92 protein-coding genes, 1 tRNA gene, 1 pseudogene and 2 riboswitches (1 of these 96 cut by a window edge) are annotated in these 115,343 nt (G+C 65.3%); of the genes and pseudogenes, 37 read left to right on the top strand and 57 right to left on the bottom strand.

Translation table 11 applies throughout. The features are described 5' to 3' along the window. Positions 1 to 169, bottom strand: partial view of an MOSC N-terminal beta barrel domain-containing protein gene (locus MHZ91_RS01225; protein ID WP_239211705.1) — the 5' portion only. Its footprint begins 218 nt before the window's first position; only the first 169 of its 387 coding nucleotides appear in the window; its start codon is at positions 167 to 169; its stop codon lies off the left edge, out of view. Then, complete coding sequence (locus MHZ91_RS01220) at positions 166 to 2,664, bottom strand: AsmA family protein (RefSeq protein WP_239211702.1); 2,499 nt, start codon at positions 2,662 to 2,664, stop codon at positions 166 to 168. The genes MHZ91_RS01225 and MHZ91_RS01220 overlap by 4 nt, the downstream gene beginning before the upstream one ends. Positions 2,665 to 3,076: 412 nt before the next feature. On the opposite strand from MHZ91_RS01220, the gene MHZ91_RS01215 reads away from it, so the two are divergent. Next, complete coding sequence (locus tag MHZ91_RS01215; RefSeq protein ID WP_239211699.1) at positions 3,077 to 4,675, top strand: MDR family MFS transporter; 1,599 nt, start codon at positions 3,077 to 3,079, stop codon at positions 4,673 to 4,675. A 3-nt stretch (positions 4,676 to 4,678) separates the two neighbouring features. Further along, positions 4,679 to 5,122 (top strand): MarR family winged helix-turn-helix transcriptional regulator, encoded by a 444-nt coding sequence (locus MHZ91_RS01210; RefSeq protein WP_239211696.1) that lies wholly within the window; start codon positions 4,679 to 4,681, stop codon positions 5,120 to 5,122. 53 nt (positions 5,123 to 5,175) lie between these two features. Here the strand turns inward: MHZ91_RS01210 and MHZ91_RS01205 are convergent, their stop codons facing one another. Further along, positions 5,176 to 6,189: a hypothetical protein gene (locus MHZ91_RS01205; RefSeq protein WP_239211693.1), complete on the bottom strand. Its 1,014-nt coding sequence runs from the start codon at positions 6,187 to 6,189 to the stop codon at positions 5,176 to 5,178. Positions 6,190 to 6,498: 309 nt separating this feature from the next. Between MHZ91_RS01205 and MHZ91_RS01200 the strand changes: the two genes are divergently transcribed. After that, positions 6,499 to 6,792, top strand: a complete 294-nt coding sequence (locus tag MHZ91_RS01200) for a hypothetical protein (RefSeq protein ID WP_239211682.1) — start codon at positions 6,499 to 6,501, stop codon at positions 6,790 to 6,792. 27 nt (positions 6,793 to 6,819) lie between these two features. Here the strand turns inward: MHZ91_RS01200 and MHZ91_RS01195 are convergent, their stop codons facing one another. Both MHZ91_RS01195 and MHZ91_RS01190 read right to left on the bottom strand, forming a co-directional pair. After that, positions 6,820 to 7,611 (bottom strand): hypothetical protein, encoded by a 792-nt coding sequence (locus tag MHZ91_RS01195; RefSeq protein WP_239211667.1) that lies wholly within the window; start codon positions 7,609 to 7,611, stop codon positions 6,820 to 6,822. 2 nt (positions 7,612 to 7,613) lie between these two features. Further along, a complete protein-coding gene (locus MHZ91_RS01190; RefSeq protein ID WP_239211664.1) occupies positions 7,614 to 7,967 on the bottom strand; it encodes a contractile injection system protein, VgrG/Pvc8 family in 354 nt (117 codons plus the stop codon). Between MHZ91_RS01190 and MHZ91_RS01185 the strand changes: the two genes are divergently transcribed. Further along, positions 7,885 to 8,115 carry a hypothetical protein gene (locus tag MHZ91_RS01185; protein WP_239211993.1) on the top strand — a complete coding sequence of 77 codons (231 nt, stop codon included), beginning with the start codon at positions 7,885 to 7,887 and terminating at the stop codon, positions 8,113 to 8,115. The two genes, MHZ91_RS01190 and MHZ91_RS01185, sit on opposite strands and share 83 nt — an antisense overlap. A gap of 563 nt (positions 8,116 to 8,678) precedes the next feature. On the opposite strand, the gene MHZ91_RS01180 is transcribed toward MHZ91_RS01185, so the two are convergent. The 14 genes from MHZ91_RS01180 to MHZ91_RS01115 all read right to left on the bottom strand — a co-directional run bounded on the left by MHZ91_RS01180 (position 8,679) and on the right by MHZ91_RS01115 (position 26,322). Then, a complete protein-coding gene (locus tag MHZ91_RS01180; protein ID WP_239211661.1) occupies positions 8,679 to 11,057 on the bottom strand; it encodes a restriction endonuclease subunit S in 2,379 nt (792 codons plus the stop codon). Beyond that, positions 11,050 to 12,090, bottom strand: coding sequence for a YhcG family protein (locus MHZ91_RS01175; RefSeq protein WP_239211649.1), 1,041 nt, complete (start codon positions 12,088 to 12,090; stop codon positions 11,050 to 11,052). The genes MHZ91_RS01180 and MHZ91_RS01175 overlap by 8 nt, the downstream gene beginning before the upstream one ends. Next, complete coding sequence (locus tag MHZ91_RS01170; RefSeq protein ID WP_239211647.1) at positions 12,087 to 13,565, bottom strand: class I SAM-dependent DNA methyltransferase; 1,479 nt, start codon at positions 13,563 to 13,565, stop codon at positions 12,087 to 12,089. Before MHZ91_RS01170 ends, MHZ91_RS01175 begins: the two co-directional genes overlap by 4 nt. Before the next feature lie 25 nt (positions 13,566 to 13,590). Beyond that, entirely contained in the window at positions 13,591 to 15,981 is a 2,391-nt protein-coding gene (hsdR, locus tag MHZ91_RS01165) for an EcoAI/FtnUII family type I restriction enzme subunit R (protein ID WP_239211637.1), read from the bottom strand. 278 nt (positions 15,982 to 16,259) lie between these two features. After that, entirely contained in the window at positions 16,260 to 17,351 is a 1,092-nt protein-coding gene (gene ychF / locus MHZ91_RS01160; protein WP_175122546.1) for a redox-regulated ATPase YchF, read from the bottom strand. Positions 17,352 to 17,576: 225 nt separating this feature from the next. Next, on the bottom strand, positions 17,577 to 18,347 hold the full coding sequence (locus MHZ91_RS01155) for a type II CAAX prenyl endopeptidase Rce1 family protein (protein WP_239211635.1): 771 nt from the start codon (positions 18,345 to 18,347) through the stop codon (positions 17,577 to 17,579). Next, positions 18,347 to 18,943, bottom strand: a complete 597-nt coding sequence (gene pth, locus MHZ91_RS01150) for an aminoacyl-tRNA hydrolase (RefSeq protein WP_175122544.1) — start codon at positions 18,941 to 18,943, stop codon at positions 18,347 to 18,349. Before pth ends, MHZ91_RS01155 begins: the two co-directional genes overlap by 1 nt. A 99-nt stretch (positions 18,944 to 19,042) precedes the next feature. Further along, on the bottom strand, positions 19,043 to 19,654 hold the full coding sequence (locus MHZ91_RS01145) for a 50S ribosomal protein L25/general stress protein Ctc (protein WP_175122543.1): 612 nt from the start codon (positions 19,652 to 19,654) through the stop codon (positions 19,043 to 19,045). Between the two features lie 149 nt (positions 19,655 to 19,803). Next, complete coding sequence (locus tag MHZ91_RS01140) at positions 19,804 to 20,754, bottom strand: ribose-phosphate pyrophosphokinase (RefSeq protein WP_006227587.1); 951 nt, start codon at positions 20,752 to 20,754, stop codon at positions 19,804 to 19,806. Positions 20,755 to 20,934: 180 nt separating this feature from the next. Further along, a tRNA-Gln gene (locus MHZ91_RS01135) sits at positions 20,935 to 21,011 on the bottom strand. Position 21,012: 1 nt separating this feature from the next. Then, the gene (ispE, locus tag MHZ91_RS01130) at positions 21,013 to 21,954 is read right to left on the bottom strand and encodes a 4-(cytidine 5'-diphospho)-2-C-methyl-D-erythritol kinase (RefSeq protein WP_239211633.1); all 942 of its coding nucleotides are present in this window, start codon (positions 21,952 to 21,954) and stop codon (positions 21,013 to 21,015) included. Positions 21,955 to 22,018: 64 nt separating this feature from the next. Then, on the bottom strand, positions 22,019 to 23,617 hold the full coding sequence (locus tag MHZ91_RS01125) for a methyl-accepting chemotaxis protein (RefSeq protein WP_239211631.1): 1,599 nt from the start codon (positions 23,615 to 23,617) through the stop codon (positions 22,019 to 22,021). A 219-nt stretch (positions 23,618 to 23,836) separates the two neighbouring features. Beyond that, a complete protein-coding gene (lolB, locus tag MHZ91_RS01120; RefSeq protein ID WP_217467838.1) occupies positions 23,837 to 24,388 on the bottom strand; it encodes a lipoprotein insertase outer membrane protein LolB in 552 nt (183 codons plus the stop codon). Positions 24,389 to 24,435: 47 nt separating this feature from the next. Next, positions 24,436 to 26,322, bottom strand: a complete 1,887-nt coding sequence (locus tag MHZ91_RS01115) for a lipopolysaccharide assembly protein LapB (protein WP_239211629.1) — start codon at positions 26,320 to 26,322, stop codon at positions 24,436 to 24,438. Here MHZ91_RS01115 and mutM point away from each other — a divergent pair. From mutM to MHZ91_RS01095, 4 genes are all read left to right on the top strand, one after another. After that, a complete protein-coding gene (mutM, locus tag MHZ91_RS01110; protein WP_239211626.1) occupies positions 26,321 to 27,148 on the top strand; it encodes a bifunctional DNA-formamidopyrimidine glycosylase/DNA-(apurinic or apyrimidinic site) lyase in 828 nt (275 codons plus the stop codon). The genes MHZ91_RS01115 and mutM overlap by 2 nt on opposite strands. A 140-nt stretch (positions 27,149 to 27,288) precedes the next feature. After that, positions 27,289 to 28,242 carry an MBL fold metallo-hydrolase gene (locus MHZ91_RS01105; protein WP_239211623.1) on the top strand — a complete coding sequence of 318 codons (954 nt, stop codon included), beginning with the start codon at positions 27,289 to 27,291 and terminating at the stop codon, positions 28,240 to 28,242. Positions 28,243 to 28,340: 98 nt separating this feature from the next. Then, complete coding sequence (locus tag MHZ91_RS01100; RefSeq protein ID WP_239211620.1) at positions 28,341 to 30,020, top strand: FAD-dependent oxidoreductase; 1,680 nt, start codon at positions 28,341 to 28,343, stop codon at positions 30,018 to 30,020. Between the two features lie 17 nt (positions 30,021 to 30,037). Further along, positions 30,038 to 30,238 (top strand): DUF2783 domain-containing protein, encoded by a 201-nt coding sequence (locus tag MHZ91_RS01095; RefSeq protein ID WP_175122535.1) that lies wholly within the window; start codon positions 30,038 to 30,040, stop codon positions 30,236 to 30,238. 74 nt (positions 30,239 to 30,312) lie between these two features. Here the strand turns inward: MHZ91_RS01095 and MHZ91_RS01090 are convergent, their stop codons facing one another. Then, entirely contained in the window at positions 30,313 to 31,221 is a 909-nt protein-coding gene (locus tag MHZ91_RS01090) for a LysR family transcriptional regulator (RefSeq protein WP_175122534.1), read from the bottom strand. 164 nt (positions 31,222 to 31,385) lie between these two features. Here MHZ91_RS01090 and hmgA point away from each other — a divergent pair, with 164 nt between their 5' ends. Together hmgA and fahA are read left to right on the top strand one after the other, a co-directional pair. After that, on the top strand, positions 31,386 to 32,684 hold the full coding sequence (gene hmgA, locus MHZ91_RS01085; protein ID WP_239211614.1) for a homogentisate 1,2-dioxygenase: 1,299 nt from the start codon (positions 31,386 to 31,388) through the stop codon (positions 32,682 to 32,684). Between the two features lie 136 nt (positions 32,685 to 32,820). Then, entirely contained in the window at positions 32,821 to 34,140 is a 1,320-nt protein-coding gene (fahA, locus tag MHZ91_RS01080) for a fumarylacetoacetase (RefSeq protein WP_239211612.1), read from the top strand. 59 nt (positions 34,141 to 34,199) lie between these two features. On the opposite strand, the gene MHZ91_RS01075 is transcribed toward fahA, so the two are convergent. From MHZ91_RS01075 to MHZ91_RS01065, 3 genes are all read right to left on the bottom strand, one after another. After that, positions 34,200 to 35,219, bottom strand: a complete 1,020-nt coding sequence (locus MHZ91_RS01075) for an acyltransferase (RefSeq protein ID WP_239211968.1) — start codon at positions 35,217 to 35,219, stop codon at positions 34,200 to 34,202. A gap of 193 nt (positions 35,220 to 35,412) precedes the next feature. After that, the gene (locus tag MHZ91_RS01070; RefSeq protein WP_239211609.1) at positions 35,413 to 37,308 is read right to left on the bottom strand and encodes an LTA synthase family protein; all 1,896 of its coding nucleotides are present in this window, start codon (positions 37,306 to 37,308) and stop codon (positions 35,413 to 35,415) included. A 204-nt stretch (positions 37,309 to 37,512) separates the two neighbouring features. Further along, entirely contained in the window at positions 37,513 to 38,241 is a 729-nt protein-coding gene (locus MHZ91_RS01065; RefSeq protein WP_175122529.1) for a FadR/GntR family transcriptional regulator, read from the bottom strand. Between the two features lie 150 nt (positions 38,242 to 38,391). Between MHZ91_RS01065 and MHZ91_RS01060 the strand changes: the two genes are divergently transcribed. The 5 genes from MHZ91_RS01060 to MHZ91_RS01040 all read left to right on the top strand — a co-directional run bounded on the left by MHZ91_RS01060 (position 38,392) and on the right by MHZ91_RS01040 (position 43,031). Further along, on the top strand, positions 38,392 to 39,210 hold the full coding sequence (locus tag MHZ91_RS01060) for an NAD(P)-dependent oxidoreductase (protein ID WP_239211606.1): 819 nt from the start codon (positions 38,392 to 38,394) through the stop codon (positions 39,208 to 39,210). Positions 39,211 to 39,218: 8 nt separating this feature from the next. Further along, entirely contained in the window at positions 39,219 to 40,097 is an 879-nt protein-coding gene (locus MHZ91_RS01055) for an SMP-30/gluconolactonase/LRE family protein (RefSeq protein WP_239211594.1), read from the top strand. Positions 40,098 to 40,208: 111 nt separating this feature from the next. Next, positions 40,209 to 41,186 carry a TRAP transporter substrate-binding protein gene (locus MHZ91_RS01050; protein ID WP_175122526.1) on the top strand — a complete coding sequence of 326 codons (978 nt, stop codon included), beginning with the start codon at positions 40,209 to 40,211 and terminating at the stop codon, positions 41,184 to 41,186. A 7-nt stretch (positions 41,187 to 41,193) separates the two neighbouring features. After that, complete coding sequence (locus MHZ91_RS01045; RefSeq protein ID WP_175122525.1) at positions 41,194 to 41,757, top strand: TRAP transporter small permease; 564 nt, start codon at positions 41,194 to 41,196, stop codon at positions 41,755 to 41,757. Further along, on the top strand, positions 41,748 to 43,031 hold the full coding sequence (locus MHZ91_RS01040) for a TRAP transporter large permease (protein WP_175122524.1): 1,284 nt from the start codon (positions 41,748 to 41,750) through the stop codon (positions 43,029 to 43,031). The genes MHZ91_RS01045 and MHZ91_RS01040 overlap by 10 nt, the downstream gene beginning before the upstream one ends. Here the strand turns inward: MHZ91_RS01040 and MHZ91_RS01035 are convergent. From MHZ91_RS01035 to MHZ91_RS01015, 5 genes are all read right to left on the bottom strand, one after another. Further along, positions 43,024 to 43,785 (bottom strand): phosphatase PAP2 family protein, encoded by a 762-nt coding sequence (locus MHZ91_RS01035; protein WP_239211592.1) that lies wholly within the window; start codon positions 43,783 to 43,785, stop codon positions 43,024 to 43,026. The two genes, MHZ91_RS01040 and MHZ91_RS01035, sit on opposite strands and share 8 nt — an antisense overlap. A 62-nt stretch (positions 43,786 to 43,847) precedes the next feature. Next, the gene (locus MHZ91_RS01030) at positions 43,848 to 45,191 is read right to left on the bottom strand and encodes a HAMP domain-containing sensor histidine kinase (RefSeq protein ID WP_239211579.1); all 1,344 of its coding nucleotides are present in this window, start codon (positions 45,189 to 45,191) and stop codon (positions 43,848 to 43,850) included. Next, the gene (locus tag MHZ91_RS01025) at positions 45,188 to 45,901 is read right to left on the bottom strand and encodes a response regulator transcription factor (protein WP_175122522.1); all 714 of its coding nucleotides are present in this window, start codon (positions 45,899 to 45,901) and stop codon (positions 45,188 to 45,190) included. Before MHZ91_RS01025 ends, MHZ91_RS01030 begins: the two co-directional genes overlap by 4 nt. A gap of 20 nt (positions 45,902 to 45,921) precedes the next feature. Continuing rightward, the gene (locus tag MHZ91_RS01020; protein ID WP_239211565.1) at positions 45,922 to 47,337 is read right to left on the bottom strand and encodes an FAD-binding oxidoreductase; all 1,416 of its coding nucleotides are present in this window, start codon (positions 47,335 to 47,337) and stop codon (positions 45,922 to 45,924) included. Positions 47,338 to 47,458: 121 nt separating this feature from the next. Continuing rightward, positions 47,459 to 48,091: a BPTD_3102 family carboxylase-like protein gene (locus tag MHZ91_RS01015; RefSeq protein WP_239211562.1), complete on the bottom strand. Its 633-nt coding sequence runs from the start codon at positions 48,089 to 48,091 to the stop codon at positions 47,459 to 47,461. 316 nt (positions 48,092 to 48,407) lie between these two features. On the opposite strand from MHZ91_RS01015, the gene MHZ91_RS01010 reads away from it, so the two are divergent. Both MHZ91_RS01010 and pgi read left to right on the top strand, forming a co-directional pair. Continuing rightward, positions 48,408 to 49,799 (top strand): phosphomannomutase/phosphoglucomutase, encoded by a 1,392-nt coding sequence (locus tag MHZ91_RS01010; protein WP_175137792.1) that lies wholly within the window; start codon positions 48,408 to 48,410, stop codon positions 49,797 to 49,799. A 7-nt stretch (positions 49,800 to 49,806) separates the two neighbouring features. Next, positions 49,807 to 51,354, top strand: coding sequence for a glucose-6-phosphate isomerase (gene pgi, locus MHZ91_RS01005; protein WP_239211559.1), 1,548 nt, complete (start codon positions 49,807 to 49,809; stop codon positions 51,352 to 51,354). Here the strand turns inward: pgi and MHZ91_RS01000 are convergent. The 10 genes from MHZ91_RS01000 to coq7 form a co-directional block, all read right to left on the bottom strand. Next, on the bottom strand, positions 51,344 to 52,477 hold the full coding sequence (locus MHZ91_RS01000; protein ID WP_239211533.1) for a glycosyltransferase family 4 protein: 1,134 nt from the start codon (positions 52,475 to 52,477) through the stop codon (positions 51,344 to 51,346). The genes pgi and MHZ91_RS01000 overlap by 11 nt on opposite strands. Continuing rightward, complete coding sequence (locus MHZ91_RS00995; protein WP_175137795.1) at positions 52,474 to 53,631, bottom strand: glycosyltransferase; 1,158 nt, start codon at positions 53,629 to 53,631, stop codon at positions 52,474 to 52,476. The genes MHZ91_RS01000 and MHZ91_RS00995 overlap by 4 nt, the downstream gene beginning before the upstream one ends. After that, on the bottom strand, positions 53,628 to 54,743 hold the full coding sequence (locus MHZ91_RS00990; RefSeq protein WP_175137796.1) for a glycosyltransferase family 4 protein: 1,116 nt from the start codon (positions 54,741 to 54,743) through the stop codon (positions 53,628 to 53,630). Before MHZ91_RS00990 ends, MHZ91_RS00995 begins: the two co-directional genes overlap by 4 nt. Before the next feature lie 3 nt (positions 54,744 to 54,746). Beyond that, positions 54,747 to 56,678: an asparagine synthase (glutamine-hydrolyzing) gene (asnB, locus tag MHZ91_RS00985; protein WP_239211531.1), complete on the bottom strand. Its 1,932-nt coding sequence runs from the start codon at positions 56,676 to 56,678 to the stop codon at positions 54,747 to 54,749. 44 nt (positions 56,679 to 56,722) lie between these two features. Beyond that, positions 56,723 to 57,865 (bottom strand): glycosyltransferase family 4 protein, encoded by a 1,143-nt coding sequence (locus MHZ91_RS00980; RefSeq protein ID WP_175122513.1) that lies wholly within the window; start codon positions 57,863 to 57,865, stop codon positions 56,723 to 56,725. Continuing rightward, the gene (gene murJ / locus MHZ91_RS00975; RefSeq protein ID WP_175122512.1) at positions 57,866 to 59,215 is read right to left on the bottom strand and encodes a murein biosynthesis integral membrane protein MurJ; all 1,350 of its coding nucleotides are present in this window, start codon (positions 59,213 to 59,215) and stop codon (positions 57,866 to 57,868) included. Further along, positions 59,212 to 60,237 (bottom strand): SDR family oxidoreductase, encoded by a 1,026-nt coding sequence (locus MHZ91_RS00970; protein WP_175122511.1) that lies wholly within the window; start codon positions 60,235 to 60,237, stop codon positions 59,212 to 59,214. Before MHZ91_RS00970 ends, murJ begins: the two co-directional genes overlap by 4 nt. 12 nt (positions 60,238 to 60,249) lie before the next feature. Then, a complete protein-coding gene (gene tviB, locus MHZ91_RS00965; protein ID WP_239211504.1) occupies positions 60,250 to 61,527 on the bottom strand; it encodes a Vi polysaccharide biosynthesis UDP-N-acetylglucosamine C-6 dehydrogenase TviB in 1,278 nt (425 codons plus the stop codon). A 93-nt stretch (positions 61,528 to 61,620) separates the two neighbouring features. Continuing rightward, positions 61,621 to 62,727, bottom strand: a complete 1,107-nt coding sequence (locus tag MHZ91_RS00960; protein WP_175122509.1) for a glycosyltransferase — start codon at positions 62,725 to 62,727, stop codon at positions 61,621 to 61,623. A 779-nt stretch (positions 62,728 to 63,506) separates the two neighbouring features. After that, a complete protein-coding gene (gene coq7 / locus MHZ91_RS00955) occupies positions 63,507 to 64,184 on the bottom strand; it encodes a 2-polyprenyl-3-methyl-6-methoxy-1,4-benzoquinone monooxygenase (RefSeq protein WP_175122508.1) in 678 nt (225 codons plus the stop codon). A 123-nt stretch (positions 64,185 to 64,307) separates the two neighbouring features. On the opposite strand from coq7, the gene MHZ91_RS00950 reads away from it, so the two are divergent. From MHZ91_RS00950 to MHZ91_RS00935, 4 genes are all read left to right on the top strand, one after another. After that, complete coding sequence (locus tag MHZ91_RS00950; protein WP_239211502.1) at positions 64,308 to 64,751, top strand: OsmC family protein; 444 nt, start codon at positions 64,308 to 64,310, stop codon at positions 64,749 to 64,751. A 114-nt stretch (positions 64,752 to 64,865) separates the two neighbouring features. Beyond that, positions 64,866 to 65,837, top strand: coding sequence for a thymidylate synthase (locus tag MHZ91_RS00945; protein WP_175122506.1), 972 nt, complete (start codon positions 64,866 to 64,868; stop codon positions 65,835 to 65,837). A 407-nt stretch (positions 65,838 to 66,244) separates the two neighbouring features. Further along, the gene (locus MHZ91_RS00940; RefSeq protein WP_175122505.1) at positions 66,245 to 68,308 is read left to right on the top strand and encodes a bifunctional diguanylate cyclase/phosphodiesterase; all 2,064 of its coding nucleotides are present in this window, start codon (positions 66,245 to 66,247) and stop codon (positions 68,306 to 68,308) included. A gap of 73 nt (positions 68,309 to 68,381) precedes the next feature. Next, the gene (locus tag MHZ91_RS00935) at positions 68,382 to 68,867 is read left to right on the top strand and encodes a dihydrofolate reductase (protein WP_239211499.1); all 486 of its coding nucleotides are present in this window, start codon (positions 68,382 to 68,384) and stop codon (positions 68,865 to 68,867) included. A gap of 6 nt (positions 68,868 to 68,873) precedes the next feature. On the opposite strand, the gene MHZ91_RS00930 is transcribed toward MHZ91_RS00935, so the two are convergent. Next, positions 68,874 to 70,292 carry a PLP-dependent aminotransferase family protein gene (locus MHZ91_RS00930; protein WP_175122503.1) on the bottom strand — a complete coding sequence of 473 codons (1,419 nt, stop codon included), beginning with the start codon at positions 70,290 to 70,292 and terminating at the stop codon, positions 68,874 to 68,876. Between the two features lie 158 nt (positions 70,293 to 70,450). Here MHZ91_RS00930 and MHZ91_RS00925 point away from each other — a divergent pair, with 158 nt between their 5' ends. The 10 genes from MHZ91_RS00925 to MHZ91_RS00880 all read left to right on the top strand — a co-directional run bounded on the left by MHZ91_RS00925 (position 70,451) and on the right by MHZ91_RS00880 (position 85,497). Further along, positions 70,451 to 71,776 carry an aspartate aminotransferase family protein gene (locus tag MHZ91_RS00925; RefSeq protein WP_056325267.1) on the top strand — a complete coding sequence of 442 codons (1,326 nt, stop codon included), beginning with the start codon at positions 70,451 to 70,453 and terminating at the stop codon, positions 71,774 to 71,776. Between the two features lie 105 nt (positions 71,777 to 71,881). Continuing rightward, complete coding sequence (locus tag MHZ91_RS00920) at positions 71,882 to 73,375, top strand: CoA-acylating methylmalonate-semialdehyde dehydrogenase (RefSeq protein ID WP_239211496.1); 1,494 nt, start codon at positions 71,882 to 71,884, stop codon at positions 73,373 to 73,375. 211 nt (positions 73,376 to 73,586) lie between these two features. Continuing rightward, a complete protein-coding gene (locus MHZ91_RS00915) occupies positions 73,587 to 75,098 on the top strand; it encodes a M81 family metallopeptidase (RefSeq protein ID WP_239211493.1) in 1,512 nt (503 codons plus the stop codon). 79 nt (positions 75,099 to 75,177) lie between these two features. Beyond that, on the top strand, positions 75,178 to 76,743 hold the full coding sequence (locus MHZ91_RS00910; RefSeq protein ID WP_239211454.1) for an ABC transporter substrate-binding protein: 1,566 nt from the start codon (positions 75,178 to 75,180) through the stop codon (positions 76,741 to 76,743). Between the two features lie 66 nt (positions 76,744 to 76,809). Then, positions 76,810 to 77,751 (top strand): ABC transporter permease, encoded by a 942-nt coding sequence (locus MHZ91_RS00905; RefSeq protein WP_175122498.1) that lies wholly within the window; start codon positions 76,810 to 76,812, stop codon positions 77,749 to 77,751. A gap of 10 nt (positions 77,752 to 77,761) precedes the next feature. Then, positions 77,762 to 78,667: an ABC transporter permease gene (locus MHZ91_RS00900; protein WP_175137806.1), complete on the top strand. Its 906-nt coding sequence runs from the start codon at positions 77,762 to 77,764 to the stop codon at positions 78,665 to 78,667. Between the two features lie 5 nt (positions 78,668 to 78,672). After that, positions 78,673 to 80,370, top strand: a complete 1,698-nt coding sequence (locus tag MHZ91_RS00895) for an ABC transporter ATP-binding protein (protein ID WP_175122496.1) — start codon at positions 78,673 to 78,675, stop codon at positions 80,368 to 80,370. 27 nt (positions 80,371 to 80,397) lie between these two features. Then, the gene (locus tag MHZ91_RS00890) at positions 80,398 to 81,807 is read left to right on the top strand and encodes an amidase (protein WP_175184663.1); all 1,410 of its coding nucleotides are present in this window, start codon (positions 80,398 to 80,400) and stop codon (positions 81,805 to 81,807) included. Between the two features lie 29 nt (positions 81,808 to 81,836). Further along, positions 81,837 to 83,312 (top strand): M81 family metallopeptidase, encoded by a 1,476-nt coding sequence (locus tag MHZ91_RS00885; RefSeq protein ID WP_239211452.1) that lies wholly within the window; start codon positions 81,837 to 81,839, stop codon positions 83,310 to 83,312. A gap of 229 nt (positions 83,313 to 83,541) precedes the next feature. Continuing rightward, the gene (locus tag MHZ91_RS00880) at positions 83,542 to 85,497 is read left to right on the top strand and encodes a DUF945 family protein (RefSeq protein WP_175122493.1); all 1,956 of its coding nucleotides are present in this window, start codon (positions 83,542 to 83,544) and stop codon (positions 85,495 to 85,497) included. A gap of 136 nt (positions 85,498 to 85,633) precedes the next feature. On the opposite strand, the gene gcvP is transcribed toward MHZ91_RS00880, so the two are convergent. From gcvP to MHZ91_RS00840, 8 genes are all read right to left on the bottom strand, one after another. Beyond that, positions 85,634 to 88,507 (bottom strand): aminomethyl-transferring glycine dehydrogenase, encoded by a 2,874-nt coding sequence (gcvP, locus tag MHZ91_RS00875; RefSeq protein WP_239211439.1) that lies wholly within the window; start codon positions 88,505 to 88,507, stop codon positions 85,634 to 85,636. 94 nt (positions 88,508 to 88,601) lie between these two features. Then, positions 88,602 to 88,979, bottom strand: a complete 378-nt coding sequence (gcvH, locus tag MHZ91_RS00870) for a glycine cleavage system protein GcvH (protein WP_056559057.1) — start codon at positions 88,977 to 88,979, stop codon at positions 88,602 to 88,604. A gap of 98 nt (positions 88,980 to 89,077) precedes the next feature. Continuing rightward, the gene (gcvT, locus tag MHZ91_RS00865; RefSeq protein WP_239211437.1) at positions 89,078 to 90,178 is read right to left on the bottom strand and encodes a glycine cleavage system aminomethyltransferase GcvT; all 1,101 of its coding nucleotides are present in this window, start codon (positions 90,176 to 90,178) and stop codon (positions 89,078 to 89,080) included. Positions 90,179 to 90,264: 86 nt separating this feature from the next. Then, positions 90,265 to 90,387: riboswitch (glycine riboswitch) on the bottom strand. 45 nt (positions 90,388 to 90,432) lie between these two features. After that, positions 90,433 to 90,534, bottom strand: a riboswitch (glycine riboswitch). Between the two features lie 65 nt (positions 90,535 to 90,599). Next, positions 90,600 to 91,493: a ZIP family metal transporter gene (locus MHZ91_RS00860; protein ID WP_056559064.1), complete on the bottom strand. Its 894-nt coding sequence runs from the start codon at positions 91,491 to 91,493 to the stop codon at positions 90,600 to 90,602. 30 nt (positions 91,494 to 91,523) lie between these two features. Then, on the bottom strand, positions 91,524 to 92,138 hold the full coding sequence (locus MHZ91_RS00855; protein WP_239211423.1) for a superoxide dismutase: 615 nt from the start codon (positions 92,136 to 92,138) through the stop codon (positions 91,524 to 91,526). Positions 92,139 to 92,330: 192 nt separating this feature from the next. Continuing rightward, positions 92,331 to 93,533 carry an NAD(P)/FAD-dependent oxidoreductase gene (locus MHZ91_RS00850; protein ID WP_239211416.1) on the bottom strand — a complete coding sequence of 401 codons (1,203 nt, stop codon included), beginning with the start codon at positions 93,531 to 93,533 and terminating at the stop codon, positions 92,331 to 92,333. A gap of 23 nt (positions 93,534 to 93,556) precedes the next feature. Continuing rightward, on the bottom strand, positions 93,557 to 95,818 hold the full coding sequence (locus tag MHZ91_RS00845) for an arginine/lysine/ornithine decarboxylase (protein WP_062839975.1): 2,262 nt from the start codon (positions 95,816 to 95,818) through the stop codon (positions 93,557 to 93,559). Between the two features lie 176 nt (positions 95,819 to 95,994). After that, positions 95,995 to 96,447: a hypothetical protein gene (locus tag MHZ91_RS00840; protein ID WP_175122488.1), complete on the bottom strand. Its 453-nt coding sequence runs from the start codon at positions 96,445 to 96,447 to the stop codon at positions 95,995 to 95,997. A 107-nt stretch (positions 96,448 to 96,554) separates the two neighbouring features. On the opposite strand from MHZ91_RS00840, the gene MHZ91_RS00835 reads away from it, so the two are divergent. Further along, a complete protein-coding gene (locus MHZ91_RS00835) occupies positions 96,555 to 97,073 on the top strand; it encodes a GNAT family N-acetyltransferase (RefSeq protein WP_175122487.1) in 519 nt (172 codons plus the stop codon). A gap of 9 nt (positions 97,074 to 97,082) precedes the next feature. Here the strand turns inward: MHZ91_RS00835 and MHZ91_RS00830 are convergent, their stop codons facing one another. Then, on the bottom strand, positions 97,083 to 98,324 hold the full coding sequence (locus tag MHZ91_RS00830; RefSeq protein WP_239211414.1) for a GGDEF domain-containing protein: 1,242 nt from the start codon (positions 98,322 to 98,324) through the stop codon (positions 97,083 to 97,085). A 157-nt stretch (positions 98,325 to 98,481) separates the two neighbouring features. On the opposite strand from MHZ91_RS00830, the gene MHZ91_RS00825 reads away from it, so the two are divergent. Next, positions 98,482 to 99,381: a GNAT family N-acetyltransferase gene (locus tag MHZ91_RS00825; protein ID WP_239211412.1), complete on the top strand. Its 900-nt coding sequence runs from the start codon at positions 98,482 to 98,484 to the stop codon at positions 99,379 to 99,381. A gap of 4 nt (positions 99,382 to 99,385) precedes the next feature. On the opposite strand, the gene dcd is transcribed toward MHZ91_RS00825, so the two are convergent. From dcd to apbC, 4 genes are all read right to left on the bottom strand, one after another. Next, positions 99,386 to 99,949 (bottom strand): dCTP deaminase, encoded by a 564-nt coding sequence (gene dcd / locus MHZ91_RS00820; RefSeq protein ID WP_008166733.1) that lies wholly within the window; start codon positions 99,947 to 99,949, stop codon positions 99,386 to 99,388. A 110-nt stretch (positions 99,950 to 100,059) separates the two neighbouring features. Further along, positions 100,060 to 103,863, bottom strand: a complete 3,804-nt coding sequence (locus tag MHZ91_RS00815; protein ID WP_239211966.1) for a translocation/assembly module TamB domain-containing protein — start codon at positions 103,861 to 103,863, stop codon at positions 100,060 to 100,062. A 56-nt stretch (positions 103,864 to 103,919) separates the two neighbouring features. Next, a complete protein-coding gene (locus MHZ91_RS00810) occupies positions 103,920 to 105,815 on the bottom strand; it encodes an autotransporter assembly complex family protein (protein WP_370647767.1) in 1,896 nt (631 codons plus the stop codon). Positions 105,816 to 105,818: 3 nt separating this feature from the next. Beyond that, positions 105,819 to 106,907 carry an iron-sulfur cluster carrier protein ApbC gene (gene apbC / locus MHZ91_RS00805; protein ID WP_239211409.1) on the bottom strand — a complete coding sequence of 363 codons (1,089 nt, stop codon included), beginning with the start codon at positions 106,905 to 106,907 and terminating at the stop codon, positions 105,819 to 105,821. A gap of 102 nt (positions 106,908 to 107,009) precedes the next feature. Between apbC and MHZ91_RS00800 the strand changes: the two genes are divergently transcribed. After that, positions 107,010 to 107,285 carry a hypothetical protein gene (locus tag MHZ91_RS00800; protein ID WP_056325207.1) on the top strand — a complete coding sequence of 92 codons (276 nt, stop codon included), beginning with the start codon at positions 107,010 to 107,012 and terminating at the stop codon, positions 107,283 to 107,285. Positions 107,286 to 107,513: 228 nt separating this feature from the next. Then, positions 107,514 to 109,613, top strand: a pseudogene (gene metG / locus MHZ91_RS00795) (methionine--tRNA ligase); the annotation flags it as partial. A gap of 67 nt (positions 109,614 to 109,680) precedes the next feature. Here metG and MHZ91_RS00790 read toward each other — a convergent pair. The 3 genes from MHZ91_RS00790 to MHZ91_RS00780 form a co-directional block, all read right to left on the bottom strand. Then, entirely contained in the window at positions 109,681 to 110,418 is a 738-nt protein-coding gene (locus tag MHZ91_RS00790; protein ID WP_175184674.1) for a sulfurtransferase, read from the bottom strand. A 126-nt stretch (positions 110,419 to 110,544) separates the two neighbouring features. Beyond that, positions 110,545 to 111,342 carry a DUF4377 domain-containing protein gene (locus MHZ91_RS00785; protein ID WP_370647766.1) on the bottom strand — a complete coding sequence of 266 codons (798 nt, stop codon included), beginning with the start codon at positions 111,340 to 111,342 and terminating at the stop codon, positions 110,545 to 110,547. A 33-nt stretch (positions 111,343 to 111,375) separates the two neighbouring features. Further along, on the bottom strand, positions 111,376 to 111,906 hold the full coding sequence (locus MHZ91_RS00780; RefSeq protein WP_239211405.1) for an META domain-containing protein: 531 nt from the start codon (positions 111,904 to 111,906) through the stop codon (positions 111,376 to 111,378). Positions 111,907 to 112,212: 306 nt separating this feature from the next. Between MHZ91_RS00780 and MHZ91_RS00775 the strand changes: the two genes are divergently transcribed. Next, positions 112,213 to 113,364: an acyltransferase gene (locus tag MHZ91_RS00775; protein ID WP_239211400.1), complete on the top strand. Its 1,152-nt coding sequence runs from the start codon at positions 112,213 to 112,215 to the stop codon at positions 113,362 to 113,364. Here the strand turns inward: MHZ91_RS00775 and MHZ91_RS00770 are convergent. Next, positions 113,345 to 113,743: a helix-turn-helix domain-containing protein gene (locus MHZ91_RS00770; protein WP_175137991.1), complete on the bottom strand. Its 399-nt coding sequence runs from the start codon at positions 113,741 to 113,743 to the stop codon at positions 113,345 to 113,347. The genes MHZ91_RS00775 and MHZ91_RS00770 overlap by 20 nt on opposite strands. 175 nt (positions 113,744 to 113,918) lie before the next feature. After that, positions 113,919 to 114,320 (bottom strand): hypothetical protein, encoded by a 402-nt coding sequence (locus tag MHZ91_RS00765; protein WP_239211396.1) that lies wholly within the window; start codon positions 114,318 to 114,320, stop codon positions 113,919 to 113,921. Between MHZ91_RS00765 and MHZ91_RS00760 the strand changes: the two genes are divergently transcribed. Then, positions 114,310 to 115,125, top strand: a complete 816-nt coding sequence (locus MHZ91_RS00760; protein ID WP_175122474.1) for a response regulator transcription factor — start codon at positions 114,310 to 114,312, stop codon at positions 115,123 to 115,125. The genes MHZ91_RS00765 and MHZ91_RS00760 overlap by 11 nt on opposite strands. Positions 115,126 to 115,343 lie beyond the last annotated feature (218 nt).

The raw sequence follows: 115,343 nt of genomic DNA, 5'->3' as shown, positions 1-115,343 counted from the left end.
GGTAGCCCAAACGCAAATCCACCGACACCTCGGCCAGGCGGGGGCACAGCTCGCGGTTCAACCACTGCCCCGAATCATTGGCCACCAGCCACTGGCGGTGATAGCCGGCCGCCTGGACCTGCGTCGTCACGCCGCATTCGGCGATCGGCTGGAACTGTTCTGCGCTCATTTGCCCAGCAATCCTTTCAAGGCCTTGTCCACCGCGGCGCCGCTCTTGCCCTTGCCGGAGACCGCTTCCTTGAGCTTGTTCTCCAGGCTGCGCTTCAGAATGCCGCCGATGGCGTCCTTCCAGAGCAGCGTGTACGAAGGGTTGTCGAACGGGCCCTTGAAATGGACGGGAATGGTCACGTCCTTCAGGTCGATCAGTTCCTTGCCATCGGGATTCGCCGCCGGGTTGATGACCCGAGCGCGCGCCACCAGATCCAGCTCGCTCTTGACGAAGTCGATGCTGGCCGGCTCGCCCTGCGTGACCCGCAGCAGCGGCGACACGAAGTTCAGGCGCTTGACGGTGGCAATGCCCTTGGCGATGGCGAAGTCCGCGTCCAGTTCCGAGAACTGCGTCTGCTTGCCCGTGTCCGCAGCCACCGTTTCGTTCTGCGCATCCGGCGAGAAGCGGGCTTTCAGGTCGCGCAACGTCTGCGTCAGATCGATGCCCTTCACGGCGCCATCCCGCAGCTTCAATTGCAGCGTGCCGCCCAGGCCGCTCTTCATCGCGTAGATGTTGGCGCCGCCGGTCTTCAGGTCCAGCGACAGGTTACCCGTGCCGCTCAGCACGTTGCGCTTGGCCAGATCCACCAGCAGCGGTTCGATTGCGATGCCGGCCAGCGTCATCTTGGTGGCGATCTGATTGCCCTGCGCCGCGTCCACGGACAGCGCCCCCGCCAGCTTGCCGCCGTAGAGGCCTGCCGCGAGGTCGGAGATGTCGAGCTTGCCCTTGTCCAGCTTGACCGAGGCCGAGACTTCGTCGGCCTTCAAGCCGCGGACCACCAGCTTGCCCACCTTCAGCGTGCCGTTGACGCTGGGGCCGACCAGCGCCGACAGGTTGATCGTGTCATCGACCGGTGCGGCTGGGGCCGGGGCCGGCGCGGGCTTGCTGTCGTCCTTTTTGCCGTCCGCGGGCGGCTTGGGCGGCGCGGCCACCACGGGCGGCACCAGCTTGTCCAGATCCAGCGTGTCCACGACAAGCGCGAACTTCATCTGCGGCGTGTCGGTCAGTTTCGTGATGTCGGCGCTGAGGTCGAACTTGCCGCCTTCCAGCACCGCGTTGATCTTGCTGGTGGCCTGATCCTTGAGCAGGTCCACCGTCAGGCTGCCGATCACCGGAATCTGCAGGCTGCCCTTGGGCAGGCCGGGATCGGTGATGTTCACGTCGCCACGCAGCGCCGACATGGCGCCGCTACGCATCAGCAGGTTCAGGCTGAGCGGTGACGCGAAATTCAGCTTCACCACACGGTCGCCCTTCTTGGACGTGCTGTCCAGCTTGGCTTCCTTGATATCCAGTTCGCCGGCATTTCCGCTGATGCCGTTCAGGCCGAAGCTGGCATCCAGGCCGCTGATCCGCACCCGGCCCGTCAGGGCCTCGCCGGTAGCCGACGCGGGGGAAATATTGAGCGCCGGCGCATCGACGGCCAGTTCGAAGGGGCCATCAACCACGCCGCCCTTGGCGCGCACGGCAAGCTTTTCGATCTGGAGTTGGCTCTTGTGCGGATCGATCGCCAGCTTGGGGATCGCCACGCTGGCTTCCACATTGGTCGCCTTGACCGAGGGTTCGGTCACGTCGCCCTGGAACAGCAGTTCCAGGCCACCGACGTCCAACGCGGACTTCTGGCCGTTGAACGCCAGGTTGCCGCGCATCACCAGGCTCTTGGCCTCGGCGCCCGGCAGCTTGCCGTCCATGCGCAGGTCCAACCGCTGTGCGGCATAGCGCTTGGCGGAAGGGTCCAGCGTCAGCAGCGCCTGGCCGGTCAGGTTGGCATCCACGCGCGGATAGCCGCCTTCGACGCGCGCCGTCATGCGCACGTCGAACGGCTGATTGAACGTGACGCGGCCGGTGTTGGCGTTGATGCGCGTCACCGCGACCGCCATGCCCGTTATCGCGTCCTGCATCTGCACTTCGCCGTCCTTCAGGTCCAGGCCGGCGATGTCGATCTGCATATTGTTGCGCGACGGCGGCATGTTGCCGCTGGTGATCGCCTGCGCGGCGGTCTGGGCCGCGCCCACCAAGGCTTCGGCCGGATTGCTGGGGGCATCGGTGACCGGCTGCGTGCCGCCGACCAGATTGCTGAAATTGAATTGGCCCTGCTTGTCCCGCACGACGCGCGCCTTCAGCCCGCTGATGGCGACGTGGTCCACGACAAAGCTGTTGGACAGCAGCGGCCACACGGCCACGGCAAGGCGCGTGCTCTCGATGGAGGCAAACGTGTCCGTGCTATTGGGTTCGGACAGGGAGACGCCCTGCACATACAGGCCGATCCGCGGGAAGAGCGATAGCTCGATCTCGCCGTCGATCGTCAACGTGCGTTGATAGCGTTCCTGGACAAGCTCTTCCAGCTTGTACTTGTACGCGTTGGGGTCGAATGTCAGCAAGAAGATGGCCAGGCCGACGACGGCCACGACAACCAACACTACCAGGCCTATCAAAATGCGCTTGAACCACGTTTTCATTGCTGCCCCGTCGGTACCTCGACTGGAAATCCTTGATACCGCCCACCGCGCCACGCGCGGGGAAGGTGCGTTGCCGGCGGAAGACCGCTGGCCTATTGAACTGTCTGCAATCCTGGGCTTGCCTGTCAGGTTTGCCTTGCCGGGCTTGCCCGGACCGACTTGCCTTGACGGACTTGCCATTCAGAGGCTTGCCTTTCAGGGCGTGTCCTCGCTCCTGCCGAGCCTGCGGCATGGGCGCCAAAGGAAGGTGCTACCGAGGAAGGCCTGCTGAAGACGCCGGTAACCCAGCGTGCAGATAACCGCTATCGTAACAAATCAGGCCGATCAGCGGGATCGGCCAAGCTGACGGCTTCCTGACCGGTGGATTGTAGGACTAGAATAATTGATCGATCAATTATTGATGCGTCCAACAATGACCGCCCCCGCCCCCACCTCTCCACACTCGCCCGGCCAGATCCTGCCCTTCCGGCAAACCCTGCTGGCCATGCTGGGCATGTGCTTCGTGATGATGCTGGTCGCCATCGACCAGACCGTGGTGGGCACCGCGCTGCCCACCATTGTGGCGGAACTTCGCGGCTTCGAACTGTATGCATGGGTAGCGACGTCTTACCTGCTGACGTCCGTCATCACCGTGCCGATCTTCGGGCGGCTGGGCGATTACTACGGCCGCAAACCCTTCGTCGTGGCCGCCATCGTGCTGTTCACCCTGGCCTCGGTCCTGTGCGGCGCGGCCGACACGATGCTCGAACTGGTGCTGGCGCGGGCGCTGCAAGGCATCGGCGGGGGCATGCTCGTCGGCACCGCTTTCGCCTGTATTCCCGATCTATTCCCGGATCCCCATGTACGTCTACGCTGGCAGGTCATGCTCAGCGCCGCCTTCGGCATCGCCAATGCGGTCGGTCCCACGCTCGGCGGCGCCCTGACGGAACACTACGGCTGGCGCTCCGTCTTCTACGTCAACCTGCCCATCGGCATCCTGGGCCTGTGGTTCGTCGCCCGCTACCTGCCGCACCTGCGCAACCAGAGTCCGGGCAAGGTCCGGCTGGACTGGCAGGGTGCGATCTTGATCGCCGTGGCGCTGGGGACCATGCAGTTGCTCGTGGAACTCCTGCCCAAGGACGGCTTCACGCCTTCCCTTGTAATGCTGGGCGCCGGCAGCATCGCCGCCTTCGCTGCCCTGATCTGGTGGGAACGCCGCTGCCCGCATCCGCTCCTGCCCCTGGATATGTTCCGCAACCGCGGCCTGGCCATGCTCTTCACTCTGGCCCTGCTGGTCGGCGTGACGATGTATTCCCTGCTCTTTTACGCGCCCCTGCTCCTGCAAGGCGGCTTCGGGCTGTCGCCCCAGCAGGCGGGCCTGCTCATCACGCCCATGGTCGTCTTCATCACCGTCGGCAGCATCGTCAACGGCCGCATCATCACGCGCATCCGCAACCCCAACCGCATGCTGTACGCCGGTTTCATTCTCATGGCGTTCTCGTGCCTGGGCATCGTCACGACCCACAGCTACACGTCGCACCTGCTGATCGGCGCCTACATGACGATGGCCGGCCTGGGCATGGGCTTCATCATGCCCAACCTCACCGTCTTCGCCCAGCAGACCGCCGGCCGCAGCCACCTGGGCATCGCCACCGCGCTGCTGCAATCCCTGCGCATGATCGGCGGCATGCTGGGCACCGCCGTCGTCGGCACCATGGTCAGCCACAGCTACTTCAGCGGCGTCGAATCCACGCTGCGCGGCGCCTCCGCCCAGTGGCTGCCCAAGCTCAACGACCCGCAGATGCTGGTCAACCCGGCGGCCCAGACCGAGTTCCTGGCACAATTGGCCCATCAAGGCCAGGACGGAACGTCGCTCATCGAAATCGCGCGCATCGCGCTGGTGGGCGCCATCCACGAAGGGCAGCTCATCGCCCTCGCCGTCGCCGTCTTCGCACTCTGGTGCGTGCGGCGCGTGCCCCTGGTGCAACTGGTCCGGCCATCCAAACCGGAGCCCGCCGGCGTCGGAGAGTAGCTTTTGCCCAAACAACAACAAGGCCTGCAAGTCATCCAGCACATGGGCCAGACGTATCGCGTGATGCAGAGCGCCTTCAGCAGCAAGGTGGGTCACGCGCTGCCGCGGTGGCGGATTTTGCTGGCGTTGCATGAGAACGGGCAGTGCTCGCAGAAGCACCTGGCCGAGCGCTGCCGGCTGGATCCGGCTTCATTGACGCGGCAATTGCAGGCGATGCAGAAGCTGGGGTGGATTTCCCGGGCGGTGGATGCGGACGACAACCGGCTGACGAATGCGACGCTGACGGCTGCCGGGCAGGCGGTGGTGAATGAGGCCTTGCCGAAGCGGGCTCAGTTTTTTGAGGAGTCGCTTAAAGGGCTGTCAGTCGCGGATGTGGATACGTTGAATCGGGTGTTGAGTGTGTTGGAGGAGAATTTTGTGCGGGCGGCGGGGGAAAGGAACACCTGACGGACTGCTACTTCGCGGGCAGCACACTCGCCGGAAACGCCTTCCATTGGTTCTCAGGTCTTGACGATAGCTTGGTGTGTATCACTGGCTCGCGGGCACTTCAGAGCAAAGCTCGCGCCGCACCATATTGAGATCAAAGCCAAAGGAAGCTGAATCACGTACACGATTGCGACCGTAGCCAGGGGGTGATTCTCCTGAAAGTCGGCGAGTGCCGGGAAATATCCCGCGTCAAAAACCGCCACGATGAATGGCTCCCAGCCGATCTCCATCGCAGCAATACGCAGCAGTTGAATTGCCGCAACTGTGGCGACTCCAAAAGCGAGTATTCGTCCGGGCCGAGAGTTCGGCACGTCGCGCGGGGCGACACAGTGCGCGATGATGAAGGTGGGCAACGCGGTCCAGAACAAGACGGACACGCTTCCGTAAACAGGCTGCCACGAAAAGTCGTAGGCTCGAATGAAGTTCGATGGGGTAAAGCCGGGAGCACTGGCTTCCACCAGAAGCGATACCACGACGACCACTCCCGTGAACATACCGATTGCGCGAAACCGTCGTGCTGCATCGCCCGTACCGCGCACTTCCTCTCTTTTAAAAACAACTACACAGAAAAAAAATGCAGCCCCGATCATCAACACTAGGACTATTGGGGACAACGCGCGAACAATGGCAGAAACCGCCTGTGCCCGGTCCCATGCGTCTTCATAATCGCCACTCCCCCAGGCATACATCACATAGAAGATGAAATCTCTTAAGTACCCATAAAGTGCCGACCCCGCAAACGCGCATAAAAACGCGAAAGCCCCCATGAACCACAGCACGAAGGCGCGTTCGCCCTCGTACCCCAAAATGCTTCGGCGCTCGAGGCGTGATTGTGCGCACATGAAGGCGGCGATTCCCGCCAACAGAAGGTAGGCGAAGAGCTGCGGGCCATCGCTAGTGAACCCGTCCCACGAATGCGAGACGACACCTCTCGGAATGGGATAACCCAGCCGGATGGCGGCCGCAAGGACGGCGACTGATGACAGGGCGATGTACCAAGGAAATCTTTGACTGGAACGGGGCGGCATGCAAATCCTGTGCGGCGCTTGAAAAGGGACTCAACGGCGCTGCCATTTGCTCGCATCTTGCATGCCTGTCTGTGCGCAGTACATACGAAGAATCTGATTTTTACCCGGACCTGATTCGTACTTTTGAGAATGTTTTGATTTCGATACCCCTGGCACCCCTGGGCATCATGCTGCGCGGGGTGCAAAGGACGGATACTGCGCTTCAGGTGCGAGCCTCGAAAGCCGCGGAGACGCACCCATTTTTATGAAGCCCCGGATTGCTCTTCAAACAAGACGGAGGTGGATTGATGTGGACGCTACTGGCGCTTCGTGTTGGTCACCTCAAACATCAATGTCCTGGGCGCCCTACAGCCCGCCAATTGGATGGGACAGCCCGGCGTCACCGCGCAACGCAATCCCGACGTTGATGGAATGCTCAAGTATGTGGGCCGTATGTCGGGCGAGCAGCTATTGCTTGAACGCCCGCCCAATCTGGCAATCAGGCTGCTGCTCCGCACCGCAGACATAAATGGCATACGGGAAATCACCATTGATGCCGGGACCATAGCCGAAGTGCAGGCCTTGAAGCGTGACATGTCTATCGCAGGCCACGGATCGTCGTAGACGTGGCTTGCGGCTCAAGCGCCTGCGCTATCGCACATGTCGCCATGTCACGTCCTGACCATTGATCTGCGGGAATGGATGGTTGTAGGCAAAGGTCTGTTGACCGACGGGCAATTCCAAGCATTCCCAAATGCCGGGCCACGGGCAGGGCTCGCCTGAGCGCTTCTTCCAACCTGGCGCATCGAGCCAGGCTTGGTAGTCGGATTTGGCTTGAAGCTCCTCGAAGCGTCGTTCTGCTTCGCTCTTGGAAAGACGGGAATTGATATCCCGACTGGTATAGATGGTTTTGCCGTCCGCTCCATCCCGCTTGATGGAAACAAAGAAGCGCTGCCCGTCCAGCAGCGTATAAAAATGATAGTAGTCTTCGGGAGCGCCGGGTGAGCCTACGCCTCGCCGGAATCCGCTACTTATATATACAGTCTGAGGCCGTGGATCGAAGTCAGAGCCCAGCCCCCTGCTAGCGAAAGACGCTGGCACTTTCGGTTGAAAATCTGCGCCGATAGAGTCAGTAAGCGCCATGTATATCCTTATCCGCAGTGAGGCAATTTCCTCATCAGTGAACGGCTGCGGAGATGTTCGCATCATGATGATTTGAGAGTATTTCAAGCCTGGGAACAAGGCCTGATCCTCATTGCGGAACCGCTGATACGTTCCGCGATGGAACCACGGACTTGCGTCAAACAACGGCTCATCAAAAGATGCCCGCATCATGATTTTCCCGTCCATATCTTTGCCTCGATTCCACGACCAACCAGCAACAGCGGTAGCTCCGACCGCAAACAGAAAGAGCCAGATATAGCGGCGCGGTAGTTTTTTCATTTTCATTCGTGCATGGTGTTGCGCCGCGCGTAGTCGTGGGCAATGCCGTGAGCCTTGAGCACCGCTTCGGCGATTTGCGGCACGGTGAGCGACTGGAAGATGCGCCAATCGGAACACAGCTTCAAGCGCGCCAGCATTGGTTCGACGACAGCGGAGTATCGCGTGCGGCGAAAACCGGTTTCGCGCTGGACGAAATAGGAAATGGCGCCGTGGACGTAGCGGACGGGAGTGTCTCCCGGACCAGAGAGTGAGGCGGGCGGAGCGGTCGAGCACTTGGCCGAAGTCGACTGCGGAATTGGCGCAGGCCAATTCGACCGCCAGAGGGAAGGTTTCGGAAAGGGCTTCGCGAAACTCAAACTCGACGACCTCGAAGACGTCCTGTACCTCGCTGCCGACGAGGTCGAACGTGAAGCGCAGATCGGATTGAGTGGGCATGGCGAGCTTCCTGTTCTGACAGCCTTTACTGGACTGTCCTCATCGCAAAGTGGCGATCACCACTTTTAGAAGCCCGTGTATTGAAGGTAAATAGTAAAAATCTTGTTTTGGCCCGCAAACCGTCCAATCCTTCTCTGCAAGAGACATCCGAGCAGGCTGGCTAGGAGACGATTCGGCTTGACACGCCTGCTAGGCTTGCTTCAAGTCACTTCCGCTCCTACGGCGCGAGAGGCAATGCATTGATCTCTGCTCGAGCCTCTCGCCACGCGGGATAGTGTTTATCCAGCAGAGCGATGAAGCGCTGGACGCGATGTTGCACTGACCGTCTGAATTCACAATCGCTAAAAATGGGTGGGATTACCATCATCGCAAGTGCCCATTTCCAACTTGGGACGCAGTCGCACGGGCGATGCCCGAGCGACTGCCATGCGCTTAGCAGCGCATCGAAACGTTCGAAGGAAGGTCAGACGTTGAACACGCGCTTATACGTTGATCGGTCACCAAAGGGCTGTGACTGCTAGGTTTCGCGAGGAAATCAGGCCACGGCCTTTGCGGGAATCGCTGGAAGCCCCCCAAGTTGTACACCTCCCTGTCTTGCGAACATGCCTCTCGGTGCCATACAAAATTTACCGTTAATCCAGGCCTAATCTTGATTGCTGCACGGTTCTCGGCGGCCGTCCTTTAGGAATGATGCTCTCTCTGCGTAGCCAATCAAGCCAACGGCCAAGCTCGGCTGGGGTGAAGCGTGCTTTGCGTTCGTGCCAGTTTTCGCGAACATCGGAGATGATCTGTGTATCCGTCGGTTGAACACCATCGATAAGAAAATCGTTCCAGACCGCGAAAAGCGTGGCGATGATCTCGACCTCTTCGGTTTTCTTGTCTGCCAGCGTGTAGATCAAACGATCAAATTCAGCCTTCTGACCGGGTGTCATCAGGGCTTCGGCTTTGGCTGCAGGCTCCGACAACGCCGTCAAGCAGCGGTACTCCGTTTTTTTCTTGCCGTTGACCAAGGTTTTCTCATTGACTTCGAACCAGCGCTTGTCTTGACCTTGCCGCTCAAAATCATAAATCCAGGTATCAAGTGGCCCGGCAGCTTCACGTTCGGGTTTCAGATCTAGATCCAAGCCAATATACGCATGCGCCAGATACATTACCTTGGCGGCAGCGGTTCGACCGAAGTATTGGGCAGTGGCGAGCTTGTTGATTGCATAGCAACCGATGCTGGCACGATAGTCAGCCAGATCGATGATCCGAGCACTTGAAGGCGATGCTGGTTGAAACACTTTGTCTATATCGGCCTGTGGCTGGGCATTGAACAGAGTATTGAGTAGCTCGGCCTGCTTCCTGGCTGCGGCACCGATCTGCTGTTCCAAGGAGTCACACAGGGCCATTATTTCATCAATTTTTTCAACGATTCGATGCTGCTCTAAGATTGGCGGAAGAGGAACAATCATTTCCCCAACGTCACCAAGTCTGAAACTGTTTTTTATGCCTCTTTGAGGCGCATCAAACTGGGCTTTTGCAAAGGGAGAGCGCATTAACTCGGGGAAAAACCTTCCCCGACAGCATGACATAAACCTCAAGAGGCATGTGTGCTGATTTATATATGCTTCACCAAAGTCATCCGGAATCAACCCCAAGTTACCAACATCCCCAGTAATGGAGATGAGTAGGTCGTTTTCCTCCAGTCGGGTTCTAGCCCCTTCGCCATCTCTCGGAGGATTTACATATCGAATTTCTTCCAGTCGCAGTTGGTAGTTTCCCCTCGAGAGATTTCCCATGGTTACAAAGGTCGCCCCCGATTCCGAATAGTACTTTGCCCAATCACGTGAACCCGAAGTTATAAGTTGGGACACAGCCCATACTCGCACCCACTCCCAACCTTGGGGCAACGCATACGGCTTTTCTTCCTCTGCCACTGGTGGCCAAGGCTTGGGTTTCTTTATCTTGCCTTCCTTCACCAGACGCTGTTTCTCAACCTCGATCTCTTTCAACAACTCGCTGGCGGGCTGGTCGTCCGGGTTTTGCGGGACTAGTTTGCCCATCACCGCCAGTTGCAGGATGGCCTTGCGGAGTTCGGCGACGTTTTCCTTGACGGTGTAGAGTTCGCCGAAGTGTTCGGCGAGGAAGGCCTGGGCGCGCTGATGCTGGTCAGGTTTGGCAATGTTCAGCAGTTGCTTGATGGCTGAGGCATGAACGGTCAGACGCGCTCTTTGCTGTGCAGTACGCAGTTTCTCCAGTTCATCGCAACGCGCCATCAATTCGTCGATTTTGGCGACGATGCGATGTTGCTCCGCAGATGGAGGGAGGGGGATCAAGAGATCTCCAATAGACTCTGAGTTCAAGGTGCTTCCCTTAATGGCCTTCTTTGATTTTCCAGAATTTGCCACGGGGTACAGCACCCAGAAAAGCCAGAATTTAAGCCCTTGCCCTAGGCCAATAAAAGAAATGATTGCCTCATTGTGATATGCGTCAATTTTTGTAATTGCCGTCTTCCCGATGGAAAGCTTGAAGCTCATTAGCAATGAACCTGCAGGTATAGGCTCACACTTAAAAACACTAGAAACCGCTTCAGCTGAAACCGCTTTAGCAGTTTTAGCAACATATCCACGAATAGGTAAATCTGAAATAGAAATCCATGGAAAGCCGCCATCCTCGCTCATCCAATAAATTGGGTTTTTTGATGGTGGGGTTTTCCCATATTTGTAGCTTGCCAGAGTCCCTAGCTTCACCCACTCCCATCCCTGCGGTAATGCATAGGACTTTTCTTCCTCCGTCACTGGCGGCAACGGTTTTGGCTTCTTGATCCTGCCTTCCTTTAACAGCCGCTGTTTCTCGGCTTCGATCTCTTTAAGCAGTTCGCAAGCAGGCTGCTCGTTCGGATCTTGCGGAACCAGCTTGCCCTGCATGGCCAGCGTCAGGATCAGCTCGCGGAGTTTCTTGATGCCATCGGGTGCGGCAAAGGCTACGTCGAAGTGTTTCTCCAACAGTTCGGCAGTGTGCTTATTCATGCTCGCCTCCCAGTTCTCGCTCGATCTGTTCGATGCTGGGTAGGCTGGTTTGCAGTTCTTCAGGCAGGGATTCGATCAATTGGTATTCCGCCACGCCGATGGGCTGGGTCTTGTCGCGCAATGCGTATTCGGCCACCACGGTGTTCTTGCTCTTGCACAGCAACAGGCCGATGGTGGGGTTGTCCTGTTCGGCCTTGACCTGCATATCGACGGCAGTAAGGTAGAAGCCCAACTGGCCGAGGTGTTCTGGTTTGAACTTCTCGGCTTTCAGCTCGATGACCACGTAGCAGCGCAGCTTAAGGTGGTAGAACAACAGGTCGATGTAGAAGTCGTCACCGCCCACTTCCAGATGAACCTGGCGGCCGACGAAGGCAAAGCCCGCACCCAATTCCAACAGGAACTGGGTGATGTGTTTGACCAGCGCTGACTCGATTTCCCGCTCGTTGGCTTCCTGGCCAACATCCAGGAAGTCGAACAGGTAGGGATCCTTGAGGGCTTGCCGGGCCAGATCGGTTCCCGGCGCGGGGAGACGGTCGGCGAAGTTGGTGATCGCCTGGCCTTCCCGCTCCAGCAAGCGGGATTCGATATGGATTTCCAGTATGGCGCGAGACCAGCCGTGTTTCACGGCGCGCTGGGCATAGGCCAGGCGTTGTTCTGGCTGCTTCAGCCTGGCCAGCAACACCAGGTTGTGGCCCCAGGGCAATTGTCCAACAGCCTGTTGGACAATTGCCGCGTCCGGCCAAGCGTCGGCGAAGGAGCGCATGTACATCAGGTTGGCGCGGGAAAAGCCCTTCATCTCGGGAAAGGCTGTCCTGAGGTCGTGCGCCAGCCGCTCGATGACCTTGGCCCCCCAGCCCTGCTCGGCCTGCCGTTGCAGGATGTCACGGCCGATCTGCCAATAGAGCAGCACCAGTTCGCGGTTGACGGCCAGCGCGGCCCGCTGCTGGGCACTGTGGATGCGGCTCTTCAGCTCGCCCAACCAGTTGGCGTAGCCTTCCGGGGCCGTAACGAGAGACACGGGCTTGTCGCTCATCCCGCCTCCCCGCTGGTGGCCTTGAGCGCGGCCAGCAGTTCGGTTTTCAGCGCTTGCTGAGCGGCCTGCAACTGGCGGGTGATGTCCTGGTATTCGGCCATCAGTTCGTCCGGATCACCCAGTTCGACGGTCACCTCGTGCGGGTTCTTGCAGTCCAGGTTGTAGTTGCGAGCAGCCAGATCCTTGGCAGAGACCTTCCAGGCATGCTCGGTGGTCTTGCGCCCCTTACGCTGCGGGCCGCCCCACCAGGTTTTCTCAAGATCGAATTCCTCAATGGTCAGCGGCTTGGAGCGGGAATAGCTCTTGTAGCCTGCCGGGTAGGGGTGCTCGAAGAACCATACGTCCTTGGTGGGGCCGCCCTTCTCGAAGAACAGGATGTTGGTGGCGATGCCGGTGTAAGGGGCGAACACGCCTTTGGGCAAGCGCACGACTGTGTGCAGGTTGAACTCTTCCAGCAGTTCGCGCTTGAGCGTGGTTTTCACCCCCTCGCCGAACAGGAAGCCATCCGGCAACACCACTGCAGCGCGGCCGGTGTCGTGCCTGAGCAGGTGCATGATCAGCGCCATGAACAGGTCGGCAGTTTCGCGGGTCTGGTGCTTGGCGAGGAAGTTCTTTTCGATGCCATCCTCTTCCATCCCACCGAACGGTGGGTTGGTGACAATGATGTCCACCCGGTCGCGTGGGCCATAGTCCTTAAAGGGGCGAGAAAGCGTGTTGTTGTGGCGGATATACGTGGGCACGTCGATACCGTGCAGCATCATGTTGGTTATGGCCAGCATGTGCGGCAGAGGCTTCTTTTCGACGCCGTGAATACTCTCTTGTAAGAGCCGGCTGTCGTCTGAAGTCTTGACCTGCTTCTGGAGGTGTTCGATGGCGCAGGTCAGGAAGCCGCCCGTGCCGCATGCCGGGTCCAAAATGCTTTCGCCTAATATCGGATCGAGTATATCGACCATGAACTGCGTGACCGCACGCGGGGTGTAGTACTCACCCGCGTTGCCAGCGGACTGGAGGTCGGCAAGGATCTTCTCGTAGATGTCGTTGAATAGGTGGCGGTCGCTGGACTTGTTGAAATCAACATCTGCTTCGATGGTGTTGATCACCTGACGCAACAGCGTGCCCGACTTCATGTAGTTGTACGCGTCCTCGAACACCGAGCCGATCACCCGGCCTTGCGCGGACACGCCCGCCTTCGTGGCAAGCTGTTTCAAGGAAGGAAAGAGGTCGTTGTTGACGAAGTCGATCAGCTCTTCGCCGGTCATACCTTCCGAATCTTTAGCCCAGTTGCTCCAGCGAAAGCGGTTGTGCAGCGGCGAACGGTAGCTGGACTGGGTCAGTTCCCATTCCTGTTCTTTATCGTCAAAGATCTTCAGGAACAACAGCCAGCAAATCTGGCTGATGCGCTGGGCGTCGCCATCGACACCGACATCCTTGCGCATAATGTCCTGAATGGCTTTGATGAGAGTTGCAAGTGACATGAATACTTCCTGAGTCTAGTGCGATTCAGGCCCGGTAGAGCTCTCGCTCGAGCTCGCCTACGGCCTGTTGATATTGAGTCTTTCCGCCAAAGGCACGCACCAGTTCGATCGGTGTGCCCAGGCGGTTAAAAGGGGCGATGGCGAGGATCTGTGTTTCCTCGATGGCGGCCACTCCCTCGTCGGCATACTTGTCGAGAAGGGCTTCGAGCACCTTTTGCGCCTGCTCGCCGTACTTGGCGAAATAATGGCGCTTCTTGACCTGCTCGGCTCGCTCCTTGCGAGTGAGCGGAGGTTGATCCCATGCCACGTGGCATAGCAGATCGAATGGGTCGAAATCCTTGCCCGCATGCTTGTCTACCTCGTCGGCCAAAGCTTCAAAAAAAATGCCTTGGTGGGCCAGCTCGTCGATGATGGCTTGCTTCTTGTCGGCCCTGCTCCAATGGCGCAGGAAATCATCAAGCGACGCGAACTCCTTGGCAAGGGTATTGCGGGTGTAGCTCTTCAGGGACTCGGTGATCAGTTTGCCGTTGACGTCGAAATACTGCACTCGTTCAGCCACCACCTTGACCTCGACATTGGCGACAACATAGCGGCGTATGTTGTCCCCTCCCTCGCCAGGCAGCGGATCGGCGGCGCCGCCCGGCGAAGTCGGCTCATCATCGGGCGAGGAATCGGTGAGGTCATCGTCCGGGGAATCCTCCCCGCCCTCCTCGTCTGGAGGAAGCGGCGGATCTTCGGGGCCTGGCTCATAGATTTGAACAGGGTCTCCATCAAAAGTCGGATCAGCAAAAAGCTCGGTCGCCTTCTTAAAATCGAGAATGGTGAACCAGTACTTGTCGAAGTCTTCATTGATGCGCGTTCCACGACCAATAATCTGCTTGAACTCGGTCATCGATTGAATACGCTGATCCAGCACGATAAGTTTGCAGGTCTGAGCATCAACGCCCGTGGTCATTAGCTTGGAGGTGGTCGCGATGACGGGGTACGTGCTTTCCGGAAAGATGAAGTTATCCAGCTCCATCTTGCCTTCTTCGTTATCGCCAGTGATGCGCACGACATAGCGATGGTTCTGCGCCACCAAGTCAGAATTTTCGTTGACCAACGCTTTGCGCATGCGATCAGCATGGTCAATGTTGTCGCAGAAGACGATGGTCTTGTCGAAACGATTGCTGGCCTTCAGGTATTCGCTGATCTTGCGCGCCACCACTTGCGTACGCTGTTCCAACACCAGCGTCTTGTCGAAATCACGTTGGTTATAGATGCGGTCTTCGATCTCGTTGCCGTGCTTGTCGATCATGCCCCTGTCAGGACGCCAGCCCGTCAGATCTTTGTCCAGGTCTATGCGCACCACCTTGTAGGGTGCAAGAAAGCCGTCATCGATACCCTGCCGTAGCGAGTAGCTATAGATGGGCTCGCCAAAGTAGTCAATGTTGGAAACATCCCTGGTTTCCTTAGGCGTCGCAGTCAGGCCGATCTGGGTAGCGGAATGGAAGTAATCCAGGATGTCGCGCCAGGCAGAATCCGCAGCGGCACTGCCACGATGGCACTCATCAATGACGATCAAGTCAAAAAAAGTCGGGCTGAACTGCTTATAGATGTTCCGTTCTTCATCGTTACCGGTGACAGCCTGGTAAAGAGACAGGTAGATCTCGTACGACTTGTCGGCCTGCCGTTTCTGGATCTTGGTCATTGCCGCGCCGAACGGCTTGAAGTCGTTGGTCATGGTCTGATCGACCAAGATGTTGCGATCAGCAAGGAACAGGATGCGCTTTTTGGTACGTGATTTCCACAGCCGCCAGATGATCTGGAAGGCGGTGTAAGTCTTGCCCGTGCCCGTTGCCATCACCAACAGGATGCGCTTTTGCTCCTTGGCAATCGCCTCGATTGTTTTATTGATGGCAAGCAGTTGGTAATACCGAGGCGTCTTGTTACTACCATCGCTGTAGTAATCCTGAGCCACCAAGGCCCGCTGCTGCGTGTCCAGCCCCTGATGCTCTGCCCACCATCGCCACAGCGTATCGGCACTGGGAAACTCATCCAGACGCAACTCGCGCTCGATGACACCATCCTTGGAGATCTTGTTGTGGAACAAGAAGCCATCGCCATTACTGCTGAACACGAAAGGCACTTGCAACATTTCGGCATAGCCCAGCGCCTGCTGCATGCCAGAGCCGACGGCATGCTTGTTGTCCTTGGCCTCAATGACGGCGATAGGCAGGTTGGGCTTGTGGAACAGCACATAATCGGCGCGCTTGTGCTGACCTCGTGTGTGAAGCTTGCCACGCACGATGATTCGGCCCTTGGTCAGCAGGAACTCTTCGCGCACCTGTGTCAGAACGTCCCAACCGGACTTCTCGAGAGCCGGTGTGATGAACTTGGTGCAGATATCGCGTTCGCTAAGCGCATGCTTATTCATAGAGCACCTTCGCCGTCATACCAACTTTCTCCTTACTGTCTGCGCTAGATTTTTTGTGCTCGACGGTGATCAAGCTTCTTGTATGCAGCAGTTCCAGGCTTTAGGCGATGGCCAAGCGCAACACGCCATCCATAACCCGGAGGCCGAAATGAACAGGACGCCGCAGAACGGCGCCCGTTGACTAATGATTAACCGCGAGCCCCAAGCTCCAACCAGGGTGGGCAATCGCGCCCCAGCGCCGCAGATGTAGCAAGCGATGGGTCCCTGTCATCAGCGCGTCAGACGTTAAACAAGAAATTCATCACATCGCCATCCTGCACGATGTATTCCTTGCCTTCCGCGCGCATCTTCCCGGCTTCCTTCGCGCCCTGCTCGCCCTTGTACGTGATGTAGTCCTCGTACGAGATGGTCTGCGCGCGGATGAAGCCGCGTTCGAAGTCGGTGTGGATGACGCCGGCGGCTTGGGGCGCGGTGGCGCCGATGGCCACGGTCCAGGCGCGGACTTCCTTCACGCCGGCGGTGAAGTAGGTTTGCAGGCCCAGCAGCTTGAAGGCGGCGCGGATCAGGCGGTTCAGGCCCGGTTCTTCCATGCCCATGTCCTTCAGGAAGGCTTCGCGGTCGGCGTCATCGAGGTCGACGATTTCGGATTCGATGGCGGCGCAGATGGCCACGACGGGCGCGTTGCGGGCGGCGGCGAATTCGGTCAGGCGGTCGAGCAGCGGGTTGTTGGTGAAGCCGTCGTCGGCGACGTTGCCCACGTACATCGCGCGCTTGGCGGTGATGAAGCAGAGCTGGGCGATGTCGGCCTTTTCTTCGGTGGTCAGGTCCAGCGCGCGGATGGGCTTGGCTTCGTTGAGCTGGGCGATGCACTTTTCCAGCACGGCGACGATGCGTTGCGATTCCTTGTCGCCCGAGCGTGCGGTCTTCTGGTGGCGTTGCAGGGCCTTTTCGGCGGTCTGTAGGTCGGCCAGGGCCAGTTCGGTTTCGATCACTTCGATGTCGGCGATCGGGTCGACCTTGCCGGCCACGTGGATCACGTTGGGATCTTCGAAGCAGCGCACGACGTTGACGATGGCGTCGGTTTCGCGGATGTGCGAGAGGAACTGGTTGCCCAGGCCTTCACCCTTGCTCGCGCCGGCGACCAGGCCCGCGATGTCGACGAATTCGACGGTGGCGGACAGGATGCGTTCGGGCTTGACGATTTCAGCCAGCTTCTGCAGGCGCGGATCCGGCACTTCGACGACGCCGACGTTGGGCTCGATGGTGCAGAACGGATAGTTCTCGGCGGCGATGCCGGCGCGGGTCAGAGCGTTGAAGAGTGTCGATTTGCCAACGTTGGGCAGGCCGACGATGCCGCATTGCAGAGCCATGGGAATCCTGTGTAAGTACGGTATTGAGCGTTAACGGCGTAGTTTACCCCGGCGGGGTGAAACGACGCCTTGTGGGCGGGGGTGATGCGGCCCCGAAGTGACCTCGAGGCGATCCTGCTGCGGTACGAATAACGGAGCCGCGAGTTGCCGTCATCAGACCGCCCAGCCCCCTACCCTTCGGACCGGGCGCCGCGTGTCGGGCGCCGCGCACCGCGGACCGAAGCCTTAACCCGCAGCCGTCGGCGCGTAGCGCATGACCAGCCAGATCATCAAGATCGGCCCGGCATTGAACACCGAGTGCAGCAAAATCGCCGCCCCGATGCCCCGCCGCACGCGCATCCACCCCAGCACCAGCCCGGTCAGCCATTGCGGCAGCACCAGCAGCGGCAGCAGCCAGTACGGCGTCTTGTTGTAGACAAAGTTGGTCAGGTGAACCGCCGCAAACGTCAGCGCGATCAGATGAAACACGACGCCATAGTGCTGCAGGTAATACCTGCGCCAGCTCGTGTCCCAGCCTTTCAGGGGCTCAGGGCGTGCGCGCAGCCCCCACACCGCCAGCAGAATGAACGCAGCCAGCAGCAGCCCCGTCCAGAGCTTCGGCCCCCACAGCACGACGGGCACCAGCGCGGGTATCAGCCACAGTGCCTGGCGCGGCCGGCGCAGGCCGTAGCGGAACAGCATCTCTTCGACCAGCGGGGCCCACAGCACCGCGGTCAGCCACGGAATGTTGTGGGGATCCAGGCGATGCGAGACGCCGCCCAGCCCGGCCGCGACAACGGCCACCGGCCCCAGCGCAAAAAGATTGATGACCCACAGCACGGCGGCCCAGGCCAGGAGGCGTCCCGGTCCGATGCCCGGCCACCAGTCGGCGGCCAGCCCGCTGCCGCCGGCGCGGTTCGGCAGGCGCGACAGCGGATGCGGATGGCGGATGAAGCGCCAGAAGTCGGCGATCTCGCTGCGAAAACGCATCTTCCCGTTGGGCTGGCGTTTTGTCATCAGGACTCGTTGCCGCTGTGCAGCTGGCGCGTAGCGAGTGCGAAGTCGCCGGCCAGCATGGACGGCACGACGGCGCGGCAGCGGTCGATGACGGCTTCGATTTCCTTTTGCTCTTCGCGGCGCGGCGGGTGCAGGACGAAGTCGGCGACTTGCTGTGCCAGCCCCAGCGTGCGCGGGTGGCCGATGCCGATGCGCAAACGCCAGAAGTTGGGGCTGCCGAGCGCAGCCTGGATGTCCTTCAGGCCGTTGTGGCCGGCGTGGCCGCCACCCTGCTTGAGCTTGACCTGACCGGGCATGAGGTCCAGTTCGTCGTGCAGCACCAGCACTTCTTCGGGCGTCAGCTTGTAGAAGCGCGCCAGCGCGCCGACCGCCTGGCCGGAACGGTTCATGTAGGTGTTGGGCTTGAGCAGCAGGACGTTGTCCGCGCCCAGGCGCGATTTGGCCACCATGCCGAAAAAGGATTTCTCGAGCGCAAAAGAAGTGCGCAGATCGTCCGCCAGATGGTCGGCCAGCCAGAAGCCGGCGTTGTGCCGGGTGGTTTCGTAGTCGGGACCTGGATTACCCAGTCCCACGATGAGGCGTATGGGAGTAGACATGATGGGGGTGTTTAAACCAAAAAACCCTGCGCATGCAAATGCACACGCAGGGTTTCGGGCGTAAGCCGCGGGAAAGCCGCAAGGGCTTTCCTGCAGGACTTAGGCAGCCGGAGCAGCTTCTTCGGCGTCGTCGGCGGCGGCAGCGCCACCCTTGGTGACCGCAGCGGCCAGCAGGGGGTTGTCTTCACCGCCGTGGGGGACGTACGTCACGCCCATGGGCAGCTTGATGTCGGCCAGGTGGATCGAACCGCCGGCCAGGACGTCAGCCAGGTTCACTTCGATGAACTGGGGCAGAGCCGACGGCAGGCAGGTGATTTCCAGTTCGGTCGTCACGTGGCTGATGATGGCGCCGCTCAGCTTCACAGCCGGCGAGATTTCAGCGTTCACGAAGTGCAGCGGCACCTTGGTACGCAGGGCTTGGTTGGCGTCAACGCGCTGGAAGTCCACGTGCAGGACTTGCGGCTTGTAGGCGTGCCATTGAACCGAACGCAGCAGAACTTGCTCATCCTTGGCGCCTTCGAGCTGCATTTGCAGGATCGATGCGTGGAATTCTTCCTTGCGCAGCGCGTGGTAGATCTCGTTGTGGTCGAGTTCGATGTTCAGGGGGGCAGCCGTACCACCATAAACAATGGCGGGAACGCGGCCCGCGCGGCGCAGGCGGCGGCTCGCACTCGAACCCTGGACGCTACGCGCAGTGGCAGTAAATTTCATGGATAACTCCGAAACGATAAAGGTGAAGAGACTTCACCGGTTGAATTCACGGCGCGCAAAGGGCGCGCCGTGCTTGTTTGCGCCTTGCCGCGACCAGCGAGGCGCAAAGAACTGCAAATGTGGGCTGTGGCCCGATCAACGCCTACGCGTCAATCGACGAACAGCGAGCTGACCGATTCGGCGTTGGAAATACGCAGGATGGTCTCGCCCAGCAGCGCGGCGCACGACAGCTGGCGGATCTTGCCGCTGGCCTGGCCTTGCTCGGACAGCGGGATAGTGTCGGTGACGACGAGTTCGTCGAGTTCCGACGCTTCGATGCGGTCGATGGCGCCGCCCGACAGCACGGGGTGCGTGCAATAGGCGTAAACGGCGCCGGCGCCGCGGTCTTTCAGGGCCTGGGCCGCCTTGCACAGCGTGCCGGCGGTGTCGACCATGTCGTCCATGATGATGCAGGTGCGGCCATCGACTTCACCGATGATGTTCATCACTTCCGACACGTTGGCGCGCGGACGGCGCTTGTCGATGATGGCCAGGTCGGCTTCAAGCTGCTTGGCCAGCGCGCGGGCACGAACCACGCCGCCGATGTCCGGGGACACCACGACCAGGTTCGAGAAATTGCGGCGCCAGATGTCGCCCAGCAGGATCGGACCGGCGTAGATGTTGTCCACGGGAATGTCGAAGAAACCCTGGATCTGGTCAGCGTGCAGGTCCATGGTCAGGACGCGGTCAACGCCAGCCACTTGCAGCATGTTGGCCACGACCTTGGCCGAGATGGCCACGCGCGCCGAACGCGGGCGGCGGTCCTGGCGGGCATAGCCAAAATAGGGAATCGCGGCGGTGATGCGGCCGGCCGACGCGCGGCGCAGGGCATCGACCATCACCATGATTTCCATCAGGTTGTCGTTCGTAGGCGCACAGGTGGGCTGCAGGACGAAGACGTCTTTACCCCGCACGTTCTCGTTGATCTCGACCATCACCTCGCCGTCCGAAAAACGACCGACGGTCATCTTTCCCAGGGACATGTCGAGGTGGTTGACTACGTCCACGGCCAGCCGAGTGTTGGCGGTGCCCGTGAAAATCATGAAGCTATCGTTTGCCATGATGGATGATGCGATGGTCGTTTGAGACACTAACGATTGATGCGAATGATGCGGGGTGATACCCGGGGTGACTTGGACAAGCACGTTCAACTTGCACCAGCGAATCCGGAAAATAAAAAAGCTGCTGAACCCGGGCCAGTGTCTTACAGGCGTGTTCAACAGCTTTTTTATGTATTCGGTTGGCTGGGGAGGAAGGATTCGAACCTTCGCATGCCGGAATCAAAATCCGGTGCCTTAACCAGCTTGGCGACTCCCCAACTATCTTGCAATCCAATTCCGCAACGGATGTTCAGCTAACCCAGTACATGCCTGCACTAACCGAAACCGTGGATGCGTTTGGCTGAATGTTTTATCAGCGCCGCGCATTATAGCGGTAATTTCTTGTTCTGCCAAAACGGCCTGCGATGTTTCGGAAAATTCGGCGAATAAACACCCGCCTGATCCCGACATGCGAACAGGAAGACCCCGCTCAGCAAGCCACCGCGATGCCCCAAGTACTTCAGGATAAAGACGGTAGACCACCGGCTCCAAATCATTTTTTCCGTAAAGCGCGCATCCTTTGGCAACTTCACCGCCGGATCCGCTTGGCAAAAATGTTTGCGAAGCAAGAAAGTCCGCTATTGTGATGTAAGAAGAATCCCTTGTCAAATCGGGCGCCGAAAATATTCCAACAGTCGGCACGCTGGCATCGGGTTGCACCACCAGATAGGCACGGTCGGGCAGCGTCACGGCGGTGAGATCTTCGCCGATGCCTTGCGCAAATGCCGACTGTCCAAAGACGAAGACGGGCACGTCCGCGCCCAGCGGCAACGCCAGCGCCATGAGTTCCTGACGCGACAGTCCCGTGTTCCACAGCTTGTTCAAGGCGATCAGCACCGATGCCGCATCGCTCGATCCGCCGCCTAAGCCCCCGCCTTGCGGAATGCGCTTTTCAAGGCTGATCTGCGCGCCCTGGCGCGTGCCCGTGGCCTTCTGCAGGGCGCGCGCGGCGCGCAAGGTGAGGTCCTGGTCTTCGGGGACACCCGGCAGATCGGTGGCGCGGCTGATGACGCCATCGGACCGCACATCGAAGTGCAGCGTGTCGCACAGGTCGATGAAGCGGAACACCGTCTGCAGCAGGTGATAGCCGTCGTCGCGGCGGCCCACGACGTGCAGGAAGAGATTCAGCTTGGCGGGAGCGGGAACGTCGTAGAGGGTCACGAAAGACAACCGGTGCGGATCAATCCGTCATTCTAGCGAGACGGGCCGGCGCACCGTGGCGCCTTTACGCCAACTGCGGCGTCACGCTGCCGCCAAGGCGTGCAGCGGGCGCGTCGATGACCTGTCCGTCCGGCAGCTTGAACACCGACACGGCGCCGGCCAGTTGGCGCGCCTGTTCTTCCAGGGCGCCAGCAGCAGCGGCGGCCTCTTCGACCAAGGCCGCGTTCTGCTGCGTCACGCTATCCATCTGCGACACCGCGCGGTTGACCTGGTCGATGCCGGTGGCCTGCTCTTCCGAAGCGGCCGAGATTTCGGCCATCAGGCTGGTCACGCGCTGCACGGATTCGACGATCTCGCGCATCGTGGCGCCGGCATTTTCAACCTGCTCCGAACCCACGCCGACCTTCTGCGCGGAATCCTCGATGAGCTGCTTGATTTCCTTGGCAGCGGCGGCGCTGCGCTGCGCGAGCGTGCGCACTTCGCTGGCCACGACCGCAAAACCCTTGCCCTGCTCGCCGGCGCGCGCGGCTTCCACCGCGGCGTTGAGCGCCAGGATATTGGTCTGGAAAGCAATGCCGTCAATCACGCCCACGATGTCGGCGATGCGCGACGAGCTGCCCGAAATCGCATGCATGGTTTCGACCACGCTGGACACGGCCTCGCCGCCGCGCTGTGCAACCGCCTGCGACGCAGCCACCATGCGATTGGCCTCGCGTGCGGTGTCGGCGTTCTGCTTCACGGTGGTGGCCAGCTCTTCCATGCTGGCCGCGGTTTCTTCGAGCGACGCAGCCTGCTCTTCGGTGCGGCTGGACAGATCGGTGTTGCCCGAAGAAATTTCGCGAGCACCGACGTTGATCTCGTCAACGCCGCGGCGCACGGCCGACACGGTGCGCACCAGGCTGTCCTGCATGGCCTTGAGGGCGCCGATCAGCGCGCCGATTTCGTTCTTGCCCATATCCGCCACGCGGCGCGTCAGGTCGCCTTCGGCAATGCGGCGGAAGACTTCGCCCGCTTCCAGCAGCGGACGCACGATCATGCGGCGGATCAACACATGCGCGCCGACGGCCATCAACAAGCCCAGCGCCAGAATGCCGGCCAGCAGCGAACTGAACAGCGTGTGGAACATGGAGATTTCATCCATGACCGTCTGCCCGGTGCTCTCGGCACGCAGCACAAAGGCGTCGCGCTCGCTTACGAGACGCTCCTGCACGGCCTGCGTACCCTGCTTGAAGTAGGCGTCCATGTCGCCGGCTTCGAGGACGCGGCCCACGTTCTGCAGGTTGGTGCTGAGCTTGGTGTAGGCATCGATGATGCCGGCGGACTCGGCCTTTTCCTCGGCGGACAGGCTGCCGGAGAACCCTTGGAAGGCGCGATCGGCGGACACGATGCGCTGGCGCGCGGCCTGGAGCGAGCTCTTGTCGTCGGTATTGCCCTGCGCGACGCGCGTGGCGTAGCGGCTCAGGTCCGTGCGGGCCGCAACGAGCGACAGCGACGCGGAATTGACCGCATTGACCTGTTGCGCCGACAGGCGATAAAGCTGCTCGACATCGTGGTTGGTCTGCCGCAGGGCAGCGAAGCCCATGCCGCCAATCACCAACTGGAAGGTGAAAAATATCGCGATGATTCCCAATAGCACCGTCGCGATGCGTGTGTTCCTGAACATTGGCCATTCTCCAAAAGGGTGGCGGCAGACGAGCGTCGACCCCGAATTGCTGCGCCGCGCACGAACCGGGCGCGGGCAGGGAGAATTATTCAGTGAAGTCAATATATTTCAAGCGGTAACACGCCCGGATTTGCGGCGGTTATTCGCTTGATTGGAATCAAGGCGATGTGATAAGGGTTTACCCGAATCGCCCAGCGCGGCGCCTGACGCCGCGCGCGCTCACGACTGGTTGACGACCAGCCGAACGAGGATGCGGCGTCCGGGTTCCTGGCGCTCCAGCACCAGCAGTTGCGGGCCTTTCTCGTCGTAGCGGGAAAGCTTGGCGCGCCAGCCGCCCTGTTCGAATGCCACGGGGCGACCCAGTTCGTCACGGGTGACGTCGGTGGCCTCGGGGTCTGCGGGCACCTTGCCGCGCAGCCAGTCGCGCAATCCGGACACCGGCATGCTGCTGCCCAGCGCGTCTTCGGCAAGCGCATCCGGGTTGTCGGCGACCAACCGGGTGCCGTCTGCCTTGGTGAGGCTGGCGGCGCCGGGGGTGCCTTCCACACGCGCTTCGGTCGAGCCCAGCGGGTTGGTCAGGTCCAGCACATAACGGCGGCCATCGTCGGACCAGGAAAAACCGCCCTGCACCGCGTTTTGCTTGCCGCTTTCTTCGTTGACGGTAATGGCAAAGCGCCCGATGCGAGAAAACGCATCGGCGCTGGCGCCTTCGATCGGCTTGGGCAAGGACGTGCATGCCGCCAGGGTGAAGGCCAACAGCGCCATTGCCATCCAGCGCACGCTGGCCGCGGCGCCGCGCAATCCTGCAAATACTGCCGTCACAGGCTGACCCCCAGACGCTTCACGACGTCCTGAACCGTCTTGTTCTTGGGATCTTTCTGCTGGGCCGCGCGCAGCAGGTCCATGGCCTGATCGCGCTTGCCTTGCGCCCAAAGCACCTCGGCCAGATGCGCGGCGATGTCGGCTTCGGGACGCACGCTGTAGGCGCGGCGCAGATAATCCGCGGCGGCGGTGGTGTCGCCCATGCGGAATTTGACCCAGCCCATGCTGTCGAGAATGAACGGATCGTTGGGCGACAACTCCAGCGCCTGCGTGATCAGGTCCAGGGCCTCGGGCAGGCGCTGATTGTGGTCCGCCAGCGTGTAGCCCAGCGCGTTGTACGCATGGGCGTGGTCCGGATCCAGCGCGATGACCTGACGCAGCATGCGCTCCAGGTCAGCCAGGCGGTTCTGGCGTTCGTACAGCATCGCCAGTTCGTACTTGATTTCGACCGTGTCCGGCAGCGCCTGGTCGGCGGCTTCCAGGGCGGTGACCGCCTGGCCGATGCGGTCGGCGTCGCGCAGGATCTGCGCCTTGGTCAGCGCGCCCAGGGCGCGTTCTTCTTCGTCCTGCGGGCCGGCCGAGTCGATCATGGCCAGCGCGTCGTCCACGCGGCCGCTCTTGGCGCGCAGCGCGGCCTGGCGCATGCGCACGGAATAGCGCAGCGTGGGGTCGTCGATGCGGCCGAGTTCGGCGATGGCTTCGTCGTAATGGCCCTGGTCTTCGGCGATGCGCGCCAGCAGCACGTGGGCATCGGCGGCGGCGGCGCCGGCGTCGGTGGCGCCCGGGACCGTGGCCCGCTGGCGCTGGTTCTGGACGTCCAGATACTGCTGGAGCAAGGTCTTGGCCTGCGGAAGCTGCCCGGACTTGTACGCCAGTTGCGCCTGCATGAAGAGCAGGTCGAAGTCTTCAGGCGACCGGCGCGACATGGCTTGCAGTTCGGCCAGGGCGGCGTCGTAGTCGCCGCTGTCGGCCAGTTGACCGGCCAGCATCAGGCGCACCTTGCGGGCGCCCGGATTGCGGTTGATGAAAGTGCGGGCTTCAGTCTGCGCGCGCTTGGGGTCGACCTTGGAGCCGTACTCCAGCACGCGCTGGGCGGCGCCTTCGGATTTGGGATCGGCGGCCAGCGCGGCGCGGGATTCCTGCGCGGCACGCTCGTAGTCGCCGGCGGCGGAGGCCACATCGGCCAGCGCCAGATGGGCGGCGGGCAGCTTGCGCACGCTGTCGCTCAGGGATTCGTCCAGGATGCGCAGCGCCAGGCGCCGGTCGTTCAGGCGGCTGAGCACGGCAAGCGCCTGGCCGATGGCGGCGGGCTTGTCGCGCGAGGAATCGATGCGTTTGCGCAGGGCCTGGGCCAAGCCCTTGGTCTGGCCATTGGCAGCCGCCAGCGCCAGCTCGGTAGAGCTGGCTTCGACGTCGTTGGGAGCCAGGCGGGCCCAGACGCGGGCCGCGTCCAGCGCGCCGGGCAGGTTGCCGCCGGCAAGCTGGAATTCAAGGCCGCGGCGGGCAAGACGGGGATCGCCGGTGTCACGGGCCAGACCGACCATGGTGGTGGCGGCGGTGCCGTACATGCCCCGCTGGGCGGCGATTTCGGAAGCCAGTACGCGGTAGAAGATATCGCCGGTCAGCGACACATAAGGCAGTTGACCTGGGCGCAGGCGGATGACTTCGGTTTCAGGCTGGCGGCTTTGGGGAGCCATCCGGGGGCCCGTCGCGTCACGCGTCCGGCCGTCGGCGGCCTGGGCCGGCGGGGCCATGATTGCTGCCAGCGCAAGCCCCAACGCGGCGATCCCGATATTCATTTGTTTAAAAGACGACTTCACGCGGCCCGTCCGGTTGATGGCACAATCTTCGTACACGCAATTGATGATCTTACACTGGCTCATGCCGGAACTGCCTGAAGTCGAAACCACGCGCCGAGGAATCGACGCCATCATCACCGGCCAGACGCTCTCGCGACTGGTCGTTCACGAACCCCGCATGCGTTGGCCCATCCCGCCGGAGCTGCCGTCCCTGATCGGCGGACGCACGGTGCTGGAATGCGCGCGGCGCGGCAAGTACCTGCTCCTGCGCTTCGAACATGGCACCCAGATCGTGCATCTGGGCATGTCGGGCTCGCTGCGCAGCGTGGCGCCCGGTGAATTCCTGCGCAAGCACGATCATGTCGAATGGATCTTCGACGGCGCAGTCCTGCGCCTGCACGATCCGCGGCGCTTCGGCGCGGTGCTGTGGCACGACGCCGAAGCCGGGCCCATCGAGGCGCACCCGTTGCTGGCCAAGCTGGGCATCGAACCCTTCGACCCGCGATTCGACGGGGCCTGGCTGCACCGGCATTTCCAGAACCATTCCGCCGCCATCAAGCAGGTGCTGCTGGCCGGTATGGCGGTGGTCGGCGTGGGCAATATCTATGCGTCCGAAAGCCTGTTCCGCGCCCGGATCAATCCCAAGACGCCCGCGAACAAGCTGTCGCTGGCCCGTTGCGAGCGGCTGGCCGACATGGTGCGCGCCACGCTGGCCGACGCGCTGACCTCCGGCGGCAGCACGCTGCGCGACTACGTGGGCGCCAGCGGCGAGCCGGGGGCCTATTTCGACATCCACGCGGCCGTGTACGAACGCGAAGGCCTGCCCTGCCGGGTCTGCGCCACCCCCATCCGCCGTTTCGTCCAGGGGCAACGGGCCACTTACTACTGCCCAAAATGCCAGCGGAATTGACTCGGGCCGGTCCGCCGCGCCTGGGGAAATCGCCGTTACAACTCGGGAATTCGTTTATAGCAAACGTATTGCACGAAAACTAACGCGGGACTATATTTCCTTCCACACACCCTATTCCTATAAAAGTGGAAGGAGCCTCCATGAGCAAGCAATTCGCCTCGCACGCGGACATGGACGACAAGGTCGTCTCGTTCGAAAAACTGTCCGACAACGCCTATGCCTACACCGCCGAAGGCGACCCCAACACGGGTGTGATCATCGGCGACGAGGCCGTCATGGTGATCGATACCCAGGCCACCCCCGTCATGGCCCAGGACGTGATCCGCCGAATCCGCGAAGTCACGGACAAGCCCATCAAGTACATCCTGCTGTCGCACTACCACGCCGTGCGCGTGTTCGGTGCGTCGGCCTACAACGCCCAGGAAATCCTGGCCAGCCGCGACACCTACGACCTGATCGCCGAACGCGGCGAACAGGACAAGGCCAGCGAGATCGGCCGTTTCCCCCGCCTGTTCCGCAACGCCGAATCAATTCCGCCGGGTCTCGTCTGGCCGACGATGACGTTCAAGGGCGAAATGACGGTCAACCTGGGCAACCTGGAAGTCAAGCTGCTGCAGGTCGGCCGCGGCCACACCAAGGGCGACACCATCGCCTGGCTGCCCGAGCAGAAGATCCTGTTCGCGGGCGACCTGGTCGAATACCAGTCCACGCCCTACTGCGGCGACGCCTACTTCCGCGACTGGCCCACCACGCTGGACGCACTGTCGGGCTTTGAAGCCGAAAAGATGGTGCCCGGCCGCGGCCCGGCGCTCAAGAACGCCACCGAAGTGCGCCAGGGCCTGGCCGGCACGCGCGCCTTCCTGACGGACCTGTACGGCGCCGTGAACCGCGGCGTGGCCGAGGGCAAGGACCTGAAGACGATCTACCGCGAGGTCTACGACTTCATGAAGCCGCGCTACAGCGACTGGGTCATCTTCGACCACTGCATGCCGTTTGACGTGTCGCGCGCCTATGACGAGGCCTCGGGCCACACGCATCCGCGCATCTGGACGGACAAGCGCGACCTGGAGATGTGGGCCCAGCTGGAAGGCTGACCCTACCCCTGACCTGACAAGCAAGAACCGGACACTCGCGACCCTTGCGGCGCAGCGTGTCCGCATAAATAAAAAAATGACCCACACAGGAGACAACCGTGGGAGACATCGACTTTCAGGCGATGGAGTTCGCCTATGAAAAGCACGCGGACCAGACGGCGGCCGACCCGGCGCGCCATCAGGTCGTGGTGGTGGGCGCCGGCCCCGTCGGCCTGACCACGGCGCTGGACCTGGCGCGCCAGGGCGTGCGCGTGGTGGTGCTGGACGACGACTACCGCTTGTCCACAGGGTCGCGCGCCATCTGCTTTTCCAAGCGCACGCTCGAAATCTGGGATCGCCTGGGCGTTGGCCAGCGCATGATCGACAAGGGCGTGTCGTGGAACGTCGGCAAGATTTTCTTCCGCGAACAGGAAGTCTGGCGCTTCGACCTGCTGCCCGAACCCGGCCACCGCCGGCCGGCATTCATCAATCTGCAGCAGTACTACGCCGAAGGCTATCTATACGAGCAGGCCCGCCAGCAGCCCAACATCGAGCTGCGCTGGAAGAACAAGGTCGCCGGCGTCATGCAGGGCAATGACGGCGTGACGCTTACCGTCGAAACGCCCGAAGGCCCGTACACGCTGCATGCCGATTGGCTGATCGCCTGCGACGGCGCACGATCGCCGGTGCGCAAGCTGATCGGCCAGGAAAGCCACGGCCGCATCTTCCGCGACCGCTTCCTGATCGCCGACGTCAAGATGACCGCGGATTTTCCGTCCGAACGCTGGTTCTGGTTCGATCCGCCTTTTCACCCGAATCAATCCGTGCTGCTGCACCGGCAGCCCGACAACGTCTGGCGCATCGATTTCCAGCTCGGCTGGAACGCCGACCCCGTTGAAGCGGTCAAGCCCGAGAACGTGCTGCCGCGCATCCGGGCGCTGCTGGGTCCGGACGCGCAATTCGAACTGGAATGGGTCAGCGTCTACACGTTTGCGTGCGAACGCATGGACAAGTTCCGCCACGGCCGCATCGTGTTCGCGGGCGACTCCGCGCATCGCGTGTCGCCGTTCGGTGCGCGCGGCGCCAACAGCGGCGTGCAGGATGCCGAGAACCTGGCGTGGAAGCTCAAGCTTGTCGTGGCCGGCCTGGCGCCCGATACGCTGATCGACAGCTACAGCGCCGAGCGTGAATTCGCGGCCGACGAGAACATCCTGAACTCGTCGCGCGCCACCGACTTCATTACGCCCAAGAGCGACATCAGCCGCAGCTTCCGCAATGCGGTGCTGAATCTGGCGAGAGACCACCCGTTTGCGCGATCGCTCGTGAACAGTGGGCGGCTTTCGCTGCCGGCCACCTACGCCGGATCGCCCCTGAACACGCCGGATGCCGACGCCTTCACCGGCCGCATGATGCCGGGCGCGGTGGCGCTGGATGCGCCGTTGCAGGTTCAGGGCGAAGCGGGCTGGTGGCTGTCGCAACTGGATGGCGAGTTCGTGCTGGCGGTGTTCTGCGCTGGCGCGCTGCCCGGCCGCGACACGCTGATGGCGTTGCAGGCGCTGCGGATGGCGCCGGTGCCCGTCAAAGCCGTGCTGGTGGCCGATATGCAGTGCGACCTGTCCGCCGTGGCCGCGGACGTGCCCGTGGTGCGCGACAGCGAAGGCTGCCTGGCCAAGCGCTACGACGCGCAGGACGGCACCGCCTACCTGATCCGCCCCGACCAGCACATCGCCGCGCGCTGGCGCGTTTTCAATCCCGACGCCGTTGCCGCCGCCGTTCAGCGCGCGACGGGCCGCGCGTGATTCCCGAGGTTGTCACCATGCTTATCACCGAAACCAACCTGAGCGCGCCGGACGACTTCTATGAAGCGCTGATCGACGCCCATCGCGACCTGACGAACGAGCAGAGCCAGGAGCTGAATGCGGCGCTGATCCTGCTGCTGGCGAACCACCTGGGCGACCTGCCGCTGCTGAAGGAAGCGTTGCAACATGCGCGCGCGTCCGTGACGCAGGCGGTTTAAGGCGGCAATTCAAGACAAGACGTCCGATCCAAGCGGCGCGGGTCCGCGTCGGCGTCAACGCCCCGCGCGGACCTTCATGATCCCACCGCGAAGGTGTTGACGATCAACGCGCGCAGCCACTGATTGCCGCCGTCGCGATCCACCCTGCGCTGCCAGTACATGTTGGTCTGCAGCGCGGGCACTTTCAGCGGCGGGGTCATGAAGCGCAGGCCGAACGGTGCGGCGGCGCTGGCCGCCAGCTTCTCCGGCACGGTTGCCAGCAAATCCGTCGCGCTGACGATATAGGGCACCGCGGAAAAATGCGGCACGCTGAAATGCTCGGCCAGGTCCACCCCGGCCCGCTCCATCGACTGATTCACCTGCCCATAAGGCGCCGCGCGCGACACGATCAGATGACGCTCCGCGCGAAACGCCTTGATCCCCATGCCCGCATGCGCGGTGGGATGCGCCTGGCGGAAGAGCGTGGCGTAGCCCTGGCGAAACAGCATCCGCTGCAGCGTGCCGGCTCCCATCTCATCGAACGCGCCGATTGCCAGGTCCACCCTGCCCGACTCCATCTCGCGCGGCAGATCCGGCCCCAGCACCCGCACCGAGTCGATGCGCACGTGCGGCGCCTTCTGCACGCAGACTTCCATGAGGCGCGGCATGAAATGGATTTCGCCGACGTCGGTCATGGCCACACGAAAGCGCCGGGTGCTGGTCGTCGCATCGAACTCGTCCTGGTCCTGCAAGGCCTGCGAAAGCAACCCCAGCGCTTCACTGACGGGTCCGGCCAGGCGCTGGGCGCGCGGCGTCGGCAGCATGCCCTGCGCGGTGCGTACGAAGAGTTCATCGCCGAATGCCACGCGCAGGCGCCGCAGCGCATTGCTCACCGCGGGTTGCGACAGGTCCATGCGCCGCGCCACCGCTGACAGGTTGCGGTCTTCCAGCAGGTGTTGAAACAGCAGCAACAGGTTCAGATCGACATCGCGCAGTTCGGCCATCGGCGCCCCCTACTATTCACGAAATTTATAGTCGCTATTTTTGCATTCCCGTAGCCGCAACAGGGATTTTTTCCGACAATGGCACATCGGCTCGGGCGGCGCCCGTCCCGCCACCACACCAAGCTGCGCGGCCAAGCACCGCGCCCGCCACCCAGGAGGATTCCATGGAACTGCAATATCAGTCCGGCTTCGGCAACGAATGCGCAACCGAGGCCTTGCCCGGCGCCCTGCCCGCCGGCCGCAATTCACCGCAGCAATGTCCTTACGGCCTGTACGCCGAGCAGCTGTCCGGCACCGCCTTCACGGCGCCGCGCGCGGAAAACCGCCGTTCGTGGCTGTACCGCATCCGTCCGGGCGCGCAGCACAAGCCCTTTGAAGCCTTCGGCGGCGCCGCCGGCTGGCTGAGCACTTTCGGCCACGGCCCGGTCACGCCGAACCAGCTGCGCTGGAGCCCGATGCCGATTCCCGATGCCCCCACGGATTTTCTGGAAGGCGTGAAGACGTGGGGCGGCAATGGCGGCCCCGACGAACAGGGCGGCGTGGGCATTCATCTGTATGCCGCCAACCGCTCGATGCAGGGCCGCTTCTTCTACAACGCCGACGGCGAACTGCTGCTGGTGCCGCAAGAGGGGCGCCTGCGCCTGGCCACCGAACTGGGTCTTATCGACCTGGAACCGCTGGAGATCGCCGTCATTCCCCGCGGCGTGCGATTCCGCGTGGAACTGCTGGACGGCACTGCGCGCGGCTACATGCTCGAGAACTTCGGCGCAGCGCTGCGCCTGCCGGAACTGGGTCCCATCGGCTCGAACTGTCTGGCCAACGCGCGCGACTTCAAGACGCCCGTGGCCTGGTACGAAGACGTGGACGGCGACTTTGAACTGATCGCCAAGTTCACGGGCGGCTTCTGGCGTGCCGCGATCGACCATTCGCCGCTGAACGTGGTGGCCTGGCACGGCACGCATGCCCCCTACAAGTACGACCTGCGCCACTTCAACACCATCGGATCGATCAGCTTCGACCACCCCGATCCCTCGATCTTCACGGTGCTGACGGCGCCGTCGGACACCCCGGGCACGGCCAACATGGACTTCGCCATCTTCCCGCCGCGCGTCCTGGCCATGGAGAACACGTTCCGTCCGCCTTGGTTCCATCGCAACATCGCCAGCGAATTCATGGGCCTGATCCAGGGCGTGTACGACGCCAAGGCCGACGGGTTCGCGCCCGGCGGCGCCAGCCTGCACAACTGCATGAGCGGCCACGGCCCCGACGCCGAAACGTTTGAAAAGGCGTCGCACGCGGACACCAGCAAGGCGCATTACATCCGCGACACGATGGCGTTCATGTTCGAGACCCGCCGCGTGATCCGCCCGACGGAGCAGGCGCTGGCGTCGGTAGAATTGCAGGGCGATTACTACCGGTGCTGGCAGGGCATCGCAAAGCACTTCGATCCCAACAAGGCGTGACGCGACCGCGTCAACCTTTGTTGCCGGCGGCGATGCGCGAACAGCGCATCGCCGTTTGGCGTTTGATTCATCCGGCGCACGAACCGCTCGAGCGCCCGGCCAGCCCCCATAACCACACTGACCGAGACACGCAGCCATGACCACCACGATCAACGAAACCCACGACCCGTCCTTGAAGAGCTGGGTCGCCAGCGCCAATTCGGACACGTCGGATTTCCCCGTGCAGAACCTGCCCTACGGCGCATTCCGCCGCAAGGGCTCGCAGGAATCCTTCCGCCCCGGCGTGGCCATCGGCGACCAGATCCTGGACCTGGCCGCGCTGGCCGGCAAGCAGCCGTTCGAAGGCCTGGCCGCGGATGCCCTGGCCGCCTGCGCCACCGATAGCCTGAATGCGCTGATGGCCCTGGGCCAATCGCACTGGAGCGCGCTGCGCCTGGCCCTGTCGCGCGCGCTGCGCGAAGGCGCCGCCCTGCGCGCCACGGTGGAACCGCTGCTGGTCGCGCAGGCTGACGCCGAATACACCACGCCCGCCCGCATCGGCGACTACACCGACTTCTATATCTCGGTGCACCACGCCACCGCCGTGGGCAAGCAGTTCCGTCCCGACAACCCCCTGCTGCCCAATTACAAGTGGGTGCCGATCGGCTATCACGGCCGCGCCTCCAGCATTGGCGTGGACCAGAAATTCCCGCGCCCGGTCGGCCAGACGCGTCCCGCCAACGAAGGCGAAGCGCCGCAATTCGGCCCCTGCGCGCGTCTGGACTATGAACTGGAGCTGGGCATTTTCGTGGGCACCGGCAACGCGCAGGGCGAACGCATCACGCTGGCCGACGCGGATTCGCACGTATTCGGCCTGTGCATCCTGAACGATTGGTCGGCGCGCGACATCCAGGCCTGGGAATACCAGCCGCTCGGCCCCTTCCTGTCCAAGAACTTCGCGTCCACGATCTCGCCGTGGATCGTCACGATGGAAGCGCTGGAGCCGTTCCGCACGCAATGGACCCGTGGCGCGGGCGAGCCGCAGCCGATGCCTTACCTGGCCTCCGACGCCAATCGGGCCAAGGGCGCGTACGACGTCCAAATGCAGGTGCTGATGACCACCGAACAATCGCGCGCCGACCGCAAGCCGCCGGTGAAGCTGTCCAGCAGCAATTTCCGCGACGCCTACTGGAACGTCGCGCAGCTCATCACGCATCACACGGTCAATGGCTGCAACCTGCAGCCGGGCGACATGCTGGGCACCGGCACGCTGTCCGGCCCGCAGCCTTCGGAAGCGGGGTCGCTGCTGGAACTGAGCAATGGCGGCAAGGCGCCGATCGAACTGCCGTGGGGCGAGAAGCGCACCTTCCTGCAGGATGGCGACCAGATCATCATCCGCGCCGAATGTGTGAAGGCGGGCTATCCGCGCATTGGCTTCGGCGAGTGCTCGGGCGTGGTGCTGCCCGCGCGCGTCTGACGCTCAGGCGGCATGGACAAAGCCACGCAGCGGCGCGACCGCTGCGTGGTTTTTTTTATTTAGTTGACGGGCGGGTTTGTGACGGCCGGCGATCCGGCGGCCGGCGATCCGGCGGCCGGCGACCCGGCGGCGGGCGACCCCGCGGCGGGCGATCCCGCATCTGACGCCCCCGCACCCGGCGCCCCCGGGCGCGCCACCAGCGCCTCGATCTCGTCGTCCTTGGCCTGCCATTGCTGCCCAAGCCATTGGTGGAACGTGGTGCGAAACGCCTTGTCGCGCGAGTAATCGGCTTCGCAGAACGCCGGCGGCACCGGCAATTGCCGCATGCGCACCAGCACTTGTCCTGCGCGTCCGCAGGCGAAATCCCAGAAGCTCGGCGCGCCATCCGGATAGGCGATGGTGACGTCGATCATCGACCGGAACTGCGCCCCCATCGCATTCAACGACACCGCCAGACCGCCGGCCTTGGGCTTGAGCAGATGGCGGTAAGGCGAGTTCTGCGCCGCGCGCTTGGCTTGGCTGAAACGCGTGCCTTCGGCAAACAGCATCACGCTGGTGGGCACCAGCGAAAACTTGGCGCAGGCGCGCCGCGCGGCCTCCTGATCCTGGCGCCCCAGGTCGGGGTTCTTGCGCAGGGCCGCCTTGCCGTGCCGTTTCATGAAGGGAAAGTCCAGCGCCCACCACGCCAGGCCGATGACCGGCACGTAGATGAGCTGCTGTTTGAGGAAGAACTTGAGCAGCGGAATGCGCCGGTTCAGCGAGTACTGCAACACGAAGATGTCGACCCACGACTGATGGTTGCAGTTGACCAGATACCAGTCGGCATAGCGCAGGTCCTTGTTGCCCTGGATGTCCCAGGCCTGCGGCTGGATGCGCACGAACCAGCCGGAATTGCACGCCACCCACGCGGTGGCGATGCTATTCAGAATGGGATCGATGCGGCGCCTGACTGCGGCAAAAGGCAACGCCAGCTTCAGCAGCGAGACCGGAAACAGCAGCAGGCACCAGAACAGCGTGTTGGCGGCCAGCCAGACCGAGCTGATGACCCCGGTGATCCAGGCAAAACGGCCACGCGGCACCGGGATCGCCATACGGGGACGCTGGCGCTGCGCGGCGTGTTGGACACTGGAAAGCGCCGGAGATGCGGGGCGGGAGGCTCCCGAGGACGTGTTGGGCGTTGTCATGGGCGCCAGTGTGCTATTGGCCCGCGGAATGCGGATTGAGCAGGATCAAGGCAGGCGGCCGGGGTGGCCGCCTTGGTCGTCATATGCGTCACGGCAGCCGGTACTTCTCTTCGCGATACGCCCAGCTTGCCCACAACGCGTGCGCCAACGCCTCCTGCGTCAGCGCGGGATCCGCCGGCTCGACCGGCGCATACGTCTCGTCCTGTCCCACCGGCGCGGCCTCGTAACGGAACTGGCGCGGCGCCTTGGAGGGCTCCAGCACCAGCAGTTGATCGCCTTTCAGATAGCCGAAGTTGTCCGCGTATTGCATCATCGCCCGGTTCGGATCGCGCTGCGTCAGATCGGCGCCCAGCATGGGGTTCACATTATCCAGGCCGATCAAGGACAGCAGCGTCGGCGCCATGTCGATCTGGCTGACAAGCCGATCGTCCTGCCGCGGCGCGATGCCCGCGCCCAGGATCAGCGCCGGAATCTGGAAATGCCGTACCGGCACGGGAATGGAGCCGTAAACGCGCGAGTCGTGGTCGGCGATGACCAGGAAGACCGTGTTGTCCCAATACGGCGCCTTGCGCGCCTTGTCGAAGAACTGGCCCAGCGCCCAGTCCGCATAGCGCACCGTGTTGTCCACCGTGGCCGGATCGCCCACGGGCTGGATGCGCCCGGGCGGATATTCCCACGGCGAATGGTTGGTCACCGAGAACGCCAGGGTGAACACCGGCTTGTCGCCGTCCGCGCGCAGCAGGCGGTCGACCTGATTGAACATGTCTTCATCGGAGGCGCCCCACGATCCCTCGAACACGGGGTCGACGAACTTGGGCCGGTCCACGATCTCGTCAAAGCCGTTGCCCAGGAAGAAGGCGCGCATGTTGTCGAAGTGGGACTCGCCGCCATACACGAAGCGCGAATGATAGCCGTGCTTGCCCAGCAACTGCGCCAGTGTGAAAAAGCCCGTCTGCGAACGCGGCAGCTTGACCACGGCATCAGCCACGCTGGGCAAAAAGCCCGCCGTGACGGCTTCGATGCCGCGCACCGAGCGCGTGCCGGTGGCGTAGGCGCGGTGGAACATCCAGCCTTCCTTGCCCAGCCGGTCGATGTTCGGCGTGAGGTCGCGGCCCCCCAGGCTGCCCACGTACTGCGCGCCCAGGCTTTCCTGCAGGATGATCACCACGTTCAGCGGCTTGTCGCGCCGCACGGTTGCCTTCTGCTCATGCAGGCTGGGCAGCGTCGGATCTATTGGCGCGCCGGTCATGCCCGCCTTCTCGCGCACGATGGCGTTCATCTCATCCACGGCCATCTTGGGATACATCGCGGCCGACGAGCGTTCGTCGCGCATGCGATAGGCCGCGTCGAACACGCTGTACAGCGAATTGAGCGCCAGCGCGTTCACCATGGCGTCCGAGCTGAAGGCCACCTTGGCGGGATTGATGGGCCGATGCTCGAGCGTGCCGCGCGCGCCCAGGAACACCAGCGCCAGGATCACAAAGGATGCGACAGGCCGCTTCCACCATCCCATGAACGGATCGCGCGTGCGCGTCGGGAACAGCTTGACCGCAAGCCAGGCCGCCAGGACCAGCACCACGAAGGCGGCCAGCAGCACGCCCTTGTAGCCCTGCCACAGCATCGAGCCCACTTCCTTCGGATTGAGCAGATAGATGAAGTAGAGGCGGTTGGGCCGGGTGTCGTATTCCGCGATGAATTGCGGGGTGGACACTTCCAGCAGCACGTACAGCATCCACCACACGCGGAACCACCACGCAGTAATGCGCGCGGCAAGCGGACGGTGGCCGAACCACGGCGATAACACCGCCGGCAGCGCGATCACCATCGACAGCAGGCACACGTCGATGCGCAGTCCGCCAAAGAGGAGCGGCCCGAGGCCCCCGGCCGCTTCGACGCGGTCCCACATCCAGAAGGCCAATCCCAGCCGCGACAGTGTCAGCAACAGCAGGATGGCGATGATGAATCGAAGTGTCAGGCGACGCATGCCGCGACCCTCCGAGCAACGGGACATGCCTGTCCCAACGAAGAATGCGTATTGCCTGATGTGCCGCGCAGAACCATGCCGTTTCGTGAACCAAAAAAATAACCGCGCCAAGAGTAACGCGGTTTCGGGCTTATCGAGGGCGGCGCGAGGCGGTTCAAACGTTGTACGACATCACACGTGAACCAATCGCCTTCAATACGATGGCTATTGCGCGCGCCGCAGGCGTTCGCGGCTGTTGCTCAGGTGCGTGCGCATGGCGGCGCGAGCGGCCTCGGGGTCCTGGCGCGTGATCGCGCTGTAGATGTCTTCGTGTTCGAGATTCACGCGCGCCAGATAAGCGGCGCGGTCTTCGAGGGCGAACTTGGCGGAGTTGATGCGGGTGCGGGGAATGATGGCCGAACCCAGGTGCGCCATGAGGTCCGCGAAGTAACGGTTGTCGGTGGATTGGGCCACCAGCAGATGGAATTGAAAGTCCGGCGTGATGGTGTCACCGCCCGCATCCAGCGCCTGTTTGAAGGCATCCAGCGCGCGACGCATCGCCTGCAATTGTTCGTCGCTACGGCGGATGGCGGCGAGCCCGGCGGCCTCGCTTTCCAGGCAGATGCGCAGTTCCAGCAGCACCAGCACGTCGCGCACGGTGGCGATGTCGGCCGGGTCGACGCGGAAGTCGCCGCCGCCGCTAGGCTCAAGCGCATAGGTGCCCACGCCGTGATGCGTTTCGACCAGACCCGAGGCCTGCAGACGCGACAGCGCCTCGCGCACAACGGTGCGGCTTACGCCGAACTGACGCATGATGGCGGATTCGGTGGGGAGCTTGTCGCCCGGGCGGATTTCACCGCTGCGGATGCGTTCGGAAATGTTTTCAACCAGGCCTTGCGCCAGGTTGCGGGGACGACGCTGCGGCAAAACAGGGGTATCGGCGGGAGCGTTCATCAGGGATTATCCGGAAGCGGTTGCGCAGCGCTTGACGCTGAAAAATGGCGTTCATTATACTTTGCGACAGTTGTACGATAACGTACCAGACAAGTCCACTCCACCGCGCCATTCACAGAGCGTTGCGTCATGAGCCGAGCTGTCAACAACATGCCTGAATCCCTTCGGTGTCATCGTTTGTTATTGACCGGCGCCGCCGGCAACCTGGGCCTGGTACTGCGTCCCCGATTGAAAGCTCATGCGGACATCCTTCGCGTCTCGGACGTGGCGGCGATGGCCCCCGCACAAGACGGCGAAGAGGTCGTGCAATGCAATCTGGCCGACGCGTGCGCCGTGTCGGAACTGGTGCGCGGCACGGACGCCATCGTGCATCTGGGCGGCGTGTCGGTCGAGCGCCCCTTCGAAGAAATCCTGCCGGCCAATATCCAGGGCGTCTACAACGTCTACGAGGCGGCCCGCCTGCACGGCGTGCGGCGCGTGGTGTTTGCCAGCTCCAACCACGTCATCGGCTTTTATGAACAGGGACAGACCCTGGACGCCGACGTGCCGCTGCGACCCGACGGCTATTACGGCCTGAGCAAGGCCTACGGCGAAAACCTGTCGCGCTTCTACTTCGACCGATACGGCATCCAGACCGTCTGCCTGCGCATCGGCTCGTCGTTTCCCGAACCCAAGGACCGGCGCATGCTGGTCACCTGGCTCAGCCATGACGACCTGACCGATCTGGTCGTCCGATCCCTTTTCACCCCCGACGTCGGCCACCTCATCGTGTATGGCGCGTCGGCCAACCGCGACAGCTGGTGGGACAACAGCGGCGCGGCCGCGCTGGGTTTTTCGCCCAAGGACTCTTCCGAGCGGTTCCGCGCGCAGGTCGAGGCGCAGCCCCCGCTGGCCGCGGACGATCCCGCGGCGCGTTATCAGGGCGGCGCCTTCGTCAAGGCCGGCCCCTTCCCCTTCCCGAACGCCTGAAGCCTTTCATGTCCATCACCGCCGAACGTCTTGGAACCTTGTTGTGCGGCGTCGGAGAAAGCCCTATCTGGCGGCGCGCGGACAAGGCGTTCTACTGGACCGACATCCCCGGCAAGACGCTGTGGCGCTGGACGCCCGAAACCGGCGCGTTCGCGCACTGGGCGCTGCCGCAGATGGCGGGCAGCATGGCGATGCGCGGCGACGGCTGGCTGCTGGCCATGGAAGACGGCCTCTATGCCTGCGACGCCCTGCGCGAGGGCGAGGCTTGCCTGCCCCGGCAACTTGCCGACGTGGCTCACAACGCGCCCGGCATGCGGTTCAACGATGGCCGCTGCGACCGGCAGGGCCGGTTCCTGGCCGGCACCATGGTGATGGACATGGGCCTCGCCTGGCCCGCCGGCGCACTGTACCGCCACGATGCGCGCGGCACGTCCGTGTTGCTGGACGATCTGATCGTGCCCAACGGCCTGGCCTTCAGTCCCGATGGCCGGACAATGTACCTGTCCGATTCGCACCCGTCGCGCGCGACCGTCTGGGCCTTTGACTACGACACCGATGCCGGCGTGCCGTCCCACCGCCGCGTCTTCATCCCCGCCCTGCCCGCCGGCCGCCCGGACGGCGCCGCCGTGGACGCGGCGGGCTGCTACTGGATCTGCGGCAACGACGCCGGCAAGGTGTACCGCTACACCCCCGACGGCCGCCTGGACCGCACCCTGGACGTGCCCGCCGCGAAGGTCGCCATGTGCGCCTTCGGCGGCGCCGGCATGGACACCCTTTTCGTCACGTCGATCCGTCCCGCGAATGCCGCTCCCGGCGCGCTGGATGGCGCGGTATTTGCCCTGCACCCCGGCGTGCAGGGCCTGGAGGAAACCGCCAGCGCCGGTTAGCACCCGACGGGCGGCTTCGCGCGCGCCCACCCCGAGCAGGCAGTGCATATCAAAGAGCTTCGGGGCCATCACGGCCCTCAACGAAACGCCGTACCCCATCCGGAGGTAGACATGCTGCACCCTCACCTGAGCCGCGCCGTTCTGGCCGCGGCCGCCTTGCTGACGCTGATTCCCGCCACCCACGCCGCCGAGCTGCGCTCCGCGGACATCCATCCCGACGATTACCCCACTGTGCAGGCCGTGCGCCACTTCGGCGAACTGGTCAAGCAACGGACCAACGGCCGTATCACCGTGAAGGTGTTTTCCGGCGGCGCGCTCGGCAACGAAGACGATTCGATCGAGCAGGTGAAGCTGGGCGCGCTGGCCATGTCCCGCGTCTCCAGCGCGGCGATGCACAACATCTGCCAGACCACGCGCGTGCCGTCGCTGCCGTTCCTGTTCCGCTCCAAAGAGCATCTGCACAAGGTGCTGGACAGCGAGATCGGCGACCAGATCCTGCGCTCGTGCGAGGCTGCGGGCTTCGTCGGTCTGGCGTGGTACGACAGCGGGTCGCGTTCCATGTATACGACCAAGAAGCCGATCAAGACGCTGGCCGACGCCAAGGGCCTGAAAATCCGCGTGCAGCAGTCGGACCTGTCCGTCGCGATGGTGGAAGCGATGGGCGGCAACGCCACGCCGATGCCGATGGGAGAGGTCTACACGTCGCTCAAGACCGGACTGGTGGATGCGGCCGAGAACAACTTTCCCAGCTACGAGAGCGCGCATCACTACGAGGTCGCAAAGTTCTATTCGCTGACCGAGCACACGATGACGCCCGAAATCCTGATCTTCTCCAAGCGCCAGTGGGACAAGCTGCCGCCGGACGACCAGAAAATCCTGCGCGAGGCCGCGCGCGAATCGGTGCCGTACATGCGCAAGCTGTGGGACGAACGCGAGCAGAAGTCGCGCGCCGTGGTCGAGAAGGCCGGATCGCAGATCTCGCAGGTCGATAAACCCTCGTTCCAGGGTGCGATGAAGCCGGTGTACGAACGCTTTGTCACCACCCCTGAAATGAAGGATCTGGTCGCCAAGATCCAGGCCGTGCAGTGAGGACATCATGTTGGCCACACCCACGAATGAACCAGATGTCGCCGCGGGGGGCCGGGAAGAAGCCCTGGCTGCCCCGCTGGATGCCTACTCCCGCGCCTGCGCCCGGCTGGCGCGAATCTGCATGTGGACCAGCGTCTTCGGGCTGATCTGCCTGATCGTCGCAGTCTCGTTACAGATCTTCGGCCGCCACGTTCTGAACAGCACGCCGACCTGGGCGGAAAGCCTGGCCCTTTTGCTGGTGCTGTACGTCACCATGCTGGGCGCCGCGGTCGGCGTGCGCGACGCCGGACACATCGGCTTCGAGTCCCTGCTGGACGCCCTGCCCGCCGCCGGGCAGCGGCGGCTGCGCATCTTCATCCATCTGCTCGTGCTGCTGTTCGGCGTGCTGATGGCCTGGAATTGCGGCGTGCTGGCCGAGTCCGTCGCGGCCTACAAGATTCCGAACCTGGGCATCTCCAACGCCTGGAAGTACGTTCCTGCAACCCTGTCGGGCACCTTGATCGCGCTCTTTTCCATCGAGCACATCATCGCGATCCTGCGCAACCAGAAGGTGGTCCCGGCATGGCGCTGACACTGCTTTCCTTCACCTTCATGGGGTTCCTCGTGATCGGCGTGCCGGTGGCCTTTGCCATCGGGCTGTCGTCCATCACGGCCATCATGTACGAGGACCTGCCGCTCGCGGTGGCCTTCCAGCAGATGACCTCGGGCATGAACGCGTTTTCGTTCCTGGCCATCCCCTTCTTCATCTTCACGGGTGAACTGATGCTGTACGGCGGCATCGCCGACCGCATCGTGAACTTCGCCAAATCGCTGGTGGGCCATGTGCGGGGCGGCCTGGGCATGTCCAACGTGGTGGCCTGCACGCTGTTCGGCGGGGTGTCGGGATCGCCCGTGGCGGACGTGTCGGCGATGGGGTCCGTGATGATCCCGATGATGAAGCGCGAGGGCTATCACGCCGACTACGCGGTGAACGTCACGACCCACGCGGCGCTGGTGGGCGCGCTGATGCCGACCAGCCACAACATCATCATCTACACGCTGGCCGCGGGCGGCAAGGTGTCCATCGCGGCGCTGATCGCGGCAGGCGTGGTGCCCGCCCTGATCCTGACCGTGTGCAACCTGGCCGCTGCGTATTTCGTGGCGCGCAGCCGCGGCTATCCGGCAGGCACCTTTCCGGGCTGGCACATCGTGTTCCGCTCGCTGGTCGCCGCGGCGCCGGGGTTGTTCGTGGTGGTGCTGATCATCACCGGCATCCTGAGCGGCGTCTTCACCGCGACGGAATCCGCGGCGGTGGCGGTGCTTTACGCCCTGGCGCTGACGATCTTCGTCTACCGCTCGCTGACCTGGGACCAGTTCGTGCGCGCCGCCAGCAAGGCCGTGAAGACCACGGGCGTGGTGCTGCTGCTGATCGGCATTTCGGCAACGTTCGGCTACCTGATCAGCTTCTATGGCGTGGCCGAAAAGACCGGGCAGCTGATGGCGTCCATCTCGACGGAGCCGTGGGCCATCTTCCTGATGGTCAACATCATCCTGTTCGTCCTGGGAACGTTCCTGGACATGGCCGCCACCATCCTGATCTGCACGCCGATCTTCCTGCCGATCTGCATGCAGTACGGCATGGGGCCGGTGCAGTTCGGCATGGTGCTGTTGCTGAATTGCGCGCTGGGGCTGAACACGCCGCCGGTGGGCACCACGCAGTTTGTGGGGTGCGCCATCGGCGGGGTATCCGTGGGGACGGTCATGCGCACCATCTGGCCGTTCTACGGCGCGCTGCTGGCCGCGCTGGCGCTGGTGACCTATGTGCCGGCGTTCTCGCTATGGTTGCCGGGCGTGCTGCTCAACTGACGCGGTGCGGGCGGGGCGGGCATCCGGGCGCCCGCCCCGCGATCAGCGGATAGAAGAACACCGAAGCCAGCAGCCACATCAGGGCGGCGGACCATAGCGTCTGGCTGAGAAAATGCGCGCCCTGCAGAATGCGCACCGCCGAAAACCCCACCCCGGCCGCCACGCCGATCGCCAGTCCGCTCCAGCGCCACGCCGGGCGGCCCAACGCCCACCCCGCGAAGTAAAGGGTCAGCAAGGCGTAGCCGGCGCCGGCATGGCCGCTGGGCAACGCGCCGCCGGCGCGCGCCTTTGCCCAGGTCCACCAGTGCACCGGATAAGGCGTATAGCCGCCCAACGTCTCCAGATCGTAGGGGCGCGGCAGCATGGTGTGATGCTTGAGTTGCGTAATGAGCAGTTGCCCCGTCAGGCACGTGATCGCGACGGCATAGGCCACCCCGCGCCAGCGCCGCCACGCCGCGATGCGGTAGCTGCCCGCCGCAACGCCCGCCGCGGCCAGACCCACGCTGATCGGCAGCGCCAGCACCATCCGGTGGCCCAGCATTTCAAGCCACCGGCTGCCATGCAGCGGAAAGTCGTCCAGCAGCGGATCGAACAGCGCGCGCGCGATGCGCATGTCCAGTCCCGACACCTGAGACCACCAGGCCATACAGGCCAGCAACAGCGTCACGCCCGCGACGTGGGTCAGCAGATAACGGGTTCTTGTCGGCGCATGCAGCGCCGGCGCCAGGGGGGACTGCAGCAATGGGGACGGCATGGAGACGAAGATCCGGACGTTTCGGGCCAGCGCACTTTACGGCCCCGCCAGTCGAAAATTCGTCAAATTTGCGCCGTCGGGCGGCCCCGCTCGTCGGGCTCGAAACGCAGCAGGAAGCGCGTGCCGCGCGCCGGGCCTTCTGCTTGCGAGGATTCGACGCTGAGCGACCAGCCCTGCATGTCGCAGACGCGCTTGGCGATCGCCAGGCCCAGCCCGCGCGCCGTCTCGTCGCCGCCCGCCACGCCGGAATCGCGCAGGCGGCCGCTGAAATAGCGGCGGAACAGAAAAGGCAGATCGCTGGCCGCAATGCCCTTGCCGTTGTCGCGCAACGCCAATCCGCCCTCCGCGTCCAGCGCCACGGTCAGCGTGGCCGGTGCGGCGTGTTCGATGGCGTTGCGCACGAGGTTGCGCAGCACGGTCAGCAAGGCGTAGCGGTCCAGCGTCAGCACCTGGCCGGCGGGCAATTGATTGTCAAAGCGCAGGTCGGCCAGACTGGCCTGGGCGGCATGGCCCCGCCACGCATCTTCCATGCATTCGGCGATATCTACCGGTTCCGGCGCGCGCAGTTCGTCGCGCGCCATTGCCCGCGCGCTTTCCAGGCTGACGATGACGTCGTCCACGTTGTCCACCACGCGCGTCAGGCGTTGCTGCTGATCCGGCGTCAATGCCTGCGTCAGCAGCATGAGCTCGCTGTCCGAGCGGATCGCCGCCAGCGGCGTGCGCACCTCGTGGCTGAGGTTGCTGGCGAACTCGCGTTCGCGGGCGATGGACCGGTCCACCTGGTTCTGCACCCGGTTGAAGGCTTCGATGAGACGTCCTGCCTCGTCGTCGCGCGTGACGGCCATGTCAGGCGAGCCCGGCGCCCAGGTCGACAGCCGGTCCGTCAGATCCAGCAACGGTCCGACCGCCACGCCGGCCACACGACGCGCCAACCCGTAGGCGAGCACGACGCAGATGGCGCCCACGCCCAGCACGATCAGCCCGAAGTCGTGCACCCGCTCTTCGTTGTCGGTGGCGTCGTACAGCAGGTACACGGTGCCCCGGCCCGTCTCGGCCACCATCACGTGCCAGGTGTAGGCGCCAGGTTCGATCAGGTGCAGTCCGTTTTCCAGCGAGAGCAGTTCCGGCGGCATGCCGGCGGGCGGCTGGCCGTCCACGCTGAGCCACGCCCGCATGGATCCGCCGAGTTCGCGCGCGCCGTGGCGCGGCAGGAACTCGTCGCTGCTGCGTGCATGCTGGACCAGACGGTCCATCTCGGTGTTCAGGATGTCGTTGACCAGATCGTCTTCCATCTGGTCGAACGTCAGGTAGGCCAGGAGGGCAAGCGCCGTGACGAACAGCGCGACCGTGCCCGTCAGCGCCCAGACCACGCGCTGGGTCAGCGTGCCGGCGGCGGCGCGGCTCATGATGCGGCGGCGGGCAGCGTCAGGCGCCAGCCGGTGCCGTGCACGGTCTCGATGCCGTCAAAACCCGCGTCGGCCAGCGCGCGCCGCAGCAGATGGACCTGGCTGCGCAGCGCATCGGACGAGGGCGGTTCGTTGCCCCACAGGACCGATTCCAGTTCTTCACGCGTCACCACGCGGCCCGGGTCGCGCAGCAGCACCTCGATGATGAGGCCCGCCTTGCGGGTCAGGTGGACCGGCACGCCGCTGACCGACACGACGCGGCTGCGCGCGTCGAACTGAAGCGGGCCGAAGGTGCGCTCCGCATCGACCGTCGACCCTTTGGCGCGCTGGATCAGCGCCAGCAGCCGCGCTTCCACTTCCAGCAGCGCGAACGGCTTGGTGAGATAGTCGTCGGCGCCATGGGAAAAGCCCGCCAGCTTGTCTTCGAGGCTGTCGCGCGCGGTCAGCATCAGCACCGGCACGGCCAGCCGCCGTTCCGTGCGCATGTCATGCAGCACGGCGTTGCCGTCCATGCCGGGCAGGCCGATGTCCAGCAGCACGGCGTCAAAACGCTGTTCCTGCAACCGTTGAAGGGCCGCGGGTCCGCTGTACGCCACATCGGGCAGAAAGCCCCGCGCCTCCAGAAAACTGTACAGATTGCCGGCGATGACATGGTCGTCTTCGACGATCAGCACCCGGTGGTTCGCGCCCGCTGCGGGAGGGGTTTTCATGGTCTGCGATCCTGGCCGCGTTATGCCTGCAGCACCTTGCCGGGGTTCATGAGACCCTGGGGATCCAGCGCCCGCTTGATCCGGCGCATCAACGCCAGTTCGACGGGGTTCTTGTAGCGCGGCAGTTCGTCGCGTTTGAGCTGACCCACGCCGTGTTCGGCGCTGATGGATCCCTTGTGCGCGTGCACGCTGTCATGCACGACGCCATAGATCTCGCCTTGCAGCGCCAGCAGCTCGGCTTCGGTCTGTCCGGGTGCATGGGCCACGTTGTAGTGCAGGTTGCCGTCGCCCAGGTGGCCGAAGATCACGTGGCGCACGCCCGGAAAGCGCGCCTGCAGCAAGGCGTTGGTCTTGTGCACGAACCCGGCGATCGACGAGATGGGGATCGAGACATCGTGCTTGACCGACTTGCCCAGCTCGGCCTCGGCCAGCGGAATGCTTTCACGAAGATGCCACAGCGCCTTGCTTTGCGACACGTTGGCGGCGATGGCTGCGTCGTTCACCAGGCCGGCTTCGATGGCGTCGCCCAGCACGGCCTCGAAGCGCTCGCGGGCGTGCGTTTCGCTTTCGCTGTCGGACAGTTCCAGCAGCGCGAACCACGGCGAAGCCGCCGACTCGCCTTCAAAAGGCAGGCGCTGCTGCGGAAACAGCCGCACCACGCCTTGCAGGCAGGCGCCGCTCATGAGTTCGAACCCGGTCAGCGAGGCGCCAAATCCGGAACGGGCGCGCGACAGGACCTCGACGGCGTTGTCGATGCTGTCGAGCGTGAGCAGCGCCGTGCAGGACGCCACGGGACGCGGATACAGCTTGAGGGTGGCGGCCGTGATGATGCCCAGGGTGCCTTCGCTGCCGATGTACAGGTCGCGCAGGTCGTAGCCGGTGTTGTCCTTGCGCAGGCCGCGCAGGCCGTCCCAGATCTCGCCTTCGGCGGTCACGACCTCCAGGCCCAGCGTGAGGTCGCGCGTGTTGCCATAGCGCAGCACCTGCGTGCCGCCGGCGTTGGTGGCCAGGTTGCCGCCGATGGTGCAACTGCCTTCGGCCGCCAGGCTCAGCGGGAACAGCCGGTTGGCTGCCGCTGCGGCCTCCTGCACGGCCTGCAGGATGCAGCCGGCCTCGACCGTGATGGTGTCGTTGTCGGTATCCAGTGCGCGCACCGCGGTGAGCCGGGCCGTGGACAGGACGACCGCGGTGCCGGTGTCGTCAGGCGTGGCGCCGCCGCACAGGCCGGTATTGCCGCCTTGCGGCACGACGGGCACGCCGTGCTGCGCGCACAGCTTGATCGCGGCGGCCACGTCCGCCGTGGAACCGGGGCGGATCACCGCCAGGGCCGCGCCGCGATAGCGGCGGCGCCAATCCAGCACATAGGAATCCGCGTCCGCGCCGGTCAGCACGTGGGAATCGCCCAAGAGGGCCTGGAGATCGCTCAGCAGTGTCATGGGTGCCGCACAGAGAGTCGGCCCGGCCGCCGAGGGCCGGGCGCTGTTCATCGGATGTGCGGACTATTGTAGGGGCTGGGCGGCGCCCGCCGAAGCCCCCTGCGGGTGTCTGTTGGACCTGTCAGCCGACCGCCTGGTCCAGCCGGGTGCCCGTCATGCCCGAGCAGAAGGCGTGGGAGGCGATGCGCTCCATCAGGAAGGCGCGGTCCACGCCGGCGGGGCCGGGCAATTCGGACAAGGCGCGGTAGGCGCGGCGCAGGACTTCGCCACGGGTGGCGCCGCAGACCATGAGGTGAGTGCATGGCAGGCGGCGATCGCCGCAACCGTCGATGCGCACTTCCAGCACGTGCGGCGCGATGGGATCGTGTTCGGCAACCGGCATGTCCGGCGTGCGGGCCCGCGCCTGCGCGTCGATGACGCGGAAGACGCCGCTGCGGTCGTCGAGCGAGAAGGACACGGTACCTGCGGCCTGCCAGCCGCGGTCGCGCGCCACGCTGGCGGCAACCGTGCGCAGCGCGCTTTCGATCGATGCCGCCAGATGCGGCGCCGGGCATTCGGCGATGAGGACGCGCGCATCGCGCCAGACGCTGCGCTCCCAGGCGCGGCCAGCGGCCAGATCGCCCGTTGCCGCGGCAAAGACGTGGATATCAAGCCTGCGTTCGCGGCCGGCCGCCGGACCGGCAAAGTCCGTGGGTGGTCCCCGCCTGCTTGTGGCGCCGCCCGATGACATGACTGTGGATACTTTGGCGCCCATGGCCCCTCCTGGTCTTTCTGCTTGCCCGGCAAGCGTATCACCTTCGGATGACGAGCAACTTTTGTGCCATGCGCGCCCGCCCGGCAAGCGGCTTTTTTGCCTGCGGACGTGCACCGGAAACAGGCGGCGCCGCCCCATGCGCCGCACCATGGCGGGGCAGGCCGGCACCGGGTAAATGCCCTACTCCGCCCGAAGGATGAAGCCCCCCGCGCCGATGGGGGATAATCCAGCTTTGGCCCTTGCCATAGCGGTTTGGATGTGCGGGTTTACCATTACCCGGCAGCCGCCGCGCTGTCCCCCTCAACAAGGAACCGTCGTGGGCAACAATACACAATTTCCGGCCTCTGTTTTCAAGGCATATGACATTCGCGGCACGGTGCCGGACCTGATCGACGCGGCCTTCGCCCGGTCTCTCGGCGTGGCGCTCGCCGCCCGCGCCCGCGAACAAGGCGTGCAGACGCTCGTGGTTGGCCGCGATGGCCGCCTCAGCAGCGAAATGCTGTCCCTCGCGTTGCAGGAAGGCATGCTCGAAGGCGGCGTGGATACGCTGGACGTCGGCATGGTTCCCACCCCGCTCGTGTACTTCGCGGCCAACATCATGCAAACTGGGTCCGGCGTTGCCATCACCGGCAGCCACAACCCGCCCAAGTACAACGGCTTCAAGATGATGATGGGCGGCCGCGCGCTGTACGGCGACGACGTCCAGCAACTGGCGCAGGCCATGAATGGCGATGCCCCGGCGCCCGCGGCCGAGGCCGGCACGCGCCGCCAGCTCGACCTGGCGCAGACCTACATTGCCCGCGTGGCCTCCGGCGTCAAGCTGGCGCGTCCCATGAAGATCGCCATCGATTGCGGCAACGGCGTGGCCGGCGCGGTCGCGCCGCAGCTGTTCCGCGCGCTGGGCTGCGAGGTCGACGAACTGTTCTGCGAGGTGGATGGCAACTTCCCCAACCACCATCCCGACCCGGCCGAACCCAAGAACCTGCAGGACCTCATCAAGCACGTGGCCGAGACCGATTGCGAACTTGGCCTGGCCTTTGACGGTGACGGCGATCGCCTGGGCGTGGTCACCAAGTCCGGCCAGATCATCTGGCCCGATCGCCAGCTCGTCCTCTTTGCGCGCGACGTGCTCGAGCGCAATCCCGGCGCCACCATCATCTATGACGTCAAGTGCAGCCGCCACGTCGGCCTGTCGGTCGAAGCGGCCGGCGGCAACGCGCTGATGTGGAAGACGGGCCACTCTCTGGTCAAGGCCAAGCTGGCCGAAACCGGCGCACCGCTGGCCGGCGAAATGAGCGGGCATATCTTCTTCAAGGAACGCTGGTACGGCTTTGACGATGGCCTCTACACGGGCGCGCGCCTGCTGGAGATCGTGTCGCGCTTTGCCGACGCCTGCGAGCCGCTGGAAGCCCTGCCGCAGGACGTGTCCACGCCGGAACTGAAGCTCGAAATGGAAGAAGGCCAGCCGTTCACGCTGGTCAAGGCGTTGCAGGATCAAGGCCAGTTCCCCGACGCCAAGCGCGTCATCACGATCGACGGCGTGCGCGCCGAGTACGCCGATGGCTTTGGCCTGGCGCGGCCGTCGAACACCACGCCGGTCGTCGTGCTGCGTTTCGAGGCGCAAAGCGAAGCGGCGCTCGCGCGCATCCAGGCCGACTTCCGCCGCGAACTCGGCAAGCTGGCGCCGAACGCGACACTGCCCTTCTGATCCGCCCATGTCGTTAGCCAACAGCCCCGCGTGGCAGCAGTTCATCGCCGCAACACGTACGGCATCCCGGGACGGCCAGAAGCTGCGCCTCATCAATGCGCCCGGGCTGCGCCTGGATCTGAGTGCCCAGGCGCAGTCGCCCGACCTGCTGGCGGCCTCGCAGGCGCTGCTGGTGCAGCAGGACTTCGAGGCCAGCCGCGCGCGGCTGTTTGACGGCGGCCAGGCCAACTGGACGGAAGGACGCGCCGCCTGGCACACCGCCCTGCGCGCGGCCGAGCCGCCCGCCATGGTGGCCAAGGCGGTGCTGGCCGAGCGCGAACGCATGCGCGAGTTCGTGCGGGCGGCCGACGCGGCGGGCCGATACAGCGGCGTGCTGCATCTGGGCATTGGCGGCAGCGACTGGGGTCCGCGCCTGGTCACCCGTGCCCTGCGCCACGAGGGCGTGCGGCGCGAAGTGCGCTTCGCCTCCAACGTGGATTCGCACTCGGTCGCCGATGCGATGAGCCGCCTGGATCCGCACAACACGCTGGTCATCGTCGCGTCCAAATCGTTCACCACGACCGAACCGCTGGCCAACGCCGAAGTGGCGATGAACTGGCTGCGCGACGCCGGCGTCGCCGACCCCATCAAGCAAGTCGTCGCGATCACCTGCAATGTCGAGGCGGCACTCAACCTGGGCATCCTGCCCGATCACATCTTCCAGATCTGGGACTGGGTGGGCGGTCGCTATTCGCTGTGGTCCGCCATCGGCCTGCCGGTCGCGCTGGCGCTCGGCAACGACACCTTTGACCAGCTGCTGGCGGGCGCAGCGGCCATGGACGACCATTTCCGCACCGCGCCGCTGGCCGAGAACGCCCCCGTGCAGATGGCGCTGGCCGGCGTGGCCAACCGCAGCGTGCTGGGCTACGACTCGCTGGTCATCACCCCATACGATTCGCGGCTGTATCACATCGTGCCGTGGGCCCAGCAGCTTGAAATGGAATCGCTGGGCAAGGTCGCGACCGCCGACGGCAGCCCCGCTGGCGTGGCGACCGGCCCCGCGGTGTGGGGCATGTCGGGCACCGATTGCCAGCACACGTTCTTCCAATGGCTGCATCAGGACACGACGGGCGCGCCCGTGGATTTCATCCTGTGCGAGCAGCCCGACCATGCCTATGCCCGGCACCACGAGCTGCTGGTCGCCAACTGCCTGGCGCAGCGCTCGGCGCTCCTGCGCGGCAAGACCTTTGAAGAAGCCCTGGCGGAAACCTCCGCCACGGAACGCGACCCGGCGCGTGCGCGCCTGCTGGCGCAGCACCGCGTGCATCCGGGGGGCCGGCCATCGTCGCTGATCGTGCTGCCGCGCCTCGAAGCCTTCACGCTGGGCGCGCTGCTGGCGCTGTACGAGCACAAGGTGTTCACGCAGGGCGTGATCTGGGGCATCAACCCGTTCGATCAGTGGGGCGTGGAGTTCGGCAAGGTATTGGCCAAGAACATCATGCGCGAGCTGGACGCGCCCCAACCCAGCCAGCAGGATCCGTCCACGCGGTTCTGGATCGACGCGATCAGGCGCTGAGCGCGTCGTACAGCGCGACGTGGATGCGAGCGACCTGGTTGATGTCGAACTCGCGCTCCGCCAGCACCCTGCCCGCCGTGCCCATCGCCTGACGCAACGCCGCGTCTTGCGCAAGGCGCGCAATGGCGTCAGCCAGCGCCGCGGCGTCGCGCACCGGCACCAGGAGGCCGGTCACGTTGGGTTCGATGGCATCGCGGCAGCCCGGCACGTCGGTCGTCACGACCGCCCGGCCGCAGGCCGCGGCCTCGATCAATGACTTCGGCAGACCTTCGCGGTAGGACGGCAGCACCGCGATGTGCGCGGCCGCGTACAGCGCCGCCACATCCGAACGCTCGCCCAGCGCCTGCACGCAGCCGTCCTGCTGCCAGGCATCGACGTCGGCCTGCGTGGCGGACGTCGGATTGCCAGCGTCCAGGCCGCCCACCAGTTGCATCGTCACCGGCACGCCGCGTTCACGCAGCAGTTTGGCCGCCTGCACGAACTCCTGCACGCCCTTGTCGCGCAGCAGGCGCGCCACCGTCGTGACGACGACGGGCGGCGCGGGCGGCTCCGGGGTGGACCGATAGGCGTCGAGATCCACGCCCGCGCCGCGGATGATGACCACCTGGTCCTCGCGCACGGCGCCCAGCGACTTGAGCAGGTCACGATCGTTGGCGTTCTGGAAGATCACGCGGCTGTTCGGATGGCCCAGCGCGACACGGTACAGGCGCGCCACCACGGCGCGCACCAGCCGCATCTTCAGCGAGTTCGACAGGAACACGAATCCCAATCCGGAGATCGCCGCCACCATGCCGGGCACCCGCGCAATCCGCGCGGCGATGCCGCCGTACAGCACGGGCTTGATGGTGACCAGATGCACTACATCGGGACGCAGCCGGCGGAACAGGCGCACCAGCGCCAGCAGCGTGCCCAGTTCCTGCAGCGGATGCTTGCCGCTGCGCGTCATGGGAATCGCGTGATGGGTCATGCCCAGCGCCTGGATGTCAGCCACCGCCGGACCGTCCATCGTCGCGACGTGGACGTCGTAGCCTGCCTTCTGCGCGGCCAGGGCGACCGGCACGCGGTGCGACATGAAGAACGCCGGATTGTTGACGACAAACAGCAGGCAGCGTCCGGCGCTCATGCTTGGACTCCAGAAATACGGCGCCAGACGGCGATGTAGCTTTGCACCATGCGTGCAAGATCAAAGTGTTCCAGGACGCGCGCGCGACCAGCCTCGCCCGCGCGCTCGCGGCCGCGCGCGGCCACATCGCCCAGCGCGGATTCGATGCCGCGGGCGAGGGCCTCGGCCTGCTCGGGCGGCACCACCACGCCGGTGTCGCCGACGATGTAGGCGGCATCGCCCACGTCGGTCACCACGCAATACACGCCGCACGCCATGGCTTCGGCCACCACGTTCGGAAAGCCTTCGGCGCAGCTCGACAGCACGTGCACATCCAGGCCGTTCATGACGGCGGGCACGTCGTCGCTGGGACCGTTGAGCACCACGCGGTCGCGCAGGTCCAGCTTGTCGAGCAAGGCGCCCAGCTGCGCGTTGCCTTCGGTCATGTCGCGGCCGATCAGCGCGCAGCGCAACCCCGCGTCGCGTCCATCGCGCACCAGCGCGGCCACGGCGCGCAGCAGGTTGGCGTGGTCCTTGAGCGGATCCCACCGCGCCACGCAGCCGATCACGGGAGCGTCTTCGGACAGTCCCCATGCGGCGCGAACGCGCGAGCGCGCCTGCGGATCCGGCGCGTAGCGCGACAGGTCATAGCCGTTGGCGATCACGACCATGCGGTCGCGGCGGTAGCCTTTTTCGGCGTGGCGCTCGGCCGCGTTCTGCGCCGCGCAGACGATCGCGCGCGGCACGCTGCCCGACAGCATCGCGCACGCGCGCAGCACCAGCCGCGCCGACCGGCTGCTGCGCTCAAGGTGCGCGCCGGAATTGCGGATGCCCCACGCAATGGCGCGAACGCCTGCCAGGCGGGCGGCCAGGCCGCCAATCAGGTCGGCGTGATACATCCAGGTTTGAACGGCATCGGGACGGTTCGTGGCGATCAGGCGGCGCAGCGCCAGGAAGCCGCCCAGGCTGACGCGGCCGCGCTTCATGCCCAGGGCATGCACCGCAACGCCCGCCGCGCGCAGGCGCTCGCCATACAAACCTTCATCGGTCAGCGACACGACCGTGTGCTCGACGTCCGCGTCCGGCCAGGTCGCCAGGCGCGTCAGCACCGATTCGGCGCCGCCCTGGCCCAGCCCCGTGATGACATGCAGAATGCGCAGCGGCCGGGTGCTCATCGCCCCTCCCGCACCGCTTCGAACAGTTCATCCCATTCGGTCAGCACGCTGGACAGCGCATAACGCTGGCGCACGGCGGCGGCGGCGCGCGCGCCCAACTGCTCGCGCAACGACACATCGCCCATCAGACGATGCAGCGCATCGGTCATCGCGACCCGGTCGCCCGCCGGCACCAGCAGCGCATCCTGGCCGTCTCGCGTCATCTCGCGCGGACCGCTGGGGCAATCGAACGCCACGCAGGGCAAGCCCAGCGACATCGCTTCCAGCAACACATTGGGAAAGCCCTCGACCAGCGAACTGAGCACAAAGGCCTGGCCGCGCGCCAGTTCTTCCCACGGCGCTTCGGTGCGCCCCGGCAAACTGACGCGCGATTGCAGGCGCAGACGCGCCACCTGCTGCTGCAGCGCCTCGCGCTCGGGGCCTTCGCCCCAGATGCGCAGGTTCCAGTCGGGAAATTCCGGCGCAAGCTGCGCAAAGATGTCGATCAGAAGGTTGAACTGCTTGTCCGGCACCAGCCGCCCCATCGCGATCAGTTCGCGCGGGCCGGCCTCGTGACGCTGCTGCACCAGCGGCGCATCCAGCAGCGGCGCGGGCAGCGGATTCGGGATGACGGCCAGCCGCCGGATGCCGGGCACCTGGCGCGCGAACGGACCGGCGGTGTCTTCCGCCTGCACCGTCACCATGTCGGCGCGCGGGTACAGCACGCGGCGCAGCTTGCGCCAGACGGTTCCCGTGGTGGTTTCAGCGACCGGATTGGTGCGCTCGCAGACGATGAGCGGCACGTTCAGGCCGCGCGTGGCCAGAATGGCGGCCACGTTGACGTTGGTCAGGAAAGACACCACCACGTCGGGCCGCGAATCGCGAATGTGCTTGCGCAGGGCCAGCAGCCGCTTGAAGGCCGCCATCCCGCCCGACACCCGGGTGCCGGCCAGATCGGCCAGCCACGACAACTGGACCTTGTCCGACAGGGGATAAAAGCAGGTGCCCTTGGATGAGTAGGTGGGCGTCAGGATGACGGTGTCGCCGCGCTCTGACCATGCGTTGACCAGGGTCGCCGCGACGCGTTCCGCGCCGCCGGCGTGCATGGAGCTGACCAGCATCAGTATTTTCATTCGTCAACGGTCCTCAATCGGTCCCCCTTGGTCCATTCCCGCGCGGTAGCGATCCAGCCAGGCCTGCATCATCAGCACGCCCCACAGATGGCTGTCCCAATTGCGATGCCCCGACGTGTGCTCACGCCATTTGCGCAGGATGGGTTCGGGTTCGAACCAGCCCTCCTGACGCAGGCGTGCCGGATCCAGCAGCGCATCGGCCCATTCGCGCAACGGACCGCGCAGCCACGCGGCCAGCGGCACGGCGAAGCCGCGCTTGGGGCGGTCGACCAGCGCCTGCGGCACGTGGCGATGCAGCACCTGCCGCAGCAGCCACTTGCCGGTGTTGCCGCGCACCTTGTACTGGTGCGGCAGGCTCCAGGCGAATTCATAGACACGGTGGTCGATCAGCGGCACGCGGGTTTCCAGGCTGACGGCCATTGCGGCGCGGTCTACCTTGACCAGGATGTCGTCGGGCAGGTAGGTCACCGTGTCGAGCTTCATCATCGACTCGAAGAACGATCCCTGCATGGCGCTTTCGAACACCGACTGGGGTTCGACGCCGCCCTTCACGACGCTGGCCGGGTCCGACCAGTACGACACGAACCCGCGGTAGAACTCGCCGCGCGTGTCGGCGCGCAGCAGTTCGCCCAGCTTGCCGACCTTGCCGCGCCATGCGCCGCGGCCGGGCAGATGGGTGGACGCGCTGAGCATCGCGCCGGCCGGCTTGCGCAGCAGCCCGGGCACGCGCTCGAACTGGCGCCACCAGTTGTCCACGCGGAAGTAGCGCGAATAGCCGCCGAACAGTTCGTCGCCGCCGTCGCCCGACAAGGCCACCGTCACGTGCTGGCGCGCCATGCGCGTGACCAGCGACGTGGGGATCTGCGACGAGTCGGCAAAGGGTTCGTCGTACATGTCGGCCAGCGTGGGCACGACCGCCAGCGCGTCGTCCGCGGTGACGTAGAGTTCGGTGTGATCGGTGCCCAGGTGCGTGGCCACGGCCTTGGCGTGCTGCGCCTCGTCGTAGCCCTTCTCGTGAAAACCGATGGCAAACGTGCGCACCGGCTGCGAGCTTTGCGCCTGCATCAGCGCCACGATGGTCGACGAATCGATGCCGCCGGACAGGAACGCGCCCAGGCTGACGTCGGACAGCATCTGGCCGCCCACGGCTTTGGACAGCACCTTTTCCAGCGCGTCGGTGGCTTGCGCATCAGAGTCGAACGAGAGCCGGGCGCTCGACGCCGCATCCGCGGCCTCGCGCGCGGACCAGTACACCCGCGGCTCCGGCATGCGGCGGTTGCGCGCGTCGTCGGCCGAGAATTCGATCCACGTGCCGGGCGGCAGCTTGGCGATGCCTTCGTAGATGGATTGCGGCGCGGGAATGTAGTTGTGCCGCATGAACGACGCCAGCGCGTTGCGGTTCAGGTTGCGCCCAAAGCCCGGAATCGGCATCAGGCCCTTGAGTTCCGACGCAAACACCAGCTCCGAATTGGAATAGCCGTAGTACAGCGGCTTTTCGCCCATGCGGTCGCGCGCCAGCACGAGCTTGCGCGAGGCCTTGTCCCACAACGCGATGGCGAACATGCCGACCGAGGCTTGCAGCGTGGCCTCGATGCCCAGCGCGGTAAAGCCGGCGAGGAGCGTCTCGGTGTCCGAATGCCCGCGCCACGCCGGCGCCAGCGCCGATTCCTCGAGCTGCTTGCGGATGTCCAGGTGGTTGTAGACCTCGCCGTTGAACACCATGACGTAGCGGCCGCAGGCGGACGTCATCGGCTGATGGCCCGCTTCGGTCAGGTCCAGGATCGCCAGGCGCACGTGCGCCAGCGCGATTCCCGCGTCGGCGTCTTCCCAGAATCCATTGCTGTCCGGCCCGCGGTGGCGGATGCGGCGGCAGCTATCGGCCAGCACCTGTGCCTTGTTCCCCAGGGGACCCCAAATTCCGACTATTCCACACATGATGTTGTTCTCGTGTTCACCGTGGCAACGGCGCGCGCGGGGCCCTAGCGGCCCGACGCCCGCACGCCGTCAAAAAGTTCCTGCCATTTCTGCAGCACGCGCACGGCCGAGAATCGGTCGCGCACGTCGGTGGCCGCCCGCGCCATGCGCGCGCGGCCCTTGTCATCGGCCATGACCGCGTCCAGCGCCTTGCACAGCGCCGGCACGTCGCCATTGGGCCGCACCAGCACGCCGTCGATGCCTTCGCGGACGATCTCGCGCGGGCCGGTATCGCAATCGAACGACACGGCCGCCAGGCCGCTGGCCATGGATTCGAGCAGGGTATTGGACAATCCTTCGAAGCGCGAGGTCAGTACATAAAGATCGGCGCTGTCGTACCAGTCGCCCACATTGCCGGCGCGTCCCGGCATCGAGACGCGCGATGCCAGGCCGGCCTCGCGCACCTGCGCTTCGAGCGCCTGGCGTTCGCTGCCTTCGCCCAGAATAACCAAGTCCCAGCCGGGATGCGACGGCGCCAGGTGCGCAAAGGCCTGGATCAGCAGATCAAAACCCTTGTCGCCATGCAGCCGGCCGACCGCCAGCAGACGCTTGCGGCCGTCTTGCGGCGCCGGCGTCAGGATGGGCTCGGCGCGCGGCAACGGAAAGTGGACGGGATTGGGAATGACCGCGAGCCGCGAGCCCGGCACATGCTGTTCGAGCCAGTCGGCGGTGCCGCGGGTCAAGGCGACGACGCGCGCGGCACGCGGATAAGTCAGCCGGCGCAGCCGCTGCCAGAAACCCGACAGGGTCTGCGACGGCGGATGGGTGTGTTCCGTGGCGATGACGCGGCAGTTCAGTCCCGCGCAGGCCAGCACGGACAGCACGGACGCCGTGGTCATCATGCCCAGCACGATGTCGGGCCGGAAAGATTTGACGACGCGGCGCAGTGCGCGCACGCGCTGCAGGTTGCTGAGGATGCCGCGCAGCCCGCCGCCCTCGCCCGCCGTGTGCAGGACTTCGCGCCGGACCTTGGGATGCAGCGCATAGACGTCGCCATCGGCGCTGGCCTGCGTGACCACCATGACCTCGCTGCCTTCGGCCGCCCAATGGGCGCTGAGGTCCGCGGCGACGCGCTCAGCGCCCCCGCCATGCAGGGAATGGATGAACAGCAACACGCGCGCCGGACGAGCGGAGTCGGCAACGGACATTCAATCGGTCCCCTTGGGTTCAGCCTTGCGCATCGCCACCACCAGGTAGCACGCGAAGGACAGCACATACATGAGGCTGGTGGCCAGCATGATGCCGGCCGCGCCCATGCGGGGCGCGAGCACGGTGTTCAGCACGGCCTTCAGCGCAAAATTGGCGACCGCAATGGCGGCCATGATGCGATATCGGTTCTGGCTGGCCAGCAGTTGCACCAGGATCAGCACGCCGAAGTAAAACGGCAGTTGCAGCAGCCCCCAGCGCAGCACGTGCGCGACGGCTTCGGTGTTTTCCGCGGTGAACGCGCCGCGCTGGAACAGCACCGACACGCCCCACGGCGCCAGCACCCAGCCCAGCGCCACGGCGGCGGCGCCCGCCACCACCATCAGCAGCGACCACTTGAGCGCCATGCTGCGCGCGCGCGCCGTATCGCCGCGGGCCTGCACGTCGGCCAGCACGGGCAGCGCGGCACGGCCCACCGACACGGCCCCGATGCCCAGCAGCAGCGACAGCAGCCGGCTGGCGTAGCCCAGCGTGGCGTTGGCATTGGCGCCCAGGTTGGCGGCGGCATATTGGTCCAGCGGGCCCACGAAGCTCATGGCGACCTGGCCGATCAGCATCACGCCGGCCGCGCTCATCAGCTCGGGCCAGTGCGGGGACTTCAGCGACAGGCGCGGCGCGCCCCAGAAACCGCCGTCGGCGCGCGCGGCCAGCCAGGCCAGCCAGACAGTCTGAATCGCGTAGCCGACGAGCGTGCCCCACAGCAGGGGTCCGACGCCCTCGGCGCTGACGGCCAGCATGACCCAAGCCAGCGTCGCCACGGCAGGCACGCTGTCCAGCAGCGTGTTGACGTGACGTTCCTGTGCGCGCAGCCGCGCCGCGCTGATGCCCGCGATCAGCAGCAAGGCCGACACGGGTGCGAAGGCGATAAGCAGGTCGCCCGTCATGGCGCGCACTTGCGCCGACAGGCCCTGCCCAAGCCGATCCACCACGTACGGCCAGGCAAACCACGTCAGCAAAGCGAGGGCGACGCCGGCGGCGGCGACCCAGCCCTGAAGCTCGCGGATGAAAAGTTCTTTCTCGGCCCCGCCGGTGCGCGCCAGGCGCACCAGCACCGGGATCAGCACCACCGACAGCACGCCCACGATCGTGACCGGCAGCCAGGTGCCCATGGTCATCGTGAACTGGTAGGCGTCGACGGCGTCGCTGACGCCGTAGCGGTACGCGACCGCCATCTCCTTGATGGCGCCGGCGGCCTTGCCCAGCAGCAGAAACACCGCCACCCGGAACGCGCCCTTGAAGATGCGCTGATGATCCGGGTGGATGTTGCCGAGTTTTCGGACGAGTGCTTTCAACGCAGGAATTGCGTGTACCAGGGCATGGCGACTTCCAGGCCTTGCAGCACCGTATGCGTGGGCGCGTAGCCCAGCAGGCGGCTGGCCTTGCCGATGTCGGCCTGCGAGTGGCGCACATCGCCCGCGCGGAAGTCACCGTAAACCGGCTGCTTGCCGTAGTCCACGCCCTGGTTGCCCAGGGCCTGCACCAGGAAGCTGAACAGCTGGTTCAGCGTGCTGCGGCCGCTGACGGCCACGTTGTAGACCTGGTTGCGGGCTTCGGGCGCGGCCAGCGCGCCCAGGATGTTGGCCTGCACCGCGTTTTCCACAAAGCAGAAGTCGCGGCTGGTCTCGCCGTCGCCATTGATGGTGACGTCCTTGCCCTGGATCATCGCGGCGGTCCACTTCGGAATCACGGCGGCGTAGGCGCCGTCCGGATCCTGCCGCTTGCCGAACACGTTGAAGTAGCGCAGGCCTACCGTCTCGAAGCCATACGAACGCGCAAAGACGTCGGCGTACAGTTCGTTGACGTACTTGGTCACGGCGTACGGCGACAGCGGCTTGCCGATGTTTTCCTCGACCTTGGGCAGCGCGGGATGATCGCCGTAGGTGGAGCTGGACGCCGCATAGACGAACGACTTCACCTTGGCGTCGCGCGCCGCCACCAGCATGTTCAGGAAACCGCCGATGTTGACGTCGTTGGTCGTGATGGGGTCGTTGAGCGAGCGCGGCACCGAACCCAGCGCGGCCTGGTGCAGCACATAGTCCACGCCTTCGGCCGCGCGGCGGCACGCGTCCAGGTCACGGATGTCGCCTTCGATGAAGGTGAAGCGCGACCATTGCTCCGGCGACACGGACGCCTGGACTTCGTCCAGGTTGCGCTGGTGACCGGTGGCGAAGTTGTCCAGGCCGGTGACGGACTGGCCGAGCTTGAGCAGGGTTTCCAGCAGGTTCGAACCGATGAAGCCGGCGCAGCCGGTCACCAGCCACTTGCGCGGCGAGGCGGCCAGTTCCTGGGTGACAGTTTCGAATCGTGTGGTCATGGCGAAATCCTTTTACAGACGCAGGTCGGATTCAGCGGGCGACAGCACGTACTTCAGGTCGTACAGGATGTGTTGCGGCTTGCCGAGCTTGCGGATGCCTTCGGCGCCCATGTCCTTGAACTGGTTGTGCGCCACGGCCAGGATCACGGCGTCGTACTTGCCTTCCTCGGGCTTGGCCACCGGGGTCAGGCCGTACTCGTGCATGGCTTCTTCGGTGTCGACCCACGGATCGTAGATGTCCACGTCGACGTTGTAGTCGCCCAGTTCGCGAACGATGTCCACGATGCGCGTGTTGCGCAGGTCGGGGCAGTTTTCCTTGAACGCCAGGCCCATCACCAGCACGCGGGCGCCTTGCACGTGGATGCGGCGCTTGGTCATGCACTTGACCAGCTGCGACACCACGTAGCTGCCCATGGAGTCATTCAGGCGGCGGCCCGCCAGGATGATCTCGGGGTGGTAGCCGATGGATTGCGCCTTGTGGGTCAGGTAGTAGGGGTCCACGCCGATGCAGTGGCCGCCGACCAGGCCCGGACGGAACGGCAGGAAGTTCCACTTGGTGCCGGCGGCCTGCAGCACGGCTTCGGTGTCGATGCCCATCTTGTTGAAGATCAGGGCCAGTTCGTTGATCAGTGCGATGTTCACGTCGCGCTGCGTGTTTTCGATCACCTTGGCGGCTTCGGCCACACGGATGCTGGACGCCTTGTGCGTGCCGGCGGTGATGATTTCCTTGTACAGCTGGTCGACCAGGGTGGCGACTTCCGGCGTGGAACCGGAGGTGACCTTCTTGATCGTGCTGACGCGGTGTTCCTTGTCGCCCGGGTTGATGCGCTCGGGGCTGTAGCCGGCGAAGAAGTCGACGTTGTACTTCAGGCCAGACACGCGCTCCAGGACGGGCACGCAGTCTTCTTCGGTGGCGCCGGGGTAGACGGTGGATTCATAGATGACGATATCGCCGCGCTTGAGCACCGCGCCGATCGTTTCGCTGGCCTTGACCAGCGGGGTCAGGTCCGGCTGCTTGTACTCGTCTATGGGGGTGGGCACGGTCACGATGAACACGTTGGCCTCGCCCAGTTCGGCGCGTTCGGCGGTGTAGCTCAACTGGCTGGCCTCGGCCAGCTCGGCGTCGCTGACTTCCAGCGTATGGTCGTGGCCCGCCTTCAGCGCGTCGACACGGCGCGTGTTGATGTCAAAGCCAATGACCGGGCGCTTCTTGCCGAACTCAACGGCCAGGGGCAGACCGACGTAGCCAAGGCCGACGACAGCGAGTTTCACATCCTGGATTCGCAACATAACTCTCCCTTCACCGTAGAACGTTTACGGCATTTTAAAGATGGTCTGGTGATGGATACCGAGCCCCCGGCGGAGATCGCCGGGGCACTCGAACTATTCGGTGGTTCGCAGCACGGACGGCAACAACAGCCAGCCCGGGCGGCGCCAGGAGACCAGGCGTGCATACAGCCAGATATAGACGCTGGCAAAGACAACCAGGCTGGCGCTCAGGGCCCAGGCGTTGTCCCACCAGATCGTGGCCGGCACCAGCCCGATCAGCGCCAGCACCCACATGTACGGGGACGCCAGCGCATTGCAAAGCGCGGGGACGGCGTGGCGCCGGCCGCGGCTGAAGGTCACCCGGACCAGCCGGCGGAACACGAGCTGGTGCAGGTGCAGCGCATCGGGCTGGTCAACCGGCACGCCGCGTTTGAAGCGGCGCCGCCAGATCGAGAAACCGGTTTCGAATACGGGGTAGAACAGGACCGCCAGGGCGTAGAACGGCGATACGGACGGGTTGCGCACGACCAGCAGCACGGCCAGTTCGGCCAGCATGAATCCCAGGAAGTACGCGCCGCCATCGCCCAGGAACACGCGTCCGAACGGGAAGTTCCACACCAGGAAGCCCAAGGTCGCCGACGCCAGCGCCGCGGCCACCAGGAAGATCGGCACATCGCCGACCTGCAGGGCAACGAGGCTGATCGACACCGCCATCAACGTGGCGACCATGCCGGCCAGGCCGTTCATGCCGTCAACGATATTCAGCGCATGGGTACAGCCACCCACCGCGAACATGGTGAACAGCAGCGACACGGGCCAGTACGACAGCACGTAATCCACAGGCGCCATGCCGACGCGGCTGACGCCGCCCAGCAGCCACCACGCAATGGCTGCAGATAGAAAGGCAGCCAGCAAACGCTTGCTGGCGCCGATGTCCTTGGTAATGTCTTCAAGCAGGCCGGCCACGAAAACGGGCAACGCCGCGACGAAGAGCGCGGGCCACAGCCAGGTCAGGGTCATGTTGCTGGGTCCGAGGACCAGCAGGCCAGCCAGCGTACCGGCAAGCACCGCCAGACCGCCGACACGGGGCGTCGCGCGGGAGTGATTGGCTTGGGGCTTGTTGAGGTCGCTATCGCCGGTGAAAGCGCCATGCCAGCGCTCGGACGCCACGATGAGTCCCCCCACCATGAACGCGACCACGCATATATACAGCCAGGTCACTGGATCACCTCTGGTTGGTCTATCGAGACAGGCCCGCCATTATCGGAGGCAGGTGTAACGCCCATATATGGGAGGGATAAGGAAGTGCAATTCCGAGGCACAGAACGTAACGCGCGCAGGCGGGTTATCCGTCCGCCGCGCATGTGACTGGAACGCGCTGGCGCGCGAGCGCCTGGCAGTGCTGGTTTCATGTGGGGGATTGTAGAGCGTTCCGCCTCTGGGCACGCGAAATATGCAAGGGAAAACGCGAAGGCCCCGAGGCCCCGCGCGGCGTTGCGCTGCGCGGTTTTTTGCCGACATCGCTTACAAATAGGGACGCAACGATTCGGGACAAAAAAAAGCCCGAGATCGTGAGATCTCGGGCTAAATCCACCAAAGGAGGAGGGTGGAGGAGACAACCGTGGCATGCTGGGAGCGGGACTTCAGCTCGCTGCGCTTCCGGGGTTTTCACCGCGCCGTCTGCGTTTCAACATCCAATGACTGAATAGTACCTACGTTTTTTGTGCGTTGCAAGATTTTTTTTGATCTATTTTCAGAGGCGTTTGCCGCGTTGCTTTTTTGCTGCAAAATTCGCGGCGCCCCTCTGGAAACCCGCGCCAGGCAATGCCCTGATCAAAAACGGGGTTTTTGCCGAAGGGGTTTTCCCCTTTCGGACTAACCCTGAACAATAGCGGGTATTCCCACCCTGGCCGCCGCACCAAAATGGTGCTTCACGCACCACGAGGCGGCCAAATTTGCGCATTGCAACATTTTTATCAGATGCGGTTTCAAGTGGCCGGTCAGATCCAATAGGCGGTGGTCGTCATCACCTTGGACATGGCGCGCATGGCCATTTTCACGGGTGCAGGGAGCGGCACGCCCCCGGCCTGCTCTGCGCTGGCGCGGTGCTGGGCCTCGTCGTCCTTCATCTTTTGCACGATCTGGCGCGAGCGTTCGTCCTGCACCGGCAAGGTGCGCAGGTGCTCGTCGAGATGGGCTTCGACCTGCTTTTCGGTTTCGGCCATGAAGCCCAGATTGCGCGGCACGCCGGCCACGCTGGCCATGACGCCCAGGGCGAACGAGCCCGCGTACCAGACCGGATTGAGCAGGCTGGGCCGGCTGCCCAATTCGTTCAGGCGCTCGTTGCACCACACCAAATGGTCGACTTCTTCGGTGGCGGCATTCAGCAGCAGCGCGCGCGGGCCGGGTTCCTTGCAGACCGACGCCTGGCCGCGGTACAGCGCCTGGGCGCAGACCTCGCCGACGTGGTTGACGCGCATAAGGCCCGCCGCGTGGCGTTTTTCTTGCACGGACAGGGTTTGCGGCGATTCCTGGGCGGTTGCGGGATAGGCGCGGCCGGCGCTGGCGTTGCCCGAAAGCACCCGCAGCGCACGGTCGGTTTCGGCCAGCAGGGCATCCAGGGGACCGTGGCGGCGGCGCAGGGAAACGGGGCCGGATTTGGACAACGTGGTGGACATGGCAACTCCTAGGCAAAGCGGACGCCCTGCACCCCTGATGCGGGGTGGGGTTCTCCTGCCCGGGATTGTACGCAACGGGTATCATCAGCCATTGACTGCGCTCAAGCTCAAGGACTCACTGAAATGGAATGCACGATCGACTGGGGCGGCCCGAGCGGCATGCTCTTTACCGCCAGCACGGGCAGCGGCCACGTGGCCGTGATGGACGGCGCCGTGGATGGCGGCGGCCACAACCTGGCGCCCCGCCCCATGGAAATGCTGCTGGCCGGCACGGGCGGCTGCACGGCCTATGACGTGGTGCTGATCCTCAAGCGCGGCCGCCACGCGGTCACGGGCTGCAGCGTCAAGCTGCAGGCCGAGCGCGCCGGCACCGACCCCAAGGTCTTCACGAAGATTCACTTCGCGTTCACCGTCACCGGCGCCAACCTGCCGCGCGCGGCCGTCGAACGCGCCGTGCAGCTTTCCCACGAGAAATACTGCTCGGCGTCGGCCATGCTGGAAAAGACCGCCGAAATGACGTTCTCCGTCGACATCGTCGACACGCAGGAAGCTGCCGCCCCCGCCTGAGCCGCTCGCGCGGCCGTGGTGTAATTCGGCATTCACCATATATAGGCGCCGCCGCGGCACGTCCGCGGCGGCGCGCTTGCTTCCCGACCCGGGACCGCAGGCACAAGGATCGTCATGAAACAATACCTGGACCTCGTTCAATCCATCCTCGACACCGGCTCGTGGCAGGAAAACCGGACCGGCATCCGCACCCTCAGCATGCCGGGCGCCTCGCTGCGCTTTGACCTGCAGCAGGGCTTTCCCGCCGTCACTACCAAAAAGCTGGCGTTCAAGTCGGCCATAGGCGAAATGGTGGGTTTCCTGCGCGCCTCGCGCAGCGCGGCAGAATTCCGGGAACTCGGCTGCAAGGTCTGGGACCAGAACGCCAACGAGAACGCGCAGTGGCTGGCCAACCCGTACCGCGAAGGCCCTGACGATCTGGGACCGGTCTACGGCGTGCAGTGGCGCCAATGGCCGGCCTACAAGATGCTGGACGCCAGCCGCCCGGCGCAGATCGAAGATGCGCTGTCGCGCGGGTACGCCAAGGTGGCCGACCTTGAAGAAGGCGGCGTGCCGAAGGTGCTGCTGTACAAGGCGGTCGACCAGCTGCGGCAATGTCTGGACACCATTCACGAACGCCCGGGCGACCGGCGCATCCTGTTCCACGGCTGGAACTGGGCGCAGATCGAGGAAATGGCGCTGCCGCCTTGCCACCTGCTATATCAGTTCCTGCCCAACGCAACGACGCGCGAGATCTCGCTGTGCCTGTACATCCGGTCCAATGACGTGGGCCTGGGCACGCCGTTCAACCTGACCGAAGGCGCGGCGCTGCTGCATCTGGTCGGGCGCCTGACCGGCTACACCCCGCGCTGGTTCACCTACTTCATCGGCGATGCGCATATCTATGAGAATCACCTGCCGATGCTGCGCGAGCAACTGACGCGAACGCCGTATGAATCGCCTCGCCTCGTGCTGTCGGACCGCATTCCCGATTTCGCCGTGACCGGCCGCTACGAACCCGAGTGGCTCGAGAAGGTCGAACCCGGCGACTTTTCGTTGTCGGGCTACACGCACCACGCGCCCCTGACGGCCGCGATGGCCGTCTGACCCTTGCGCCGGCAGCGCCGGCGACCGCCTTTCAGGTCATATCAGCAACACGCCGGACGCCCGTCCGGCGTCCGATTCCTTGCACGCCCCGCAGCAGGTGAAGATTGGTGAGCTTCTGGAAGCGCGATTTCGGTATAACCCATCCCTTAGCCACGGACGCGCGTCCAGCATGCCGCGCGCCCCGTTGCTTTCGACCGGCCCTTCGGGCGCGCCATGCCGAGCGCCCGAACCGCGCCGACCGCTGGCGTTGCCGCGCCCAATTCCCCATCCCTATAAATAGAGTGTGAGAAAAGCCAGCGACGAGAGCAGGATTCTCCTTGCGACCGGACTGCAACTGTTGACTACCAATTGAATTGAAAATCGTGCCCCGCGCCGCGGCTGTATGCGCTTAGGACAGGACCCCACAAATGCTCGTTGGAACTTATAACCCTTCGCTCGTCCTCGTATCCTTAGGGGTCGCCATCCTGGCGTCGTATACGGCGTTGGGCATGGCCAACCGCGTGAAGGCGTCGAGCGGGCTGCCCGCCGCGAAGTTCTGGCTGGCGGGCGGCGCGTTCGCGATGGGCATCGGCATCTGGTCGATGCACTTCGTGGGCATGCTGGCATTCAGCCTGCCCATCCCCATGGGCTACGACCTGCCCCTGACCGTGCTGTCCCTGGCCATCGCCATCGGATGCTCGGCCTTCGCGCTGTGGATGGTCTGCAAGGACGAACTGCCGTGGGGCCGGCTGGCCGCGGGCGCGCTGCTGATGGGTTCCGGCATCGCGGCGATGCACTACATCGGCATGGCCGCCATGCGCATGTCGCCGGGCATCGACTACGACCCGACGTGGTTCGCGCTGTCCGTGGCGATCGCGATTGCCGCGTCCGGTGCAGCCCTGTGGATCACTTACCGGCTGCGTCAGGACGCGCCGCGCGTGGCGTTGTCGCGCCCGTTGGCCGCCGGAGTCATGGGCCTGGCGATCGTGGGCATGCACTACACGGGCATGGAAGCAGCGAGTTTTCCGGCGGGCAGCATCTGCATGGCGGCCGACGAAGGCATTTCTGCCGGCTGGCTGGCCATCGCCGTGACCGCGGTCACGCTGAGCGTGCTGGCGATCGCGCTGGTGGTGGCCGTGCTGGACAACCGGCTTGAGGCGCGCACGTCGGCGCTGGCCTCGTCGCTGGCCGAAGCCAACGAAGAGCTGGTGCAACTGGCGCTGCACGACACGCTGACCAAATTGCCCAACCGCATCCTGCTGGAAGACCGGATGGAGCAGGCCATCGAAAGCGCCAGCCGCCGCCGAGGCCATTTCGCGGTGCTGTTCTTTGACCTGGACGGTTTCAAGGCGGTCAACGACGCGTACGGACACCACACCGGCGACGCGCTGCTGATCGATCTGGCGCAGCGCATCCGCCTGGCCTTGCGCACGCAGGACACAGTCGCGCGCCTGGGCGGCGACGAGTTCATCGTGCTGAGCGAGGTGATCGAACCCACTGACGCCGCGAACGTCGCGGACCGGCTGATCGACGCCATCGCACGCCCCGTCACGGTCTACGGCCACGAAGTGCTGGTGACGTCCAGCGTGGGCATCGCGGTCTATCCGAACGACGGCCAGGACACCCACGCCCTGCTGACCAATGCGGACGCGGCGATGTACCACGCCAAGCGGCTGGGCGGCACGGGCTACAGCTTCTTCGAACCGTCCATGAACGCCGATGCCCACGAGCAGATCGAGTTGCTGCACGACCTGCGGCTGGCGCAGGAGCGCGGCCAGTTCGTCCTGCATTACCAGCCCAAGTACGAAGCGCCGGCCGGCCCCATCATGGGCGCCGAGGCGCTGCTGCGCTGGAACCACCCGACGCGCGGCCTGGTCGGCCCGGACCAGTTCATTCCCACGGCAGAAAAGACGGGCCTGATCCTGTCGATCGGCGAATGGGTCATCAACGAAGCCTGCCGCCAGATGCGCGAATGGATCGACGTCGGCCAGGGCCACTGGACCATCGCCGTCAACATCTCGGCGCTGCAGTTCTCACATGCCAACCTGGTCGAGACGGTGCGCTCGGCATTGGCCAAGCATGGCGTCCCGCCCGCCTGCCTGACGATCGAAGTGACCGAATCGACCGCCATGCGCGACGCGGAGGCCAGCCTGACGGTGCTCAAGCGCCTGTCCGATCTGGGCGTCACGATCTCTATCGACGATTTCGGCACCGGCTATTCCAGCCTGCTTTATCTCAAGCGGCTGCCCGCGACCGAACTGAAGATCGACCGCGGCTTCGTGAACCAGCTGGACAACGACAACGAAGATGCGGCCATCGTCTCGGCCATCGTGGCGCTGGCGCAGCAGCTCAACCTGCGCATCGTGGCCGAAGGTGTCGAGACCGCGGCGCAGCAGAAATTCCTGACCGGACTGGGCTGCGACTCGCTGCAGGGCTTTCTGCTGGGCAAGCCCATGCCGGCCACCGAGTTCCTGGAACACGCGGCGACCTGACGGACGGGCGGCCCCCGCAATTTGCTACGCTTACGGGGTCGTTCCGGCTCAACCCTTACCGTTGCAAGCACGCATGCCCGCCAGCCTTACCCTGATCGTCGCCTATTCCACCAACCGCGCCATCGGCCGCGACAACGCCCTGCCCTGGAAACTGCCGGGCGATCTGGCGCATTTCAAGCGCAGCACGCTGGGCCACCCCATCATCATGGGCCGCAAGACGTGGGACTCGCTGGGCCGTCCCCTGCCCGGCCGCAGCAACATCGTCATCAGCCGCAATCCCGATTTCAGCGCCGCCGGCGCCATCCTGGCGCCCACGCTGGAGGCCGCGGTGGCCGCCTGCGGCGATATCGACGAAGCCTTCGTGATCGGCGGCGCGCAGATCTATGCGCAGGCCCTGCCCCTGGCCCGGCGCGTGCTGGCGACCGAGGTCCATGCCGACGTCGACGGCGACGCGTTCTTTCCGCTGCTGCCGTCTTTCCAGTGGAAGGAAACAGCGCGCGAGAAGCAGCCTGCCGAAAACGGCTACGACTACGATTTCGTCACGTACGAACGGGTCTAACAATCCCTACGCCGCACCCGCGTTGCGCATGAACCGCCACAGCGCGGGCGCCGCCGAGTACGCCACGTTGAAGCGCACCCACGCCGTGTCGGCCTCGTCCGCTTCGAAGTAAGAACCGGGCGCCAGCCAGATGCCATCCTTGAGCGCCAGCTCCGCCAGGCCATTGGCGCCCCGTTCGCGCCACTGCCCGGCCACCTTCGCCCACAGGAACAGGCCGCCCTGCGGCTTTCCATAGACTTCGAATCCGTGCTGGCGCATCTGCTCGGCGACCTCGGTGTGCGCCTCGGCCAGCCGCTCGCGGGTGCGCGCGATGTGGGCGCGGTAGCGCCCCTCGCGGATGACCTGGTGCACGATGCGCTCCATGATCTCGGGCGTCGTCAAGCCCACCGCCATCTTGGTGCGCGCGATGTCGCGCACCAGATCGCGATGCGCCACCACGTAGCCCACCCGTACCGACGGGCTGATGACCTTGGAATAGCCGCCCAGGTAGACGACGCGGCGCGCGCCGTCCAGCGCGGCCAGCATCGGCGTCACGCCCGGCGCCAGTTCGCGCGAGATGTCGTCTTCCACCACCCACAACCCATGCCGCTCCGCCGCCTGCAGAATGCGGAAGGCATTCGCCATGGTGATGCTGGCGCCCGAGGGATTCTGCAGCGCCGTATTGATGAAAAGCGCACGCGGCCGGTGCTGGGCGGCCACGCGCTCCAGCGCGTCGCAGTCCAGGCCGTCGACAGTGCGCGGCACCGCGATCACGCGCAGACCGGCCAGGCGCAGCATCTGCAGCAGATTCGCGTAGGCCGGCTGCTCGACGACCACCGTGTCGCCCGGCCGCAGCAGCGTGCGGATCACCGTGTCCAGCCCGTGGGTCACCCCCTGCGTCAGCAGCACCTGCGACGCCTCGACTTCCATGCCCTGCGCGCTCAGGCTGGCCGCGATGGTCTCGCGCAACGGCGCATAGCCGTACGGGTGGCCGTAGTTGGCGATTCGCATCGCGGGCACGCGCCCCATGTGGCGCAGCGCCAAGTGCAGCCCTTCTTCGTTCAGCCACTCGCCGGGCAGCCAGCCGCAACCGGATTTGATGGGGATGGAGTGGTCGGCAAAGATGTCCGACAGCAGCCAGCCCGCGTTCAGCCGCGGCGGTTCCCAGGACAGGGGTTCGACCCGGCGGGCGGGTGCGTCGGGCGACGCCACCCGGTAGCCCGCGCCGGGACGCGCCGCCAGCCAGCCCTGCGACACCAGCCGGCTGTAGGCGCTGGCCACGGTGAAAGTGCTGACGCCGTACTGGCGCGCGAACTCGCGGACCGAGGGTAGGGACATACCCGGACGCAGGGTCTGCGCCTCGACGGCGCGCAGAATGGCCGCGACGAGCTGTTCGACGAGGGTGGGCGCGGCCCCGCGGCCGCGGACGGGTTGGAAGTCGATCACGGGCTAACTGTACAGTTGCAACGCTCTCAACTATACAGTTAGCGGCAAATGCGCGGATTGTATATTTTCATTCCCTGCGGGACGTTCCAGAATCGTCCGAATCCCGCTGCCCGCGCGCGTTTCGCGGCGGCTGCGGTTGTCCCCCTTCTGGAGTCACCATGAACGCCCCCGCCCAGTTGCCTGACCTGTCCCATCTCTGGATGCCCTTTACGGCCAACAAGCAGTTCAAGGCCCAACCGCGCATGCTGGCCAAGGCCAAGGGCATGTACTACACGTCCACGGACGGCCGCCAGATCCTGGACGGCACGGCGGGCCTGTGGTGCGTCAATGCCGGCCACGGCCGCGAAGAGATCGTCGAAGCCATCGCCCGCCAGGCCGGCGTTATGGACTACGCCCCGGGCTTCCAGCTGGGCCACCCGCTCGCCTTCGAGGCCGCCACCGCCGTCGCGGGCCTGATGCCGCAGGGACTGGACCGCGTGTTCTTCACGAACTCGGGCTCCGAATCGGTCGACACCACGCTGAAGATCGCCCTGGCCTACCACCGCGCGCGCGGCGAAGGCCAGCGCACGCGCCTCATCGGCCGCGAGCGCGGCTATCACGGCGTGGGCTTTGGCGGCATCTCGGTGGGCGGCATCTCGGCCAACCGCAAGACGTTTTCGGGCGCGCTGCTGCCCGCCGTGGACCACCTGCCCCACACCCACAATCTTGAGCAGAACGCCTATTCGAAGGGCCAGCCCGCGTGGGGCGCGCACCTGGCCGAAGAACTTGAGCGCATCATCGCCCTGCACGACGCCTCGACCATCGCCGCCGTGATCGTCGAGCCCATGGCCGGCTCCACCGGCGTACTGATTCCGCCCAAGGGCTACCTGGAAAAGCTGCGCGAGATCACCGCCAAGCACGGCATCCTGCTGATTTTCGATGAGGTCATCACCGCGTACGGCCGTCTGGGCGCCGCCACGGCCTCCGAGTTCTTCGGCGTGACGCCGGACATCATCGCCATGGCCAAGGGCGTGAGCAACGCCGCCGTTCCCGCCGGCGCGGTCGCCGTCAAACGCGAAGTGCACGACGCCATCGTCAACGGCCCCGCGGGCGGCATCGAGTTCTTCCACGGCTACACGTACTCGGCGCACCCGCTGGCCGCCGCCGCCATCCTGGCCACGCTGGACATCTATCGCCGCGAGGACCTCTTCGGCCGCGCCCGCAAGCTGTCGGGCGCGTTCCAGGAAGCTGCGCACAGCCTGAAGGGCGCGCCCAACGTCATCGACGTGCGCAACCTGGGCCTGGTGTCCGGCATTGAACTGGCGCCGCGCGCGGGCGCCCCTGGCGCACGCGCCGCCGAAGTCTTCCAGCGCTGCTTCGACAGCGGCCTGATGGTGCGCTACACGGGCGACATCATCGCCGTCTCGCCGCCGCTCATCATCGACGAGGCGCAGATCGGCCAGATCTTCGAGCAGATCGGCAAGATCCTGAAAGAGGTAGCCTGATCCTCCCCCGCCGCACGCCCGCATGGCGCGCGGCGCAACAGACCCGCACATGGGCGGCCCAGGCCGCCCAGCCGCATTTTTGACGAATCACCGAGCCTTGCATCCATGAAGAAGATTCCCCATTTCATCAACGGCCAACCCTACGACGGCGGCAACAGCCGCTACGCCGACGGCTTCAACCCGGCCACCGGCGAGATCTCCTCGTCGATCCCACTGGCGTCCAACAACGACGTGGCGCTGGCCGTGGCCGCCGCCAAGGCGGCGTTTCCGGCCTGGTCCGAGACCCCGGCGCTCAAGCGCGCCCGCATCCTCTTCAACTTCAAGGCGCTGCTGGACCAGCACCAGGATGAACTGGCCGAACTGATCACGCGCGAGCACGGCAAGGTGTTCTCGGACGCCAAGGGCGAAGTGATGCGCGGCATCGAGATCGTCGAGTTCGCCTGCGGCATTCCGCAACTGCTCAAGGGTCAGTACTCCGACCAGATCGGCGGCGGCATCGACAACTGGAGCATGCGTCAGGCGCTGGGCGTCGTGGCCGGCATCACGCCGTTCAATTTCCCGATGATGGTGCCGTGCTGGATGTTCCCGGTCGCCATCGCCTGCGGCAACACCTTCGTCCTCAAGCCGTCGGAACGCGATCCGTCCGCGTCCGTGCGCCTGGCCGAACTGCTCACCGAAGCCGGCCTGCCCCCCGGCGTCTTCAACGTGGTCCACGGTGACAAGCAGGCGGTGGACGCGCTGATCTCGCACCCCGATGTCGAGGCGCTGTCCTTCGTCGGCTCGACGCCGATTGCCGAATACATCTACGCCGAAGGCACCAAGCGCGGCAAGCGCGTGCAGGCGCTGGGCGGCGCCAAGAACCACCTGGTGGTCATGCCCGACGCGGACCTGGACCAGGTGACCGACGCGCTGATGGGCGCGGCCTACGGTTCCGCGGGCGAGCGCTGCATGGCGATCTCGGTGGCCGTGGCGGTGGGCGACGTGGCCGACAAGGTCGTCGAACGCCTCACGCCGCGCGTCAAGGCGCTGATCGTCAAGGACGGCATGCAGTCGGACGCCGAGATGGGTCCGCTGGTGACCGCACAGCACCGCAAGAAGGTCATGGGCTACATCGAGGACGGCATCGCCAGCGGCGCCGATCTGGTGGTGGACGGCCGCGACCTGAAGGTGGCAGGCAACGAGAAGGGATTCTTCCTGGGCGGCACGCTGTTCGACAACGTCAAGCCCGCCATGAACATCTACCGCGAAGAGATTTTCGGCCCGGTGCTGTGCATCGTGCGCGTGCCCGACTTTGCCAGCGCGGTGGAGCTGATCAATGCGCATGAGTTCGGCAACGGCGTGGCGTGCTTCACGTCCGACGGCGGCGTGGCGCGCGCGTTTGCCCGGCAGATCAAGGTCGGGATGGTGGGCATCAACGTGCCGATCCCCGTGCCGATGGCGTGGCATTCGTTCGGCGGCTGGAAGCGCTCGCTGTTCGGCGACCACCATGCGTACGGCGAGGAAGGCATCCGTTTCTACTCGCGCTACAAGAGCGTGATGCAGCGCTGGCCCGACAGCATCGCCAAGGGCGCCGAATTCACCATGCCCGTGGCTAAGTGAGCCCCCCCCCCCGAGGCGCGCAGCGCCTCCCCCCAGGGGGGCGTCGCAGCGGACCGGCGGAGCCCGGATCCGCGCGACCGCGCTTGGGGAGGGCGTGCACGGTTTGGGGCGCGTCGTTCTTGCCTCGGGGTTGAGGGGCGTGGCTTGAAGCACTGAACTGCGCGGCGCTTCGCCGCGCCTTCCGAATATCTGTACGACAAGGGGAAACCTGATGCGCATCGGGATCGGCGGCTTTCAGCATGAGACCAATACGTTCGCGCCGTCGCGCGCGGCGTGGGAGGATTTTGCGGACAAGGGTGGGGGGTGGCCGAAGCTGGTCAGCGGGCCCGCGATGTTTGAGGCAGTGGCGGGAGCCAATATCCCCGTGGCGGGATTTATCGAGGCCATGGGGCAGCATGCGTTGATTCCCACGACGTGGGCGGCAGCGAGTCCTTCGGGGCATGTGACCCGTGATGCGTTCGAGCGCATCAGCGCAATGATTCTGCAAGGGCTGTCGCAGGCGATGCCGCTGGATGGCGTGTATCTGGATCTGCACGGCGCCATGGTCACCGAGCATCTTGATGACGGTGAAGGCGAGCTGCTGAAGCGTGTGCGTGAACTGGTGGGCCCCAACGTGCCGATCGTGGCCAGTCTGGACCTGCACGCCAACGTGACGCGCGCGATGGTGCGCCATGCCGATGCGCTGGTCTGCTACCGCACCTATCCCCACATCGACATGGCCGAGACCGGGCAGCGCGCCGCCGGCCTGCTGGCGCAGCGGCTGGGCGGCATGCCGCGGCATTACGTGGCGCTGCGCAGCCTGCCCTTTTTGATTCCCCTGTGCTGGCAGTCCACCGACATCGAGCCGGCGCGCAGCCTGTATCAGTTGGTGGGCGATCTTGAAGCGCGGGGCGCGGCCAGCGTTTCCTTTGCGACCGGGTTTCCGGCCGCGGACTTTCCCGAATGCGCGCCCACGGTCTGGGCCTACGGCATGACGCAAGCCGAGGCCGATGCCGCCGCCGACGAGATGACGCGCGCGGTGATGAATGCCGAACAGGACTTCGGCGGCAAGCTCTACACGCCGGACGAAGCCGTGCTGGAAGCGTTGCGGCTGGCGCGCGATGCCTCCAAACCCGTCGTCATCGCCGACGCGCAGGACAACCCCGGCGCGGGCGGCAGTTCCGACACCACCGGCGTGCTGCGCGCGCTGATCCGCCACGATGCGCGCGATACGGCCATTGGTCTGATTGTGGACCCCGCTGCCGCGCTGGCCGCCCACCGCGCTGGTGCAGGCAACACGGTGCGCATTGCACTGGGTGGACATTCGGGTATTCCCCACGACGAACCGCTGGACACCGAGTTCATCGTCGAGAAAACTTCGGAAGGACGCTTCGATACGCATGGTGCGTTCTATCGCGGCTTTCACATGGATCTGGGGCCCAGCGCGTGCCTGCGCATCGGCGGCGTGCGCATCATCCTGGCCTCGAACAAGGTGCAGATGGCCGACCAGGAGATGTTCCGGTTTGCGGGCGTGGAGCCCACGCGCGCCGCCATCCTGGTGGTCAAGAGTTCGGCGCATTTTCGCGCCGATTTCACGCCCATCGCGCACACGATTCTGGTCTGCGCGGCGCCCGGTTCCATGCTGATGGATGCGGCAAAACAACCATGGACACGGTTGCGTCCCGGCATCAGAATGGCGCCTTGCGGGCCGGTGTTTGACGGCCGGTCCGCAGCGACAGCCTGACCCTCGCGCGCCGCTTGAACGCGGCGCGTCAACGACGTAGCGGCCCACGCGCCGCTCACTACGCTTCAAGGGGAAATACATGCTCAAGTTTGTCCGAGCGGCCGCGCTCGCCGGCGTCACTCTCGCCATGGCACATGGGGCCTATGCCGAGACCGTCATCAAGACGGTGATGCACTCACCGCTGCGCCTGACCGATCCGCACGCCACCACCGCCTACATCACGACGTGGCACGGCTACATGATCTACGACACCTTGCTGGCCACCGATGCCGACAACAAGGTACAGCCGCAGATGCTTGAGAAGTGGGAAGTCTCGCCCGACGGCAAGACCTACACCATGACGCTGCGCCCCGGCCAGAAATGGCATGACGGCCAGCCGGTGACCGCCGAGGACTGCGTGGCGTCGATCAAGCGCTGGGCCGGCGGCGACGGCATGGGACGCACGCTGCTCAAGTTCACCGACAAGATCGAAGTCATCGACGACAAGAGCTTTCGCATCGTCATGAAGGAACCCACGGACCTGGCGCTGCGCGCCCTGTCCAAGCCCACCGGCACCGCGCCGTTCATGATGCCCAAGCGCATCGCTGAACAGGCCATCGGCAAGCCCATCACCGACATGACGGGCTCCGGCCCGTTCAAGGTCGCGGAATTCAAGCCGGGCGTGAAGACCGTCTACGTCAAGAACGCCGATTACGTGCCGCGCAAGGAGCCCGTCAGCGGCCTGGCCGGCGGCAAGGTCGTGCACGTCGACAAGGTCGAATGGGACGTGATGCCCGATGCGCTGACCACCGCCAACGCGCTGCTTGGCGGCGAGATCGACTTTGTCGAGCAGTTCCCGTACGACCTGCTGCCGATGATCGAAGGCAACCCGGACCTGAAGGAAGAGTCGCTCAGCCCGGTCGGCTACTTCACGATGTACCGCTTCAACTTCAAGTACCCGCCCTTCAACAACAAGAAGATCCGCCAGGCCGCCATGTACGCGATCGGCCAGGAAGACGTGATGAAGGCGCTGGTCGGCAATCCCAAGTACTGGAAGACCTGCGCCTCGCTGTGGGGCTGCGGCACGCCGCTGGAAAGCGATATCGGCAAGGACATGGTCGTCCCGTCGAACATCGAAAAGGCCAAGGCGCTGCTCAAGGAAGCGGGTTACGACAACACGCCCATCCTGGTCATGCACGCCACCGACGTGGGCACGCTGTCCGCGCAACCGGTCGTGATGGCCGCGGCGCTGCGCAGGGCGGGCTTCAACGTCAACCTGGCGGCGATGGACTGGCAAAGCGTGGCCACGCGCCGTGCCTCCAAGGCCGCGCCGGCCGAAGGCGGCTGGAACGTCCACAACACCAACTGGTACGCCACCGACGTGATGGACCCGGTGCGCTCCGCCCCCGCGGCTGCAAACGGCGACAACGCGTGGTTCGGCTGGCCCGAGTTCCCCCAGATCGAAGAGCTGCGCACCAAGATGGCGTTGACTTCGGATCCGGCCGAGCAGAAGAAGATCTCCGAGGAAGTGCAGCGCATCGGCATCGACGAAGGCCTGTACGTGCCGCTGGGCCAGATGTCCGTGCCCACCGTCTACTCGACCAAGCTGTCGGGCCTGGTGCACGCGCCGGTCTTCGCGTTCTGGAACGTCAAAAAGGCCCCTTGATGGGCTCGGGGCCTGCGCGCCGCAGCAAGCAGTCCGCGCAGGCCTAATTGGTACAGGGGGAAATACATGCTGGCATTTGTCTCACGCCGGCTCCTCGCGACCATCCCGGTTCTGGTGATGGTCGCGGTGGTGGTCTTTGCGATATTGCGTTTCAGCCCCGGGGATCCGGCCATCATCATGGCGGGCGACGGCGCCACGCCCGAACGTATCGTCCAGATACGGCAGACGATGGGCCTGGACCAGCCGGTGGTCAAACAGTTCTTCATCTGGGGCGGCAAGCTCCTGCAAGGCGATCTGGGCACCTCGCTCATGTCCGGCGTGCCGGTCACCAAGCTGATCGCGCAGCGCCTTGAACCGTCGATGAGCCTGGCGGTGCTGACGCTGGTCTTCACGCTGCTCGTCGCCATTCCGCTGGGCGTACTGGCCGCCTGGCGGCAAGGCAAGCTGTTGGACCGCGCCGTCATGGGTTTCTCGGTGCTGGGGTTCTCGGTGCCGGTGTTCGTCACCGGCTACCTGCTGATCTGGGCCTTCGCCATCAAGCTGGGGTGGTTCAACGTGCAGGGCTACGTGCCGCTTGAGAAAGGATTCTGGCCGTTCCTGCACCGGCTCATCCTGCCCTCGCTCGCGCTGTCCACTGTGTATGTGGCGCTGATCGCGCGCATCACGCGCACCAGCGTCATCGAGGTCATGGGCGAGGACTTCATCCGCACCGCGCGCTCCAAGGGCCTGGGCGAAACCGGCGTGCTGCTCGGCCATGCGCTGCGCAATGCCGCCGTGCCCATCGCCACCGTCGTGGGCGTGGGCATCGCGCTCTTGATCAGCGGCGTCGTCGTCACCGAATCGGTCTTCAACATCCCTGGCCTCGGCCGGCTGGTGGTGGAAGCCGTGCTGGCGCGCGACTACCCGGTCATCCAGGGCCTGACGCTTTTCTTCGCGTTCGTCTACGTGTTCATCAATCTGGTTGTCGATTGCGCCTACACGGTGTTCGACCCGCGTATCCGGTACTGACGCCATGAGCATGCAAACGCCAACCGATGCCGCCGCGCAGGCGGCCGCCGACCTCCCCGGAGGCGGCACGCCCCACATCACCGCCTGGCGGCAGATCCGCCAGGGACTCAAGAGCTGGCCCGTCATGCTGGCGCTGGTGGTGCTGGCGGCGATTGTCTTCATCGCCATTTTTGCGCCGCTGCTGGGCACGGTCGATCCCACCCAACTCAACCCGGGCGGGCGCCTGAAGCAGCCCTTCACCGACTATTTCCTGGGCACCGACGCGTTCGGGCGCGACGTGTGGTCGCGCGTGGCCTACGGCGCGCGCATCTCGTTGATCGCGGGCCTGGGCGCTGCCTTGGTCAGCGTGGCCCTCGGGCTGGTCATCGGCGTCATCGCCGGCTGGTTCCGGTCGCTGGACGGCCCCATCATGCGCACCATGGACGCCATCATGGCGATCCCCGGCATTCTGCTGGCGATCGCGCTGGTGTCGGTCACCGGCGCCAGCATCACGACCGTGCTCGTAGCCATCACCATTCCGGAAATCCCGCGGGTGGTGCGGCTGGTGCGCGGCCAGATCCTGAGCGTGCGCGGAGAGCCCTACGTGGAGGCCGCCCTGGCGCTGGGCACCCCGCTGCCGCTGCTGCTGTGGCGGCACATGGTGCCCAGCACCATCGCGCCGCTGACGGTGCAAGGCACGTACGTCTTCGCGTCCGCCATGCTGACCGAAGCCATCCTGAGCTTCCTGGGCGCGGGCATCCCGCCCGAGATCGCGTCCTGGGGCAACATCATGTCCGAAGGCCGCATGTACTTCCGCATGCTGCCCGGCCTGATCCTGTTCCCCGGACTGTTCCTGTCGCTGACCGTGCTCAGCGTGAACATCCTGGGCGACGCCTTGCGCGACGCGCTGGACCCGAAAATGGTGCGCAGGATCTGATGCCGATGAACTATTCCCCCAATCCCCCCGCGGGCGACACTTCGTCCGCCATCCTGGCCATCCGCAACCTGTCGGTCGAAGTCGCCGGCGCGGGCAACCGCGTCGTGCGCAACCTCAGTCTGGACGTGCACGCCGGCGAAACAGTGTGCGTGGTCGGCGAATCCGGTTCGGGCAAGTCCGTCACGTCGCTGGCCGTCATGGGCCTGTTGCCGCAAGGCATCCTGAACATCAGCGCGGGTTCCATCCGCGTCGAGGGCGAAGACGTCGCCACGGCCACGCAGCGCCGCCTGCGCGAGCTGCGCGCCACGCGCATGGCAATGGTCTTTCAAGAGCCCATGACCGCGCTGAATCCCGTGCACACGGTGGGCAAGCAGGTCGACGAGGTGCTGCGCCTGCACCGCAAGAACATGTCGGCGGCCGAGCGCCGCGCCAAGGTGCTGGACATGTTCCAGTCGGTGCACCTGCCCGACATCGAACGCATCTACGACGCCTATCCGCACCAGCTCTCGGGCGGCCAGCGCCAGCGCATCGTCATCGCGATGGCGCTGATCCTGGAACCCAAGCTGCTGATTGCCGACGAGCCCACCACGGCGCTGGACGTGACCACGCAGAAGCAGATCCTGGCGCTCATCAAGGAGCTGCAGGTCAAGCACCAGACGGCCGTGCTGTTCATCACGCACGATTTCGGCGTGGTGGCCGAGATCGCGGACCGCATCGTCGTCATGAACCGCGGCGACCTGATCGAAAGCGGCACGCGCCACGAAATCCTGGCCGAGCCCAAGCAGTCCTACACGCGCCGCCTGGTGTCGTCGGTGCCCAGCCTGGTGCCGTCGCGCCGCGAACCGCCGACCGGCACGCCGGTGCTGCACGTCAAGGGGCTGGGCCGCACGTACGGCGGCAAGGGCTCGCTGTTTTCGCGCAAGGCGGCGCAGCACGTCATCGCCGCCACGGACGTCAACCTGACGCTGCGCAAGGGCGAGATCCTGGGGATCGTCGGTGAATCCGGGTCGGGCAAATCGACGGTGGCGCGCTGCATCGTGCGGCTCATCGAACCCACCGCCGGCCACATGATGATGGGCGGCGAAGACTTGAGCACGCTGTCCGGCTCGGCGTTGCGCCCGGTGCGCCGCCGCATCCAGATCGTGTTCCAGGATCCGTACCGGTCGCTGAATCCGCGCCGCACGGTGGGAGAATCCATCATCGAGGGGCTGCTGAACTTTGGCGTGGCCCGCGAACAGGCGCTCAAGCGCGCCAGCGAAACCCTCAGCGTCGTGGGTCTGAGCCCCGACGCCATGCGGCGTTATCCGCACCAGTTCTCTGGCGGACAGCGCCAGCGCATCTGCATCGCGCGCGCGCTGGTCATGGACCCGGAGATCCTGGTGGCCGACGAAGCCGTCTCGGCGCTGGACGTGTCCGTGCAGGCGCAGGTGCTGGAGCTGCTGGAACAGGTGCGCGAACGTACGGGCGTGGGCGTGCTGTTCATCACCCACGACCTGCGCGTGGCCGCGCAGATCTGCGACACCATCATGGTGATGCAGCGCGGCCAGGTGGTCGAAACCGGCTCCGCCGAAACGGTGCTGACCGAACCGCGCCACCAATACACGCGGGCCCTGATCGACGCCGCCCCCGGCCGGGATTGGGACTTCCGCAACTTCCGGCCCATTGCGCCCGGCTTGTTGCCGTCCGCCTCCCCGGCCGTCTGACGCCTTTTCCGACCCACTGGAACCGAGATGCCGCAACCGCATGAAATGTCCGCCCAGGAACTCCTTGAGGCGTATCGCAGCAAGACCCTGTCGCCCGTCGAGGCGACGCGGTCGGTGCTGGACCATATCGAGCGCTGGGAGCCCCGGCTGAAAGCCACCTACGCGCTGGATCCGGAAGGCGCGCTGGCGATGGCCCGCGCGTCCGAGGCCCGCTGGATGAAGGGTGAGCCGCAGGCCTGCGGCGGGTACTCGCTGGACGGCGTGCCCGCCACCATCAAGGAAAACATCGCCACACGCGGCGTGCCCGTGCCGCTGGGCACCGCCGCCACCGACCTGACCCCGGCCGCCGCCGACGCCCCACCCGCCGCGCGCATGCGCGAGTCCGGCGCCGTGCTGCTGGGCAAGACCACCATGCCCGACTACGGCATGCTGTCGTCCGGGTTGTCGAGCTTTCATGAACTGACGCGCAATCCCTGGGATCTGACCAAAAACCCCGGCGGCTCCAGCGCGGGCGCCGGCGCCGCCGCGGCAGCCGGTTATGGCCCGCTGCACATCGGCACCGACATCGGCGGCTCGGTCCGCCTGCCGGCCGCCTGGTGCGGCATCGCCACGCTCAAGCCCAGCCTGGGCCGCATCCCCATCGATCCGCCCTTCATGGGCCGCTGCGCCGGTCCCATGACGCGCACCATCACCGATACGGCGCTCATGATGGGCGTGCTGTCCCAGCCCGACGCGCGCGATCACATGAGCCTGCCCTTCCAGGAGATCGACTGGCTGAACCTGGAACACGACGTGCGCGGCCTGCGCATCGGACTGTTGCTGGACGCCGGCTGCGGGCTGCCGCTGGATCCCGAGACGCGCGATGCCGTCGAAGCCGCGGCCCGCGCCTTCGAGGCCGCGGGCGCCATCGTCACACCGATGCAGCCGTGGATGACGCCGGGCATGCTGGAAGGCGTGGACAAGTTCTGGCGCACCCGCTCGGCCATCGACCTGGGCGCGCTGTCCGAGGAACGCCGAGCCAAGATCCTGCCCTTCATCCGCGCCTGGGCCGAAAGCGGCGGCGGGCATAGCGGCGAAGACGTCTTCCGCAGCTACTACGAAACGCTGAACGTGCGGGCGCGCACCGTCGCAGCCTGCGCGCCGTACGACTACGTGCTGTCGCCGGTGGCGCCCGTCGTGGCCTACAACGCCGAATGGCCCTCGCCCACAAACGAGGTCGCCACGACGATGCACCACATCGGGTTCACGCTGCCCTTCAACATGAGCGAGCAGCCCGCGGCTTCGGTCAATTGCGGCTACACGAAGGCGGGCCTGCCCATCGGCCTGCAGATCGCGGGCGCGCGCTTTGACGACCTGGGCGTGCTGCGCGTGGCGCGCGCCTGGGAACGGATGCGTCCTGCCCAGCGCCCCTGGCCCCAGCCGCCCTCAGCACACTGACCCTCCACGGCAACCCACAGGAACTTCCCATGCGTTGGCTTTTGGCAATGATCAAGCACGAGACGAACACGTTTTCGCCCGTGCCCACCCCGCTTGAACGTTTCTTTCGCGGCAGTCCCGAGATCCTGGCTGGCGATCGCGCCATCAAGGCCTACGAGAACACCGACAGCGGCCTGGGCGGCTACATCGAGGTCGCCCGCCGCGAGGGCGCCGAGATCGTGCTGCCGGTCGCGGCCGAGTCCTGGCCCAGCGGCCCCACCAGCGCGCAGACGCATGAACGCCTGTGCACGCTGATCCTGGACGAGGTCAAGCGCGGCGGGTTTGACGCCATTCTGCTGGATCTGCACGGCGCGATGGTCGCCGAAGGCGTGGAAGACGCCGAGGGCGACCTGCTGCGCCGCCTGCGCGAGATCGATCCCAACACGCCCGTTGCCGTGACGCTGGACATGCACGCCAACATCTACGACGACATCGTGCGCAACGCCACGGTCATCAGCGGCTTTCACACCTATCCGCACGTGGATATCCGCGATGCGGGCGTGCGCGCCGCGAACGTCATCGTTCGCACGCTCAAGGGCGAGATCAAGCCGGTGATGACCTGGGCCAACAAGCCCATGCTGCCGCACATCATGTGCCAGGGCACGCACGCCGCGCCCAACAAGCCGCTGCAGGAACGGTGCAAGGAACTTGAAGCCAGCGGCGTGCTGGCGGCGTCCGTCTTCGTGGGCTTTCCCCATGCAGACATTCGCGAAGCGGGCCTGAGCGCCGTGGTCTGTACGGACGGCAACCTGGCCGCCGCCGAACAGCATCGCGACGAACTGCTGGACCGCGCGTGGCAGGGCCGCGCCGACTGGGTGTTCCATTCGGAACCGCTGGCGCCGACCATCACGCGCGCCAAGGGCATCGAACAAGGCCCGGTCGTGCTGCTGGACCACTACGACAACACCGGCTCGGGCGGCACGATGGACACAACGGCCGTGCTGGCCGAAGTGCTGCGCCAGGAACTGGACAACGTGGTCTTCTACGCCATCTGCGACCCGCAGGCCGCAACGGAAGCCGCCGCCGCGGGCGTGGGCAACACCATCACGATCAAGCTGGGCGGCAAGCTGCCCATGCCGGCCATCAAGCAGCCCAGCGAACCGATTGAAGTCACCGGCCGCGTCAAGCTGGTGTTCGACGGCGTCTACCTGAACCGCGGCCCGATGTATCGCGGCGTGCGCAACGACACCGGCCTGACGGTGGTCATCGACACCGGCCGCGTGGAAATCGTTGTCGTCTCGCGCCACCAGGAACCCTTCGACATCAACTGCCTGCTGTCGGCCGGCATCGACCCGCTGCAAAAGCGGTATGTCGTCCTGAAAAGCCGTATCCACTGGCGCGCGGGCTTCTCGGACATGGCGATCGAGATCATCGAATGCACGGGCGTGGGCGTCACGACGTCCGACTACAGCCAGGTCGAGTTCAAGCACGTGCGCCGTCCGATCTATCCGCTTGATCCGCTCTGAGACCAGGCGTTTTGTCGACAAAGGCCGGCGCCTCGGGCGCCGGCTTTCATTTTGAAATCTTCGGTAACTGCGCGCGCGTTCAGCGTGACACGCGTCTCGGTATACTCCGCCGCGGGCCTGACAGGCCGATGAACACGCGTATCCAGGACGCTTGCGCTTCGCGCGGACGAGCGTGGCGCCGTAGGCCGCTGCCGGATATGACTCGACAATCAACGATATAAGCAGAACGATGAAAAAGAGCGTAGCGATCACCCTGGGCGTGGTCATAGTGGGAGCGGGAAGCTGGGTCGGGGCCACGTGGTACACCGGCAAGCGCATCGAAGAAGACGCGCAGCGTCATCTGGCACAGGCCAACGAAAAGCTCGCCAAGATCACGCCGCTGTTCGGCCTGCGCATCGATCAGCTCAAGTACGAGCGCGGCCTGTTCTCGACGCAGGCGCGTTATGGCGTGTCGCTCGTCAAGAACGACAAGGGCCTGGACGACCTGCCCGCGGGCATGATCGAGTTCGACGCGAACATCGAGCACGGCCCCTTCCCCAAGAGCGCCCTGTCACGCGGCGCCATTGCGCCCAAGCTCGCGTTCATCCACACCGAGATCGCCAAGACGGACAACATCAAGCCCGTCTTCGAACTAACCAAGGACATCTCCCCGCTGATGGGCGACGCCATCGTCAGCTACAGCGGCAACGCCACGTCCACCGCCGCGATCGCGCCGATCGTCGTCACGCATGACGGCAACGCGCTCGACTTCAGCGGCATGCGGATGGAAGGCACCTTCGACCGCGCCACGCAGGCCGTCACCGCGCACGGCGTGATGGACAAGCTGTCGGTGGACGGCAGCAAGAGCCACGACCCCGTCAAGATGACGATCGCCGGCCTGACCATGGACGTCGACAGCCGCATGGGCAAGTTCGGCATCTCGATGGGCAATTCGGACCTGAAGATCAAGCGCGTGGACGTGCTGCGTCCCACCGACGACATGAAGGTCGGGCTGGACAACTTCAGCTACGGCGTGAAGCTGTCCGAAGACGACAAGTCCATCAACGTGCAGGCCGCCTACCAGACGGGCGACCTCACCGTGAACGACGTGGTGCTGGGCAATGGCCAGGCCGTGATCAAGCTGGCCCGGCTGGACGGCCAGGCCGTCAAGCAGCTCTCGGACACCTACAACCAGCTCATGCGCCAATACATGCTGGGCGCCAGCGACGAAGGCCTGAAGGACGAACAGTTCGACGTTCTGCTGGACAACGCCGGCAAGCTGCTGGCGGGCAATCCGTCGTTCAGCATCGATCCGCTGAGCTGGAAGACGGCCAAGGGCGAGAGCAAGCTGACCTTCACGCTGGACCTGGCCAATCCGGCCAACGCCAAGGACCTGACCCCGCAGGAAATCGCGGTGCAGGCGATCAAGAAGATCGACGCCTCGCTGGTGATCTCCAAGCCCATGGTGAAGGACCTGATGGTGCAGTACGCCGTCAAGACCGAAGGCGTGCCCGCCGAGAAGGCCGCGGCCGACGCTGACGAGAACATCCGCCAGATGGCCGGCATGGCCGAAATGATGAACGTGGGCAAGAACGACGGCGACAACATCGTCGGCAAGTTCACCTTTGCCGACGGCATGGGCGACCTGAACGGCCAGAAGATTCCTGCCGAGGAACTGTTCAGCGGCCTCTTGGGCGCGACCGGCATGAATGACCTGGACGACGACGACGAGCTGTCCGGCATCGGCATGGACCCGGACGCCGAACCCGTCGCTCCGGCACCGGTTGCCGGCGTCATGCAGGACTTCAACCTGGAAGACGTTGCCAACATGCTGGACGACATGGGCTACACCGTGACCCGCAGCGACGGCACCGACGGCCCCGTGCTGGTCCTGAACCCGGGCACCACCGGCGCCACCGACCTGCGCCTGGAGTTCCTGTGCAACGACTTCACGGAAAAGTGCCTGGACCTGGTCGCGACCGCCACGTACGCCACCAAGAAGCCGATGACGCTCAAGGCCATCAACGCCTGGAACCAGGAATACCGCTGGAGCCGCGCCTACCTCGATGAAAAGAACCAGGCCGTGCTGCAGATGGACATGAACGCCGAAGGCGGTCTGGGCAAGGACAACCTGCAGATCCTGCTCAACACGTTCATCAGCATCGCCGAAGACTTCGGCGCTGCGGCGAAAGCGCCTGCGAAGTAAGCTGAACGGCAGGCCTTGATCCAAGGCCTGGCCCCAAGCAAAAGCCCCCGCCTGTAAAGGTCGGGGGCTTTTTTTCGCCCTGATCGCGGGGATCGGGCAGTGGGCGTCCGGCGAAGGCAGGACGCGTTCACGTGCCTTACGCGTACGCCTCGATCGGGAGGCACGCGCACACCAGATTGCGGTCGCCGTAGGCGTTGTCCACGCGGGCAACCGGCGGCCAGTACTTGGCGTCGCGCAGCGTTGCCACCGGGTAGGCGGCCTGCTGGCGCGGGTAGTCGTGCAGCCATTCCTCGGCCAGCAGCATCTGCGCGGTGTGCGGCGCGTTCTTCAGGACGTTGTCGTCACGATCGCGTTCGCCGCGTTCGACCTGGGCGATTTCTTCGCGGATCGCGATCATCGCGTCGATGAAACGGTCCAGTTCGGCCACGCCTTCGGATTCCGTCGGTTCGACCATCAGCGTGCCCGCGACCGGAAAGCTCATGGTGGGCGCATGGAAGCCGTAGTCCATCAGGCGCTTGGCGATGTCTTCGGCGCTGATGCCGCTGGTTTCCTTGAGCGGGCGCACGTCCAGGATGCACTCGTGCGCCACGCGGCCGTTGCGGCCCGCGTACAGGACCTCGTAGTGGCCGCGCAGGCGGGTCGCGATGTAGTTGGCGTTCAGGATGGCGACTTCGGTGGCGCGGCGCAGGCCGTCGGCGCCCATCAGCGCGATGTACACGAACGGGATCGGCAGGATGCCGGCCGAGCCGAACGGCGCGGCCGAGACCGGACCGACCTTGGCGTCGCCGGGCAGCTTGCCCTGTTCGTTCACCACGCCCGGCAGGTAGGGCGCCAGGTGCGAGCGCACCGCCACGGGACCCACGCCGGGTCCGCCGCCGCCGTGCGGGATGCAGAAGGTCTTGTGCAGGTTCAGGTGGGACACGTCCGAGCCGAACTTGCCCGGCTTGGCCACGCCGACCATGGCGTTCATGTTGGCGCCGTCCAGGTACACCTGGCCGCCGGCCTGGTGGACCAGATCGCAGATTTCGGTGACGGCTTCTTCGAACACGCCGTGCGTCGACGGGTACGTGATCATCAGCGCGGCCAGCTTGTCGCCGACCTGTTCGATCTTGGCGCGCAGGTCCGCGAGGTCCACGTTGCCGTTGGCGTCCGACGCCACGACCACCACGTCCATGCCGGCGAGCTGCGCCGAGGCGGGGTTGGTGCCGTGCGCGGAAGACGGGATCAGGCAGATGTTGCGCTGGTGCTGGCCGTTGGCCTGGTGGTAGCCGCGAATGGCGAGCAGGCCCGCGTATTCGCCCTGCGCGCCCGAGTTGGGCTGCAGGCTGATGTTGTCGTAGCCGGTGATTTCGCACAGCGCGGCGGACAGACGGTCGATCAGTTCCACGTAGCCCTGGCTTTGCGAGGCCGGCGCGAACGGGTGGATCAGCGCGAACTCGGGCCAGGTGATGGGGATCATCTCGGCCGTGGCGTTCAGCTTCATGGTGCACGAACCCAGCGGGATCATCGTGCGATCCAGCGCCAGATCCTTGTCGGCCAGCTTGCGCAGGTAGCGCAGCATGTCGGTTTCGGACTGGATGCTGGAGAAGATGGGGTGCTTCAGGATCGCGCTTTCGCGGGCGACCGAGGCGGGAATGCCGCCGGGGGCCGCGGCGTCCAGCGCGTCGATGTCGAGTTCGACATCATCGCGCTCCAGACCGGCGGCGAAGACGTTGACCAGGGCTTCCAGGTCGGCCACGGTGACGGTCTCGTCCAGCGAGATGGCCAGGCGGGCGCCGTCGACGCGGCGCAGGTTGATGTGCGCGCAGTCGGCAGCCGTCAGGATGGCGGGCGTCGCGGCGCCGGTTTCCAGCAGCAGCGTGTCGAAGAACGTGTCGTTGGCGACCTTGACGTCCAGCTTGATCAGCTCGGCGCGCAGGATGGCGGTGGCGCGCTGCACGCGCTCGGCGATGCGGCGGATGCCGGCCGGGCCGTGCCACACCGCGTACATGCCGGCCATCACGGCCAGCAGCACCTGCGCCGTGCAGATGTTGGAAGTGGCCTTCTCGCGGCGGATGTGCTGTTCACGCGTCTGCAGCGCCAGGCGCAGCGCGGGATTGCCTTGCGCGTCCTTGGACACGCCGACCAGGCGGCCGGCCATGTTGCGCTTGAATGCGTCCTTGCAGGCCATGAAGCCGGCGTGCGGGCCGCCAAAGCCGAACGGCACGCCAAAGCGCTGGGCCGAACCGACGGCGATGTCGGCGCCCCACTCGCCCGGCGCGGCCAGCACGGCCAGCGCCAGCAGGTCGGTCGCGCACGCAACCACTGCGCCTTGCGCGTGGGCGGCTTCGGCCAGCTTGCGATAGTCGGACACCGAGCCCGTGCTGTGCGGGTACTGCAGCAGCACGCCAAAGCACTCGGGCAGGCCTTCGGCTTCGTCGCCGATGCGGATCTCGATGTCCAGGCCTTCGGCGCGCGTGCGCACGACTTCGATGGTCTGCGGATGCACGTGGCGCGAGATGAAGAACACCGGGCTCTTGGACTTGGCGCTGCGGCGCGCCAGCGTCATCGCTTCGGCGGCGGCGGTGCTTTCGTCAAGCAGCGAGGCGTTGGAGATGTCCAGGCCGGTCAGGTCGGCGACCATCGTCTGGTAGTTCAGCAGGGCTTCCAGGCGGCCCTGCGAAATCTCGGGCTGGTAGGGCGTGTAGGCCGTATACCAGGCGGGATTTTCAAGAATGTTGCGCAACACCACGTTGGGCGTCTGCGTGCCGTAGTACCCCTGCCCGATGTAGCTGCGGTAGACCTTGTTGCGGCCCGCGACCTGCTTCAGTTCAGCCAGCACGTCGGCTTCGCTGCGCGACGCGGGCAGCGCCAGCGGCTCCTTGCTGCGGATCTTGGGGGGCACGACTTCTTCGATCAGGGCGTCCAGGCTGTCGCTGCCGATCACGGCAAGCATGGCGGCCTGGTCGGCGTCGGAGGGGCCGATGTGGCGGGGGATGAAGTCGGTATGGGTGTCTAGGGCGCGCGACATGGGGGGATCTCGGGGGGTAGCGGGTGTCGTCCTGCGAACGGACGGTATTGCGTCTGGCGAGGGAGGCGGCGCCGCCGCTCCCCCGCGTGCGGCATCAGCCGTTGGCGACGGCTTCGTAGCCGGCGGCGTCCAGCAGCTTGTCGGCGTCGGCGGCGTTGTCCGGCTTGATCTTGAAGATCCAGGCGGTGAAGGCCGATTCGTTGATCAGGTTGGGGTTGCTTTCCAGCTCTTCGTTGAAGGCAACGATTTCGCCGGACACGGGCGCGTAGATGTCCGAGGCGGCCTTGACCGACTCGACCACGCCGGCGGTTTCGCCCGCGCTCAGCTTCGCGCCGACGTTCACGTCGCCAACGAAGACCAGATCGCCCAGTTGCTCCTGGGCGGTGTCGGTGATGCCGACGACGAACACGTCGCCCTCGGCTTTGACCCATTCATGGGACTCGGTGTACTTGCGATCGGTGGGCAGACTCATGGGAACTCCTGAGGGAATGCGGGTAGATGAATGGTGTTGCGCGCCTCGCGCGGGCGGCCGTTGCCCAGACCGGGCCGGTGCACGCGCGAGGTTCGAGTTTACGAGTGTTCGACGGCTTTGCCGTTACGCACGAAAGGCAGCTTGCACGCCACGGCGGGCACCCACTTGCCGCGGATGTCGACCTCGACCTTGTCGCCCGGCGCCACGCCTTGCGGCAGGCGGGCAAAGCCGATCGACACGCCCAGCGTGGGCGACATGGTGCCGCTGGTCAGCTCGCCCACGCCCTGCGCGGTGCGCACGGCCATGTGCGCGCGCATGACGCCGCGTTCCTGCAGCTTCAGACCGATGAAGGTGGCGGGCTTGGCGAATTGTTCGATCGCGTCGCGGCCGATGAAGCGGCGCTCGGCGTTCTTGCCGGACACGGTCCAGGTCAGGCCGGCTTCGCCGGGGTGGGTCAGTTCGTCCATGTCCTGGCCGTACAGGTTCATGCCGGCTTCCAGGCGCAGCGTGTCGCGCGCGCCCAGGCCTGCCGGACGCACGCCCTGGGCGATCAGGTCGCGCCACAGTTGCACGACTTCAGCAGCGGGCAGGACGATTTCGAAACCGTCTTCGCCGGTGTAGCCCGTGCGGGCGACCAGCGTGTCGTCGCCCACGCGAGCGGCGACGAAGGGAGTCAGCGATTCGCTGGCGGCTTGCCAGGCCGGGCGGGCGGCCCAGACCTTGGCGCGGGCGTTGGGGCCCTGCACAGCCACCATGGCCAGATCGCGGCGCGGGGCGATGGTCACGTCGAACGCGCCGGCCTGCTTGACGCGCTGCATCCAGGCCACGTCCTTGTCGGCCGTGCCGGCGTTGACCACCACGCGCCATTCGTCGGCAGCGAAGAAATAGATGATGAGGTCGTCGATGACGCCGCCCTGCGGGTTCAGCATGCAGCTGTAGAGCGCCTTGCCCGGGACCGTCAGCTTGGCGACGTCGTTGGCGACAAGGCGCTGCAGGAAGGCGAAGGCATCCGGGCCCGTCACGTCGACGTTGAGCATGTGCGAGACGTCGAACATGCCGGCGTCCTGGCGCACGGCATGGTGCTCTTCGATCTGCGAACCGTAGGCCAGCGGCATGTCCCAGCCGCCGAAATCGACCATGCGGGCGCCGGCGGCGATGTGTTCTTCGGCGAGCGGGGTGCGTTTGAGGGATGCGGACATGCGGGGGAACTCCGGGACGGCAGCGATGCCAGGGTTACGGAATGCCGCTGGTTGCGGGCGGACGGCGCCCGCGCAACGGCTGAATCTTCCGCCCCTCTGTCCTTTTGCCTGAGAGTTGCCCCGCGAAGCGGGTTTGCACCTTCGGCGCCTGGGCTGCTCGCAGTGTCCCTGTTCAGGGCGCGGCGCCAGGTCTCTCCAGAGTGCTGTTTTGCCACGTCTGCGTAGCCGGCAATGGCGGCAAATGCGGGACGGGACAAGCCTGCGCGGTATCGGTTACCTGAGCGATTCTGGGCGAATTGCGCCTTCGGCGGCGGCCGGGCTTGACGCCTTCGGCCGCTCTCTCCCGCAGCATGCGTGACAGCGCCGAAAGCATACAACGAAAGCCTGGGGTAAGCCTAGGCCTGTTGCACGCCCGGCGGCGCTATCCCAGCGCGGTATCCAGCAGCATCATCAGCACGAAACCGATCATCAGGCCGCAGGTGGCGTAGACCTCGTGCCCCTTGCGGTGCGATTCCGGGATGATCTCGTGACTGATGACGAACAGCATGGCGCCCGCGGCAAAGCCCAGGCCCCACGGCAGGAGCGGCGCCGACCAGCCGACCACGGCGGCGCCCAGCACAGCGCCGACGGGCTCGATCAGCCCCGACAGCATGCCCAATGCCACGGCAAACGTGCGCTTGTAGCCGGCGGCAAGCAGGGCCACCGCCACGACCAGCCCCTCGGGAATGTCCTGGATCGCAATGCCGGTGGCCAGCGCCGTGCCGCGCACGGGGTCGCCTGCTGCATAACCCACGCCGATCGCCAGGCCCTCGGGCAGGTTGTGCAGCATGATCGCGAACACGAACAGCCAGGTGCGGCGCAGGCGGTGCGCCTCCATCCCTTCCCTGCCCTTGATGAAATGCTCATGCGGCAGGACCCGGTCCATCAGCAGCAGCACGGCCGCCCCCAACAGCAGGGCGGCGCCGACCGTCAGGCCAGCGCCCCAGGGGCCGTACCCCAATTCCTCACCCGCCGCGATGCCCGGGGCGACCAGCGAAAACGCGCTGGCGGCCAGCATGACGCCGGCGCCAAAGCCGAACATGCTGTCCTGCGCCTTCTGCGGAATGGTGCGGGCAAAGAGAATGGGCAGGGTGCCCAGCGCGGTGGCGGCGGCCGCGACAAGACCGCCCAGCAGCGCGTCGGCCACGTGCGGCGCCCGCACGTCCAGGTAGACCCAGAGCTGGTACAGGGCCAAGCAGGACACCATCACGGCCAGCGTCCAGACGCTGATGCTGGTGGCCGCCGGCCGCACGCGATGACGGCTGAAGGTATTCATATGCGGCTGCGCTCCTTTGGGGAGATGCGCTTAGCCCTTTGCCGCAGCGTAGCGGCGCGAGACCTCGGGCCAGTTCACCACGTTGTAGAAAGCGCCGATGTATTCCGGCCGGCGGTTCTGGTACTTCAGATAATAAGCGTGTTCCCAGACGTCCAGGCCCAGGATCGGCGTATTGCCGTCCATCAGCGGGCTGTCCTGGTTGGCGCTGCTCTCGACCACCAGCTTACCGGCCGGCGTCACGCTCAGCCAGGCCCAGCCGCTGCCGAAGCGCGTCAGCGCCGCCTTGGTGAAGGCTTCCTTGAAGGCGGGCAGACCGCCCAGCTCGGTGTCGATGGCCGCAGCCAGCGCCCCATCCGGCTCGCCGCCGCCCTGCGGCGACATGACGGCCCAGAACAGGCTGTGATTGGCGTGGCCGCCGCCGTGGTTGCGCACCGCGCCGCGCACGGCTTCCGGCAATTCCTTGATGCGCGCGACCAGCGCTTCCACGGGTTCATCCGTGGCGATGCCGGCGCCTTCGAGCGCGGTGTTCAGGCCGGTCACATAGGTCTGGTGATGCTTGGTGTAGTGGATCTCCATCGTCATTGCGTCGATGTGAGGTTCCAGCGCGTCATAGGCGTACGGCAGGGGCGGAAGGGTGTAGGCCATGCGAGTCTCCGGCTGATCCGTCCCTCGCGGGACGGCTTTGATAAAGATCAAAACATAAATGATATGTATTTTTATTTGATATCACAATGACGGAATGCCGGAAAGGCGCAATGGCGGCCACGCAGGTTGCTTCGGGAATTTTCAGGATTTGGGGTGAAAGCGGCCGGTGGCTAACCAGCGCGCCTGCCGCAGCTACAGCGCCTGGCCGCAGGCGACGCCCGAGGCCCACGCCCACTGGAAGTTGTAGCCGCCGAGCCAGCCGGTCACGTCGACGGCCTCGCCGATGAAATACAGGCCCGGCGCGGCCTTTGCCTGCATGGACTTCTGGTCCAGGCCGCGCGTGTCCACGCCGCCGCGCATGACTTCGGCCTTTTTGTAGCCCGCTGTGCCGCTGGGCACGAGCGTCCACTGATGGATGTCCTGCGCCAGCCCGCGCAGCGTCTTGTCCGGCGCGTCGGCCAGGCGCAGCGCGGCCAGGCCCGGCTTGCCGCCCTGCTCGGCCAATTGCAGCCAGCGGTCGGCCAGCCGTTTGGGCCATAGCCCGCCCAGCACCGTATGAAGCTGCTGGCGATTGCCGGACTTGGACGCCAGCAGTTCCTGCGCCAGATCGCGCCCCGGCGCCAGGTCGATCACGATGGGCTCGCCCGGCTTCCAGTAGCTGGAGATCTGCAGGATCGCCGGCCCCGACAGCCCGCGGTGCGTGAACAGCAGGTCTTCCAGGAATTCGCCTCGCGTCTTGCCCTGCCCCGTCCGCAGGTTCACTTCCAGCGCCACGCCGGACAGCTCGGACAGCGGCTGCCACTGCGCGGGGTCGAAGGTCAGCGGAACCAGCGCGGGGCGCGGCTCGACGACCTTCAGGCCGAACTGGCGGGCAATCTTCAGCCCGAAGTCGGTGGCGCCCAGTTGCGGAATCGCCATGCCGCCGGTCGCGACGACCAGCTTGGCGGCCCGGATGACGCCCTGGCTGGTGCGCAGCTCGAAACCTTCGGCCCCATGCGCGACCTCGGCCACCGAACAGCCCATGCGCCATTGCACATTGCCCGCGTCGCACTCGGCGCGCAGCATGTCGATGATGTTTTCGCTGGAGTCGTCGCAGAACAGCTGGCCGCGATGCTTCTCGTGCCAGGCGATGCGGTGGCGCTTCATGAGCGCCAGAAAGTCCTGCGGCGTGTAGGCCGACAGCGCCGACCGACAGAAATGGGGATTTTCAGACAGGAAATTGGCGGGCCCAGCCCCGATGTTCGTGAAGTTGCAGCGTCCGCCGCCCGAAATGCGGATCTTCTCGGCCAGGCGCTGCGCGTGGTCAACCAGCACCACGCGCAGGCCGCGCTGACCCGCGACCGCCGCGCACATCATGCCCGCGGCGCCCGCGCCAAGCACTGCAACATCGAACATCAAGATTTCCGGCCCGCCCGTGCTTACTCTTCGATCAGGCAGTCAACGTAGTAACGCTTTTCGCCGTCCGGACCCACTTCGTCGGCCAGGCCGTGGATGTAGGTTTCGAAGCCGGGGAAGCGTTCGTTGAACTCGCGCGCGAATTGCAGGTACTGCACGATGGTGCGGTTGAAGCGTTCGCCCGGGATCAGCAGCGGAATGCCCGGCGGGTACGGCGTCAGCAGCACCCCCGTGACGCGGCCTTCCAGCTTGTCGATGTCGACACGCTCGACTTCGCGGTGCGCCATGCGGGCAAAGGCGTCCGACGGCTTCAGCGCCGGCACCATGTCGCTCAGGTACATCTCGGTCGTCAGGCGGGCGACGTCGCGCTCGCGGTAGGCCTCGTGGATCTGCTGGCAGAGGTCACGCAGGCCCATGCGCTCGTAGCGGCGATGGTCGCGGCAGAACTCCGGCAGGATGCGCCACAGCGGCTGGTTGCGGTCGTAGTCGTCCTTGAACTGCTGCAGCGCAGTCAGCAGCGTGTTCCAGCGGCCCTTGGTGATGCCGATGGTGAACAGGATGAAGAACGAATACAGGCCGGTCTTTTCAACCACCACGCCGTGCTCGGTCAGGTACTTGGAGACCAGCGCGGCGGGAATGCCGGTTTCGCCGAAGCTGCCCGACATGTCCAGCCCCGGCGTGATGACCGTGGCCTTGATCGGGTCCAGCATGTTGAAGCCTTCGGCCATTTCACCGAAGCCGTGCCAGTGATCGTTGGCTTCGAGGATCCATTCGTCGCGATTGCCGATGCCTTCGGCCACCAGGCGGTTCGGGCCCCAGACCTTGAACCACCAGTCGTTCTTGCCGAACTCGGATTCCACCTTGCGCATGGCGCGGCGGAAGTCCAGGGCTTCGCGGATGCTTTCCTCGACCAGCGCGGTGCCGCCCGGGGGTTCCATCATGGCCGCGGCCACGTCGCAGGACGCGATGATCGCGTATTGCGGCGACGTGGACGTGTGCATCAGGTACGCCTCGTTGAAGACGTTGCGGTCCAGTTTGCGGGTCTCGGATTCCTGCACGATGATCTGCGAGGCCTGCGAAATGCCGGCCAGCAGCTTGTGCGTGGAGTGCGTGGCAAACACCATGGCGTCCTGGCTGCGCGGGCGGTCCTGGCCGATGGCGTGCATGTCCTGGTAGAACTCGTGGAACGACGCGTGCGGCAGCCAGGCTTCGTCAAAGTGCAGCGTGTCGACATAGCTGCCGAGCTGCTGCTTGATCATTTCGACGTTGTAGATGACGCCGTCGTACGTGCTCTGCGTCAGCGTCAGGATGCGCGGATTCTTGTTCACCGCTTCGCGCGCGAAGGGGTTCGCTTCGATCTTCTTGCGGATGTTGTCCGGGTGGAATTCTTCGAGCGGGATAGGGCCGATGATGCCCAGGTGGTTGCGCGTGGGGCGCAGGAACACCGGAATCGCGCCCGTCATCGTGATGGCGTGCAGGATCGACTTGTGACAGTTGCGGTCCACCACCACGACGTCGCCCGCGGCCACGTTGGCGTGCCACACGACCTTGTTCGAGGTCGACGTGCCGTTGGTCACGAAGAAGCAATGGTCCGCGTGGAAGATGCGCGCGGCGTTCAGTTCGGATTCGGCGACCGGGCCGGTGTGGTCCAGCAGCTGGCCCAGTTCGTCCACGGCGTTGCAGACGTCGGCACGCAGCATGTTTTCACCGAAGAACTGGTGGAACATCTGGCCGACCGGGCTCTTCAGGAACGCCACGCCGCCCGAGTGCCCCGGGCAGTGCCACGAATACGAACCGTCCTGCGCGTACTTCACCAGTTCGCGGAAGAACGGCGGCGGCAGGCTGTCGACGTAGCTGCGGGCTTCGCGGATGATGTGGCGCGCCACGAACTCCGGCGTGTCCTCGAACATGTGGATGAAGCCGTGCAGCTCGCGCAGGATGTCGTTCGGAATGTGTTCCGACGTGCGCGTTTCGCCGTACAGATAGATGGGAATGTCCGCGTTGCGAAAGCGCAGCTCGCCGATGAAGGCGCGCAGGTTCTTGATTGCGCTGGCCACGTCCTCGGGCGAGTCCACGTCGAACTCTTCATCGTCGATCGACAGGATGAAGGCGCTGGCGCGGCTCTGCTGCTGCGCGAACGAACTCAGGTCGCCGTAACTGGTCACCCCGATCACCTCGACGCCCTCGGCCTCGATTGCTGCGGACAAGGCACGGATACCCAAACCGGACGCGTTCTCGGAACGGTAGTCCTCGTCGATGATGAAGATGGGGAAGCGGAATTTCATGCAGGCGCTCCTGGGGGCATGGCGGATCGGACGCGTATCGCGGCGCGAATGTACTGCGAGTAAAAAACCGTCTGATGACAGACGGCACGAGCACCCGCCGGCCGGCGGGAATTGCGGAATTGTAGGGCTGTTTTTCTTACAGCCCTAAGGGAAATCCCCAGAAGCGCCAGATCAGCCTACCGGATGGTCTGCGCTTCGCCCGTCTGGAGGGCTGTCATGAAGCGTTCAAAGTAGGCGGGGATGGCCTCGGCGGCCCCGTAACGGATGCGCCGCTCGACCTTGGCGATGGCGCCAAAGCACACTTCGGAGCCGGGTTCTCCGCAGACGAGGACCACGGGATCTTCGTCGTCGCAGACCTCGTACAGCCCGCCATGCGCGCGGCGGCCAACCTCGTAGAGATAGGCGGCAGCACCGACGGTTTGCATGGGGGTCAGAGGCAGGGTGCCCAGATGGGCGGCCTCCAGTGCGTCATCCAGCGCATGGACGCTGGACGGGGAGTAGTCCAGCACGGCGCCGGTTGAACCGGCCGCCTCCACGAAGTCCTGCGCTGCACCCGCGACACGGGCCACGAATTCTTCCTGGACTTCGTGGCGCGTCGCATCCTGGTTTGTCTTGAGGAAACCGAACATCAATGGCTCCTTGTTGAAAACCGCAAGCGGCGTTGGGGCCATTATAGGCAAGCCCATCCCCCTATACTCCTCAAACGTTACCTAATCCCAACACTCTCAAAGCCGCCATGAACGAGCCTGTCGTCCGACGACTGATCGCTGCCGACGCCGCGCCCCTGCGGCAATTGCGTTTGAATGCGCTGGTCGAAACGCCCGAGTCCTTTGGATCGAGTTACGAAGAGGAACACACGCTGACATTGGCGGACATCCGCGAATGGATTTCGCCGGCCAACGACGGCGCGATGTTTGGCGTGTTTCTGGGCGAGGCATTGGCCGGGATCGTCGGCGTGGGACGCCAGCGCAAGCTGAAGGTGCGGCACAAGGCGCACATCTGGAGCATGTACGTCGCACCCGCCGAGCGCGGCCGGGGCTTGGGCCGGATGCTGATGCACGCGGCGATCGACCATGCGCGCACCATGCGCGGCATCCGGCAGGTGCAGTTGAGCGTTACCGCCAACAACGTCGCGGCGTCCGCGCTTTACGCCAGCCTGGGATTCACCGTGTATGGCCACGAGCGCGAGGCGCTGTGCGTCAACGGCAAGCTGTACGACGAAGCGCTGATGGCGATGCCGCTGGCCGACCGGTAGGCACTGGCCTCAAGCAGCGCCCGCGCGGCGGCGCGCGCCGAAGGCACACACCTGATTGCGACCGCCGTCCTTGGCCTTGTAGAGCGCCTGGTCGGCCGCCTTGATGACGGCGTCCGGGGCGCGCAGGGCATCGCTGCGTTCCGCCACCCCGATGCTGACCGTCACGCGCAAGGGCCGGGCGCCGCGCCCTCCCCGTCCGCCGCGGCGGCGCTGGCCGATCTGGTCCGCCTTGGGCCGGGCCGGCTTGTCGCGCAGGCGCATCTGGTAGGCCTCGATGGCGCGGCGCACCGTTTCCAGGTGCGGCATGGCCTCGGCCGCAGTCTTGCCGGGAAACACCAGCGTGAATTCCTCGCCGCCGTAGCGGTAGGCCTGGCCGCCACCCGGCACGCGCCGCAACTGCGAGGCGACCATGCGCAACACCTGATCGCCCACATCGTGGCCGTGCGTGTCGTTGAAGGCCTTGAAGTGGTCCACGTCGGCCATGGCCAGCGTGTAGAGGCGGCCCATGCGTTGCAGCCGCTCGTTCAGTGCGCGGCGGCCGGGCAAACCGGTGAGCTCGTCGCGGAACGCCATGTGAAAGCCTTCGTGCGCCAACGAGATGCACAGGGCCGTCAGCGCCGCGGCGGACATCAGCGCCAGTTCGAGCGGATGCGCCGCGCCGCGCGGCAGCGCCCAGGCCATGCACACGAAGCCCAGCCACTGCCCTGCCTGCTGCGGGCGCCCGTAGCGCAACAGCAGCAGCGTCAACGTCAGGCCGGTGCCCAGCAACGCGATTAGCGCCTCGGCCGGTACGCCCAGGCGCGCCAGCATGCCCTGCAGCGCGACGGTGCTGAAGATTTCGCCCACGCCGTCCTTGCCCACCAGCGCAATCACGGCCACGCCCGCGGCGATCAAGCCGATGCGCAGCGCCACATCGATCAGCATGCTGGATCGTTCGGACCACAGGGCATTGATGGTGTAGACGAGCGACCACCAGGCCAGCACCGGCCCCATGGCCCACGGGGCTTCCCGGGCAAGCGTAGGCCAGGCCGCCGTGACGGCCAGCACGCACAGCATCAGCGCCATGGTCTGCGAGCGTTGATACATCAGGCAGATCGCCGATCCGATCAGCGCCATGACCCATGGCACGAACGGCACGATCAGGCTGAGCGCGGGCGGCCAATCCCGCCAGAGCAGCAGCCCGACCGCTGCGGCCACCGGCAACGCGGGATAGAACAACAGGGGCAGCCAGGGAATATGGGGGTAACGCACGGATTGGGCCTTGCTAACGCTTGCAGAAATGACGTCGCCAAATCGGCAAACACATGTAATCTTTTTACGGACGCGGCATAAGGTTCTTTAGCGCAGGCCGCACAACACCGGGGTTTGCCCCTCTACCGTGCTGGCGCTTCACCATCAGAATGTCCCCATGAGAATCCTGGTCAATATTGATGTTCCCGATCTCGAACACGCGATCGGCTTCTACCAGTCGGCCTTCGGCTTGACGCTGAACCGGCGGCTGGGTTCCACGGGGGCCGAACTGCTGGGCGCCGACGCCCCCATCTATCTGCTCGAAAAGGCGGCGGGCACGCCGACCGGCGGTCCGGCGGCCGGCGGTCCGGCGGCCGGCGGCGCTGTCCGTCAGCGCCGCGACTACGCGCGGCATTGGACGCCCGTGCATCTGGACGTCGTGGTGGATGACGTGGACCAGGCCGTGGCCCGGGCGGTCGCCGCGGGCGCGCGCCTGGAGGATCCGCCCATCACGCATGACTGGGGCCGCATTGCGCATCTGGCCGATCCTTATGGCCACGGCATCTGCATCCTGCAGTTTCTGGGCCGGGGCTATGACGAACTGGCGCCTGCGTCGCTGCGCTTCACGCCTGCAGCCGAGGCCGACTTCGAAGCGCTGCTGGCGCTGCGGATCGAGGCCATGCGCGACAGCCTGGAACGGCTGGGCCGCTTTGACCCGGACCGGGCGCGGGAGCGGCTGCGCGGCACCTTCCGCCCCGAGTGCACCTGGCACATCGAAGAAGACGGCAAACGCATCGGGTTCTATTGCCTGCGGCCGGAGGGAGAGGGATTGCGGCTGGATCATCTGTACGTGCATCCCTCTGCGCAGGGGCGAGGCGTAGGCGGCCAGGTGCTGCGCCGGATCTTGCAGGACGCCGACCGCCGCGGCGTCGGGGTGACATTGAGCGCGTTGCGCGGCAGCGATTCGAACCGCTTCTATCGCCGGCACGGCTTCGTGCAGACCGGCGAAGGCGAGTGGGATATCGACTACCGGCGTGACTGCCCGAGCGATAACTCGCGCCCGGCGCAGCCAGGCTGAACGATCAGGTGCGCGGCAGCGTGACGCCGCGCTGGCCTTGATATTTGCCGCCGCGATCGCGGTACGAGGTTTCGCAGACCTCGTCGCTTTCCAGGAACAGCATCTGTGCGCAGCCTTCGCCGGCGTAGATCTTGGCGGGCAGCGGCGTGGTGTTGGAAAATTCCAGCGTGACGTGGCCTTCCCATTCGGGTTCAAGCGGGGTCACGTTGACGATGATGCCGCAGCGCGCGTACGTGCTCTTGCCCAGGCAGACCGTCAGGACGCTGCGCGGGATGCGGAAGTATTCCACGGTGCGCGCCAGGGCGAAGGAATTCGGCGGGATGATGCAGACGTCGCCCTTGAAATCCACGAACGAGCCTTCGTCGAAGTTCTTGGGATCGACGATGGTCGAATTGATGTTGGTGAAGATTTTGAATTCGTCGGCGCAGCGCACGTCGTAGCCGTAGCTGCTGGTGCCGTAGCTGACGATGCGCCCGCCATTGGCCGTACGAACCTGCCCCGGTTCGAAGGGTTCGATCATGCCGGCTTCGGCCTGGCGGCGGATCCAGCGGTCGCTTTTGATGCTCATGGTGGGTGTGGTGCTAGGGATTTGGAATGGGCATCATTTTATCCCGAGCGCGCCGAACCCGATTCCGGCCGGGCGGGACAGACTTGTCCCGCCGCAAGCCGGGCGCCGGATCAATTGCCGAACAGGGTGCGGTACACCAGCGAAATCCCGTTGACCGAGCCGCCCTTCAAATCAAGGGACAGACCACGCGCCAGCCGGTAGCTGGCACGCCCAACGGTATCGCTGCCGGACAGCGCCTGCTCGACGCTCAGCGTGATGCCATTGGCGAAGTTCTTGCTGGCCACCAGGAATTGCGTGGACAGGTCGCTGCCGATATCGCGGTTCACATTGCCGGCCACCGTACGGTCCGGCAGGATGCTGCCCGAACTTCCCATGTTGCCGGTGCGCACCGCCACGTCGTCCAGCCCGAACTGCTTGTAGAACGGCTGCCCGCCCCCCAGCAGCGCGGTGCCGATCGACACCAGCAAGGCCGCGTCGCCGCCGCTTTCGTCCGGCCCGCGGCCCAGCAGCAGCCACGACAGCTTTTCGACATCGCTGACTTCCGGATAGGACACCAGGTCGATGCGCGGACGCTGGGCCGTGCCCACCACGCGCACGCCGGCCTCGACCAGTTCACCCGTGCGCAGCGCCTCGATGTCCAGGATGGGGTTATCCAGACGGCCCTGGAACGTCAGGGTTCCGCGGCTCAGGCGCAGCCGCTGGCCATAGGCCTCGATGCCGCCGCCGCGCGTGCGCAACTGTCCCCAGCCTGTCAGCCGGCCCTCGTTCAGCCGGATCTGGATGGAACCGAGCAGGCCGGCGTCCAGCCCCATGCCCGTGATGTAGAAGCGCGGCCCCATGTCGAACTTCAGGTCCATGCTGGTCTGCAGCGGCGTCGAGACCTTGTTGGGATCGTCGCCCGCGCGGATCACGCGCACGTCGTCATCCAGCGTCGGCACGCCCTGCAGGATCTCCAGGCTGAACCAGCCCGCGTCGGCGCTAAGGTTGCCCACGATCTCCAGGCGCGGCATGGCCGCCCGCACCTCGACCGTGCCGGACACCATGGCGTAGCGGTCCGATCGCTGCAGGGCGGGGAATCGGAACAGCGTCAGCTTGATCGCGCCGCCGCCGTCCATGATGTTCCAGTCGCCCTTCGCTTCGGCGTAACCGCCCTTGGCGCCCGCATTCGTCGTGATCCATTCCTTGGTGCGCCATTCGGCAGGCATCACGCGCAGCGACGCCGGAAAGCGCAGGCTGTCCAGAATGAGCCGCTGGCCGTCCAGGCGGGCGGACAGCGTGCCATCGATCAGCCGCACGCCGTCGTCGATGCGCACCAGCCTCAGCTTGTCGCCCCGGATCGAGCCGGTGGCGCCCCATTGGCCGGCAAGCGTGCCCTGCACGTCGATGTTGGCCTTGAGCGTACCGCCCACTTCCATGGCGTCGCCCACGAACAGCCCAACCCACGCGAGGTCGGCGATGTCCGCATTCAAGCGCGCCCGCAGCGGCTGGCGCGAATCCAGCGCCATCCCGCCCTGCGCGTCCACCAGCAGGACCGCCGTGCCGGTGCCGTTGATCGACCCCATCTTTTCCGTCGACAGGTCCAGGCGGGCGTCCAGCCGGCTGGCGTTGGCCGAGGTGGGCGTGGCGGTCACGTCGACGACCAGCGCCTTCACGCCCAGCGGCACCGGGGGATCGCCCGGAATCAGCAGGTCGCCCGCACGGCGCGCGATGCGGGCCCGGCCGGCCAGGCGTCCGTCGAATTTCAAGTCCCACAGCAGGTCGAGCGCGATGCGGCGCTGGCCGTCGGGAACCATCGCGTTCACGCGGCCGGCGTTGCGGCCCAGCTTGGCCGCGGCTTCCGGATCGAACGCGCCGACCACCTGGCGCGCCACGCCGGCCGTGATGACCAGGTTGTCCGACTGCCCGGCGGTTTCCCAGCGCTTGCCGCCGCCGCGCGATCCCTGGTGCGCCACGGACAGGCGCTCCTTGCCCGGCAGGGTCAGGCTCACGCCGGTCTGGCCGACCTGCCACTGCCATTGCGGCGCCACGGCAGCGGGCAGGAAGGACAGCGTGACCGGGCGATCCAGGGACACGGCGAATCCGGCGGTATCCGCGCTCAGCCGTGAAAACGTGCCGCGCCAGCCCACCAGCGCCGCGTCGGGCTGGCCTGCCGGGCCCCTGCCCCAGCCGCCGTTGAAGGTCAGATTGGCCTGCGCGCGGGATTGCCCGATGATGCCGGGCCGGGGCCGGGGCGGCGTATAGCTGGCGGTGAGCTCGCCGCGGTGCGCGGCCACCGTGCCGTCGATGCGGGCCTTCACGTCGGCGCCGCCAGGTATGTCGGGCCAGAAGGCGTCCAGTTGCGGCGCCTGGGCATCCAGCGTGATGGCGCCGCTGGATGCGCCCAGTTCGCCCGTCGCGCGGACGCGATTGCGGCCCAGCCGCAGGTCCACGTCCAGGCCGTGGATGCGCAGGCCGGCCAGCGGGTCCACCGCCGGGTCACGCGCGGCCGTCACGGCAGGCACCACTGCGGCGCCTGCCGCAGCATCGGCTGCCGCAGCACCGGCTGCCGCACCGTCCCCCGTCCCAGTCACATCCACCTGCGCCTTCAGATCCCCGCTCAGCGGCTGGCGGTTCCAGCGGCTGCCCTCTTCAAAACGCAGGTTGACGGCGGCATGGCGCAGCGCGCTCAGGTTTTCAATGTCGGCCTGCACATCGGCACGAACGGTCAGCAGCGCGGGTGGAATGGCATTGCCCGTCCAGGGCGCCAGGTCCAGACGCTGCGCCTCCAGCGATCCGACGATGCGGTCGCGGCCAGGCGCGTCGCCCGCCTGCAGGTCGAATTGCGCGGCCAGCGTGGACTTGTCCGGCAACTGCGCTCGCGCCCTGGCACTGCGCAGCACCAGCGCCGTGCGCGGCGCCAGATCGGCCACCACATCGAGCACGAAATTGGACCCCGTGCCGTCGATCTTGGCCTGGATGCCGTCCAGCGATCCCGCGGCGTCGGCGTGCAGCACGACAAGGCACGCGGGCACGGGCGGCCCCATCGGCGCGGCCGCGGTGGCGGCAGGCTCTGCCTTGCCCTTGGAAGCTGCTGCGGCGTCGGTGCGGCCCTTGGCCGCCTCCGCCGGCTTGGCGGCATTTGTGCCCTTGGCGGCGGCCTCGGCCTTGCGAGGGTCAGCGCGGTTGGCCGGAGCCTGGGCCTTGGACGCAGCCGATTTCTTGGCCGCAGCGGGCTCCTTGGCCGATTCTTCGGCCTTGTCCTTAGCGGGCGCCTGCCCCGCCACCGGACCAAACACGCCGCTCAGCCGATCGGCCTGGCACAGGGGAGAGTCGGGACCCGCGCCGCGCGCCGTCACGTCCAGGCGCGCCGCGAAGGGCCAGGGGTCGGCCAGACCCTGCAGATCGGCCTGGCCAGTCACATCGGCCTCGCCCACCTCGTGGCCAACGCGCAGGCTGGCGATGCGCAATTGCGCGCCCTGCGGGCTGGCGGCAAAGGTCGCGTTCAGGTCATTCAAGGTGACGGGCAGCGGCTCGCCGTCCTGGGTGAACTGGAAGTCGCCCAGCGCCAGCCGGTCCACGGCGATGGTCACCGGCAGCTTGGGCAACGTGAAGGGTTCGCTGCTTTCCTCGTCGGGCGGCGTCTCGGGCGAGGATTCCATGTCCACGCGGACCGAGCCGGCGGACAGATTGCGCACGTGCAGCAGCCGGTCGCCCAGGGCGCTCCAGCGCACGGACAGATCCAGATCGTGGATGTCGACGTGCGTGCCGCCGGCCGTCAGCTCCAGACGCCCCACGGTGACCCCGTGCAGCAGCGAGCCGTTCACGTCCAGCGCCTGGCCTTCGAGTTGCTGCGCGGCGGTAGTCAGCAACAGGCGCGTGCCGTTCTGCGACGCCACCAACCAGAAGATGAAGCCAGCCGCCAGCGCAACCAGCATGGCAAGCCCGGGCAGCCACCACACCAGCACATGGCGCAGAAATTTACGCACGAACTTCAAAACGCGATCCCCAGCGAGAAATGCAGACGCAGGTCACGTTCGCGCTGGCCGTAGGCCACGTCCAGGAACAGCGGCCCGGCGGGCGTGCGCACGCGCGCGCCAACGCCGTAGCCTACGGACATCTTCATGTCGCCGAACGATTCGGCGGCATCGCCCGCGTCCACGAACACGCCCATGCCCCAGCGCTCGTCAAAATAATGGTCGTACTCGATGCTGCCCACGAGCAGCGTGGGCGCGCCGACGACTGCGTTGTCGCGGTGCACGCCGATGCTTTGATAGCGATAGCCGCGGATCGACCGCGCACCGCCCGTCCGGAAACCGAAGTCGTCCGGCACCTGCACGTCGCCGTTGGACCACACGCGGCCAACCTCGCCACGGATCGTCAGCACGTCCCACTTGCCGAACGGCCACCATTTCTGGCCTCGCAGCCGCAGGCGCGTGTAGGGCTCGCCGGTATCCAGCGTCACGCCGACACCGCCGCCCACGGAAATCAGGTTGCCCTCGCGCGGATCGTATTTGTTGTCGACATCGCGACGCAGCCATTCGGCCGTGGTGGTGATGGTGGGCAACGTGTAGCTGTCGCCGCCGTCGATCTTGACGTGATCTTGCGCCAGCAGCACGCCGTAGCGCGTTTCATATTCGACGCGGCTGTCGCCTGCGCCCTTGCGCTCTTGCGTGCGCGTCGCGCCCAGCGCGTAGCGGGTCACTTCCAGCCCCTGGATGTCGGAACGGTCCGCCAGGATCCCGACGGAATCGCGGTAGCCGCGCTCGGAAGGCGGCAAAAGGATGTCCATGAAAGCGCGCTGGCGCAGCCGGTCCACGCCAAAGCCTGTTTCCATGGTGACCGGTTGGCCGAACACGACGTTCTGGCGATACACCGATTCCACCCGTACGCCGGCCTCGTCGTCCACGCCGATCGACGCGGAAAACCGCTTGGGCGGCGCCTCGACCACGCGCACCTGCACCGGGAGCGTGATCTCGCCGTCGGAATCGAACTGCGCCGGCGGCGGGGGCATGCCACCCGACACCGTGGGATCGCCCGCCGGCGCGGCGGCAGCGGCGTCTTCGGATCCGGGGCCGCGGGCGCGGTCGGAAATGGGATCGGTGGGCTGATCGTTCTGGCTGGGCGGCTCCTGCAGCGAGACGAACGCGCCGCGGAAAAACGCGGTCGATTGCAGGTCCTGCTGCCACTGGTCCAGCCGGTTCTGGTCGAATGCGGCACCCACGTTGTAGCGCACGTAGCGGTCGATCAGCGTCTCCGGCACGCGCTTCAGACCCTGGGTGTTGAGCTCGCCCATGCGCACCTGCGGCCCGCTGTCGATGGTGACGTGCAGATGCGCCGCCGCGTTGTCCGCGTCGATGTCGGCGCGCGAGGACGTCATGCGGGCCAGCAGGAAGTCGCGCGTGGACACGTCGTCCAGCAGCGTGGCCTTGGCGCGGTTCCAGTCGCTGTTGATGAACGGCTGCCCCTTCCTCAGGCTCCAGTCATCGCGCAGCTTCTGCACGCGCTGCGCGTACTCGGGGCGCGTGATGCGGCCCGAGAATTCCAGATTCACGGATTCGACGGTCGTGCGCTTGCCCGGCACGATCGCGATGTCCCAGGTTTCGCCGCCGATATCCGTACCGGCTTCGAGCGTGACCTTGGGCGAGAAATACCCCTGCGTGGCCAGCGCCGCCAGCGTCGCGTCGCGCGCGCGCCGGCGCAGGCGGTTGATTTCACCGCCGTCCTGGTCTTCGGCCAGACGCGCGATCGCATCGACCGCCTGGGTGATCGCCTGCAGCGCGGCCGGGGGCACGCCCCCGGGGTCGACAATGACCTCCGGGCGCTTGGCCAACGCCTCGCCCGCCATCATGCAAAGTCCTGCCAATAAGGCGCGGGCAGCCCACCGCATGCGTCAGGTCGGTTGTTGAACGACGATGGAGGGAAACTTTCCGGCCATGTCGCGCGGAAGCGCCGCAACGCCCGCGGCCAGCTTTCGAGCGATCGCACGGTACAGCGACGCGGCTTCGCTGCCCGCGTCCGACACGACGGTCGGCGTGCCGGCGTCGGTCTGTTCGCGAATGGCAAGCGTCAGCGGCAGGCTGCCCAGCCAGGGCGTCTGGTATTGCTCGGCCATGCGCTGGCCGCCGCCTTCACCGAAGATGTGCTCGGCGTGGCCGCACTGCGAGCAGATGTGGATGGCCATGTTCTCGACCACGCCCAGAATCGGCACCTCCACCTTCTGGAACATCTTCAGGCCCTTGCGCGCGTCCAGCAGCGCCACGTCCTGCGGCGTGGTGACAATGACCGCGCCAACGACCGGCACCTTCTGCGCCAGCGTCAGGGCCACGTCGCCCGTGCCGGGGGGCATGTCGACGATGAGGTAATCCAGGTCGCGCCAATTGGTCTGGCGCAGCAGTTGTTCCAGCGCCTGCGTCACCATCGGGCCGCGCCAGATGGCGGGCGAGTCCGCGTCGATCAGAAAACCGATGGAGTTGGCCTGCAGGCCGTGGCCGGTCAGCGGCTCCATGCTCTTGTTGTCCCGGCTTTCGGGACGGCCGGAGATGCCCAGCATCGTCGGCACGCTGGGGCCGTAGATGTCGGCGTCCAGCACGCCGACCGTTGCGCCCTCGGCGGCCAGCGCCAGGGCCAGGTTCACGGCGGTGGTGCTCTTGCCCACGCCGCCCTTGCCGGAAGCGACCGCAATAATGTTGCGCACGTTGGGCAGCGGCTTCAGGCCCTTCTGCACGGCGTGCGCGGCGACCTTCCAGGTGATGGTGACTTGTGCGTGGGGCGCGCCGGCTTGCGCCAACGCACGCACGGCGATGTCGCGGATCTGGTCGCAGACGGCGTCGGCGGGATAGCCTAGCTCCAGCGTCAACGCGACGCGGCCGCCGGCCAGTTGAATGTCACGATCTTTTACAGAAACGCCCAAATCCAAACCGGTATTCGGGTCTTGCGCGGCGCGCAGTGCGGCGCGGATGTTTTCTATCGTTATACTCATGTCACTATGGTTCCGTAGGCAGCGCGGCGTCTGCGGGCCGCCATCCCCTAAAGGATAGCGGATACACGGGAACCTTTCGCTGCGTTTTGCATCCGACCATTCATGACCAACACACTTATCCGCTTCTTTCGTGCCGTCTTATTCGCCGCCCTGGCCTTGATCGGCATGGCGATGGCGCTGGTGTTCATGCTTTCCACGGCATTCGCCGTGGCGATCCTTTATGTGGTCGCCAAGGTCCGCGGCAAGCCCTTCGGCGTTCGCGCCTATTGGAGCCAGCGCCAAGGCGCCCGCCCTGGACCCTTCCAGTCCGCCACTGCCCCGTTCGCCACGCAACCGCGTGGCGACGTGATTGACGTCGAGGCCCGCGAAATCCGCTGACGGCGGTTTTCAACCTGGCTTGTGCGTGATTGCGCGCAAGCTGGCCAATGCGTGCTGCGCTGAAATCGCGCTCATCGCCTGGCCACGCTTCCCTCAACCCGCCTGATTCGCATCACTGCGATGGGCGGGTTGTGTACTTTCCGGGTCCATCTCCGGAACCCTGTCCGGGACCGCATCCGGGGCCGCATCAGCGGCAGGCGCGCGCGCTTGCCCTAAAATGGCCGGCCAAATCCCTTTTCCCCTCAACCTCAGTCGACAACCATGTCTCGCACCCTCTTTGTCACCACTGCGCTGCCCTACGCCAACGGATCTTTCCACATCGGCCACATCATGGAGTACATCCAGGCCGATATCTGGGTTCGTTCGATGCGAATGGCGGGCCACACGGTGCACTTTGTGGGCGCCGACGACGCGCACGGCGCGCCGATCATGCTGAAGGCCGAAAAGGAAGGCATCACGCCGCAGGCGCTGGTTGCGCGCTACGCGGCCGAGCGTCCGCAATACCTGAACGGGTTCCACATCCGTTTCGACCACTGGCATTCCACCGATTCGGCGGAAAACGTCGCGCTGTCGCAGGACATCTACCGCGCGCTCAAGGCCCAGGACCTGATCGAAACGCGCTCCATCGAGCAGTTCTACGATCCGGTCAAGGGCATGTTCCTGGCCGACCGCTACATCAAGGGCGAGTGCCCCAAGTGCCACGCCAAGGACCAGTACGGCGATTCGTGCGAGGTCTGCGGCGCGGTGTATGCGCCCACCGAACTGATCAATCCGTACTCCGCGCTGACGGGCGCCACGCCCGTCCTGAAGTCGTCCGACCACTTCTTCTTCAAGCTGTCCGATCCGCGCTGCGTGGAATTCCTGCAACAGTGGACCACGGGTTCGAACAAGGCAGGCGCCAAGCATCTGCAACCTGAAATGCTGGCCAAGACGCGCGAATGGCTGGGCGGCGAAGACGGCGAGGCCAAGCTGGGCGACTGGGACATTTCCCGCGACGCGCCCTATTTCGGCATCGAGATCCCGGACGCGCCGGGCAAGTATTTCTACGTCTGGCTGGACGCGCCGGTCGGGTATCTGGCGTCGCTCAAGTCCTATTGCGCGGTCAAGGGCATGGATTTTGACGCCCTGCTCGATCCCAACGGCGACACCGAACAGGTCCACTTCATCGGCAAGGACATCGTGTACTTCCACGCCCTGTTCTGGCCCGCCATGCTGAAGTTCGCTGGCCGCAAGACGCCGGACGCGGTCAACGTGCACGGCTTCATCACCGTCAGCGGCGAAAAGATGTCCAAGAGCCGCGGCACCGGCATTTCGCCGTTGCGCTACCTGGAACTCGGCATGAACGCCGAATGGATGCGCTACTACATCGCCGCCAAGCTGAACGCGCGCGTCGAAGACGTGGACTTCAATCCCGAGGACTTCATTGCCCGGGTGAACAGCGATCTGGTCGGCAAGTACGTCAACATCGCCAGCCGCGCCGCCAGCTTCATCACCAAGCATTTCGACGGCGTCCTGGGTTATTCCGGCGACACCAGCGCGTTGTCCGCTGAATACGCCGAACAGGCCGAGTCCATCCGCGCCGCGTTCGAGGCCCGCGAGTACAACCGCGCCATCCGCGAGATCATGGCTTACGCCGACCGCATCAACCAGGCGTTCGACACCGCGCAGCCGTGGGTGCTGGCCAAGGGCATCGCCACCGCCGACGACGCGCAGAAGGCCGCGCTGCAGGACATCTGCTCGCGCTCGCTGGCCGGCTTCAAGGCGCTGTCGGTGATGCTGGCGCCGGTGCTGCCCCAGCTGGCCGAACGCGTTGCCCTGGAACTGTTCGGCGCGCAGGCGCCCTTCACCTGGGCCGATGCCTCGGTCCTGCCGCAACGCGTGGCGCCGTTCAAGCACCTGATGCAGCGCGTCGAACCGCAGATGCTGGAAGACCTGTTCGAGCCGCCCGCCGCGCCCGTCGTGGTGCCCGGCGGCGAGCCGCTGGCCGAGACCATCTCCATCGACGACTTCGCGCGCGTCGACCTGCGTATCGCGCAGATCGTCAATTGCGAGCACGTCGAAGGCTCGACCAAGCTGCTGCGCCTGACGCTGGACGTGGGCGAAGGCCGCCACCGCAACGTGTTTTCGGGCATCAAGTCGGCCTACAAGCCGGAAGACCTGGTCGGCAAGCTGACCGTCATGGTCGCCAACCTGGCGCCGCGCAAAATGAAGTTCGGCGTGTCCGAAGGCATGGTGCTGGCCGCCAGCCATGCGGATGAAGCCGTCGACGCCGGCATCTACGTGCTGGAGCCGTTCCCCGGCGCCAAGCCCGGCATGCGCGTGCGCTGAACCGCGTCACTGCCAATGCAAAGCGCCCGCAAATGCGGGCGCTTTTTTGTTTCTGCGGGAAATCCGATCAGGCGTTGCTGGGCGCCAGCGCCGGGTCCAGCGAGACGCGCTCGTCAAACACGAAGCACTTGCCTTCGTAGCCGGGGCCGCCCGTTTCCTCGAAGTATTTCAGAATGCCGCCGTCGAGCTGGTAGACGTTTTCGATGCCGGCCTCGTTCATGAAGATGGCGGCCTTTTCGCAGCGAATGCCGCCCGTGCAGAAGCTGACGACGGTCTTGCCCTCGAGTTGCGCCCGGTTTGCCTCGACCGCGGCGGGAAACTGCGTGAAGCGGTCGATGCGCCAGTCGATGGCGTTCTTGAACGTGCCTTCGTCCACCTCGAAGGCGTTGCGCGTGTCCAGCATGACCACGGGCCGGCCATTGTCGTCCACGCCCGCCGCCAGCCAGCGCGCCAGCGTGTGCGCATCGACGCCGGGCGCGCGGCCCGCTGCCGGCCGGATGGCAGGGTGGTTCATGCGGATGATCTCGCGCTTGATCTTGACCAGCAGCTTGCGGAACGGCACGTCGTTGCTGTGGCTGAACTTGACCTCCAGGTCCGCGAACCGCGCATCGGCGCGCAGGCCCAGCAAGAAGGTGTCGATGCCGCCGGCCGCCCCCGCGAGGAACAGGTTGATGCCTTCCCCGGCCAGCAGGATCGTGCCCTTGAGCCCGGCGGCGCCGGCCTCGGCGAGCAGGCGCTCGCGCAACGCAGGCAGGTCATCCAGCGGAACGAATTTGTAAGCGGCGATATTGACGACGGAAGTCATGGCAAAGCGATAGAAAACAGGCGGCGAAGCCCGTAATCATAATCGCTGGGCCGTTTGCGCCGCAGACGGGAGTACCGCTGGGCGGCCGGTGCCCAGACCGCGCACCGCCCAGACCGCCTGCCGTCCCTAGCGGGTGACGACCTGCTGCTCGACCACCGCGTCCAGCACCCAGCGCAGCGGGGCAGCTCCCAAGGTGGCATTCGGGTCATTGATCTCGACCACGCGCAGGCGGTAGTGCACGCCGGGCTGGAAATTGAACCCGGTGATTTCGCCCGGCCAGGCCTGCCAGGGATGCGAGGCGCTGTCCCGCACCTGATAGCACATGCCGCGGCCACCGGCCGTGTCGCAGGGCACCCGCTCGGCGTTGACGTAGACCAGCTTGGTGGGGCCGCGCTGGCCGCCCACCACGGGATCCGCGCGGCGCCCGAAGTCCAGCGTGTCGCCGGTGCTGAGCTTCCACGTCATCCGTTGCGGATTGTTGGCGTTATCGAAGGAACTGGCCGTGATCCGGGTGAGCGACGCCAGGAAATCGTGCTCGAGCGCCATCGTCTGCGGCGCGCAGGCCATGCGGGTCGACACCGGATCGGCGCGCACGATCAACTGGCCATTGGCGATGGTGTACGGCGCGTTGTAGGTATTGCATCCGCTGAATCCCATCATCCGCGGCGAGCCCTGGTCGTGGATGAACGCAGCCGTGATCGGGCGCGTGGAGGACGACGGATGCGGCACGGGGCGCAGCGCGCCGCCGGGCAGCGTCCAGCGCGCCAGGTCCCAGTTCGTCTGCACCAGGATGTCGGAAGCCGAGGCCGGCTGAAAACGCGGATCCTGGCCATCGGCCGCGCGCATCGGCGGCGACGAGCAGGCAACGAGACCCGCGCACAGCAGGACGGACGTCAGGCGGCGCTGGAAAAGGAATGAGCGCATGCAGGTCTCTCGGATCGTTCAGCGAAGCGGGAATCAGGGGGTCGGCGGATCCTGGCGGCGCTCGAACTCCAGCACGTCGCCACCCCGCAGATTGAACGTCAGGTGACGCGGCGCGCCGCCGCTGTCCAGCGTGAACGTGTCGATGGCGCGCAGCGCGCGCAGGTAGTCGGCTTCCAGCTTTGCGCGCTCGGGCGGCACGCAGGCCATGCGCGTGGTGGCGGGCGCGTCGATGACGAGCTTGTTGCGCTCGAGCTTGTACGTGCCCGTGTAACGATTGCAGCCGGAGAATCCGTTGACCTGGTATTGCTTGCCCTGCGCAAGAAAGGTCAGGCGGATGGGCTCGCCGGTGTCCCCGTGCGGGATGTCGCGCAGCTGGCCACCGGGTTGTGCCCAGCGGACCAGTTCCCAGCTTGTCTGCGCCAGCGAATCCTTGCTGGTGGCCGCGCTGGCCGCAGCGGCGCCTTCGGGACGCGCGCCGCCGGTCATGCCGGCGCATCCGGCCAGGGCCGCGGTCAACAGTCCCAGGCAGAGCATTCTGCTGGGCGTGGACAGGAAATTGGGCATGAGCAAGCCTCCAATTGATGCGTATCGTCGTAATGTAACCGGCCCGTGCGTCATCACGCGATTTTCTCCGTCCGTCAGCCGTATCCAAAAGATGCACGCTTGAGCCGGAGGTTCTAGCTCCGATGATCGCCGGTTCTGCATCGAATGCCGCATGGCGGGGGTGGGTGGCCGCGAGCAGAATCAATGACAGTTGATGACTCCGGCCTAAAAAGTAATACAGGGAAAGAGGAGCGGAGCCCGCGACAACCGCATGCGCAGTGTCCGGCCCATCGGGGCTGAGAACAATATCGACCGGGGAGATGCGCGATGGGCTTCTTGAGAACCTTACTGGCATTGTCAGTGGTGCTGGACCACCTGGGCGGCGGCTACGCCGATCAGCTTGTCGGCGGCAGGCTTGCCGTGCAGCTCTTCTATGTGATTTCCGGCTTCCTCATTTCCTACGTGCTGACGGCGACGGACCATTATCAGGGCGCCACCGGCAAGTTCTACGCCAATCGTTTCCTGCGGCTTTTCCCGATCTATCTGGCGGTGGCGGCCCTGACCCTGACGGCCCACATCGTCAGCGGCGGCTCGTTCTTCCGCATCTACGAAGCCCTGCCCTTCAGCGCCGAAGTCTTCCTGTTCCTCTCCAACCTCTTCCTCTTCGGCCAGGACTGGCTGATGTTCTTCGGCATCCGCGATTCGGCGCTGGCCTTCACGGGCAGCTTTGCGAACAGCGACGTGCCGCTCTACAAGGGTCTGCTGGTACCGCAAGCGTGGACGCTTGGTGTGGAAATGAGCTTCTACCTGGTTGCGCCATTCATCCTGCGCTCGCCGCGCCGGTTGCTGGCGCTGCTGGCCGCCTCGCTGGCCCTGCGCGCGATCCTGATCTGGACGGGGGTCGGCCGCTCGGATCCTTGGACCTATCGCTTTTTCCCCACGGAGCTGGCGCTGTTCCTGATCGGTTCGCTGTCGCATCAGGTGCTGCTGCCACGCATGAAGGCCTGGACGCAGCGCGTGAAGCGCCTGCCCGAACTCGGCACCGGCGTCCTGTTCCTGTATACGGTTGCGCACTTCTCGATCGGCATCAATCCCACCGTTCGCGATGGTCTGGCGGTCCTGCTGTTTGCCGCACTGCTGCCGCTGGCATTCCTGTTCCAATCGCGCCACAAGCTGGACAAGGCCATTGGTGAACTCAGCTATCCCCTGTACATCTGCCACATGCTGGTCATCATGGCGTTCAGCTGGCTGATGCACGATGTGCAGGAGCATCAACCCATGCTGTTCGCCGCCATGGCCATCACGGGATGCATCGGGGTCTCGGCGGTGCTGAACTACCTGATTGCGGATCCCGTGGAACGCCTGCGCAGCCGCCTGCGCACCGATCCCCGCGGCACCGGCGCCATCGCGCCCGCCGATGTCCGGCCGCGCCCGCAGGTTCCTGCGCAACCGATGGGGACTATTCGCCGCGTGCCTTGATGTAGGCGCCCAGCACCAGCTCGATCTGCCGTTTTTCCTGGTGCGAAAGCCGCGCGTAGGCCGCGTAGGAGATGGTTTCGAAGGGCCAGGCGGGCGGGTCGGGGATTTCGCCCAGTCTGCCCGCAGCAACATGGCCGGACGGCGTGTCGAGCATGGGCCCTTCGCCGGTACTCAGCCACAGGGGGTTGACGCGCAGGGCGCGCGTCAGCTTGATGAGCGCCTCGCTGGACGGCTGCTGGCGCTGTCCGCTTTCGTAGTTGCCAATAGCGCTTTGCGACAGGTTGCTTGCGACCGCCAAGTCTTTTTGAGTCCACCCCTGAAGCATTCTTGCATTGCGCAGACGATGGCTAAACGTGTCCAATCGATCAACCTGAGACATTAATTTGTATGGTTTTTTTGGATTAAAGCATTTCAATTCCGCGGCCAAATAAAGGGATTAGACCCCAATTTCCGGGCTAATTCATAAATCGCCGCTTGGCCCCCCTGGCCTTGCGCGCATGCTGCCGCGCGCCCTCGCTTCACGCCGCAGTCCGCCCCGTTAAAAGTCATATCTTTCATCGGCTTGCAGCGCCTTGCCCGCCCATCCCACCGCTGCCGTCGCGCGACGTTGCAGCAAAATCGGAGCAAAAAAAGCCGCATGAGTTTATGGGCAGAAATCGGCCGAAAGAGAAAATAATGTATCGGTAATACATAATATTTTTCTGACGCAAATCGGGGATCAAACGCTGTTTCAATGAATGCCGGGCTATTTCCCCCTGGACGACTGTTACCGTCCGAAACCATAGAAACGTATCTTCACAAAAAAACACGCCCGTGTTTAAATGCAACACAGGCGTGACTCTGGAACGACAAGCGCCGCAACGGCCGGAAACGGCATGGCTCTGCCAGACGTCCGGCTTTTTCAAGGCGCCAGCGCCCCGTCGCGGCGCCTCATTGGAAGCATCAATGAACAACACGCTGGATGTCATTTTTCTTGGCAATGACGACGCCAGGCATGCCAGACTCGTCGAGTCCCTTTCCCACCTGGGATTCAACGTCCGCCGCTGCCACGATCTCGTGGATGTCTACGACCGATTTTCCCGCCGGCCCAGCCCGCTGGTCGTCCTGGAAGCCCCGCTTACCGATGTGCACAACGCCGCCGTGCGGCTGCGCGCCATCGATCGCAGCCTGGGCATCGTGGCCATCGCCCCATTCACCGATTCCGAAAGCCGTATCCGCACCCTGCTCTGCGGCGCGGACGCCTGCCTGCCGCCGGACGTGACCGGCCTGGAGCTCGCGGCGGTGCTGCAGGCGCTGGTGCGACGCGCGGTCGGGCTGGACGGGATGGAGCCGGGCGCGGGCACGGAAGCCATAGAAGAACCGGCCCAGGAAGGCTGGCGGCTGGCAAACAAGGGATGGACGCTCATCAGCCCCAAGGGCCGGACGCTGGGCCTGACGACCGGTGAACGCGATTTTCTGTCGCGGCTGGTGAAGTCGCCCGACCGCAAGATCAGCCGCGACGCCTTTCTGGCCGATGGCGCGGACGAAGCCGACAGCGGCATTACGCGCCGCCGCTTCGTGGATGTGATGATCAGCCGCCTGCGCCGCAAGGCCGCGGCCAATCAGATGACGCTGCCGATCCGTGCGGTCCACGGATGGGGCTACATGTTTGCAGCCGACATCACGCTGGATCTGGACTATCGGGTGTCAACGCCAACCGCGCGCACGGACGGGCAACAAGCCTGGCGCAGCGAAGAAGCGGACGCGAACGCGTCTGCCTGAAATCGCCCGGCGCAAGACCGCCAGGCGAAAAAAACGCGGCGCTGCCCCCGAAGGGTAAGACGCCGCGCTAAAACAACACGTGAACCCGGAGTCATCGGCCGGCACCGATGCCTTCTACCTGGATCACGCGATTCCAACATTCGTGCCTCATACTACTCACGCACGGTCCGACCGTGGCCTGCGCCGGGTCTCTAGTCCCTGCACGGGCTGCAACGTGA

This window comes from Achromobacter sp. ACRQX, assembly GCF_022346505.1.
GTDB lineage: Bacteria > Pseudomonadota > Gammaproteobacteria > Burkholderiales > Burkholderiaceae_B > Achromobacter > Achromobacter animicus.
Note: the sequence above shows the minus strand (reverse complement) of the source record. Positions and strands in the feature narration are given on the sequence as shown.

Coding starts and splice junctions, on each gene's coding strand:
- MHZ91_RS01220 (WP_239211702.1), bottom strand. CDS start 2,664: ATGAAAACGTGGTTCAAGCGCATTTTGATAGGCCTGGTAGTGTTGGTT.
- MHZ91_RS01215 (WP_239211699.1), top strand. CDS start 3,077: ATGACCGCCCCCGCCCCCACCTCTCCACACTCGCCCGGCCAGATCCTG.
- MHZ91_RS01205 (WP_239211693.1), bottom strand. CDS start 6,189: ATGCCGCCCCGTTCCAGTCAAAGATTTCCTTGGTACATCGCCCTGTCA.
- MHZ91_RS01195 (WP_239211667.1), bottom strand. CDS start 7,611: ATGAAAAAACTACCGCGCCGCTATATCTGGCTCTTTCTGTTTGCGGTC.
- MHZ91_RS01180 (WP_239211661.1), bottom strand. CDS start 11,057: ATGAATAAGCACACTGCCGAACTGTTGGAGAAACACTTCGACGTAGCC.
- MHZ91_RS01175 (WP_239211649.1), bottom strand. CDS start 12,090: ATGAGCGACAAGCCCGTGTCTCTCGTTACGGCCCCGGAAGGCTACGCC.
- MHZ91_RS01170 (WP_239211647.1), bottom strand. CDS start 13,565: ATGTCACTTGCAACTCTCATCAAAGCCATTCAGGACATTATGCGCAAG.
- hsdR (WP_239211637.1), bottom strand. CDS start 15,981: ATGAATAAGCATGCGCTTAGCGAACGCGATATCTGCACCAAGTTCATC.
- ychF (WP_175122546.1), bottom strand. CDS start 17,351: ATGGCTCTGCAATGCGGCATCGTCGGCCTGCCCAACGTTGGCAAATCG.
- MHZ91_RS01155 (WP_239211635.1), bottom strand. CDS start 18,347: ATGACAAAACGCCAGCCCAACGGGAAGATGCGTTTTCGCAGCGAGATC.
- pth (WP_175122544.1), bottom strand. CDS start 18,943: ATGTCTACTCCCATACGCCTCATCGTGGGACTGGGTAATCCAGGTCCC.
- MHZ91_RS01145 (WP_175122543.1), bottom strand. CDS start 19,654: ATGAAATTTACTGCCACTGCGCGTAGCGTCCAGGGTTCGAGTGCGAGC.
- MHZ91_RS01140 (WP_006227587.1), bottom strand. CDS start 20,754: ATGGCAAACGATAGCTTCATGATTTTCACGGGCACCGCCAACACTCGG.
- MHZ91_RS01125 (WP_239211631.1), bottom strand. CDS start 23,617: ATGTTCAGGAACACACGCATCGCGACGGTGCTATTGGGAATCATCGCG.
- lolB (WP_217467838.1), bottom strand. CDS start 24,388: ATGGCAATGGCGCTGTTGGCCTTCACCCTGGCGGCATGCACGTCCTTG.
- mutM (WP_239211626.1), top strand. CDS start 26,321: ATGCCGGAACTGCCTGAAGTCGAAACCACGCGCCGAGGAATCGACGCC.
- MHZ91_RS01115 (WP_239211629.1), bottom strand. CDS start 26,322: ATGAGCCAGTGTAAGATCATCAATTGCGTGTACGAAGATTGTGCCATC.
- MHZ91_RS01105 (WP_239211623.1), top strand. CDS start 27,289: ATGAGCAAGCAATTCGCCTCGCACGCGGACATGGACGACAAGGTCGTC.
- MHZ91_RS01095 (WP_175122535.1), top strand. CDS start 30,038: ATGCTTATCACCGAAACCAACCTGAGCGCGCCGGACGACTTCTATGAA.
- MHZ91_RS01090 (WP_175122534.1), bottom strand. CDS start 31,221: ATGGCCGAACTGCGCGATGTCGATCTGAACCTGTTGCTGCTGTTTCAA.
- hmgA (WP_239211614.1), top strand. CDS start 31,386: ATGGAACTGCAATATCAGTCCGGCTTCGGCAACGAATGCGCAACCGAG.
- fahA (WP_239211612.1), top strand. CDS start 32,821: ATGACCACCACGATCAACGAAACCCACGACCCGTCCTTGAAGAGCTGG.
- MHZ91_RS01070 (WP_239211609.1), bottom strand. CDS start 37,308: ATGCGTCGCCTGACACTTCGATTCATCATCGCCATCCTGCTGTTGCTG.
- MHZ91_RS01065 (WP_175122529.1), bottom strand. CDS start 38,241: ATGAACGCTCCCGCCGATACCCCTGTTTTGCCGCAGCGTCGTCCCCGC.
- MHZ91_RS01060 (WP_239211606.1), top strand. CDS start 38,392: ATGCCTGAATCCCTTCGGTGTCATCGTTTGTTATTGACCGGCGCCGCC.
- MHZ91_RS01055 (WP_239211594.1), top strand. CDS start 39,219: ATGTCCATCACCGCCGAACGTCTTGGAACCTTGTTGTGCGGCGTCGGA.
- MHZ91_RS01050 (WP_175122526.1), top strand. CDS start 40,209: ATGCTGCACCCTCACCTGAGCCGCGCCGTTCTGGCCGCGGCCGCCTTG.
- MHZ91_RS01045 (WP_175122525.1), top strand. CDS start 41,194: ATGTTGGCCACACCCACGAATGAACCAGATGTCGCCGCGGGGGGCCGG.
- MHZ91_RS01040 (WP_175122524.1), top strand. CDS start 41,748: ATGGCGCTGACACTGCTTTCCTTCACCTTCATGGGGTTCCTCGTGATC.
- MHZ91_RS01035 (WP_239211592.1), bottom strand. CDS start 43,785: ATGCCGTCCCCATTGCTGCAGTCCCCCCTGGCGCCGGCGCTGCATGCG.
- MHZ91_RS01030 (WP_239211579.1), bottom strand. CDS start 45,191: ATGAGCCGCGCCGCCGCCGGCACGCTGACCCAGCGCGTGGTCTGGGCG.
- MHZ91_RS01025 (WP_175122522.1), bottom strand. CDS start 45,901: ATGAAAACCCCTCCCGCAGCGGGCGCGAACCACCGGGTGCTGATCGTC.
- MHZ91_RS01020 (WP_239211565.1), bottom strand. CDS start 47,337: ATGACACTGCTGAGCGATCTCCAGGCCCTCTTGGGCGATTCCCACGTG.
- MHZ91_RS01015 (WP_239211562.1), bottom strand. CDS start 48,091: ATGGGCGCCAAAGTATCCACAGTCATGTCATCGGGCGGCGCCACAAGC.
- pgi (WP_239211559.1), top strand. CDS start 49,807: ATGTCGTTAGCCAACAGCCCCGCGTGGCAGCAGTTCATCGCCGCAACA.
- MHZ91_RS01000 (WP_239211533.1), bottom strand. CDS start 52,477: ATGAGCGCCGGACGCTGCCTGCTGTTTGTCGTCAACAATCCGGCGTTC.
- MHZ91_RS00995 (WP_175137795.1), bottom strand. CDS start 53,631: ATGAGCACCCGGCCGCTGCGCATTCTGCATGTCATCACGGGGCTGGGC.
- MHZ91_RS00990 (WP_175137796.1), bottom strand. CDS start 54,743: ATGAAAATACTGATGCTGGTCAGCTCCATGCACGCCGGCGGCGCGGAA.
- asnB (WP_239211531.1), bottom strand. CDS start 56,678: ATGTGTGGAATAGTCGGAATTTGGGGTCCCCTGGGGAACAAGGCACAG.
- MHZ91_RS00980 (WP_175122513.1), bottom strand. CDS start 57,865: ATGTCCGTTGCCGACTCCGCTCGTCCGGCGCGCGTGTTGCTGTTCATC.
- MHZ91_RS00970 (WP_175122511.1), bottom strand. CDS start 60,237: ATGACCACACGATTCGAAACTGTCACCCAGGAACTGGCCGCCTCGCCG.
- tviB (WP_239211504.1), bottom strand. CDS start 61,527: ATGTTGCGAATCCAGGATGTGAAACTCGCTGTCGTCGGCCTTGGCTAC.
- coq7 (WP_175122508.1), bottom strand. CDS start 64,184: ATGTCCACCACGTTGTCCAAATCCGGCCCCGTTTCCCTGCGCCGCCGC.
- MHZ91_RS00950 (WP_239211502.1), top strand. CDS start 64,308: ATGGAATGCACGATCGACTGGGGCGGCCCGAGCGGCATGCTCTTTACC.
- MHZ91_RS00945 (WP_175122506.1), top strand. CDS start 64,866: ATGAAACAATACCTGGACCTCGTTCAATCCATCCTCGACACCGGCTCG.
- MHZ91_RS00940 (WP_175122505.1), top strand. CDS start 66,245: ATGCTCGTTGGAACTTATAACCCTTCGCTCGTCCTCGTATCCTTAGGG.
- MHZ91_RS00935 (WP_239211499.1), top strand. CDS start 68,382: ATGCCCGCCAGCCTTACCCTGATCGTCGCCTATTCCACCAACCGCGCC.
- MHZ91_RS00925 (WP_056325267.1), top strand. CDS start 70,451: ATGAACGCCCCCGCCCAGTTGCCTGACCTGTCCCATCTCTGGATGCCC.
- MHZ91_RS00920 (WP_239211496.1), top strand. CDS start 71,882: ATGAAGAAGATTCCCCATTTCATCAACGGCCAACCCTACGACGGCGGC.
- MHZ91_RS00915 (WP_239211493.1), top strand. CDS start 73,587: ATGCGCATCGGGATCGGCGGCTTTCAGCATGAGACCAATACGTTCGCG.
- MHZ91_RS00910 (WP_239211454.1), top strand. CDS start 75,178: ATGCTCAAGTTTGTCCGAGCGGCCGCGCTCGCCGGCGTCACTCTCGCC.
- MHZ91_RS00905 (WP_175122498.1), top strand. CDS start 76,810: ATGCTGGCATTTGTCTCACGCCGGCTCCTCGCGACCATCCCGGTTCTG.
- MHZ91_RS00900 (WP_175137806.1), top strand. CDS start 77,762: ATGCAAACGCCAACCGATGCCGCCGCGCAGGCGGCCGCCGACCTCCCC.
- MHZ91_RS00895 (WP_175122496.1), top strand. CDS start 78,673: ATGAACTATTCCCCCAATCCCCCCGCGGGCGACACTTCGTCCGCCATC.
- MHZ91_RS00890 (WP_175184663.1), top strand. CDS start 80,398: ATGCCGCAACCGCATGAAATGTCCGCCCAGGAACTCCTTGAGGCGTAT.
- MHZ91_RS00885 (WP_239211452.1), top strand. CDS start 81,837: ATGCGTTGGCTTTTGGCAATGATCAAGCACGAGACGAACACGTTTTCG.
- MHZ91_RS00880 (WP_175122493.1), top strand. CDS start 83,542: ATGAAAAAGAGCGTAGCGATCACCCTGGGCGTGGTCATAGTGGGAGCG.
- gcvP (WP_239211439.1), bottom strand. CDS start 88,507: ATGTCGCGCGCCCTAGACACCCATACCGACTTCATCCCCCGCCACATC.
- gcvH (WP_056559057.1), bottom strand. CDS start 88,979: ATGAGTCTGCCCACCGATCGCAAGTACACCGAGTCCCATGAATGGGTC.
- gcvT (WP_239211437.1), bottom strand. CDS start 90,178: ATGTCCGCATCCCTCAAACGCACCCCGCTCGCCGAAGAACACATCGCC.
- MHZ91_RS00860 (WP_056559064.1), bottom strand. CDS start 91,493: ATGAATACCTTCAGCCGTCATCGCGTGCGGCCGGCGGCCACCAGCATC.
- MHZ91_RS00855 (WP_239211423.1), bottom strand. CDS start 92,138: ATGGCCTACACCCTTCCGCCCCTGCCGTACGCCTATGACGCGCTGGAA.
- MHZ91_RS00850 (WP_239211416.1), bottom strand. CDS start 93,533: ATGTTCGATGTTGCAGTGCTTGGCGCGGGCGCCGCGGGCATGATGTGC.
- MHZ91_RS00845 (WP_062839975.1), bottom strand. CDS start 95,818: ATGAAATTCCGCTTCCCCATCTTCATCATCGACGAGGACTACCGTTCC.
- MHZ91_RS00840 (WP_175122488.1), bottom strand. CDS start 96,447: ATGTTCGGTTTCCTCAAGACAAACCAGGATGCGACGCGCCACGAAGTC.
- MHZ91_RS00835 (WP_175122487.1), top strand. CDS start 96,555: ATGAACGAGCCTGTCGTCCGACGACTGATCGCTGCCGACGCCGCGCCC.
- MHZ91_RS00825 (WP_239211412.1), top strand. CDS start 98,482: ATGAGAATCCTGGTCAATATTGATGTTCCCGATCTCGAACACGCGATC.
- dcd (WP_008166733.1), bottom strand. CDS start 99,949: ATGAGCATCAAAAGCGACCGCTGGATCCGCCGCCAGGCCGAAGCCGGC.
- MHZ91_RS00815 (WP_239211966.1), bottom strand. CDS start 103,863: ATGCTGGTTGCGCTGGCGGCTGGCTTCATCTTCTGGTTGGTGGCGTCG.
- MHZ91_RS00810 (WP_370647767.1), bottom strand. CDS start 105,815: ATGCGGTGGGCTGCCCGCGCCTTATTGGCAGGACTTTGCATGATGGCG.
- apbC (WP_239211409.1), bottom strand. CDS start 106,907: ATGAGTATAACGATAGAAAACATCCGCGCCGCACTGCGCGCCGCGCAA.
- MHZ91_RS00800 (WP_056325207.1), top strand. CDS start 107,010: ATGACCAACACACTTATCCGCTTCTTTCGTGCCGTCTTATTCGCCGCC.
- MHZ91_RS00790 (WP_175184674.1), bottom strand. CDS start 110,418: ATGACTTCCGTCGTCAATATCGCCGCTTACAAATTCGTTCCGCTGGAT.
- MHZ91_RS00785 (WP_370647766.1), bottom strand. CDS start 111,342: ATGCGCTCATTCCTTTTCCAGCGCCGCCTGACGTCCGTCCTGCTGTGC.
- MHZ91_RS00780 (WP_239211405.1), bottom strand. CDS start 111,906: ATGCCCAATTTCCTGTCCACGCCCAGCAGAATGCTCTGCCTGGGACTG.
- MHZ91_RS00775 (WP_239211400.1), top strand. CDS start 112,213: ATGGGCTTCTTGAGAACCTTACTGGCATTGTCAGTGGTGCTGGACCAC.
- MHZ91_RS00770 (WP_175137991.1), bottom strand. CDS start 113,743: ATGTCTCAGGTTGATCGATTGGACACGTTTAGCCATCGTCTGCGCAAT.
- MHZ91_RS00760 (WP_175122474.1), top strand. CDS start 114,310: ATGAACAACACGCTGGATGTCATTTTTCTTGGCAATGACGACGCCAGG.